We start from the raw sequence: 113776 nt of genomic DNA, 5'->3' as shown, positions 1-113776 counted from the left end.
GGCCTTCATGGACCGGGTGGAGCAACGCCTGCTCGCCCCGGTCGCGGTCAAGCGCCGCCACGCCGGCCGCCGACGGCACCTGCGTCTGATACCGGGCGGCGCCACGCAGACCGGGGCGGCCGTGGCGACGGGCACGATGACGGGCGCGGCGGACGAGGTCCGGGCGGCCTGAGGGCCGGCCGGGATGTACTCGCCGCTCCCGGTGTGCGAGGCTCGCCCGGGGACGCCAGTTCGGCCACGGCAGGGAGAGTCAGCGGTATGCGCATCGGTCTGCTCGGCACCGGCCCCTGGGCCGGCCTGGTCCACGCCCCCGTCCTCGAAGCCCACGAGGGGCTCGACTTCGTCGGCGTCTGGGGTCGTCGGCCGCAGGCCGCCGAGGAGCTGGCCGACCGCCACCGCACCCGGGCCTACGACGACGTCGACGCCCTGCTCGCGGACGTGGACGCGGTGGCCGTCGCCCTGCCGCCCGACGTCCAGGCGCGCCTCGCGGTGCGGGCCGCCGGAGCCGGCCGACATCTTCTGCTGGACAAACCCGTCGCCGCGTCCGTGACGGGGGCGCGGGCCGTGGAACGGGCCGTACGGGAGGCCAGGGTGGCCTCCGTCGTCTTCTTCACCACCCGGTTCATGACCGCGCCCCGTGCCTGGATCGCCGAACAGGCGGACGCCGGAGGGTGGTTCACGGCGCACGCCCAGTGGCTGGGGGACGTCTTCCACGAGGAGAGCGACAGCCCGTTCGCCACGCCCTGGCGCGGGGAGAAGGGCGCCCTGTGGGACGTGGGCCCGCATGCGTTGTCCGTGCTGCTGCCGGTGCTCGGCGACGTCCGTCGGGTGGCGGCCGCGGCCCATGGCCCCGGCGACACCGTCCATGCGGTGCTGGACCACGCGAACGGTGTCTCCAGCACGCTGACGCTCAGCCTGACGGCCCCGCCCGCGGCGGCCGGAGCGAGCCTCGAGCTCCGCGGCACGGCGGGGGTGACCCGGCTCCCGGAGGGCGGCGCGGACGCCGCCGACGCCCTCACCCGGGCCGCGGACGAGCTGCTCGCCGCGGCCCGCGACGGCCGCCCCCACCCCTGCGACGCCGCGTTCGGCCTGCGCGTCACGGAGGTGCTGGCCGACGTCGAGGCCCTGCTGGACGAGGGAGCACGCCGGCTCGGCGCTCCCGGCGCCCGCCGGGACTGACGGGCATCTCGGCATGCGCCCACCCGCGCCGGGGTGGAGCGTGGGGGTGTGGGACGACTGGACGGGGACCGGCGGGGCTGGCTGCGGGGCGCGCCGCCGCCGCGCTGGGTGCGGGCGCTGCCGCTCGCGCTGGCGGCGGGCGTCTGCGTCGCCACGCTGATCAGTCCCGACCCGCTGGACATCGGCTTCCTGCTGGGCGCGATCCCGCCGCTGGCGGTGCTGTCGTACGGGCCCGCGGTCACCGCGGTGCTGGGCGTGGCCGTCGTCGTGATGCTCAACGTGCCCGCGTTCCAGCTCGACCGGCCGGGGCAGACCGATGTGCTCACGGTGTCGTTCGTGGCGCTTCTGAGCGTGTTCGTGGCGTTCGTGCGCCACCGGCGCGACCAGCAACTGGACACCGAGCGCACCATCGCCGAGGCGGCCCAGCGCGCCGTGGCGCCGCCGGTGCCCGAGCGGGTCGGGCGGGTGCGGTGCGCGGGCCTGTACCGGGCGGCGCAGCGCGGGACGCTGGTGGGCGGCGACTTCTTCGACGTGCGCGAGAGCGCCCGCGGGGTGCGGGCGGTGCTGGGGGACGTGCAGGGGCACGGGCTGGCGGCGGTGGCGACGGTGTCCTCGCTGCTCGGGGCGTTCCGGGAGGCGGTGCTCGACCAGCCGGACCTGGAGTCGGTGGCGGCCCGCCTGGACCGCAGGCTCGTGGTGGACTCGGCGCGGGTGGCGCACGCCGAGCTGTTCGCGACGGCCGTCCTGGTGGAGTTCACGCCGGGCGCGGACGCCGTGCGCGTCGTCGCGTGCGGGCATCCGCCGCCCGTGCTGCTGCGCGACGGCGCCGCCGCCGAGGTGGTCGTGGCGCCGTGGACGCCGCTCGGGCTCGGTCTGCCGGGCGCCCGGCTCACCGCCGCGGTCCTCCCGCTGCGCCCCGGCGACCGCCTCTTCCTCGCCTCCGACGGCGTCTCGGAGGCCAGGGACGCCGCGGGCGTGTTCTATCCCCTGCTGGACCGGCTGCCCGCGCTCGCCGCCGGCGCCGACGCGGCGACGACGGCCGACCGGGTGTGGGCGGACGTCCTGCGCCACGCCTCCGCGGTCCGCGACGACGTCACGATGCTCGTCCTGGCCCCGGAGACCGCGGCGGACCGCCCCGGGGACCGCTGAGGGTCTCGGCGTCGCCCTCGGCGTCGATGTGCGGCAGGATCCGGTCCAGCCACCGCGGCGTCCACCAGGCGTGCGAGCCCAGCAGCGTCATGACGGCGGGCACCATGAGCAGCCGGACCACGGTGGCGTCGATCAGCACGCTGACGGCGAGGCCCAGGCCCAGCATCTTGACGACGATGTTGTCGCTGATGATGAACGCCGAGAACACGCTCACCATGATCAGGGCCGCGCAGGTGATGACCCGGGCGGTGATCTCCAGGGCGTGGGCGACGGAGTCCTTGGCGTCGCCGGTGCGCAGCCACGCCTCGTGGACGCGGGAGAGCAGGAAGATCTCGTAGTCCATGCTGAGGCCGAAGATGATCGCGAACATCATCATCGGCACATAGCTCTCGATGGGCACGTCGCCGTTGACGCCCAGCGCGGGCCCGCCCCAGCCCCACTGGAAGACGGCGACGACGACGCCGTAGGAGGCGGTGATGGACAGGACGTTGAGGACGGCGGCCTTGACGGCGACGAGGAGGCCGCGGAAGACGGCGAGGATGATCAGGAAGGCGAGGCCGACGACCACGCAGATGATCAGCGGGAGCCGGCTGGCGACGATGTCGCGGAAGTCGACCTGGGCGGCCGTGGTGCCGGTGACATAGCCCTTGGCGTCGTAGCCGGAGACCGCGTCGGGGAGGGTCGTGTCCTTGAGCCGGTTCACCAGGCCGGTGGTGGTGGCGTCCTGCGGGGCCTGGACCGAGTAGACGGTGCCGATCAGCACGTCGCCGTCCTGAGTGGGCGTGAGCGGGGTGACGGTGGCCGCGTGGGGCACGGCGTTCAGCGTCTTCTGCGCCTGGGACTGCAGGTCGGAGCGTTTGTCGGTGGGGACGGACGTCTGGTCGATGACGACGGTGAGCGGGCCGTTGGAGCCGGGGCCGAAGGCGTCGGTCATCAGGTCGTAGGCCCGCCGGTCGGTGAAGGAGGTCGGGTCGGCTCCGTCGCCGATGTGGCCGAGCTGGATGGAGAAGACGGGGATGGCGAGGATCGCGATGACGGCGACGCCGCCGGCGAGGTACTGCCAGGGCCTGCGTTCGACCCGCTTGGCGTAACGGTGCCAGGTGCCGTGCGGGGTGGCGCCCGGTTCGGCGTCGGTCTCGGCGACGGGCCTGCGCACGTGCCAGCGGTCGATGTGGTGTCCGATGAGCCCGAGCAGGGCCGGAACGAGGGTGAGCGCCGCGGCGACGGCGGAGACGACGGTGACGGCGGCGGCGATGCCGAGTTTGCCGATGAAGGACACCCCGGAGGCGTACAGGCCGAGCAGCGCGATGATCACGGTGGTGCCGGAGACGAGGACGGCGCGGCCGCTGGTGGCGGTGGCGTGTCCGGCCGCCTCGGCGGGATCGGCGCCGTCGACCAGGTTCTGCCGGTGCCTGGTGATGAGGAACAGGGCGTAGTCGATCCCGACACCGAGGCCGATCATGGTGGCGAGGGTCGGCGAGACGGTCGCGAAGGTGAATGCGGCGGCCAGCAGCCCGAGGACGGCGAGGCCCGCGACGACCCCGATCAGTGCGGTGATCAGGGGCAGGCCGGCGGCGATGACACTGCCGAAGCCGATGAGCAGGACGACGATCGCGACCGCGAAGCCGATGGCCTCGCTGATCCGGTCGTTGGCCTTCGGGCGGGCCAGTTCGCCGAGCGAGCCGCCGTACTCGACGTCGGCGCCGGCCGCGCGCAGCGGCTGGACGGCCTGGTCGACGCCGTTCAGGTACGCGTCGCCGAGGGTGTTGGGCTGCTGGTCGAAGCGGATGGTGATGTAGCCCGTCTTGCCGTCGCCCGACACCGGGCCGACCTTGGTCGGGCTCTGCGTGAGCGGGTTCTGCACCGACAGGACGTGAGGCAGCTTCTGCAGGTCGCCGACCGTGGTGGACATCTGCGCGCTCAGCGCGCTCAGGGCCTTCTGGTCGTCGCGCATGACGATCTGCGCGCTGTATCCGCCGGCCTGCGGGTCGTGCTCCTTGAGGACGTCCAGGCCCTTTTGGGACTGGGTGTCCGAGAGCGCGAAGTTGTCCTCGAAGGTGCCGCCGACGGCGCGGTCGATGACCTGGAGCGCGACCAGGGCGACCAGCCAGGCGATGATGACGAACAGGAAGTGACGGGCGCACCAGGCGCCGAGTCTGCGCAGTCCCCCCCGTCGGGGTTTCCCGGCAGCGGTGGGTTCCATGAGCTGGGCCTTCCTGCCGTACGGCGATGCCGCCGCACAGTGGTTGGGACGCCCCGACACAGCCCATTACACCCCAGCGCGATCATCGCGGCATCTCGGCCGCGGTGATCGCGATTGCAGGGTGCGGCTCCAGGATGAATGGTGTTAGTACATTCCTTCGGACGCGAGGAGCCGACATCATGCCGACGTCACAGCCGGGCGCCGCCCGACCCTCCCCGGACGACCGCGTCACCCCGGACGATCTGCTCCACACCCGCACCGGCACCGACGTCTCCGCGGAGGACATGGTCCTCGCCACGGGACGCGACCTGAATCCGCGCACGCTCGCGTGGGCGCGGCGCAAGCTCGCCGAGGAGGGACCCGGCGCGATCGAGAAGCTGCTGCCTTAGTCGCCTCCGCCCTTTCCCCGACACCCCCCGCCCTGCCAGACTGCGGAGGGTGCCCGACTTCGACATGCTCGTCATCGGATCAGGTCCCGGCGGCCAGAAGGCCGCCATAGCCGCGGCCAAACTAGGCCGCCGGGTGGCCGTCGTCGACCGCCCCGACATGGTCGGCGGGGTCTCCCTCCACACCGGAACCATCCCCTCCAAGACGTTGCGCGAGGCGGTGCTCTATCTCACCGGCCTCACCCAGCGAGACCTGTACGGACAGAGCTACCGCCTCAAGGAGAACATCACCGTCGCCGACCTGACCGCCCGCACCCAGCACGTGGTCGGGCGCGAGACCGACGTCATCCGCAGCCAGTTGACCCGCAACCACGTCGCCCTGTTCGCCGGCACCGGCCGGTTCGTCGACGACCACACGATCGCCCTGCGCGAGGTGACCGGCCAGGAGCAGCTGATCAGCGCCGAGCACATCGTGATCGCCACCGGGACCCGGCCGGCGCGGCCGGACAGCGTGGAGTTCGACGGGCGGACCATCCTCGACTCCGACAACGTCCTGACCATCGAGCGGGTTCCGCAGTCGATGGTGATCGTGGGCGCCGGCGTGATCGGGATGGAGTACGCCAGCATGTTCGCCGCGCTGGGCAGCAAGGTGACGGTGGTGGAGAAGCGGGCCGGGATGCTCGACATGTGCGACGTCGAGGTCGTCGAGTCGCTCAAGTACCACCTGCGCGACCTGGCGGTGGCCTTCCGCTTCGGGGAGACCGTGGCCGCCGTGGAACGGCATCCGCGAGGCACGCTGACCGTCCTGGAGAGCGGCAAGAAGATCCCGGCGGACGCGGTGATGTACTCGGCGGGCCGCCAGGGCCTGACCGACGAACTCGACCTCGGCAAGGCCGGGCTGACGGCCGACCGGCGCGGGCGCATCGAGGTCGACGAGCACTACCGCACGCCGGTCGGGCACATCTACGCCGTCGGTGACGTCATCGGCTTCCCCGCGCTCGCGGCGACGGCCATGGAGCAGGGCCGCGCCGCCGCCTACCACGCCTGCGGAGAGCCCGTCGGGCAGATGCACCACCTCCAGCCGATCGGGATCTACACCATCCCGGAGATCAGCTTCGTGGGGCGCACGGAGGATCAGCTCACCGAGGAACGGGTGCCGTTCGAGGTGGGCGTGGCCCGCTACCGCGAACTGGCCCGCGGGCAGATCATCGGCGACGCGCACGGCATGCTCAAGCTGCTGGTATCCCCCGAGGACCGCACCCTGCTGGGCGTGCACTGCTTCGGCAGCGGGGCGACCGAGCTGATCCACATCGGGCAGTCCGTGATGGGCTGCGGCGGCACCGTGGACTATCTGGTGGACGCGGTGTTCAACTACCCGACGCTCGCGGAGTCGTACAAGGTCGCCGCCCTCGACGCCACCAACCGGCTACGGCAGTTGGACCGGATCGGGGACTGACGGTCGCGGGCGGCGCGCCGCGGGACGCTCACTCCTCGACGATGTGGACGGCGGCCTCCTCGGCGCCCGCGGCTCCGCCGTCCACGCCCACGTCCCGGGCGATCTCCTCCTTGACGGCGTCCGGATGGGCGCCCTCGTCGGGGGCGACGAGCCGGCCCGCACGCCGGTCGCCGGCCTCGGGGTCGAGAGGCTCGCCCTCGCCGCCGGGAAGGTCCCCGACGCCGTCGCCGGCCGGCTCGGAGGTGTCCGGGACCTCCTGGGCGAGCCGCTGGTCCAGGCTCTCGCCCTCGTGCTGCTCGGCCGCGGTGGTGCCGTACTTGGTCACGCCGAGCGGCCTCTCCGGCGGGGAGTAGCCCTCGTCCAGGGTGTCGTCGTAGGTGCGTTCGTCGAGGGCGTCCTGGAGGTCGAGCGGTGCGCCGTCCTCCTGCTCCTCGTTGGATCCGGTGGGCTGGTAGACGTCGTCGCCCATCGCCTCGGACTCCGTGCCCATGGTGCCTCCTCGCCTGGTCGCGCTGCTGTCTTCCCCGTCCGCGTTTCCCGTGCGGCCCGCTCCAATCGCGACACATGTCACCTGCGCAGAAGGGGTCGCACATTACCCAGCCGTTCAATCTTGAAAGCTCAATCTTTAGGGCTATAGTCACTCGCACACTCGGTGTGACCGTCCGTCGACGCAGTGCTCGGACGGCGCCCTCGCGCTTTTCTCCGCCGACGTCTTTCGAGGCCATCCCTCCCGGACCGCGGCGGCGCTCCACCCCCCACCCCCCTACGCCGCGGGGCTTTCCCCGACCCGGGCGGCGTGCACGAAGGAAAGCAGCGCAACGATGAGCGACAGCATCGGAAGAGGGCTCCAGGCGAACGTGCTGGGCACCTTCGACACGGTGGTGATGGCGGTCGCGGGCAGCGCCCCGGCGTACTCCATCGCGGCCACGACGGCGGTTCTGGCGGGCGCCGTGGGCCTGGCGGGGCCGGCGGCGCTGCTGTACTGCGCGATACCGATGCTGGGCATCGCCCTGGCGTTCAGCAGGCTCAGCAGGATCGACGTGAACGCGGGGGCCAGTTACTCCTGGGTGGGGCGCACGCTCCACCCCTTCCTGGGCTTCATCAGCGGCTGGGCGCTGGTCGTCTCGGCGACCGTCTTCATGGTGGCGGGGTCGCTGCCGGCCGGGTCGATGACGCTCGCCCTGTTCGACGACGGCCTCGCCGACGACACCGCGCTGTCCACCGTCGTCGGCGCCGCCTGGTTCCTGGTCATGCTGGCCGTGGTGCTGGGCGGGGCCCGGCTCACGGTGCGCGCCCAGCTGATCATGTCGGGCGTGGAACTGGCGATCCTGGCGCTGTTCGCGGTGCTCGCGCTCCTCCACACGGACAACTCGCTGCCCTTCGACTGGTCCTGGCTCGGCTTCGGCCACTTCCACGGGGTGTCCGGCTTCGCGTCCGGGGCGCTGGTCGCGGCGTTCTACTACTGGGGCTGGGACGTGACCAGCAACCTCAGCGAGGAGACGCGCGACAGCCGCCGCACGACCGGTCTCGCCGGACTGGTCGGCGTCGGCGTCGTCTTCCTGCTCTTCGAGGTCTTCACCATCGCGGTCGACGTCGTCCTCAGTTCGCAGCAGATCGAGGACAGCGGCGCGAACGTGCTGGCGGCGCTGGGCCAGGAGGTGTGGCCGGGCTGGGGCGGCAAGCTGCTGATCGTGGCGGTGATGCTGTCGACCGTGGCCACCCTGGAGACGACGCTCATCCAGGTCACCCGCTCGCTCTTCGCGATGGGCCGCGACCGTACGATGCCCTCCGCGCTGGGCCGGGTGCACCGCACCTGGAACACGCCCTGGGTGGCGATCACGGTGGTGGGCGGGGTGGCGCTGGCGCTGTTCGTCGCCTCCAACCTGCTGGGCTCGGTGGGCGACATCCTCGCCGACGCGATCTCGGCGATCGGGCTGCAGATCGCTGTCTACTACGGTCTGGCGGGCCTGGCGGCCGTCGTCGCCTACCGCAGAACGCTGCTGACGTCCCTGTCCGACTTCGTCCTCGGCGGGCTGTGGCCGCTGTTCGGCGCGCTGTTCATGTTCTGGGTCTTCGCCGAGTCGCTGGGTGAACTGGCCCCGGCGGCCGTCGCCATCGGCATCGGCGGGCTCGCGGTGGGACTGGCGCCGATGCTCTGGTACTGGCGGCGCGGCAGCGACTACTACCGGCCCGCCCGGCTCGACGCCTCACTGACCGTCCGGACCGACTACGTGCCCGACGGCCGCCCCGTCGCCCACCCCCACGACGGTCTCCCCACCGACTTCTGAGAGGGGACGTGATGGCGCGGGACCGTTTCGCCCCCGACTTCGACCCCGACTGCGGGGACGCCGCTCTCTCCTCGGTCCGGCACGACATCGTCATCGGCCGCTGGCAGGGGCTGCGGGACCTGCTGCGCTCGACCGGCCCCGACCGTCTGGCCCGAGGTCACCGGGTGCGGATGCTGGCGCAGGCCTGCGCGAGCAGTTCGACCGTGGAGACGTGGCTCGCCGCCGAGCCGCACAGCGCCGACGCGCTGGTGCTGCGGGCGGCCACCGAGACGGCCCGGGCGTTCAACCTGGCGATCGCCGCGGGCCGGGGCGTGCCGATCGAGCAGCATCGCGTCGACGGCGCGGTGCTGGCCTGTCTGGCCGCGGCCGACGCCTGCCCCGACGACCCGACGCCGTGGACCTCGCTGATCTCGGTGGCCCGCCTCTACCCTTCCGGTGTGCGTAGGCAGGAACTGGCGCGCTGGTGGGACGAGTTGCACCGGCGGGACCCCTACAGCATGGAGGGTCACCTCCAGGTGCTGCACTACTACTCCGCCCGCTGGCACGGCTCGCACGGCCTGATGTATGACTTCGCCCGGGACGCGGCGGGCGTGGCCCCGCCGGGCTGCGCGCTGCCGGTGCTGGTGCAGTACGCGCGGGTCGAGGAGTTCCGCCACGCCCTGGACAGCACGTCGGGCCGCTCCGCCTCGGTGGGCCTCGGCCAGCACTGGAACAACGACGGCGCGGTCAGCGACGTCCGCCGCACCTGGGACCGCTGGATCATGGGCCGCCGGGACGACGCCGTCGCCCCGGGCGAGCTGCGCGACGTCAACCACCTCGCGCACGCCGCGTGTTCGGCGGGCGCAGCGGACGTGGCGGCGCAGCTCCTGGGGATCCTCGGCCGTCGGGCGACGCGCACTCCCTGGTCGTGCACCGGCGATCCCGCGCAGCAGATCGCCAGATGGCGCAAGGAGTGGAGCGTGCGCGACTGAACCCGCCCGGCCGGGCAGGGCCGGGGACCGGGCCGGGCGGGGCGTCGCGCGCCGGCCACCGGCGGCGGGCTGCTCGCGGCCCGCGGACTACAGGCGGGTGTGCGGCCCCCGGTGCAGGGGCTGTCGCGGCGCCGGGCGGTCCGGCAGCGGCGGCACGGCGCGCACGACGGGTCCCTCGCCGTTCACCCGTACCGGCTCGCCGTGGTGATGGAGCGTCAGCGGCGGGCCGGACAGGAGGGCGTACGCGGCCTTGTCCGGGCCTATCTCCACGCGCAGCCGCCGGCCGAGGAACTGGACGCTGAAGGCCAGCCGGCTCAGTCGCTGCGGCAGCCGGGGCGCGAAGCGCAGGCCGTCGGCGTCACGGCGCAGCCCGCCGAACCCCGCGACCAGGGCCGTCCAGGTGCCGGCCAGGGAGGCGATGTGCAGTCCGTCGCGGGTGTTGTGCTCCAGGTCGGCCAGGTCCATCAGCGCGGCCTCGGTCGTGTAGTCGAAGGCCAGGTCGAGATGGCCGGCCTGCGCGGCGATCACGGCCTGGCAGCACGCCGAGAGGGAGGAGTCGCGCACCGTCAGCGGCTCGTAGTAGGCGAAGTTGCGGGCGACCTGCTCGTCGTCGAAGTGACTCGCGCAGGTGTACATCGCCAGGACCAGGTCGGCCTGCTTGACGACCTGCTTGCGGTACAGGTCGAAGTAGGGGAAGTGCAGGAGCAGCGGGTACTGGTCGGCGCGGGTGCCGGAGAAGTCCCACTGCTGGTAGCGGGTGAACCCGGCGTGCTGTTCGTGGACGCCCAGATCGTGGTTGTAGGGCACGTACACCGCCTGTGCGGCATCCCGCCAGGCCGCGCTCTCCTCGTCGTCGACGCCGAGCCCGGCCGCCTCCTGCGGATAGCGTTCGACGGCGTCGGCGGCGGCGAGGAGGTTCGCCCGCGCCATGAGATTGGTGTACGTGTTGTCGTCGGCGACCGCGCTGTACTCGTCGGGTCCGGTGACGCCGTCGATGTGGAACGCGCCGTGCGCGTCGTGGTGGCCGAGCGAGCGCCACAACCGGGCGGTCTCCACCAGCAGTTCGACGCCCGTCGAGCGTTCGAAGCCGGTGTCCCCCGTCGCCGCGACGTAGCCCACCACGGCGTGGGCTATGTCGGCGTTGACATGGAAGGCGGCGGTCCCGGCCGGCCAGTACGCCGAGCCCTCCGACCCCTCGATCGTGCGCCAGGGGAACGCGGCGCCCCGCAGCCCGAGCTGGACGGCCCGCTCCCGGGCGGCGGGCAGGGTGTTCTGCCGCCAGCGCAGGGCCTCCGCTACGGCCTCGGGAGCGGTGTAGGTGAGCAGGGGCAGTACGAAGGTCTCGGTGTCCCAGAAGGCATGGCCGTCGTACCCGGAACCGGTCAGCCCCTTGGCGGGGATGGCCCGTTGTTCGGCGCGGGCGCCGGCCTGCAGGACGTGGAAGAGGGCGAAGCGGACGGCCTGCTGGATCTCCTCGTCGCCGCCCACCTCGACGTCCGCGCGCGACCAGAAGTCGTCGAGGTAGGCGCGCTGTTCGTCGAGCAGGCCGTCCCAGCCGCTGTGTCCGGCCGCCGCGAGGGCCGCCTCCACCTGGTCGCTCATCGCGGGCCGCGAGCGGGCGCCGGACCAGCCGTGCGCGACCAGCTTCTCCACGCGCAGCCGTTCGCCGGGCTCCAGCACGGAGGTGACGGTGAGACGGGCGACGTCGACGTTGCTCTCGCTGCTGACAGTGGTCCGGTCTGGGCCGGTGACGGTGTGGTCGGCGGCCACGGCCACGCGCAGCCCGCTGCGCTTCGTACGGTGCACGAGCCGCAGGCGGCGGCCGACGGCCACGTCCTCCTCCGGCTCCAGCGGCGACTTCAGGGCGCGCGCCGCGCGCGGGTCGCCGTTCGGGTCGGGCAGGCTCTCGTTCGTGACCAGTTCGGACTGGATCACCACCCGGGAGCGGCTGCCGACGGCCTCCACCTCGTAGGCGACGGCGGCGACGGCCCGTTGGGTGAGCGAGACCAGCCGGGTCGAGCGCACCCGCACGGTGGATCCGGCGGGCGAGGTCCACTCGCAGGTCCGCTCCAGGACGCCCCGGCGCAGGTCGAGCACGCGCTCGTGGGTGACGAGCCGCCCGTAGCGCAGGTCGAACGGCTCGTCGTCGACCAGCAGCCGCAGGATCTTGCCGTTGGTGACGTTGATGACCGTCTGCCCGGACTCCGGATAGCCGTAGCCCGCCTCGGCGTAGGGCAGCGGGTGCAGTTCGTGGACGCCGTTGAGGTACGCCCCGGGCAGACCGTGCGGTTCGCCCTCGTCGAGATTGCCCCGCCAGCCCACATGCCCGTTGGACAGCGCGAAGACGGACTCGCTCTGGGCGAGGACGTCGAGGTTGAGCTCCGTTTCGCGTACACACCACGGCTCGACGGCGTACGACCGTTGGGTGATCACGCGTGCCCTCCCTGCCCGAGGAGGTCCTCGAGGTCCTCCACCACGACGTCCGCGCCGTGCGCGTACAGCGCGTCGGACTGTCCGACCCGGTCAACGCCGACCACATACCCGAAGTTCCCGGAGCGGCCCGCGTCCATCCCGGCGAGCGCGTCCTCGAAGACGGCCGCCCCCGCCGGCTCGACGCCCAGGTCGCGCGCGGCGGCGAGGAAGGTGTCGGGGTGCGGCTTGCCGGGCAGGTCCCGCTCCGCCGCGACGACGCCGTCGACGCGTACGTCGAAGAGGCCCTCGGCGCCGATGGACCGCAGCACGTCCCGCGCGTTGGCGCTGGAGGAGACGATCGCCGTGCGCAGTCCGCGGGCGCGGGCCGCTTCGAGATAGCGCAGGGTGCCGTCGTAGGCCTCGACGCCCTGGGTGCGGATCTTCTCCAGGAGGAGTTCGTTCTTGCGGTTGCCGAGGCCGTGCACGGTCTGCGCGTCGGGCGGATCGTCGGGGCCGCCCTCGGGCAGCCGGACGTCCCGTGAGGCGAGGAAGGCGCGCACGCCGTCCGCGCGCGGGCGGCCGTCGACGTACTCGTCGTAGTCATGGCCCGCGTCGAAGGGCCGGAATCCGTCACCGTCGCGTTCGCGCAGGAAGGCGTCGAACGTCTCCTTCCAGGCCGCCGCGTGGACGACGGCCGTGCGGGTGACGACCCCGTCGAGGTCGAAGAGACAGGCCTGGATGGCTTCGGGGAGGCCGAGCGTCGTCGTCATACAGGCCCGGTTCCCCGCGATCGTCCCCCTCAACAGTGTGGCGCGCGCCACACCTTGGCGTGCTCACTCGTGCGGGAACGAGTGGTGCTCGTGCGCGATCAGCCAGCGGCCGCCCTCCTTGCGCAGGCCGAAGGTGAGGCGCAGCCGCAGCGTGGGGTTCTCGGCGAGCTCCTGGGGCGTGCCGCAGCGCAGCAGCGCGTGGGCGTAGGCGACGTCCTGCCCGGCGGTGACGTCGAGGGTGTCGATGTCGAAGCACGCGCCCTGGCTCTGCCAGGCGAAGAACGGCGGCCACAGGGCGCGGTAGGCCTCCAGGCCCCGCAGGCCCGCGTGCGGTGGCGGGACGTAGTACAGGACCAGGTCTTCGGCGTGGCCGGCGAGGACGGTGTCGAGGTCCCCGCGGCGGACGGCGTCGGCCCAGCGGGTGATCAGGGTACGGATCTGCGTCTCGTCGTCGGGCAAAAGGTCGTCCTCCTCTCCCTGCGGGTCTCCTTCCAGGAGACTGCGACACTCTGCTGTGTGCTCACTTTCGATGATCTGCTGCGCCGGGCCCGTTCTCTCGCCGGGGGAGGCGGGCGCGCGCTGCTCGGCATCGCCGGCGGTCCCGGCGCGGGCAAGACGACCCTGGCGCGGCGTCTGGTGCGGGAGCTGAACGGCGCGGGCGAGCCCTGGGCCGTCCAGGTCCCGATGGACGGGTTCCACCTGGCCGACGCCGAGCTCGACCGGCTCGGCCGCCGGGACCGCAAGGGCGCGCCGGACACGTTCGACGCGGCCGGCTACGCGGCGCTGCTGCGGCGGCTGCGGGACGAGGCGGACGGCGAGGACACCGTGTACGCGCCCGGCTTCGAGCGGGTGCTGGAGCAGCCGCTGGCGGGGGCCGTGCCCGTACCGCCCGCGGTACGGCTGGTGGTCACGGAGGGCAACTACCTGCTGCTGGGCACCGGTGCGTGGCGGCGGGTACGGGCCGCGCTGGACGAGGTGTGGTTCTGCGAGAGCGACGAGGACGAGCGGGTGCGCCGGCTGGTCGCCCGGCACGAGGAGTTCGGCAAGGCGCACGAGGAGGCGGTGGCCTGGGTGCTGAGGAGCGATCAGCGCAACGCCGAGCTGGTGGCGGCGACGCGCGAGCGGGCCGACCTGCTGGTGCCGCTGCCCCTGTGACGTCCGGGCCGCGTTGTCGGTGGCGCACGCTAGTTTCGGGACCATGGACGAGGGACTGAGTGACGGACTGCGCGGGGGACCGGACCGGGGACCGCGCGACGGCATCGTGTGGCTGGTGGATCTGGACGGCTGGATGTCCAGCGTGGTGTTCGCGCGCGGGATCTCCCCCGAGGAGCTGGCCCGGCGCATGGGAGCCGAGCCGGGCGGGGCGACGGAACCGGTCACCGACGCCGAGGTGTGGCGGCTGGGGATCACGCAGTGGCGGCCGGCCGCCGACGGGGACGGCGTGATCCGCGTGGGCGTGTCCGGGGAGTGGGCGTTCGCCCTGGAGTACGGGGACTCGACCGGCGGGGACCTGCTCGCGGAGATCTCGCGCGACGGCGTCGAGGTCGTGCGGTACGTGCCGGCCCAGGAGCACCCGCCCGCCGACGTCCACTACGCGCGCGACGGCGTGTGCGTGTCCGGCTACGGGCTGACGGAGGAGGTGTGGCGCTGGGGCGAGGACCCGGACCTGCTGCTGCCCGACCTGGCCGCGGCGGGCGTGCTCAGCGCCGACGGCCGCACGTACCTGCCGCCGGAGGACGAGCACTACCGGACCGGCTACCGTCGCAGCCTGGGCGTCGTGGAGCGGCGGTTCGGTCTGTCCCTCTCCCCCGCCTTCCTGCGGGACGCCCGGCTGCCCGCGTACGCGGTGCGGGGCGCCCCGCGGATGACGCTCAGCGGCTGACGGCGCGCAGCGTCAGCTGCGGCTCGGCGTGCGCGTCGTCCGGCCCGAGGACCGCGGTGAAGGCGTCCGTGCGCACGGTCAGCCCCTCCTCGCCCCACTCCGCCGACGCGGCGAACGGCTCCTCGGCGCCGTAGCGCACCGCGAACACGTGCAGGTCGTCCGGCGCGTCCGCGATCGGGCCGGCCTCCAGCGCCGTCGAGCCGACCAGGTGGCGCCAGCCCTCGTCGGGGTTGCCGTAGCCGCGCGGGTCGGCGGCGAGGGCGAAGGCGGCCTGCTCCTGCGTGAGTTCGGCGCGGGCGTCGAAATGGTCCGGGCCCGGCGCCTCGGGGTGCGTCAGGCGCAGGGAGCCCGGCGAGGAGACGGCGGCCCGCGCCGTGCGGCGGACCCGGTCGCCGTCGTCCTCGGCGTAGGGCATGCCGGCCAGCAGGTACGGCGTGCCGTCGAGGTGTTCCACGGCGACCGCCGTCCACAGGGTCGTGCCGTCGGTGACGTACAGGGAGCGCACGTACCGCAGGACGTGGTCGCGGCCGACGACCGGCTTGGTGACGAGCTTGGCGGTCAGGCCGTCGGCGCGGACGTCGCGGACGCGGACCTCGCCCATCGGGCGGCACAGCAGGAAGCCGTCGCAGACCGGGCCGAAGCCGTGCTGCCGGTCGACGGCGGCGGCCAGGAGGTACGTCCCGCCCGCCTCGATCACCGCCGGGGTCATCCGGTCGTCGAAGGCCACCGAGACGGCGCCGGCGCGCAGTTGGTGGCGTGCCGCGTGCGAGGACGGCTCGCGGCGCCAGCGCGCGGTGTCCTGTGTCTGCCAGACGAGCATCCACGCGAAGTGCCCGTCGACCCCGCCGTCCGCCCCGACCGCGTGCCGGGCCCAGCGGCTGTCGCCCCGGTAGCGGCCGAGGTCCGCGCCGATCCGGGCGCCGAAGTAGCGCAGGCCCAGCACCGACTCGAAGGCCGAGTGCTGCTCGCTGTAGCGGGGGCCGCCGTTGTCGAAGCCGCCGCCGGTGAGACGGGCGTCGATGTAGCGGGCGAGGGCGTCGCCGTCCTCGGCGAACATCTCCTCGCCGCTGATCCGGTGGGCCTGCGCGAGGAAGGACAGGGAGATCGGGCCGTAGTTGTTGTCGTAGGCGCCGCCGTGTTCGGGCGGCAGCAGGGCGCCCCGGTCGCGCACCCGGTGGGCGCGGATCTCGTCGGTGTAGAGCGTGAGGGCCCGCGTGCGGACCGGTTCCGCGGCCTCCGGCGGGAGATGACGGGCCAGCATCAGTCCGCCCACCACACAGCCGATGGCCTGGTTGCCGGCCTCCTGCGGGTTGAAGAAGGTCGCCTCGGTGAGCCAGCTCCAGTAGCCGCGGGCGACCTCCAGCAGGTCGGCCCGCTGCTCGTCGTCGACCAGGCCGTCCGCCATGTCGAGGACGTTCACGGCCTGCAGCAGCGCCCACACGGTGCTCGGCCAGTCGCCGACGGGGTGGGCGCCCGCTTCGAGGACGTACCGGGCGTACGGGAGCCCCGAGCCGCGCACCGTCAGGTTGGGGTAGCCGGGGTTGTCCTCCCGGTAGACCCGCTCGCGCAGATGGAAGGCGAGGCTGCGGCGCACCGCCTCCGGCAGGCGCGGGTCCCCGGTGCGGCGCCAGGCCAGGGCCAGCAGGGAGGTGATGCCGAGAGAGGTGTCGCCGATGTCGTCGTCGGCGTCGGGGTGTTCGAGGTTCCCGTCCGGCGTCAGCCGACGCAGGGCCTGTTCGGTGACGTCGGCGAGGACGGCGTCGTATGCCTCGGGGGTGTCGGGCAGGTCGTGCAGCGGGCCGCGCTGGTGGAGGAGGTGCACGGGAGGGGACGTGAGGTGCACGGGGATCAGCCCTTCATGCCGGAGATGGCCATGGCGTGGGTCGTCGGGGTCACACGCCGGGTGCGGGCCGGCGGGCGCGTAGGGCGACGGTGAGAGTGTGCGGGCCCTGTCCACCGATGTAGACGCGGGTCCCGGTCGTCGCGTCGGTGCCGCCCACCACGGTGTAGTCCTGGCCCGGGTCGTAGCGCAGCACGTCGCTCCGGTCCGGCCCGGCCAGCGGTTCGCCCGCCTCGACGTCGGCCTCGACGCGGATCTCGTCGTCCCCGACCCGGTAGGTCACCGGCCCGGTCGTCAGGCACCAGCGTCCGTCGCCGAGCTGTTCGGCCCCCTCCGGCAGGCCACCGGGCCGGAAGGTCAGCTCGAGGGCCCAGGGCACCCGTGGTCCGCTGATGTCGATCCGCAGGTCGGCGCCGTCGTCCCGCAGGTCGACCTCGATCCGGGTGGTGTGGGAGACCTCGTCCTGGGGGCGGTCGGGGAAGGCCATCGCGGCGGAGAAGCGGCCCTCGTCGACCAGGCGGTAGGCGCCGTCGTCGCGCCTGCGGTCCTTCGGGAGCGGCTGGTAGTAGGCGCTGGTGAGGGTCTGGGTGAGCCGGTACCGGTGGTCGGCGAGCCGTTCCATCTCGGCGGCGCGGAAGGGGCCCAGGTCGAAGAAGCCGCGGGAGAGCCGGACGGCGTCGAGGACGGCGGCACCGGCGAACAGGCGCAGGAAGGTGGGGTTGCAGGCCAGGCCCGAGCGGATGCGCCGATGCTCGGGCACGTCGGAGCCGCCGTACACCACGGTGTGCGCGGTGGCCGAGGCGTGTGCGGCGAGCCGTGCGGTGGGGAGGTACCGGTCGCGCGGGAGCTGTTCCGGGTCCGGGGCCGGCAGGGCGCGGGCCAGATCCGGAGTGAGGAGGGTCTGGGCGAGCAGGTCGGGGTCGTGGATGCCGTCCGCGGCCGCCATACGGGCCGCGCGGGCGAAGTCGCCCCGGCCGGTGCGGATCGCGAGCAGTCGGTAGTACGGGAGGTAGGGCCACAGCGCGAACGACATCCGCTGGTCCTGCCGTCGCGAGTGGACGGTCTCCACCGTGCCGTCCGGCCTGATCAGGTCCAGGGTCGCGGTGAGGTTGCGTTCGACGGCGTCCACCAGGTCGGGACGCCCGAGCACCTCGGCCAGCAGCAGCAGCGCCGGGTTGGTCACGATGGACGCGTAGACGGCGCTGCGTTCCGAGTACAGGCCCTCGGCGTCGATGTCGACGCCCTCGGCGACCCACTCCTCGGCGCGGGCGAGCAGTCGGTCGTCCGGGAACGACCGGTGCAGCCGGGCCAGCGCCGCGGACAGCTCCCAGCGGTGGTTGGGGGTGTGCACCCCACCGGTCAGGAGGCTCTCGGTGGCGGCGCCGGCGATCTCGGCGAGCGCCGCCGTGACGTCGGCCATTTCGGGTCCGGCGGCCGCGGCGAGGACGTGCGCGTCGCACACGTCGTTGACGGTGAACGCGGAGTCCGGCGGCGACTGCACGTTGTCGCCGCCCGCGAAGAGGCCGGAGGCCGTCTGCACGGACCGCAGGGCACGCAGGTGGGTCAGCGCGGCGGCGACGGCCCGCTCGCTGCCGTGCAGGGCCGACTCCGGCGAGCGGTACGCCGCGACCAGGGTCTTCACCCGCCGGGCCAGGGCGCGGTGCGGCTCGATGAACTCCGCCGACGGGTCGGCCGACCCGTCGGCGGCGAGCGCTGCCGCGCGGACGAACTCGTGGTCGAGCGGGAAGGGCAAGGTCAATCCTTCAGTCCGGCGTTGATGTCGGCGCCCATGACGTAGCGCTGGAAGACCAGGAAGATGGCGATCAGCGGGATCATGGAGATGACCGAGGCGCCGAGCAGCACCGACCAGTTGATGTTCTGCGCGCCGACGATGCTCTGGATGCCGATCTGCACGGTGAACTTGTCGGGGTCGTTGAGCATCAGGAGGGGCCAGATGTAGTCGTTCCAGCGCCACTGGAAGGACAGGATGGCGAGGGTCAGCATGATGGGCCGGGAGATCGGCACCATGATCCGCAGGAAGATCGACAGTTCGCGGGCGCCGTCGATGCGCGCGGCTTCCACGAGTTCGTCGGGAACGGTCAGGAAGAACTGGCGGAACATGAAGCATCCGGTCGCGGTGAGCACGGCCGGGAGGATGATGCCGGCGAAAGAGTTGTAGAGGCCGAGGTTGCGGACCACCAGGAACTCCGGGGCGAGCATGACCTCGCCCGGCAGCATCGTGGTGGCCAGGATGCACAGGAAGAAGGCCTTGAGCCATCGGTTGTCGTACTTGGCCAGGGCGTAGCCGGTGCAGCAGCTGACTCCCACCGTGAGGATCGTCGTGATCACGCACACGAGGGCCGTGTTGAGGAAGTACTGGGAGAAGTTGGCGCTGCGCCACGCCGTCAGATAGCCCGACAGGGTGGGGTTGTGCGGGACCAGCGTCAGCGGGTACGAGAACAGCTCGCTGGCCGGCTTGAGGGAGCTGAGGATGAACCACAGCACCGGCAGCCCGTACAGGCACGCAAGGATCCACAGCAGTGTGGTCGCGGGCACCGCCCGCCTGAGTCCGCCGCTGCCCGTACCGCCGGGCCGCTTCTTGGAGACGGCCCGTCCGGGGCCGGCGTCGACGGGGCGGGGCGTGTCTGTGGTTGTCATCGGTTCTCCACCCGCCGGTTGACGAAGAGCTGGACGAGCGCGACGGCCATCAGGATGAGCATGAGCACGAACGACGCGGCGCTCGCGTAGCCGATCTGGCCCCGTTTGAAGCCGGTCTCGTAGATGTACTGGACGAGCAGGTTGTTCGAGGTGCCGGGTCCGCCGTTGTTGAGGGCGACGAACACGGGGTATTCCTTCATCGCGTTGATCGTGTTGAGCAGGATGACGATGAACGAGGTGGGCGCGATGCTCGGCAGCGTGATGCTGATGAACTGCCGCCAGGGGCCGGCGCCGTCGAGCGAGGCCGCCTCGTAGTACGACACCGGCACGTTCTTGATCGCCGCGATGAACAGCAGCATCGAGAAGCCCGTCCAGGCCCAGGACGCCGCCATCACCACCACGATCAACGACAGGTCGGCGTTCGACTGCCACGGAACGGCGCTTCCGCCGAACTTCTCGATGACGTAGTTGACCAGTCCGAAGTTCTCGCCGAACAGCCAGCGCCACAGGACGCCCACGACGATGGGCGAGAGCAGCCACGGGATGAAGAAGAGGACGCGGGCGACCGACGCGCCCTTGGCGTGCTTGCTCACCAGCAGGTTGGCGGTGAGCAGCGAGAGCGCGAAGTTCAGCGGGACGAAGAGCACGGCGTACAGCAGCGTCCGAGTCAGCGCGCTGTAGAAGGCGGAGTCCCCGAGCAGGTGGTGGTAGTTGTCCACTCCGACGAACTGGAACGCCCCGACGCCCGTGTAGTTCGTGAAGGAGTAGACGAGCCCGATCACCGCCGGCCAGACGAAGAACAGCGAGAAGAGCACGACGTTGGCCGCGATGAGGACGAGCGGCGCGAAGACGTAGGTGCTGCGTCGTGTCCTGGGCGGGCTCGCGGAGACGTCCGGGGCGCGTTTGGTCATCTTCCTGACTCCGTGCTGGTGGAAGGGATCTCGGTGGGCTCACGCCATGAGCCCGGCATCACGTGGGCGCCCAGGGCGGGCGGCGGCGTCGAGACGCCGCCGCCCGCCCTGCGGCCTACGACCCGCCGCCGACCTGCTGGTTGTAGCCGGCCACGATGTTCTCCAGGGCCTTGTCGGCCGACTGCTGGCCGTTGATCGCCTTGCCGAGCTCCGTCTTGGTCGGGTCCTCGGTGAGGCTCTTGCCCTTCAGCACCCAGTCCGTCTGCGCGCCGTTGAAGTAGCCGGAGATCGGGGCGTAGAGCGGGATCTCCTCGTTGTACAGCTTGAACGCCGCCTGCGCCGCCTCCGAGGTGAAGGGGTACTTCGGGTCCAGTCCGCTCTCGACGGGCAGGAAGCCGGACGTCTCGCACAGCACGCGGTAGTGGTCCGGCTCGTACAGCCAGGACATGAACTTGGTCGTGGCGGTGGCCGCGTCGCCGTTGTTGTTGAAGCCGACCATCATGCCGCCGCTGTTGACGTCGGAGGCCTGCACCGGCTGGGCGGGAGTCGGGACGCTCGCCCAGTCGAACTTCTTGATGCTGTCGGCGAAGGAGGCGACCTGCCACACGCCGGACCAGTAGGCGACCACGTCACCGCTCTGGAACATGGCCGACGGGTCCGCGCCGCTGGTCCACACCGACTTCGGCATGGTCTTGTCGTCGTTCAGTCCGACGAAGTAGTTCACGGCCTTCTTGGTCGCGTCGTCCACCGAGAACTTTCCGGAGGAGTCCGCGTGGACGTACTTCCCGCCCATCTCGTACACCATGGCGCGGAGCCGGGACGGCGACTGGTCGAAGGTCAGGGAGTACTTGACGCCGGTCTTCTCGCGGACGGTGTTCGCCGCCTTGATGAAGTCGGTCCAGGTCCAGGTCTTGTCGGGCGAGGCCGGGAAGGCGACGCCGGCCTTCTTGAACAGCGTCTTGTTGATGTACAGGCCGGACGCGGTGACGTCCGAGGGGATGGCCAGCACCTTCCCGGAGGAGTCCTTGGCGATGAAGTTCGCGTTGATCTTGTTGGTCTTGTTCTCGGCGATGGACTTGAGGTCGATCAGCTTGGACGACCAGATCGGGTCCAGCGCCGGGACGGCGGCCACGTCGGGCAGCGAGTTCGCCTGCGCGGCGTTCTTCAGCTTGGTCGTGTAGCCGTCGTAGGGGATGTTGACGAGCTTGACGTCGACGCCGGCTTCCTTCTTGTACTGCGCCACGAGCTTCTTCCAGCCCGCGTCCTGCCCCGGAACCGTGGAGATCCAGAACGTCAGCGACTTGGAGGTCCCGCCCGAGCCGCCGTCCGACCCGCAGGCGGAGAGCAGCAGGGCGCCTGCCGAAGCCACGGCAGCGAGGGGAACCAGGCGGCGTATGCCGCCGCGGCCGAGACGGCGGGAGCGCCGCACACCCACAGTGGTCATCTTCGATCCCTTTTTTTCGTCGTAGGGGACGGAGCACGGCGCCGACCGGAGCGGCACGGGTGCATTTTGCAGGAGGTTTCGCTTTCCGGGGGCGCGGCCTCGCCCGGCCGCGTCGCCTGTGCGGGTGCGTTCCCCGGCCTGCGGGCCGTCACCGTACGAGTACGCCCTCGTGCGGCTGCCGCACCTCATCGGGCACGGGCGGGACGCTCACCCCAAGCCGGTGTCCCGACCGACTTAGAAAGCGCTTGTCCGGACATTGGCAGACCGAGTCGGAGGCCGTCAATGCTCAGCCCGCGCGGCCTGGGTCACGGTTTGGACTCCCCGGGCGACCGCGAGCCGTGCCGCGCCCGCGACGGTGCCGGAATCCCCGACCGTGCTGCTGACCACCTCGGTGGGCCAGCTCAGCCGCGCCAGCTCGGCCCGCACCCCGGGCAGGAGCTGCGGATCCGCGCCGGTGCTGCCCCCCAGCACGATCAGACCGGGGTCGAGCACGGCGGTCACGGCGGCGGCGAGGCGGCCGACGTCCACGGCATGCCGTCCGACCACGGCGCGGGCCGTCTCCCCGCCCTGCCCGGCGAGGGCGAAGAGCCGGTCGGTGGTGCGCGGGCACGGGCCGTCGGCAGGCTGCCAGGCCGCCCCGGCCCGGCGCAGCAGGGAGCGCGCGCCGATGTACTCCTCCAGGGCCTCCTGACGCGGCTCCCGGCCGTCGTCCCAGGGGTAGGGCAGCCGCGCCAGCTCTCCGGCGGCGCCGTTGGAGCCGCGCAGCACCTGTCCCCCGACGACGATGCCCAGACCGACGCCGACGCCGATCCGCAGGTAGCCGAAGGTGTGGCGGCCCCGGGCGGCGCCCTCGTGGAGTTCCGCGAGCGCGGCGCAGTTGACGTTGTTCTCCAGGTGGACGGGGACGCCGGGGGGCAGGGCGACGGCCATCGCGTCGAAGACCGGCCCCGCCTTGGCGGTGGCGGGGCGCATGCCGCTGCCCTGCCGGTCGGGTGCGAGGACGTCGCCGACGGCGACGACGATGGAGCGCAGCGGAACGCCCGCGGGCAGCGTGGCGAGCGCCTCGCGCACGGCGTCGGCGGCGTCCTCGCGGGAGGCCGTGGCCTCGGCGAGCAGGGCGCCGTCCAGGGCGCAGCCCCTGACCCGGGTGAGGGCCGGGCCGAGGTCGACGGCGAGCACGGCGCCGGCGGCCGGGCCCAGGCAGTAGACGGCGGCGGAGCGGCCGGTGCCGCTGGAGGCGGTGCCGGAGTGCGTGGCCAGCCGGGCGCCCTCCAGCTCCGCCACGGCGGAGGACACCGTCGGCTTGGACAGCCCCGCCAGAGTCGCGAGCTGCGGCCGGGTCGCGCTGCCCGCCCGGGCCAGCACCGCGAACACGGCGCTCGCGCTCTCGGTCAGGCGGGGGGCTTCAACCACGTCGCGTTCCACAGATTCCCCCACACGGGTACAGGGCCGCGCGCCCGGCCGACGGTCTCGGCGGGCTGCCGGCGATGGGATGCACCGACGTCGCGCGTTCCCGCTCCGCGGCGGCTGCAGAACGCTGCCCGGTGGTCGAGTGCGCGATTCCTCTTGACGCACTGTACTTCGTTAGTTAACTTCCTAACGAACTTCACGGTATACGCATGCCGTGCTTCGTCAGAGGCCCGTCCCGGGGCTTCCCTAGTTCGCCAAGTCACTCTCGCGTGGTCACGGTTCGCCCGCCGTCGCAGCTTTCCAGCGCATCGACGAAAGAGGATCCGTGCAGGACTCTCCCCCTTCGAGCCCCCTCGTGGTCGGCGTCGACGTGGGCGGCACCAAGACGCATCTGCGCGCGGTCGCGGGCGACGTCGTCGTGGCCGACCACGTGCGCGCCACCAGCGGCTGGCGGCCGCACGAACCGGCGGACGCGGCACGCCGGCTGGCCGGTCTCGTCCGTGAGGCCCTTCCCGCGGGCGCGCTCCCGTCGGCGCTCGCCGTGGGGGCGCACGCCTGTGAGACGCCCCCGCAGTGCGCGCGGATCCAGGTCGCGCTGCGGGAACTGCTCGGGGCCCCCGTACATGTCGTGGGCGACGCCGAGCTGCTCGTTCCCGCCGCCGGCCTGGACAAGGGCGTCGGCCTGGTCGCGGGCACCGGCTCGGTGGCGGTGGGCAGGCTGCCCGACGGCGTCGTCGTCCAGGTGGGCGGCTGGGGCGCGGTCCTCGGCGACGAGGGCGGCGGCGCCGGTCTGGTCCGCGAGGCGGCCCGGGCGGTGTGGGCCGCGCACGACCGGGGCGAGGAACCCGACGCCCTCGCGCTCGGTCTGCTCGCCTCGTTCGGGGTGCCCGAGGTCCCGGCGCTCGGCGCGGCGCTGGAGAGCGCCACGGACGTCTCCGCCGAGTGGGGCCGGCACGCCCCCGTCGTCTTCACGGCCGCCGCCGAGGGCTCCGCGCTCGCCGGCGTCGTGATCGCCGAGGCGGCTCGGGCCCTCGCCGCGCTCGTCGTCCGGCTCGCCGCGCGCGGGGTCCCGGTCGACGACGTGGTCGTCGCGGGAGGCACCGTCCTCGGCCGGCCGGTGCTGTACGAGGCGTTCACCGCCGCGCTCGCCGCCGTCCTGCCGGGAGCGCGGCCCCGGCCGCTGACCGCGGCGCCGGTCGAGGGCGCGGTGGCGCTGGCCCGTTCGCTGCTGTGAGCCGCCGGCCGCACGTTCACCTCGGCGACACGCACCGGTCGCCGGGTCATCGCGGAAGCGACACGACCCCGCCGTAGATCTTCGCTCAGACGCGTCATCCGGCTCACCGGTCGACACCGGTCCGACGAGCCGAACATGCTCGCACCTCTTCCCTCTGGCCACACGGCCGAAGAACTCAAGAGAGGCACACCCATGCCGTCCTCCGCCGGGCTCTCCACCCCCTCGGCCGTGAACCGCAGGCGCTTTCTGAAGACCTCCCTCGGAGGCTCGGCGGCCCTGGTCGCCGCCCCGACGCTGGTGTCGTGGCTGGGCGCGGCCGACGCCAAGGCCGCCACGGCCGCGCTCGCGTTCGTCGACGACTACAAGACGAACCTCCCGGCCAACCTGACGCCCGAGACGAACGCCGTGGTGCGCGCCCTCGACGGGTTCGCCCGGGTCTGGAAGACGGGTTCCGCCTGGAACACGGGCACGCCCCTGCGGCCCGACATCCTGCGCGCCAACATGCGCTACTGCATCGCCGTCACGCGGGCCCGCACGGAGGCGCAGGGCAAGGAGGCGTTCGTCTACGACCGCCAGCACCAGAGCTACTCGACGATCGCCGGCCTGGGCCCGCTGGCGGATCTGTACAAGGCCGGCGCCAAGGCGGTCACGTCGATCACCGGCGCGCCGGACACCACCCCCGCCACCAAGATCGACGACGCCGTGCCCGCCGACGCGCCCGCCGGCTCCGCGCTCGGCGCCGGCTCGTACGCCTCCGATCTCGGCCTGGTCGCCAAGCTCGTGGACACCGTGCGCGGCAACTACGCCTCGGGCAACCCGAGCAAGTACGCCTACCTGTACCCGCGGCCGTGGCGCATGAACGAGAACAGCCAGGTCGTCGACACCGGGAAGACCGACGCGCTCGGCTTCCCGGTCTACGACTCCAAGGTGGTCGTGGTTCCGCAGCTGCTGCGCCAGCGCAGCACCTCCCCCGCCAACGACGGCGGTTTCCCGAGCGGGCACACCAACGCCTTCCACCTGGCGTCGCTGGCGTACGCGTACGCCGTCCCCGAGCGGTTCCAGGAGCTGGTGACGCGCGCCCTGCAGCTCGCCGACACCCGGATCGTCTCCGGCATGCACTCCACCGTCGACGTCATCGGCGGCCGCATCATGGCCACCGCGCTGGCGGCCGCCACGCTCGCCGACCCGGCCAACGCCGAGCTCAAGGCGGCCGCCCGCGCCCAGGCGCTGGCCTACTTCACCCAGAAGACCGGCACGACCCCGGACACCCTGTTCGCCTACGCGCACTCCGACGCTTCGGACGAGTACGCCGACCGCGAGGCCAACGCCCGCGCCGTCGAGCACCGGCTGACCTACGTCCTGCCCCGGGAGGGATGCAAGGAGCCGCTGACCGTGCCCAAGGGCGCCGAGGTGCTGCTGGAGACGCGGCAGCCGTACCTCACCGCGGCCCAGCGCCGCGACGTGCTGCGCACGACCGCGCTGCCCTCCGGCTACGTCCTGCTGGACGGCTTCGAGCAGTGGGGCCGGCTCAACCTGTTCGCGGCGGCGGACGGCTACGGCGCCTTCGACGGCGACGTCACGGTCACCCTGGACGCGGCCAAGGGCGGCTTCCACGCGGCCGACGCCTGGCGCAACGACATCGAGGGCGAGGGCGGCCTGACCAAGCGCGGGTCCGGCGCCCTCACCCTGACCGGCCACAACCGCTACCACGGCGGCACCGTGCTGGAGGCGGGCGTGCTCGTCGCCGGGCACCCGAACGCCCTCGGCCAGGGCGACGTGCGGCTGACCGGCGGCCGGCTGCGCGCGAGCGCGCCGGTGCGGGTGCGCGGCGCGTGGGCGCAGGAGGCCGGCGCGGTGCTCGACCTGACGCTGCGCGCCCACCACGGGCCCGCCCTCTCGGTGTCCGGGCGGGTCCGGCTCGACCGGGGCGCGGTGCTGTCGCTGCGCCTGGACGACGAGCGGCCGCCGGCGGCGGGGGCGCTCGTCCCGGTCATCGGCGCATCGGCGTTGCGCGGGCAGTTCGACCGTGTTGAGCTGAACTCCGACCGTCTGCGAGCCGTACCCGTGTACACGGCAGACGGTCTGTCGATACGACTTCTGAAGCGGTAACGCCCTGCGTGGCGGGAGCCGAGACGCGGCGGGCCCCGGTGGCCCCCGCCCCTCGCTCCCGCCGCCGTCCGACGGTGCGACCGCAGGGCGGACGATGGCGCGCGCACTGGATGCGGACCTGGAGAAAACCCCCGGCGCGGGGCCGGAGCCGCCCGCGCCGGCGGGCAGCCGACGGCTGCTCGTCCCGCTCCTGGCGGTCGTCCTGCTCGGCCAGATGGCCTTCGCGATGATCACCGCCGCGGTGGAGCAGACGCCGACCATCGACGAACCGGTGTACGTCGCCACCGCGGCCGAGTACCTGCACGAGCACCGGGTGCGCCACAACCCGGAGCATCCGCCGCTCGGCAAGCTCGTCGTGGCCGTCGGCGTCGCCTTCGCCCACCCGCACGTCGGCGCCCCCTTCACCGGCGCCCAGGAGGACGCGGGCCGGCATCTGCTGTACGAGTCCGGCAACGATCCCTGGCGGCTGATGCTGTGGGCCAGACTGCCGGTGATCGCGGCGACGCTGCTGTTCGGCCTGGTGGTGTTCGCCTTCGCCCGCGACCTGGCCGGTCCCGCCGCGGCGCTGACGGCGCTGGCGCTGTACACCCTCTCCCCCGACGTCGTCGCCCACGGTTCGCTGGCCACGCTGGACGTGCTCGCCGCGGGGTTTCTGCTGACGTCGGTGTGGCTGCTGTGGCGTGCCCGGCACGGCCGGCCGCGGCTGTACCTGCCGTTGGCCGGCGTCGCGCTGGGCGCGGCGCTCGCCACGAAGATGAGCACACTGCCCGCGGTGCCCGTGCTGACGGCCCTGGCGGCGCTGTCGGTGTGGGCCCGCCGCCCGCGCGGGCTCCGCCGGGCCCTGCTGGGGGCGGGGGTCGTGGCGGCGGTCGCGGTGGCCGTCGTCTGGGCGGCCTATCTCGTCGTGGATCCACGGCTGCGCTGGGACCCGCACGCGACCCATGTGCCCGTGGTGCACGGCCTGCGCGGGCTCCTCGTGCGGGCGCTGCCGTTCCCGGAGGCGTACCGGGACGGCATGCGGGTCCAGTTCGGCCTGGAGAACCAGGCCTGGCAGGGCTTCCTCTTCGGGCACGAGTACTCCGGGGCCCGGTGGTACTACCTGCCGGTCGCGCTGATCGTGAAGACCCCGCTGGGCATGCTCGCCCTGTGGGCGGCCGGGGCGGTCGCGATGGTCGCGGTGCGCCGGCTGCGGCCCGCGGCGCCGTACGTGCTGGTCCCGTCCGCCGTGCTGCTGGCGGCGGCCATGACCGGCGCCCGGGATCTGGGCACCCGGTACGCCGTCTTCCTGCCGATGTTCCTCGGGGTGGCCGCGGGCTGTCTCCTGACGGTGCGACGGCGGTGGACGCCGTGGGCGGCGGCGGCGCTGGTCGCCTTCGTCGCCGTCAGTTCGCTGCGGACGTTCCCCTACTACCTGCCGTACTCCAACGAGGCGTTCGGCGGGCCGGCGAAGACCCATCTGCGGCTGCGCGACTCCAACGTGGACTGGGGCCAGGACCTGGGGCGGCTGGCGGACCGGCTGCACGACCGGTACCCGGGCGAGCGGGTGTGGCTGGTGTACAAGGGCAGCGGGCTGCCCGCCCACTACGGCATCGAGGCCTCCGATCCGCGGCGGGCGCCCGAGCGCGAGGTGCACGGGCTGCTGGTCGTGTCGGACTCCGCGGCCGCCACGGCGCAGGGCCGCCTGGCGGCGCTGCTGCGCTCCAGCAGACCGGTCGACGAGGTCGGGCACTCGATCACCCTGTACCGGCGGTAAAGCACGATCAGCGGGGGTGCGGAGGGCCGAGTCGGTCCTCCCTGCCGGGCCCTGCCGCTGAGCTATGTTGAGCCTCGTGGAAGACAAAGGAGGCGCACCGGTGCCATCGCCGCAGCAGGCACGCGCACAGGCATCAGCGATCACCTCGGGCAGAACCGGTCCGGAGGCGGAGGTGTCCCCGACCTCCCGGCTCAGGACCCTCTTCGACGGCCCGCGGCTGTCTCCGGGACAACGGCGGATCGCCCAGTATCTGATCGAGAACATCACCGAGGCGGCGTTCCTGTCGATCACCGACCTCGCGGAGCGGGTCGGCGTCAGCCAGCCCTCGGTGACCCGGTTCGCCGCCGCGGTGGGCTTCAGCGGGTACCCCGCGCTGCGGGAGAGGCTCCAGTCGATCGCTCTGGGCGCCCTGGCCGGCGGCCCGGCGGCGGCCGAGGAAAACCGGAGCAACGAGCTCCAGGCGGCGGTGGACGCCGAGATCGAGAACCTGGAGAACCTGCGGCGCGACTTCGCCGACCCGGACCGGGTCATCGACGTGGGCCGCCAGTTGTCCCGGTCGACGCCGCTGACCATCCTGGGGCTGCGCATCTCGGCCTCGCTCGCCGAGTACTTCGCCTACGCGGCCCGCCGGGTCCACCCGGACGTACGGCTGGTGACCCGGGGCGGGAGCGTCGCCTACGACGCGCTGCTGCAGTCCCGGGAGGCGGGCGGGACCTGGGTGCTGGCGTTCTCGATGCCCCGGCACGCGCAGGAGACGCTGACGGCCGTGCGGGTCGCGCGCAGCGCCGGTCTCAAGGTCGCGCTGATCACCGACCTGGCGCTGGGGCCGGTGGCCGACGAGGCCGACGCCACGTTCGCCTCCGGGACCGGGTCCCGGCTGGTCTTCGACTCCTACGCCGCACCCGGCGTGATGGCCGCGGCCCTGCTCCAGGCCATGACGGACGCGGGGCCCGAGCGCACCCAGGCCCGGCTGGAGGAGTACGAGCAGATCGCCGAGCAGCACCAGTTCTTCCTCAGGGAATGACCGGTCGTCCCGGACCGCCCCGCTCCACCCCCCTTCGACGAAAAGCACCAAAGGGATCAGTGCGGGCATTTCGCGCATGAATGTTTTCATACGTCTTGCAAAGAAGACGGCATATATAAATACTGCTCACGGCCGCACCCGCCCGCCAAGGGCTCCTGTACGGGCACCCGAAAGCCGCCGTCCCCTACCCGCGTCGGCGCCCAGGGTGTTCGGGGCATCGCTTGCGCGAGCGCCCGCGGCGGCCCCGGTCTTCCCCTGGACCGGGGCCGCCTCGAACCGTCGGACCACCGTCACGACGCCACACACCCGGAAGCGATGATCATGACCCTGACGACGACGCGCATCGGCTCGGACTGGCCGTGCCAGGTGAAGACCCCCGGCAGCTACGACTGGGAGCGCTCGGCCGCGAAGTGGCTGCGCGAGCTGGTGCCCGCGCGCTACGCGAGCTACCCCGCGCTGCTGCGCCACCCGGTGCTGCTCGCCCGCCACGCGCAGATCCAGGTCCAGAACGAGGTCCGGGTGGCCCGCACGGCGCTGCAGACCGCGCGCGCCGACCTGCCCCGGCTGGGAATGCCCGAGTCGGTGATCGAACACACCATCAAGATGTACGCCGCCGAGGTGATGCAGTTGCAGCACATCGCCCGCAGCGTCCGCGCCGTCACCCAGGCCCTGGTGGACCAGAACGGCCGCTGAGCAGGGCCGACCGCTCCCCCGCCGGGAGCGCGTCGCGCCTGGCGGGGGCGTTGCCGCAAGACCACGATCGAATCCACGTCCGTGTGCCATGCTCAAGGCGTGACGAGCGAACCCGCCCCGCCCCCGGATTCCGGTGGGGTGCCCGACGTGGCCGCGCTGACCCGGGTGGTGGCACGCCAGCGCGCGGAGATGGACCGCCTGCAGGAACTGGCGGCCACCTCGGCCGTGCTGGAGCGGGCCAAGGGCGCGCTGATGGCGCAGCGCGGCTGCTCGCCGGACGCCGCCCAGGAGGAACTGCAGCAGCGGGCGAAGGCAGGCCGGCGAACGCTGCTGGAGGAGTGCTGGATCACCCTCGGAGCCCTCGCCCGCGCGTCCGACGCCGAACCGGCGCCCGCTCCGGCCCACGCCCCCGCGCCGGGCCCGGCGCCGACGCCGTTCGCCGGGGAGGTCGACGCCACGGCCCTGGGCCGCCTGAGCCGCGCCCTGGTCCGGGTCGGCACCCCGCAGGACCTCGCCCACCGTCTGCTGGACCACCTCGCCCCGGACGTGGGCGCCGACGCCGTGATGATCTACGTCCGCACGCCCGGCGGCGGGCTGGAGCTCCTCTCGCACGCCGGCGTCGACGCCGCCCTGGCCGACCAGTGGAGCCGGGTGCCCCCCGTGAGCGGGATCGCGGCGCTGGACGCCCTGCGCGCCGACGAGCCGCGCTGGCTGGAGGACCCGGGCAAGGACGCCGAGCAGTACCTGCTGATCGGGGACCAGCCGCTGCGCTGGCAGTCGCGGGCCTGGCTGCCGGTGACGACGGGCAGCGCCGCCGACGTCGCGCTGGGCGTCCTGCGCCGGTCCGCGGGCCCCTTCACCTCCCGGGTCCGCGAACACCTGCTGGCCGTCGCCCAGCTGTGCGCGGGCCCGCTGCGCACCTTCGTGGCCCGCAAGGCGCCGGCCCTCGGCGCCGTCGCCGACGCCGTGCAGACGGTGTTCGACCGGCTCCCCGTCGCCGCGGTGCTGCTCGCCCCGCTGGCCCCCGGCACAGGCCGCGTGGAGGACTTCCGCGTCGACGCCGCGACCGGCGGGGCCGTCGACGCCCTGGGCCGCAGCGGGCGCGACCTGGTCGGCCTGCGCTTCCTGGAGTGCTGGCCGGAGGTCGCCGACGAACCCCTGTGGGAGGGGTGCCTGCAGGCGCTCAGCGGCGAGGAGCCCTACGAGAGCGAGCCGTTCGCCCGGCAGCAGCTGGTGGCCGGCTCCAGTGAGCTGGCCACCTACACGGCCCGGGCGGCACGGCTCGGCGACGGCCTGGTCGTCAGCTGGGTGCGCCACGACCCCTCGGACCGGCAGGAACAGCGACTGGCCGACGTACAGCGGCTGGGCAACCTGGGCTGGGCGACCTGGAACCTGGTCACGGGCGAGGCCCACTGGTCCTCCCAGGTCTTCGCCATCTTCGAGCGCGACCCCGCCCTGGGCGTCGTCCCGCTGCACGCGCTCCCCGGCCTCGGCCTGGCCGAGGACGTTCCCGTGCTGGCCAAAGCCGTCGGCGAACTGGTGCGCCAGGGCCTGCCCTGTGACGTCCCGTTCCGCATCGCCACCCGGGACGGCGTCCGCCATCTGCGGATGGTCGCCGAGGCGATGCCGGACGCCGATGGCGCGCCCGCCGAGGTGCACGGCTTTGTGCAGGACCTCACCGTGCAGCGCAACGCCGAACTCGCGCTGATCGCCAGCGAGCGGGCGATGCTCACCCAGCACGGGGTGCTCCAGGCCGAACGGACCGTGGCCGCCCGGCTGCAGGACGCGCTGCTGCCCCTGCCCCAGCAGCCCGTCGAGCTGGCCGGACTGCGCGTGGACATCGCCTATCTTCCCGCGCAGTCGGGCCTCAACGTCGGCGGCGACTGGTTCAGCGCCATCGAACTGCCCGACGGCGACGCCCTGTTCGTGGTGGGCGACGTGGCCGGGCACGGGATGGGCGCCGTCGCCGCGATGGCCCTGCTGCGCTTCACCGCCAAGGGCATGATCATCACCGGGTCCTCGCTGACCGGGGCGCTCTTCCGGCTGAACGCCCTGCTGCTGCACTCCCGCGACCCGCACGGCTCGGCGACCATGGTCATGGCGCGCTACAGCCCGCGCGAGCGCCGCCTGGTGTGGGCCCAGGCCGGACACCCGCCGCCGTTGCTGGTACGCGACGGCGAGGCGCGCTACCTGGAACGGCCCTTCGGCATGCTGCTCGGCGCGACCGACACGCCCCGCTACGAAGAGGCCGCGGTCGACCTGGAGCCCGGCGACCGGCTGCTGCTCTACACCGACGGCCTGGTCGAACGGCCCGCGGAGAGCATCGACCGGGGCCTGGAACGGCTCGCCGACGCCGCCGGGCCCGACGGCGCGGCGGCCCCGGCCCCGCTGGAGCGGCTGCTCGGCGCGCTGCTCGACCCCGAGGGCCGCGACGACGTCTGCGTGTGCGACATCCAGGTGCCCCTCGACGGCGAGCGGTAGGAGATCCCCGGCCGGGCCCGGCGCCCGAAGTGCACGGGGTCCGAAGTGCACGGGGCCCCGCCCCTGCGCGCCCCCGGCTTCGTGCGGCCGACCGCGGGCGGCCGTCGGTCATCCGGCGTGCGAGGCGGTGCGCGACTCCAGATCGCGGCGGGTGTCGTTCCCGTAGACGCCGCTCTCGTCGCCGCGGATGCCGTACCAGAGCTGGAACCGCGCCACGGCCTCCGTGAGACCGGTGTCGTAACGGCCGTCGGTGGACCCGCCGTCGTACACGTTCGGGATGCGCAGCAGCCGTCGCTGGAGGTCGACCACCTGCGGACCGCTGTCTCCCTCGCGCAGCGTGCCGGCGCCGTCGGGGTCGGCGGACCCGGTCGCGGACGGGGACGGGGACGCGGTCGCGGCAGCGGACGGGGCCGCGGACGAGGAGGCCGCGGCCGTCGGCGGGACCGTCTCGGCGGCGGCCTGGCTGCCCCGGCCCGGGAGCAGGAGCGCGCAGGCGAAACCGACCAGGGCCGCCGCGCACACGCCCACCGTGATCGCGCCGCGCCGCAGGCCCGCGTCGGAGTCGGCACGGGCGCGCGCCCGTCCGCCGGGCGCCGCCGGATCGGCTCCCGACGCGCCCCGCTCCCGCGCCGTCACGCCCGTGCCCCGGTCGCCGGACCCTGGCGGGCGGCCGGGCCGGGCACCGGGCTCCGTCCGGCCGCGGGCGGGCGCGGGGCGGCGGCCGCCGCGTTCACTCGCCCAGTCCGAGCCGCCGCGAGGCCCTGTCGCGGTCGCCGTGCGCGCGCGCACCGGCGGGAGCTCCTCCGTCTGCGCCTCGCCCCCGGCCGGCTCCCGCGGCAGCGGGATCGCCTCGTAGGCATCGGCGTCCCGGGCCGGCTCGGTCATCTCGCGGATCAGCTCCGCGAGGGCGTCGGTGTTGCGCGGCCGCAGGACCCGGATGGGTTCCAGGACCGTTCGTTCGTGCGGCTGCCCGGGTTCCTCCGGTGTCGGCACGCTCGTCTCCCTCCGTGGGTCCCCCGGGAGAGATACGGGCGGACGGGCCGCGGGGTTCACCCGGCGCGGCGGCGTCGCAGGGCGAAGCCGATCCGGGCGGGACGGCTGCGGCGGGCGGGACTCCTGGTCGGCCGCGGGCGCACGGGTCGTACGATGAAAGGACCGTCGTCTTCTCCTGAAGGGCTCGCCGACTCCCGTGACCACCGCAACACTTCTCGACGGCAAGGCCGCCGCGGCCGACATCAAGAGCGAACTCGCCCTGCGCGTCCAGGCGTTGAAGGAGCGCGGCGTCACCCCGGGGCTCGGCACGATCCTCGTCGGCGACGACGCGGGCAGCCGTTCCTACGTCGGCGGCAAGCACCGTGACTGCGCGCAGGTCGGAATCGCCTCGATCCGGGTGGAGCTGCCCGCGGACGCGTCCCAGGCCGACGTGGAGGCCGCCGTGCTGCGGCTGAACGCGGACCCGGCGTGCACCGGCTTCATCGTGCAGCTCCCGCTGCCCGCCCACATCGACACCCACGCCGTGCTGGAGCTGATCGACCCGGTCAAGGACGCCGACGGTCTCCACCCGACGAACCTGGGCCGCCTGGTGCTGGGCATCCCCGGCCCGCTGCCCTGCACCCCGCGCGGGATCATCGACCTTCTGCGCCGCAACCATGTGGCGATCACGGGCCAGCAGTTCTGCGTCATCGGCTGCGGGGTCACCGTGGGCCGGCCGCTGGGACTGATGCTGACCCGCAGCACCGAGCACGCCACGGTCACCCTGTGCCACGAGGCCACCCAGGACACGGCCGCGCACGCCCGCGAGGCGGACGTGGTGGTGGCCGCGGCCGGGGTCGCGCACATGGTCAGGCCCGACTGGATCAAGCCGGGTGCGACGGTGCTGTCCGTGGGTCTGACCCGCACGGTCGAGGGCATCCTCGGCGACGTGCATCCGGACGTGAGCGATGTCGCCGGGTCCTTCGCGCCGCCGATCGGCGGGGTCGGACCGATGACCCGGGCGATGCTGCTGACCAACGTCGTCGAGGCCGCGGAGCGGATCTGACGCCGGCGGACGCCGCACGGCACTCGGTTCCCGCGCGGAGGGAACCGAGTGCCATGACGTCGTCGCAGGTGTTACGTTCCGTGCATGAGCGCCACTGACAAGGCGGAGGCCAAGCCGCCGATGCGGGACGCCCTGGTCGCGGCGGCCTTCCGGCTGTTCACGGAGCGGGGCTACGAGCAGACCACCGTCGACGACATCGTGACGCTCGCGGGGGTCGGCCGGCGCTCGTTCTTCCGCTACTTCCCCTCCAAGGACGACGTGGTCTTCCCCGACCACGAGCGGTGCCTGGCCGACATGACGGCCTTCCTCGGCGCGAGCGGGCCGGAGCACGAGCCGGTACGACGCGTCTGCGACGCCGCCCGGCTGGTCCTGCTGATGTACGCGGAGAACCCCTCCTTCTCCGTGCAGCGCTACCGGCTCACCAAGCAGGTGCCCGGGCTGCGCGCGTACGAGCTGTCGGTGGTGTGGCGCTACGAGCGCGCCCTCGCCGAGTACCTGCGGGGCCGCTTCGCCGGCGGGCGCGACGGGAACCTGCGGGCCGACGTGATCGCGGCCGCGGTGGTCGCCGCCCACAACAACGCGCTGCGCTCCTGGCTGCGTTCGGACGGACAGGGCGAGGCGACCGCGACCGTGGACCACGCGCTGGGGTACGTGCAGGCGGCGTTCGGCTCGCCCCCGGCGCCGTCCGCCGACGAGCGGCGGGTCGAGCCCGGGAACCCGCCGCGGGGAGCCGCCGAACGCCCCGAGGACGTCGTCGTCATCGTCTCCCGGCGCGGGGCCCCGCTGTGGCGGGTCGTGCAGGAGATCGAGACGACCCTCGGGCGCGACTGACCACCCGGGACCCTCTCCATTTTTGGGGGTACGCAGTGCCTTTACGAGTGGCACTGAGTGCCATATCGTGTGGGGCGTGCACGGTGGCACCGGTCGACCGGGCACGTCCGTGCACGGGTGAGCCGCGCACGTGGATTCCGGCCGAGTGCAGGGAGTTGACCCGCGTGTACCACCACTCAGGGAACGTCGTCCAGCAGGCCGCCGGCTCCGCGGCGGGCCTCCTCGACCGCGCGAGCGCCGACGGCGACACGATCCTCTTCCAGCGGTGCACCTGGTGCGGCACCGCCATGTACCACCGTCTCCTGTGTCCGGTCTGCCAGGGCAGCGACCTGCGCACCGAGCGCAGCGAGGGCGCCGGGACGGTGCGCCACGCCACCGTGGTGCACCGCAACACCCCCGCCGCGCGCAACGTCTCGCTCGTGGAGATGGCCGAGGGGTTCGTCGTCCGCGGCCGGGTCATGGGTCCGCTCATCGGCATCCACAGCGGCGACCGCGTCCGCCTGTCCACGGTCAAGGACCCGGTGCGGGGCGAGCCGGTCTTCCAACTCCTCGACGAGCCGTACCGGGCCTGGCACTAGGGTGCGTATCGAGTCGTGATCAATCGGCGGTCCGGGTGCGGTCCTTGATCCAGATCATCGAGGCGCGCAGGTGGAGGCCGGCGAGGTAGCTGTCCGGGGTCTTGTCGTATCGGGTGGCGATGCCTCGCCAGGCTCTGAGCTTGCTGATCAGGCGCTCGACGGTGTTCCTTTCCGGCACTTGCGGTCGGCGGCGAGGTGGACCTTGCTGGTCCGCCCGCCCCTGGAGCGTCCCAGGAGGGCGGCCTTCAGGCGGAGTCCGTGTCGGCGCCGGGTGCCAGTTGCATGCGCGTCACGCAAGAAAGTCAAGCGGTGGCCGGGTCGACCTCCCGGGCTTCTTCGCCGACCTCGTTCGCTGTGAGACGCGCCTCTACAACGCGCTGAACGACCGTCTTCGCGAGCGGCACGGGATCGTCACCTCGCAGTTCGAATTCCTGCGCTTCCTGCGCGACCACCCTGGGTCCCGGGTGGCGGACCTTGCCGCTGAGTTCGCCATCGGGATCGGTGCGACCAGCAAGGGCATCGACCGTCTGGAGAAGCAGGCACGGGTCGTGCGGCGAACCAATCCATCGGATCGTCGCTCATCACTGCTGGACCTGACCGATGACGGCCTGCAACTCGTCGAGGCGGCGGAGGCCACCTTCACCGAAACGCTGGCCGAGCTGACCGCAGGCGCCCTCGGTGGCCCCTCAGGGCCGGCCGCCGTGCAGGTCCTTTCGGAGCTCCGCTCCGTGCTCGAACGCCATCAGATCGGCCTGCCCACAGGCTGACCGGCTGTGCATCCAGTGCGATCGCCCGCTGGTCTGCGATCAGCCTTTGTCGCGAGGCAAATCCCGCAGATTGATCACCACTCGATACGCGCCCTGGGTCCGATCCGGCCGGACGGCCGGGCGGTCGCTCCCCGGTCGGCGGGGCGGGCCGGCCATGGGGCGCCGGTGTCCGGATTCATGTCCTGGTGCGGACCGGGTCCGTCGTCACAGGCAACCCACAGATCCACTTTCGCTTCCTTCGGAATGCGAGGGGCTCCCGGTACGGACGGGGCCCCCGCGCTCCGAGTGTTGAGGAGTGGACCTTGATCCGTGCCCGGCGAATAGGTGTCACCGCCGTGGCCGCGCTCGCGGCCCTGGCGGGAACACCGGGACTGGCACAAGCCCGACAACCGTCCGAGACAAGGCCGTTGACCGCGCCCGCCGACAGCGCACTGCCGTCGGGGTGGCTGGTCGCCGGCGAGGGCGCCGCCCGTGAGCTGGTGTGGCGCTCGCCCCGGCCGGTGCCCCCCGGCGACGCCCGCGTGGAGTTCCACGCGGGCGACCGGCTGCTCGGCGTTCCGCGACCCGGCAAGGACGGCCGCACGTTCCGGCTCTCCCTCGACGCCGTCGGCGGCGCCCCCCTGAAGGACCTGCAGGTGCTCGCGAGCGGACGCCGGCTGGACGCACCCGCCGCCGGATCCGCCCGGCGGAACCAGCGTGCGCGCACCGCGCCGCAGCTCCCCGCCCCCCTTCCGGCGAACTCCGTGGACCCCGGCAGGCCCGGTGCGTACCGCACGCTCTCCGGCGAGTACACCCTGCCCGCGGTGAAGCTGCCGGGCTACGCCCAGCCCGTCGAGATGCGGGCCGTCGTGGTCGCGCCGAAGGGCGCCACCGGCAGGCGGCCGCTCGCGCTGTTCCTGCACGGCCGTCACGTCACCTGCTACAAGCCGGGCGCCGAGGACGACGTGAACATCGACTGGCCCTGCCCCGTGGGCACGAAGGAGATCCCCAGCTACAAGGGCTATCTCAAGGACCAGCGGCTGCTCGCCTCCCAGGGATACGTCACCGTCTCGATCTCGGCCAACGGCATCAACGGCCAGGACGGGGACGTCGAGGACGCCGGCGCTCAGGGCCGCTCCTCCCTGGTCCGCCTGCACCTCGCCCGATGGGCCGACTGGGCCGCCCACCCGGGCAAGGCCCCGGCCGCGGTGCGCGAGGCCCCCCGGGCCGACCTCTCCCGGGTCCTGCTCGTCGGCCACTCCCGCGGCGGCGAGGGCGTCAACCGGGCGGCCATGGACAGCCTCTACCCGCCGCCGGCCGCCCAGGACGGCTACCGGGGCCCGGTCCGCTGGAAGATCCGCGGAACGGTGCTCATCGGACCGACGATCTTCGGCCAGAATCCGGTCGCCGACGTGCCGTCCGCGACCATCCTGCCCGGCTGCGACGGTGACGTCTCCGACCTCGAGGGCGAGACCTACCTCGACGGGACGCGCGGCGTCAGTCGCGGAACCGCCCTGCACAGCGCCGTCTACGTGGTCGGCGCCAACCACAACTTCTTCAACAGCGAGTGGACCCCAGGCCAGTCCGAGGCCCCGGCCTCGGACGACTTCTACGACTCCCCGCAGGAACCGGACGGGGTCTGCTCGGGGAACGCCCCGACCCGGCTGAGCGCCGACCAGCAGCACCGGGCCGGCTCGACCTACATCGCGGCCGCCGCCCGGCTGTTCGTCGGAGGCGACGACCGGGTGCGCCCGCTGCTCGACGGCACCGGGCGGCGCGCGCCCTCCGCCGATCCGGCCCGTGTCCTGACGCACGCGGTCGGCGCCCGGCGCTCGGGCGGGTTCCTGCCGGACGGCGGGGTGAAGGTGACCGGCGGCCGCGTGTGCCGGGCCGACACCGACCCGGCCAGGGCCTGTCTGGGCCAGGACGCCCTGGGGATGTCCCCGCACTTCGGCTGGTGGGACGTGGAGACGGACAGCGCCAAGAGCGCGGTCGCCATGCGCTGGTCCGCACCGGGCGGGCCGACGAAGATCACGTCCACCGCCCCGGTCTCCCTCGCCGGCGCCAGGAGCCTGGCGCTGCGCGTGTTCGTGCCGCCGAACACCGCAGGCACCGCGCTGGACGTGGCCGTCGCCGACTCCGCGGGCCGCCGCGCCGACCTCGGCCGGATCACGGTCGACGGGCTGCCCGGCTCCTCCCGTACGGCCTCCTACTGGGCCCGCGAGCTGCGGGTGCCGCTGACCGCCGCCACCCGCGCCGGACTCGACCTCGCACACGTCAAGTCCCTTTCCCTGACTCCGCGTTCGGCGTCCGGGCAGGCGTGGTTCATGGACGCCTGGGGCTGGGCGCCCGGCACGCCGGCGGTGAGGGCGGCGGCGCTGCCGCGCGTCGACGTCGGGCGGATCACGGTGAAGGAGGGCGACTCCGGCGCCCGCACCTACCACGTGCCGGTCCGGGTGTCCGGGCACGGCGCCGGCACGGCCCGCTTCTACGTGGTCGACCCCGGGACCGGCGAGGCGACGGAGAAGGTGGTCCCGGTCCGGCCCGGCGCCACTCCGATCGACGTGCCGGTCGAGGTGAAGGGCGACGCGCTCTTCGGCCACGACGAGGAACAGAACCTCCTCGTGAAGGCCGTGCACGGCGCGGTCGTCGGCTCCTACCGGGGCGGGGTCACGGCGCAGAACGACGACCCGGCGCCGGCGGTGACCCTGACGCCCGCCGTCCGGGCGACCGAGGGCGAGCCGCTGACCTGGCGGATCTCGCTCTCGTCACGCGCCGAGGTGCCCCTGTGGTTCCCGCTGCGGCTGCTGCCCGTCACCGACGGGGCCGAGCTGTCCACCAAGGACGTGGACCCGCGGTGGCTGGAGGACGTCTCGGGTCGGCAGCCCGACCCGGAACTCCCGCTGTCGCAGGTGGAGATGTACGTCGGGCCCGACGTCCCGGCCGGCTCCACGAGCGCCGAGTTCGGCATTCCCACGGTGAAGGACCAGGTGGCCGAGCCCGAGGAGTCGGTGCGCCTGACGCTGACCGACGAGTCGGGCGAGCCGCTGCCGGACGCCCCTATCGCGACCGGAACGGTCGTGGACACGCCGTAGCCCACTCCTCCCGCGCCCGCCGCGCAGAGACGGACGGCGGTGGCGGGCGGCGAGGAGTGCAAGGGGGGGCGGAGGGGCACGGACCGCGCGGTCCGTGCCCCTCCGCGCGGCTCACAGCGTGATGCGGATCCCCACGGTCCCTTCGGAGCCGCGGCGCAGTCTGCTGCCGAGCAGGGTGAGCCGCCCCACCACGCCGTACTTGCGGGCCAGCAGCGTGCGGTAGCGCGCGGTGGTCTGCGCGTCGCAGATCTCCGCGGTCGCCGGGACCTGTGCGCCGGTGGGCTTCCCGCGAACGTCGCACGGGCCGACCAGGACGTCGCCGCGGGCCCGGATCCGCTTGACCTTCCAGGCGTCGGCGGCCGACCAGGCTCCGAGCGCGTCGCCGTCGCGCACCACCCACACGGGGGTGGCGACCCCGGTCCCGTTCTTCCGATAGCTGGTGATCAGCAGATACTTGCCCGCGGCCAGCCGGTCGATCGCCTTCTCGTCCATGTCCGCAGTGTAGGCAGCGGCGCCCGTCACCACCGCGGCAGCCTCGGTCCGCAGTCCGGCCGGCTCCGGCGCATGCGGCCGGTGTCGTCGCCCTCGTCGCCCGCCTCCGCCGGGACCGGCGCGGGGCGGCCGCCGCGGCGCCGCCGCCCGCGAGGTGATCGCTTCCGGGGTGAACGCTGCCGGGACCTGGCACGTATCCAGGGTGAGGGCGCTCAACGACCGGAGTGCCCCGCGGTGTTGAGACCGCGCGTTCAGGGTTTCGGGAGCCATGCATGAGGCACGTACGACGACGGACCGTCCGGCGAGTGACCCGGCTGGCGGCGGTCGGCGGACTCCTCCTGGGAGGGGCCATGGTCACGCAGGCGGCCATGGCGAGCGAGCCGCCCGTCACGCAGGCGACGGTGCGCAGCGCCGCCGGCCCCGTCGTGACCAATCCGGGGGCCGCCCTCGTCAAGAAGCTCGGCACCGCGCGCACCGCGGGCACCTGGATCGCCGACGACGGCCGGCCGGTGGTCGCGGTCACGGACAAGGAGACGGCCGACGCCGTCCGGGCGGCGGGCGTCGAGCCGAAGGTCGTCCCGCACAGCATGAACGAGCTCAAGTCGGCCACCGCGACCCTGCGGTCGGCGCCCAAGGTGCCCGGCACCGCCTGGGTGATGGACTACCGGACCAACCAGGTCGTCGTGCAGGCCGACAAGACGGTGTCGGCCGCCGACTGGTCGCGGCTGACGGACACGGCCGCCGGGATCGGCAGCTTCGTGCGCATGGAGCGCACGGCCGGCGAGTTCACCACGCGGATCAACGGCGCGCAGCCCATCCTGTCGACCGGCGGACGCTGCTCGGCCGGCTTCAACGTGACGAACGGAACGAGCGACTTCATCCTCACGGCCGGGCACTGCGGGCCGACCGGTTCGACCTGGTTCGCCGACAACCAGGCCGAGCGCCAGGTGGGCCAGACGGTCAACTCCAACTTCCCCGGCAGCGACTTCTCCCTGGTGCAGTACGCCAACGGCAAGGCTGGCGACGGCGCCGACGTGGTGGCCATCGGCAACGGCAACGGAGTGCGCATCACGGGCACCGGTGACGCGGCCGTGGGACAGCGGGTGTTCCGCAGCGGCAGCACCAGCGGGCTGCACGACGGCCAGGTCACCGGCCTGGACGCGACGGTGAACTATCCGGAGGGCACGGTCAGCGGGCTCATCGAGACGAACGTGTGCGCCGAACCGGGCGACAGCGGCGGCCCGATGTTCTCCGACGGCATCGCCCTCGGCGTCACCTCGGGCGGCAGCGGCGACTGCAAGACGGGGGGCACGACGTTCTTCCAGCCCGTCACGAACGCCCTGGCCCAGCTCGGCGGCGTCCAGCTGATCGTGGCCGCCCCCTCCGCCGGCGGCCAGGCCGGCAAGCAGACGTCGTCGGCCGGGCCCGCGCCCGCGTCCTCCCCCACCCAGGCGGCGATCGCCCCGGGCTCCGCCTCCCCCGGCACCACGACGCCGGTGACGGGCGTCGGCGGCGACGTGTCCCTGGCCGCCCGGCTCACCGACCCGAGGAACATCGGCCCCGGGCTGCTGGTCATCGCGGGGAGCATGGTCGCCCTGGTCGCGACCCGGTACTTCCGCGCCGAGCAGGACCGCAAGGCCTACCAGCGCTACTACTCGGCGACCTGGGGGTGACCCCCCGGCCGGGGCTCGGCCTGCCCGAGCCCCGGCCGAGGCGGTGCGGGGAGAGTACGGGCTGTGGGGGACGGCGTAGACCGGTGCGAGGAGGACGCTCGTGCGCCCCGCCCGGGGATTCTTCAGGACGGGGTCGCGGGGAGGGGATCCGCGGTCGGGCGGCTGCCGGACCGGCCGCCGGGCCGAACGTCAGGCCGCTTCGACGGGCTGCGGAGCGGCGGCCCACTCCAGGACGAGCCGCTGGTACTCCTCGCGCTGCTCGCCGCTCAGTGTCCCGCCCGACCGGAACCACAGGGCCCGGATCTCCTCGTTGACCTCGTCAGCCGATCGCTCGGAGCAGGTTTCAACAGTGGTGGACATGGTGTGAATCTTAGGGCGTCCGACGTGAAGGCCGCGTGAGTCATCCCGAATCAATCGGACATATCGGACGTGTTACTGATCACGTCCATCTGTCAACCCCTTGCGCACGGTCCGTCCGGACGACCGGGTCCCGCGGCGCGGAGGCTCAGCCCTGCGCGGCCCCCAGCACCAGCACCTGGATCGCCGGCACCGCGGCCCCGCGGGCCCAGTCGTGGAAGTCGGAGACCTTCGTCTCCAGTGTCACGGGAGCGGCCAGCGGATGCCGGTGGGCGCGGATGGCCGCCTCCACCGTCGCGCCCCCGACGTCCATCAGCCCGACCCCTTCGCCGGCCAGCAGGATCTTCTGCGGCATGACGAAGTTGGCGATCTGGGCGACCAGCACGCCGAGGGCGCGGGCCGCCTCGTCCACGACCCGGGCGGGCATCGGCTCGCCGTCGGCGGCGAGGGCGAGGATCTCCTCGTACGTCCGCTCCCGGCCGGTGGCCGCCTGGACCTGGTAGCGGATGCTGGGGATGGTCAGCAGGGACACCGCGCTGCCGCGCTCCCCGTCGGGGGTGAGGGGGCCGGCGGGATCCAGGATCCAGTGCCGGCCGAACCCGCGGTCCTCCTGCGCGCACGGCACCCGCCGGCCGCCCAGGACCAGCCCGTAGCCGATGCCCGCGCCGATGGTGAGGACCACGAAGCGGTCGAGGCCGCGGCCGGCGCCGAACCAGGTCTCGGCCTCCACCAGCGCGGCGACGTCGTTCTCGACGACGACCGGCAGCCCGGTGCGCTCCTCGACCAGGGCGGCCAGCGGGACGTCGCGCCATCCCAGGAAGGGCGAGTCCGCGACGACGGCGCGGTCCCGGACGAGCCCGCCCACGCCGATGCCGATGCCCGCGAGGCCCGGGTGGGCACGGGCCAGTTCGTCGGCCGTCTCCCCCAGCACGCCGACGACCTCGGCGGGATCGCGCGAGGCGAGCGGGCGGTCGCGGCGGGCGATCACCTCGCTCCTGAGCGTGGTGACGACGCCGTACACCGTGTCCTCGGTGATCTTGAAGCCGAGGAACGAACGGGCCCCGGCGACCACGTCGAGCGGCTGCGAGGGACGACCCTGCCGGGTTCCGCCCGCGCCGCCGGCCTCGGGCGCCTCGACCAGCAGACCCGACTCGATCAGCGGTTTGGTCAGCCGGGTGAGACTGCCCGCGGACAGCCCCAGCCGCCGCGACAGATCCGTGCGCGAGAGCGGTCCGTGGACGAGCACCTCGATCGCGACCGAGCGCTCCCCCGCGCTCAGCGGCAGCCAACTGGCGGCGCCTGCGGCCATGAGGATCACGCTCCCGCCCGTATTTCTTTCGCACTGGAACTATCCAGATCACTATAGGTGCCAGACACTGATCGAAGGTGACGTCGGCTGGCCTCTTGAGGTCTGGATCCTTTCACCTCAAAAGTAAGTGGCGAGCCGGATCACCCCGTTCCCCGACCAGTGAAGGACCCGCACCATGACGTTCTCCCTCGGCATCGTCGGCGCCGGACAGTTCTCCGGCCAGTTCGCCAGGTTGTTCCTGGCCCATCCCGGCGTCGGCGACGTGTACGTCACCGATCTGCTCCCCGAGCGGGCCGAGCGGCTCGCCGCCGCCGAAGGCCTCACCGGCGTCTTCCCGTCGTACGAGGCGATGCTCGAGTCGGACGCGGTGGACGCGGTCGCCGTCTTCACCCAGCGCTGGACGCACGGTCCGCTGGTCCTGGAGGGCCTGAACGCCGGCAAGCACGTCTACTCCGCCGTCCCCATGGCGATCAGCGTGGAGGAGATCGCGGCGATCATCGACGCGGTCAGAACGACCGGGCTCACGTACATGATGGGCGAGACGAGCCAGTACAACCCGGCGACCGTGCACGCGCGCAACCAGATCGCCGAGGGCGCCTTCGGGCGGATCTTCTACGCGGAGGGCGACTACGTCCACGACATGGACCTCGGGTTCTACGACGCGTACCGGTACAGCGGCGGCGAGGACTGGAAGGCGACCGCGAGCTATCCCCCGCTGCTCTACCCGACGCACTCGGTGGGCGGGGTGCTGGGCGCCTGGCGCACGCACGCGGTGAGCGTGTCGGCGATCGGCGTCGTCGACGAGCGCCGGGACGGCGTCTTCGACAAGGAGGTGAGCCGGTTCGGCAACGACTTCTCGAACGCCACCGCGCTCTTCGAGGTGGCGGGCGGCGGCTCGTTCCGCACGAACGAGTTCCGGCGGGTGGGCTACCCCTCCCACATCCGCGAGTCCCGATTCCGCTTCTTCGGCACGGAGGCGAGCATGGAGCAGCTCGCGACGGTGGCGCTGTGGCAGGACAAGAACGGTGTGAAGGACATCAGCGAGCTGCTGGAGCCCAAGCCGACGCTGTCCCCCGACGACCCGTCGCTGGGGCACATCGCGCCCGAGCTGCGGGCCGCCTTCACCTCGGGCTCGGCGCCGGTGCACGACCGCTCACGGCTGCCCCGGGAGTTCGACGCGCTGCACAACGGGCACGAGGGCAGCCATCACTTCCTGGTGGACGACTTCGTGACCGCGGTCGCCGCGCGCACGCTGCCGTCCGTGAACGCCTGGGTCGCGGCCCGCTACACCCTGCCGGGCATCGTCGCGCACGAGTCCGCACGACAGGGCGGAACACGGCTGGACATACCCGACTTCGGGGACGCCCCCGAGGCGTGACGCGCGGGACGCCGGGCGCCCGGCCGCCTCAGGGGCGTGCGCGGTCTCAGGTGCCCGGCTTGCGGCCGTAGACGAAGACGTCGTCGCCGGTCTTCAGCAGGGACCAGTACTTCTTGGCGGTCGTCGACGTCATGTTGACGCAGCCGTGGGAACCGGGCGGGTTCCACATGCTCAGGCCGACCGAGTGGAAGGCCTGTCCGCCGTCGAAGAACTGGCTGTACGGCATGGGCACGTTGTAGATGTTCGAGACGTGGTTGAGGTGGCGCCAGTAGATCTTCTTCAGACCGGTGCGGGTCTCGAACCCGTCGCGGCCGGTGCGGACGGGGACGGGCCCGTAGACGAGCCTGCTGCCGTCCTGGATCCAGCTGATCTGCAGGGTGAGGTTCACGCAGGCGATACGGCCCTTGTTGGTCGGGCACGTGCCCGCCTTGTTGGGCTTGTTGCCGACCGCCTTCTGCTTGTTCATGAGGTCCATCACGCCCCAGGTGACGGGCCCGGCGTAGCCGATGGCGGGCGAGATGCCGTGCTTGTTCTGGAAGGCCCGGATGGCGCCGCAGTCGGCGCCGGACTGCTTTCCGTCGACGGGCCGGCCGAGGAACTTCTCCACCTGCTTCTGGTAGGGCCCGGCCTGCGTCGTACAGCTCGCGGCCTGCGCCGGCGCCGCGCCCAGCGCGAGCGTCAGCGGCGCTACGAGTCCGGTGACCCCCAGCGCGACGACCCCTCGTCTGCGTATGTCCCCCATGGCTGCCCTCTCCCTGGCATGGTGTGTCGATCTCACAGTGGTAGACCGCTCTGCGCGGGCGGCGGTTGTACGCCGGCCCGGGCTGTGACGAAACGGTGAACTTCACCGCCGCTCGCCGGCCCGGCCGCGCCCGCCGGGCAGCCTACGGCCGACCGCCGTCACCGCCGGGGGCGGCCCCGGCGGTGACGGCGGTGACGGCGGTCGGCCGCTGCGGCGGTGACGGATGCTCACCCGGCGGACGGCGCGCGGGCGACAGCTCAGCGGTAGCCGGTGGTGTCCGCCGGTTTTCCCGCGTCCTGGACCTCGACCAGATAGCGCCAGGCGTCCGGGCGGCTCCCGTCGAGGTCCGTGAAGCCGTACTCCCGGGCGAGGCCGCCGCTGGACAGGGACTGGCCGTTGAACCGGGCGACGCCGGGGTCGGCGGCGAGGGCGGCGACGGCCCGGCCGACGAAGCGGGGCGTCTCGGAGATGGCGAAGTGGGGGACGCGGCCGAGGGCGTCGCGCCAGTTGTCCTCACCGACTCCGAACTGGTCGAGCATCAGCTCCGAGCGCATCCAGCCCGGGGTGAGCGCGACGGCCGTGGCCTCGCGGGGTCCGATCTCGTGGGCGAGGGCGAAGGCCATGCGCAGGACGGACGTCTTGGCGAGGTCGTAGAAGAGGTTCACGCGGTAGGTGTCGCGGTTGTACTCGGCGGTGCCGTCGGTCATCTCGACGACCAGGCCGCCCGGCCGGCGCAGCAGCAGCGGGAGCGCGTGGTGGCTGGTGACGGCGTGGGTCTCCACGGCGAGGCGGAGCAGCCGCAGCCCGTTGTCGAGGTCGTGCTCCCAGACCGGGGTGTCCCACTCGAAGAGGCGCTCGGCCCCCCAGATGTCGTTGACGAGGACGTCGAGGCGGTCCTGTTCGCGTGCGACACGGTCCACGAGGTCGCGGACCCGGACGGGGTCGAGGTGGTCGGTGGGGACGGCGATACCGCGGCCGCCCGCCTCCGTGACCAGGTCGGCGGTGTCCTCGATGGTCTCGGGGCGGTCGTACTCCGAGCGCCTGGCGCGGGTGGTGCGTCCGGTGACGTACACGGTGGCGCCGGCCGCCCCCAGCTCCACGGCGATCCCTCGTCCCGCGCCCCGGGTGGCCCCCGCCACCAGTGCGACCTTGCCTTCCAGCGGCCCAGACATGTCCGGCCTCCCTGTTCCCGTGTCCTCGCGGCAGTGGTGTCGCCTCGATGGTCCAGGGAAAGCCGGACGTCCTCTGTCGCCTTTCGGCGGTTCTCACCCGGCCGGGTGGAGCCGCGCCGGCGTCTGCGCGTCAGTGCCCCCGGGCGATCCACTCCTCCAGGTGGGGCGCCTCGGCTCCGATGGTGGTCTCGTCCCCGTGCCCGGTCAGCACCCGCGTCGCGGGCGGGAGGGCGAGCAGCCGGTCCCTGATGGACGTGATGATCGTCGGGAAGTGGGAGTAGGAGCGGCCGGTCGCGCCGGGGCCGCCCCGGAAGAGGGTGTCGCCGGTGAACAGGACCCCGAGCCCCGGGTCGTGCAGGCACACCGCGCCGGGCGCGTGGCCGGGGGTGTGCAGGACGGTGAGGTCGGCGCCGGCGGCCTCGATGACCTGGCCGTCGACGAGGTGGGCGTCCGGCTCGCGGTCGGGGTGGGTGAGCTTCCACAGCGGGAGGTCGTCGGGGTGCAGCCAGATGGTCGCGCCCGTGAGGTCCGCGAGGGCGGGGGCGGCGCCGACGTGGTCGTTGTGGGCGTGGGTGCAGACGACGGCGGTCAGCCGCCGGTCGCCGACGGCCTCGGCGATGGCGGCGGCGTCGTGGGCGGCGTCGATGACGACGGCCTCGTGGTCGTCGCCGACGATCCACACGTTGTTGTCCACGTCCCAGGTGCCGCCGTCGAGGCTGAACTGGCCCGAGGTGACGAGACGTTCGATGCGCGCGGCCATCACAGCACCACCACCGAACGCAGGACGTCCCCGTGGTGCATCCGCTCGAACGCCTTCTCGATCTCGTCCAGTTGAATGGTCTCGGTGACGAACGCGCCGAGATCCAGGCGGCCCTGGAGGTGGAGGTCGATGAGCATGGGGAAGTCGCGGGAGGGCAGGCAGTCGCCGTACCAGGACGACTTCAGCGCCCCGCCGCGCCCGAACACGTCCAGCAGGGGCAGTTCGAGCTTCATCTCCGGCGTGGGGACGCCGACCAGGACGACCGTGCCGGCGAGGTCGCGGGCGTAGAACGCCTGCCGGTACGTCTCCGGGCGGCCGACCGCCTCGATCACCACGTCCGCGCCGAACCCGCCGGTGAGTTCGCGGATCGCCTCCACCGGGTCCGTCGCCCTGGAGTTCACGGTGTGCGTGGCGCCCATGCCGCGCGCCGTCTCCAGCTTGCGGTCGTCGATGTCGACGGCGATGATCTTCGCCGCCCCGGCCAGCCTGGACCCCGCGATCGCCGCGTCCCCGACGCCGCCGCAGCCGATGACCGCGACCGAGTCGCCGCGGCCGACGGCGCCGGTGTTGATCGCGGCGCCGATGCCCGCCATGACCCCGCAGCCCAGCAGACCCGCGACCGCCGGCGACACCGACGCGTCGACCTTGGTGCACTGTCCGGCCGCGACCAGCGTCTTCTCCGCGAACGCGCCGATGCCCAGAGCCGGGGAGAGTTCCGTGCCGTCGGTGAGGGTCATCCGCTGCTCGGCGTTGTGGGTGTCGAAGCAGTACCAGGGGCGCCCGCGCAGACAGGCCCGGCACCGCCCGCACACGGCCCGCCAGTTCAGGATGACGAAGTCACCGGGCGCGACGTCCGTGACGCCCTCGCCCACCGACTCCACGACGCCGGCCGCCTCGTGGCCGAGCAGGAAGGGGAACTCGTCGTTGATCCCGCCCTGCTTGTAGTGCAGGTCCGTATGACAGACCCCGCAGGCCTGGATCTTCACCACGGCCTCGCCCGGACCGGGGTCCGGGATCACGATCATCTCCACGCGCACCGGCTCGTCCCGGCCCGGCGCGATCACCCCGCGCACTTCCTGCGGCATGTTCCAGCCTCTTTCCTAGTCGGTCGTCCGTCCCGATGCCGACCCTACGCGTGACTGATCGGTAAGGGCGCGGGCGACGGGGCCCGCCGACGCTTCGAACCCGTGGCCCCGGGGCCGCGCACGGCAGCCGCCGACGTAGCCTGGGGGCTTCCGCCGAGCCTCCCGAGGAGCCCCGTGACCATCGCCCCGACCGCCGGCGACCGGCCCCCGTGGCGGCTGCTGCTCGACTATGTGCGGCCGCACCGCTGGGCCCTGCTCACGGGGGCGGTCCTCTCGCTGGTGACCGGCGCCACCGGGCTGCTGCTGCCGCTCGTGGCAAGGAAGTTGATCGACGACCTGGGCCACGACCGGTCGACCACCGGCGCGTTGCTCGCCCTGACGGCGCTGGTCGTCGCCAACTCGGCGGTGGGCGCGCTGGGTTCGTACGTGCTGCGGCGGACGGCCGAGTCGGTGGTGCTCGGCGCTCGGCGGGCGTTGTCGTCGTATCTGCTGCGGCTGCGGATCACGGCGGTGGACCGCAGCGAGCCCGGTGATCTGATGGCCCGCATCACCTCCGACACCACTCTGCTGCGCGAGGTCACGACGGACTCCCTGGTGGGCCTCGGCACCGGCGGGCTGACACTGGTCGCCACGGTCGTGATGATGGGCCTGGTCGATCCGGTGCTGCTCGGGGTCACGCTGGCCGTGATCCTGTGCGCGGGGACGGTCCTCGGGGTGATCGTGCCGCGCATCAACCGGGCGAGCCGGCGCGCGCAGGACGCCGTGGGGGTGATGGGGGCCTCGCTGGAGCGGGTGCTGGGCGCGTTGCGCACGGTGAAGGCCTCGGGCGCCGAGGACCGTGAGGAGGCGACGCTGCACTCGGCCGCCGAGGAGTCCTGGCGGCAGAGCGTGCGGGCCGCCAAGTGGTCGGCGGCGGCCGGGAACACGGCCGGACTGGCGATGCAGACGGCGTTCATCACCGTCCTCGCGGTCGGCGGCGCGCGGGTGGCGACCGGCGCCATCCGGATCGGCACGCTGGTGGCGTTCCTGCTGTACGTCTTCTACCTGATGTCGCCCATCCAGCAGCTCGTGGGGGCCGTCACCCAGTACCAGACGGGCTCCGCGGCCCTGAGCCGCATCGCGGAGGCGCTGCGGCTGCCCGCCGAACCGGTGTCCCGGCCCGCGACGCTTCCCGCACCCGCCGACGGACCGGCCTCGCTCGCCTTCTCCGACGTCCGTTTCCGGTACGCCGACGACCTGCCCCCCGTCCACCACGGCGTGACGTTCGCCGTGCCGGCCCGGGGCATGACCGCGTTCGTCGGACCGTCGGGCGCGGGGAAGACCACGGTGTTCTCGCTCATCGAACGGTTCTACGACCCCGAGTCCGGCACGATCTCCCTCGACGGCCGCGACCTCGCCGACTGGGACCTGTCGCACCTGCGCTCCTCCATCGGCTACGTGGAGCAGGACGCGCCCGTCCTGTCGGGCTCGCTCCGCGACAACCTGTTGCTGGGAAACGCCGAGGCGGACGACGACGCCGTGCGGGGCGTGCTGAAGACGACCCGGCTCGACGACCTGGTCGCACGGCTTCCCCAGGGGCTGGAGACGCTGGTCGGTCACCGGGGCACCAAGCTCTCCGGCGGTGAGCGGCAGCGGGTGGCCATCGCCCGCGCGCTGCTGCGCCGCCCCCGGCTGCTGCTGCTGGACGAGGCGACCTCCCAGCTGGACGCGGTGAACGAGGCGGCGCTGCGCGACACCGTCGCCGACGTCGCCCGCACGACGACCGTCCTGGTGGTCGCCCACCGGTTGTCGACGGTCACGATGGCCGACCGCATCGTCGTCATGGACGCGGGCCGGGTCCGGGCGGTGGGCACGCACCGCGAACTCGTGGCGGGCGACCCGCTCTACGCGGAGCTCGCGGCGACCCAGTTCCTCGCGACGGTCGACTGAGCCCGCCGGGCGGATGCGGACGAGGGCGCGACCGGGACGGACGGCCCGGGGCCTCGCCGGGGAGGCGGACAGGCACGCCGGGAACGGGTGCGGGGGCCGCCCGGTCGTCCGGACGGCCCCCGCCGGGGGAGGTGCGACGCTCAGGTCAGCAGCCCGGTGACCGGGGCGACGAGGTCGGTCACCTGGTGCAGTTCGTTCAGCTGCTGGAGCTGGGTCACCTTGTTGAGCTCGCCCAGCTGCCGGGAGACCGGCGGGAGTTCGGCCCGGTGCTCGGCCGGGATCTGGCTCCCGACCAGGGTGTCCAGCGTGGTCATCGGGTTGAGCTGTCCGGCGGCCGGGGCGTCGGCCGCGCTCGCCATGGGCGCCGCGAGGCCCGCGACTCCGGCGGCGAGAGCGGCGATTGCGGCGATGCGTCGAGTGGAGATCATGCCCTCAGCAACGCCCCGGACGCCTTCGGGGACACGGGCGGGCGCCCGCGCTCACCCGACAGGCGGAGGAACCCGGCCCCGCTTGCCGAGCCCGGCGGGCGGGAGGAGCCTCGAAGGTGAGGGTCACGCGGCCCGCTCTTCCACCCTGGCCACGGCCCTCGGAGGAGGTCACCATGGGCACCGCGGCAGGCTCCGCCTTCGACACCGAGACCCTGCGCAGGGGCATCGAAGGACGGACCCCGACGACATTGCTGTCGCTCTACGCCGACGACGCGGAACTGCGCGTCGTCGACCACCAGGCGCAACCCAGCCACCCGAAGACGCTGCACGGCAGGGAGGAGATCGCCCGGATGCTGGACGACGTCTACAGCAGGGACATGACCCACAAGCTGGAGGAGTGCATCGTCCAGGGCGACCGCGCCGCCTACAGCGAGTCCTGCCGGTACGCGGACGGCGTGCGCGTTCTGTCCGAGTCGATGATCACGCTGCGGGACGGCAAGATCGTCGAGCAGACGATGATCCAGGCATGGGACGAGTAGGGAGGAAAGCCGCCAGGGTCCAGGTCACCTCCCGGTTGACCTGGACCTTCTCGGCGACGGCACGGCTGGGAAGGTCGCGAACGATCCGCTCGCGGCTGCCCGCGCCCGCGTCGGCGGCAGGACGGCGCGCCTTTCTCGCCCTGCTGTGGACCGCGCTGCGGGCAGCGCGCCGCCGCCCGCCCGTCCCGGCCCTGCCGTCTCCACGCGCCGTGCGATCGCGACGCGGCCGCCACCGCTGAGCCGCGCCCCGCCCCCCGGGACATGAGGTCAGCCGGGGCGGCGGGGGCCTGACGCGGTGAGCGGGCCTGCGCGTCAGGTCAGTTCAGGCTCCACTTCTGGTTGTCGGCGCCGGAGCACGACCACAGCACGATCGGTGTGCGGTTGGCCGTGCCCGCCCCGTTCGCGTCCAGGCACAGACCGGCGTTGACGTTGGTGATCGTGCCGTCGCCGTTGACGTTCCACTGCTGGTTGCTCTGCCCGGTGCAGTCCCAGACGACGACCTTGGTGCCGTTGGCGGTGCCGTGGTCGTAGGCGTCGAGGCACTTGTTGCCGTACACCACGAGTTCCTTGCGGGAGGTGTACGTCCAGGCCTGGTTGGAACCGCCGTTGCAGTCCCAGATCTCGGCCTGCGTGCCGTTGGCGATGGTGGAGTCGAACATGTCCAGGCAGCGGCCGGACTGCTTGCCCACGACGAGGCTGCCGTTCGTGCCGGGCAGGGGCCTGACGGTGATGTCCGCGAGGGTGGGGGCGCCGGTGAACGCGAGCGTGTTGGCGGCGCCCTTGGACAGGGCGACCTGCACGGAGACCGTGCCCTGGGCGGAGCCCGTCGGCGGGAAGGAGACCGTCGTCGCGGTCTGGCCGTTGACCTTCAGGGTCGCGGTGCGGGGGGTGGAGGCGGTGTTGGTGTAGGCGACGTCGACGACCTTGAGGCCGGTGCTGCCGGCGACCACGCCGGAGAAGCCCGACGTGCCGGCGTAGGTGCTGCCCGACGCCTCCGTGCCGCCGGTGACGGTGAGCAGGACCGAACCTCCCGCCGGGACGTTCGCCGTGTAGCCGGTGGCGTACGAGCCGACGTCGGCGCGGGTCCACAGGTCGCGGACGGTGGCGGAGGCGTCGGTCAGCCCCAGGTCGGCCCAGCGGGCCGTGATGTTCGCGGCGGCGGAGGTGCGGTTGAGCAGCACCACGGCCCGCCTGCCGGAGCCGGCGAGGACCTTTCCGTACACCTGGAGCCCGCTGCCGTCCTCGGCGACCTTGACTCCCTGCAGACCGCGGGCGTCCTGGTCGACGGCGACGACCTCGGGGTTCTTCAGGATGTCCGCCGTCTGCGTCGTCATCGTGGTGAGGTCGTTGCCGGCGAGGAGCGGGGCGCCGGAGACGGCCCACAGGTTCATGTGGGTGCGGTTCTGGGCGGCGGTGAAGCCGTCCATGCCGACCATCAGCATGTCCGGGTCGTTGTAGTAACCGGTGTGCTGGGCCGTGGGATGCACGTTGCGGTCGTAGTTGGTCAGCAGATTGGTCATGGACGGCTTGTTGCCGAACAGGATGATGTCGTCGTTGGTCCGCCACATCGCCCCCTGCCCCGGCGCCCAGTTCCACGGGTTCTGCCGGCCCCAGTTGCACAACGACAGGGTCATCGGGCGGCCGGTGGCGGCCGTGGCCTTCGCGATCGCGCCGCTGATGGCCCGGTACGTCGTCGCCGCGTCGAGTTTCTCGGCGTCGCCGCCGCACCAGTCGACCTTCACGAAGTCGAAGCCCCACTGCGAGAACTGCAGCATGTCCTGGTCGTAGTGGCCCTCGCTGCCGCTGCCCGGAGCGGCGGGACGGCCGGTCGGGTAGTAGTAGCCGCAGCCGTCCTTGCCGGCGTCGGTGTAGATGCCGGCTTTCAGGCCCTTGCCGTGGATGTAGTCGGCGATGGCCTTCATGCCGCCGGGCCACTCGGACTGGTCGACGGTGATGTTCCCCGCGCCGTCGCGGGTGCCCTGCCACCAGCCCTCGTCGATGTTGACGTACTGGTATCCGGCCGCCGGCAGACCGGAGGCGACGAACGCGTCGACCTGCCGCTTGATGACGTTGTAGTCGATCTTCGCGGCGAAGCTGTTCCAGGAGGCCCAGCCCATCGGGGCGGCCGGAACGGCGATCTGGCGCGGGGTCGAGGCCTCGGCCGTGCCCGGCTGGACGAAGAGCAGGGCGGCGGTCGCCGTCAGCAGCAGGGCGAGCACCCGCGCGGCGGCGGATCTGCCACGGTGCGGGAAGCGGGAGCGGGGTGGGGGAAACATGCGGCGGCTCCGGAATCCGAACTTTCGACATATCGAACGGGGATCGACTAACCGAACGTGGTGCGCGCCGAAAATAGGGCCGCCGGAGAGCAAAGTCAACGGCTGCGACAGAAGTGGCACGGCCGACGGCCGAAGGCCAAGTGGCTTCTTTCGCAGGGTCGTTCGCTCCGCAGCGGACTTCGCGGGCCTTCCGGGCCGCCGACCGCCGGGTCGCGCTCGGCCTAGCTAGGGGTTCTTCGCTTCGGGACTCTCGGGAGGAAGACTCCGGGCGGGAGCGGGGGCCCACCCCGGCGGTCGCAGCGTCCCCAGCAGCTGGCGCACCAGTTCGTCGACCACCTCGTCCAGCGTCGCGTCCACCCAGCCCGCGCTCCAGTCGTGCAGGAGCCCGTTGACGCTGCCGATGAAGGCGGCGGCCGCGAGACGGTAGTCGCGGGGGGCCGCCTCGCCGCGCTCGGCCGCGGCCGTCGCCTCGGCGCGGATCAGGTCGACCCAGCGGGCGCGCCGGGCCAGGCGCTGTTCCTCCAGGCGGGGGCTCACGCCGACGATCTCGACGAAGGTGATCCGGATCCGGTGGGGGTCGGTGGTGACGTCGGCCGCGTAGGCGCGGAAGATCGCGGTGACGCGCTCGGCGAGCGGCAGGCCCTGCGCGTCGGCGAAGGCGGCCAGGACCGCTTCCTCGGCCCAGTCGTTGACCTGCAGATGCAGCGCTGCCAGGACGTCCTCGAGGGTGCGGAACTCCTCGTAGAACTGGCGCGTCGACAGGCCCGCCGCCTCGCTGAGCGACGCGACCGTGGTGCCGCGGTAGCCGGGCCCGCCGCCGAACAGCCGCAGCGCCGCCTCCAGGAATCTTTCCCGGCGTTCGGCCTGCCGCTGCTCGGCGGACTTGCCGCCGTAACGGCCGGTCGGCGCTCTGAGCCTGCCCGTCACTGGCCCTCCCTCGTCGCTGCGTACTCCCCCGCCGCCAATTTTGTCGTGCACGGAGTCTTGTGGCGAAGGGCACCCCTTCCTTACTTTCCAGTAAGTCAACTCTGAACGCATCGGTGTTCAGATTCGGGCGGCCCTCCGCCCTGCCCCCACGCCTTCAGCCACCCAGAGGAGAGAGCAGCATGCCTGCCTTCAGATCCAGGCACCTTTGCTCCGTAGCCGCCGCCCTCGTCCTGACCGTCGCCGCCCCGGCGACCGCCGCCACCACCGCTTCCGCCGCTTCCGCCGCCTCGACCGCCGCCGCCCTGCGCGAGGTGCTCTTCGTCGGCAACAACTGGGAGGGCACCGCGGACGTCGTCAAGTCCAGCGGTGACTTCGCCAAGGTCGGCCGGATCAACGTGATCCCCGACAAGGCCGCCCGGATGGCGGAGATCAACGCCGACCCGATCAAGTGGATCTACTTCCAGGCCATCCGCAACGGCGTCGGCGAGGGCCACGACCAGTTCGTCGACGACATGTACACCACCCCGGACGGAGCGTCGGTGGTCGTCTCCCGGCCGAGCTTCGCCGACGTCGTCTCCATCGACCTGGCCACCGGGAACATCAACTGGCGCTTCCCCGTGTCCGGTTACCGCTCCGATCACATGGCCGTCTCGCCGGACGGCAAGCGGGTCGCGGTCTCCGCGTCGATCTCCAACACCGTGCACGTCCTGGACATCGTCACCGGCAAGCAGCTCGGCTCGTTCAAGACCGGCGACAAGCCGCACGAGAACATCTTCACCAAGGACGGCAAGTACATCTACAACATGGCGATCGGCGACGTGAACACCTCGCTCGACGCGCCGTGGCAGGACTTCACCAAGGGCGACCGCCGCATCACCGTCGTCGACGCGACCACGTACCAGCAGGTCAAGGTCATCGACATGCGGCAGCGGCTGGACGCGATCGGGCTCAAGGACTACTCCGACGCCGTGCGCCCCGCGGTGTTCTCGCCGGACGAGTCCAAGCTGTACTTCCAGGTCTCGTTCTTCAACGGCTTCTTCGAGTACGACCTCGCCTCGGACCGGATCACCCGGACGAAGACCCTGCCGAAGAACCCGGCGACCAGCGACGACCGCACGACCTTCGTCAACGACTCGCGTCATCACGGCCTCTCGATGAGCCCCGACGGCAGCAAGCTGTGCGTGGCCGGCACGATGGACGACTACGCGACGATCGTCGACCGCGGCACGCTCCAGGAGGGCCCGCTGGTCAGCGCCTCCAAGCCCTATTGGGCCACGGTCAGCGGCGACGGCAGGGACTGCGTCATCTCCGAGAGCGGCGCCGACCAGATCACCGCGATCGACTTCGCCACCGGCCAGAAGGTCCTCTCGGTGCCGGTGGGCGACCATCCGCAGCGGGTCCGGCTCGGCCATGTGGCGGCGAACTGGACCGGAACCGGCAGCTGACGGCTCCCCGGCACGGCGGGGGTGGGCGGCGGGTGACCGCGGCCCACCCCTTCGTCGTGTCCGGCGTGCTCACCCCGCCTTCTGGGCCGCCCACGCCGACAGTTCCGTACGGGCGGCGGCCAGCAGGGCCGCGGACGGCGCGACGGCCCCGTTGGTCACCAGGGCGTAGTGCAGGACGCCCGAGTCCTGGGCGCCGAGCAGCAGGCGACGGCTGCCCGTGCCGCCCGGTTCGACGGCCGCGCCGATCTTCGTGGCCGCCGAGTACGCGGGCGGGGCGTAGACCGTTCCGAGGTCGGAGACGACCGTGGTCGCGGCGGTCGGGAAGGAGGCCGGCAGATGCAGTTCGGTGGGCGCCGTGCCGCCGTTGGAACGCCACACCAGCAACCCGTACTGGCCGGAGCCCACGAGCTGCTTCGTGTCGGGCAGGGAGCCGGGGACCGGATTCCAGGTGAGCGTGGTGGAGCCGTCGCGGGAGCGGTCCTCGTAGGTGAAGGCGACGGTCGTGCCGGAGGTGGCGCTCGGGTAGACGCGGTCCAGCAGCCGCGCGTCCTGACGCAGTGTCACCGTCCCGCCGTCGTCCATGCGTACGGCGGAGAGGTCCTCGTCGTTCCAGGCGTCGCCGGTCGTGCGCACCTTGTCGGGGTTGTCGTTCATCAGCTCGTGGTGACGGCCGTTGTAGATGTCCCACTGCCACTGCGAGCCGGACAGGACCGGACCCGAAGCCGCCGGAGCGGTCCACCAGTTGGCGCCCTTCACACGGGAGTCGAGGCCCTGGTACATCGCCTTCAGGACGGTCGGCGCCTTGCCGGCGGTGCTGCCGTTCAGCGGGTGGCCGAACTCGCTGACGATCGCGGTCGTCCCGGCGGTGGCGGCGCGGTCGCGGACCGTGCCGAGGTCGGTCACGTACTGGCCGTCCGCCGCGTTGCCCCACATCAGGATGCCGGAGATGGCCTTCTGGTCGTAGAAGTGGGTGTTGAAGACATAGCGGGAGCCGAGCGTGCCCGCGTCGAGGAGGCCGCCCTCCTCCTTGCTGACGTTGCCGTTCCAGAAGAGGTTCGGCTCGACGAGGGCGGGCTTGTCGGTCCAGCCGGCCGCGTCCATCCGGGCCCGGAACCTCACGTAGAAGGGCCACAGCAGGTCGCGTTCCCAGCTACGGCTGGTCTGGCCGGAGTCGTAGGGGCCGGCGTAGGGCTCGTTGTAGGGGTCGAAGCCCAGGACGCCGGCGAACTCCTCGGCGGTGAGGTTCGCCTTGACGTACGTCATGGTCTGCTGGGCGGTGGCCAGGAAGGAGTCCTGGAGGCCGTGGTCGTTGTGCCAGAAGTCGTGCTGGGCGGCCTTGACCGCGCTGTTCTGGGTGATGTTCTGTCCCCAGAGCAGGCAGATCCCGCACGATTCGCTCGGGTAACCGCCCAGCTCCGCCGCCCACTTGGGCGCTCCGTCGCCGGTGTACCAGCTGCCCGGGTTGAACAGCCAGCGGGAGTAGAGGTCCTGGTGGAAGTCGGGGTAGACCCGGATGCCGGCGTCGAGGAAGGTGCGCATCTGGTCGGTGGCGGCGGCCAGGTAGGCGGTGTCGACCTGGCCGCGCACCGGTTCCGCGTAGGCCCAGGAGAGCAGGAAGCGAACGGAGTTGCCGCCGCCGAGGGCGCGCAGGGCCGTCGCCGACTTCCTGGCGTCGGCGACGGAGGCGAAGGGCAGGCCCCTGTTCTCGGCGAGCTTGGTCTCCCCGGAGACGTTGTAGCCGCGCAGCACGACCTCGCGGCCGTTGCCGTCGACGAAGCGGCCGCCCGACACGGTGAGCGCCGTGCCGTCGAAGGGAAGGGAGTCGGGGATCGTGGCGGCGGCGGTGGCGGTGGCGGCCGTGGAGCCCGCCACCGTCAGGAAGCCGCAGAGTCCGCAGAGGACTACCAGAACAGCGAGCAGACGAGCCCGGATATTCGGCATGTTCACTACAGTCCGGTGATTTCCGGACACCGTCAATACCTTCTGACCCACGAGTAAGTTGGCTTTCTGTCAGCTCAGTTGGCCACCCGACCCGTCACGCGCACCAAGCACTCCGCACGGCGGAACGGATCGTGGCCGGTGCGCGGCCGCCGCCGAAGCGCGCCGGGGCGACGGGCCCGCAGGGGGCGAAGCCGCTCCCCCGGTCGCCCTCCCCCCGGGTCAGCGCTTAACGTGCGGACATGCGCGACATTCTTCCGGTGCTGAACGGGTGGTACGCCGCAGGTGCGCCGTTCGGTCTCGCCACGGTGGTCGCCGTCGCCGGCAGCGCGCCGCGCGAGCCGGGCGCGGCGATGGCGGTGGGCCCCGGCGACGAGGTCGTGGGCAGCGTCTCCGGGGGGTGCGTGGAGGGCGCGGTGTTCGAGCTGGCCCGGGAGGTGGTCGCCGACGGGTCGGCCCGGACGGAGGTCTTCGGCTACGACGACGAGGACGCCTTCGCCGTCGGACTCACCTGCGGCGGCGAGATCTCGGTGCTGGTGCGCGCCGTCTCGCCCCGCCTCGATCCGACGTTCGGCGCGGTCGCGGAGTCGGTGGCCGCGGGCGAGCCGGTGGCGGTGGCCTCGGTCGTCGACGGCCCCGCGCCCCGCGGGGCGGTCCTCGCCGTCTGGCCCGACCGCGCCCACGGCTCCCTGGGCACGGACGGGCTGGACGCGGCCGTCACGGCCGACGCGCGCGGCGAACTCGCCCTGGGCGCCACCGCCGTGCGCCACTACGGACCGCAGGGCCGGCGGCGCGAGGACGACGTCTCGGTCTTCCTGCACTCCTTCGCGCCGCCACCGCGCATGCTGGTGTTCGGCGCCGTCGACTACGCCGCCGCCGTGGCCCGCGTCGGGCACTTCCTCGGCTACCGCGTCACGGTGTGCGACGCCCGCCCCGCCTTCGCGACCCCCCGGCGCTTCCCGCCGGACGTCGACGTGGTCGTGGACTGGCCGCACCGGTATCTGCACGGCACGGACACCGACGCGCGCACGGTGATCTGCGTCCTGACCCACGACCCGAAGTTCGACGTGCCGCTGCTGGAGGACGCGCTGCGCCGGCCCGCCGCGTACATCGGGGCGATGGGCAGTCGCCGTACGCACGACGAACGCCGCGCCCGGCTCGTGGCGGCCGGGCTCACCGAGCGCGAGCTGTCCCGGCTGCGCTCACCGATCGGGCTGGACCTGGGGGCCCGCACGCCCGAGGAGGTGGCCGTGTCGGTGGCCGCCGAGATCGTGGCGCTGCACTGGGGCGGCAGCGGCGCTCCGCTGACGCTCGCACGGGGGCCGGTCCATCGCCGGCGGCCGTGACCTCAGGCGCGGTCCGCCCGGTGGTCCGCGACGATCTGTTCGAGGTGGTGCAGGGCCGCCGTGATCCGGGCCGGGTGGTCGCGGAAGAACGGGTCGTCGGGGACCGGCAGCGACCCGGCCAGCGCCCAGCCCCGGGCCCGCGCCCAGGTGGCGTCGTCCGCGCCGACCGCCTCCCGGAACACCGCACGCGCCCCGGCGGGCAGGAACCTCCACGCGGGCTGCAGGTCCACCGCGGGGTCCGCCACCGCCAGCGTCCCGAAGTCGATGACCGCGCCGAGCCGGCCCTCGCGCAGGAGCAGGTTGCCCGCGTCGAGGTCGCCGTGGATCCACACCGGCGGTTTCCGCCAGGCGGGCGCGGCCAGGGCCGCCTCCCACACCCGGGTGAGCGCGTCGGCGTCGACGAGGCCGGTCCCCTTCAGCGCCGCGATCTTGGGCCGCACCCGGCTCTCGTGGGCGATCGAGTCGCGGTCGTCGCCCAGCGGCACGCCCCGGAAGGCGTTGCCGGGCTGCGGCCCCGGTCCGCCGGTGGGGTCGGCGGCCTGCAGGGCGATGAGGAAGCCGGCGAGGTCGCGGGCGGTGCGCACCGGGTCGACGAGGCCCTCGGTCGTGGCCGTCTCCCCCTCCAGCCAGCGGTACACCGACCACGGGTACGGGTAGCCCTCGCCGGGCGCGCCCTGGGCGACCGGCTCCGGGACGGGCAGCGGCAGCAGGGGCGCGAGCCGGGGCAGCCAGCGCTGCTCCCGGGCGACCTGGCCGGCCCAGTGCGCGTGGCGCGGGAGACGGACCGACAGCGTCCCGCCGAGGCGGAAGGTGGCGTTGTCCATGCCGGATCTCGGCACGGGGACGACGGGAAGCCGGGCCCAGTGGGGGAACTGCGCGGCGAGCAGACGGCGCACGAGCGCGGTGTCGATGAGCACGCCCACCATGTCATCCGGCGCGTCTCGGGACGTCCACCGATTTATTCGATGCGAAAAACGAGTTTTGGTCCGTTATGGAACGCCGCGGGATGGGTAGGCGACGAAGCACGGACAGGGATGCACGTCCTCTGCCCTTCGTCCAGCGAAGGAAGGAGGTCCGTTGAAGCAACGCACACCCGCAAGTACCGGGCCGCCCCCGGGCCTTCTCGGCCGGGAGCGGCCCGGCCCGTGTCGGGCTCCCTGCCCGCCCCCGTGGAAGCCCGGTTCAGCGCGCCGGCAGCCGGTGCAGCACGACGTCCGTGAGACGGCCGTCCGCCGCGGTGGCGGTGAGATAGGTGCAGTGCGGCTGACGGCGGCGGTCGGTCGGGGAGCCCGGGTTGAGCAGACGCAGCCCGCCGGGGGCGGTGGTGTCCCAGGGGATGTGGCTGTGGCCGAAGACGAGGACGTCCAGGTCCGGGAAGCGGGCGGCGCAGCGGGCCTCGCGGCCCTGGGCCGGGCCGGTCTCGTGGACGATCCCGAAGCGCACTCCGCCCAGGTCGGCCCGGGCCACCTCGGGCAGCCTCGCGCGCAGGTCCGGCCCGTCGTTGTTGCCGTACACGCCGACGACCGCGCGGCTGCGGCTCTCCAGCAGGTCGAGGGTGGCCGTGTCGACCCAGTCCCCGGCGTGGATCACCACGTCCGCCCGCGCGAGCTCCTCCAGCAGCGCGGCGGGGAGGACTTTGGCGCGCTTGGGGAGGTGGGTGTCGGACATCAGCAGAAGACGCACGGCGTCAGGATACGAAACCGGCGGCGAGGGGACGGACCAGGACAGGTGGGACGCCGGCGACGGGGTTAGCATCGGGCCACGCGCACCTGCCGTCCCGCGCGCGGCAGAGCGATCCAGCAAGGGGGCCAGGAGCCCGATGCCGGTCAAGGTCAGCGTCATCGTCCCCGTCCACGACCCCGGTCCTCGCATCGCGACGTGCGTGGCCTCGCTGCTCGGGCAGTCGCTCCCGCCGGACGAGTACGAGGTGATCTTCGTCGACGACGGCTCCACCGACGCCACCCCCGCCCTGCTCGACGCGCTCGCCGCCGAGGACCCGCGGGTCCGTGTCGTCCACCAGGAGAACTCGGGCCGGCCGGGCGGGCCCCGCAACGTCGGCATCGACGCCGCCCGGGGCGAGTACGTCATGTTCGTCGACGACCACGACCGCCTCGGCGACGCGGCCCTGGAGCGGCTGTACGCCTACGGGGTCGCGAACGACGCGGACGTCGTCGTCGGCAAGACGGCCGGCGAGGGGCGCGCGGCGCCGGTGGAGCTGTTCCGCGCGAACCGTCCGCGCGCGGACGTCGCGACCGCGCCGCTCATCGACAGTCTCACCCCGCACAAGATGGTCCGCCGGGCGTTTCTGGAGCGGGCCGGGCTGCGCTTCCCCGAGGGGCGCCGCCGCCTGGAGGACCACGTCTTCGTCACGGAGGCCTATCTGCGCGCGGGCAACGTCAGCGTCCTCGGCGACTACGTCTGCTACTACCACGTGCGACGGGACGACGCCTCGGACCCGGGCCTGCGGCGGCCCGAGCCGGTGGGGTACTTCAAGAACCTGCGGGAGGCCCTCGACGTCGTCGAGCGGTACACCGCACCGGGTCCGCTGCGCGACAGCCTGTTCCGGCGCTGGCTGCGCGTGGAGATGGTCGAGCGGCTGCGCGGCCGGGCCTTCCTGGACCTGCCGGAGGACTACCGCAGGGAGCTGTTCGCGGAGATCCACGCGGTGATCGTCGAGCGGTTCGGGCCGGGGGTCGCGGCGCCGCTGCAGCCCGCCCGGCGGGTCGTCGCCGCGCTGGCCGCCGAGGGACGCTACGACGACGTCGTCGCGTTCGCGCGGTGGGAGACGGGCGTCGCTCTCGCCGTCGACCCCGTGGACGTCGCCTGGAGGGAGGGCGTGCTGCGGATCGTGTTCACCGCCGAGATGTCGCACGACGGCGCGCCGATGGTCTTCCCGTCTGCCGCCGGCTCCCCGCGGTGGCCGCCGCGGGATCTCGCCGAGGCGGTGCGCCTGCTGGGCGCGGAGACCGTCGCCCGGTTCGACCGGACCGTGCCCGACCTGCTGCTGCGCGAGCGGACCAGCTCGGCGCAGTACCTGCAGCCGGTGGAGGTGGTCCGGGAGACCGTGCCGGCCGGCGACGGCAGCCGGGTGCGGCTCGTCCTGCGGGCCACGGCCGTCCTCGACCCGGCGACCGCGGTCAGCGGCGACGCGCCCCGCGAGGGCCTGTGGGACATGTGGGTGCGCGTGCGCCTGGGCGGCTGGACGCAGGAGGTGCGGCTGGGCCCGGCGGCCCGCCACGGCCGGCCCACCCCGCCGGCCGCGGTGGTGGCGGGCCGTGTGGTGCTGCCGTACTGGACGGAGCGGTACGCGAGTCTCGCCCTGGACGTCGGCCACGCGACGAAGCGGCTCGGCCTGGGCCGGGTGTCGGCCGGGGACGTGAGCGTGGAGGAGGACCGGTTCCGGGTGGTCCTGCCCCTGCATGTGCCGCAGAGCGCCGACGCCGTGCTGCGGCTGGCGCCGGTGAAGCCGGGCGATGCCTGGGAGGTGGGTGCCACGCTGTCCCCGGGCGGGCGGCTGGAGGCCGTCCTGCCGGTCGACGGCCTCAGGGGCCGGACCTGGCTGACGGCGGTGTGCCTCTCCCCCGGAGCGGAGGGGGCGCGTTTCCACCCGCTGCCCTTCGCCCTGCACGTCGATCAGGACGGCGCCCTCGTGGTTCCGGCGCCCCAGCCGGGCGGCGCACGGCGGCTGGCCCGCAAGGTGCGCCGCGTGCTCTACCGGGCGCTCGGCAGGGGGACGCCGCCCCGCCGGTGAGACGGCAGCGCGGCCCGCGCGGTCGACGCCGGGTTCCGGGGCCGGGGCGGGATTCCGGGGCCGGGGCGCCTGTCCTTCGCTGTGCGCCCGTCCTCGCGCCGCGCGGTCATGAACTGTCGTGCACTGCGGTCATGACCGGTCGCGGACTGTCGTGCGCGCAGGGGTCGTGCGCGGAGGCCGGGGCCGGCGGCTCCGTCGCCGGCCGGTCAGTCCTCGCCCCGGATGATGTTGCTCTCCGGGCCGGACCGGGTGCCGGGCGCGGCCACCGCCGCCAGGCAGGTGCGCGGCGCCGCGGGGACACGGCGCACCCGACGCGCCGTGGCCCACCCCGTCTCGGGTCGGCCGGTCTCGGGTTTCTCCTCGGTGTGCGCGGTCACGACGGTTCAACACCCTTCTGTTCCTTCGGCGGCCCCGTCGGCGACGGGGCCGCTGTCGCGGCTCAGCCCGCTCCCGGGCCGCCGCTGCCGAACGAGCCGCCGGAACCTTCCTCCCAGCGGGGGCGGCGCTGGTCGGCGCTCTCCCTGCTGCCGGTGGTCCGCAACTCGTGGGGCGTGAGACGTTCGCCCGTGTCGGTCGCCCGCGGCATCTCGTTCGGCTCGCGGGTACGGCTCTCGTGGGTCCGTCCGGACGCGGGCATCCGAGGCTGTTCGTGCGGCTTCGGCGGTGCGGGCTCGCGCTGGCGGATCTTGTGGCCGAGCCGGAAGGCCCAGATCAGACCGCCCACGAGCACCAGCCCGACGACGATGAAGGCGACGGTGGCCAGGGCGGACCTTCCGGATGCCGCGAGGTAGGCGGAGGCGAAGTTGTCCATGGCCGCCGGGTACCCTGCCGCGGCCCGCGGACACCTGACGGCCCGGCTCGCGGTGCCGGCGGTGCCCGGCACACGGTCCGGGGGCGCCGCGCGGCACGGTCCGGCGGTGCCGTGCGGCGGGTCAGCCGGGCAGCACCAGCTCGCTCCAGACCTGCTTGCCGCCGCTGACCGGCACGGTTCCCCAGGCGTCGGACACCGCCTCGACGAGGAGGATGCCGCGGCCGCCGGTGGCCTCCCAGCCCGGGTCGGTCGGCTTGACGGGCGTCCGGGGCGAGGCGTCGGTGACGGCGACGCGCAGGCGGCTGCCGATCAGGGTCAGGTCCAGGCGGACCGGGCCGCCGGTGTGCACCAGGGCGTTGGTGACGAGCTCGGAGACGACGAGCAGGGCGGAGTCCATCGCGGTCTCGGTGACGCCCCAGACGCGCAGGGTGCGCCGGGTGAAGCGGCGGGCGTGCCGCGACGCCTCGGGCACCCGCCACACCGTCCAGCCCTCGCGCAGGGGTTTGACGGCCATGCCGTCGTAGCGCATGAGGAGCAGGGCCACGTCGTCGCCGCGATGGGCGTCGTCGAGCAGGGCGTCGGCGACGAGTCCGAGGTGGGCGGGGTCGGACGCGGACAGTCCGCGGGCGAGCCGGGCCAGGCCGGTGTCGATGTCCAGGTCGGCGGACTCCACGAGCCCGTCCGTGGTCAGGGCGATGACGGCGCCCGGCGACAGCCGCAACGGGGTCATCGGGAAATCCGCCTGGGCGACGACGCCCAGCGGCGGGCCGCCCTCGGTCTCGGCGATGTCGGTGGAGCCGTCCGGGTGACGCACGACGGGCGGCGGATGCCCGGCCCGCACGCACCAGGCGGTGCCGTCCTCCATGCCGACGTCGACGTAGCAGCAGGTGACGAAGAGGTCGGTCTCCAGTTCCAGCAGGAGCCGGTTGGCGTGGGCGACGACGACGTCCGGCGGATGGCCCTCGGCGGCGTAGGCGCGCAGGGCCGTGCGCATCTGCCCCATGAGGGTGGCGGCGGCCGCACTGTGGCCCTGGACGTCGCCGATGACGAGGGCCACATGGTGATCGGGCAGCGGGATGACGTCGTACCAGTCGCCGCCGACCTCGAGGCCCGCGGTGGCGGGCAGATAGCGGGCGACGGCGACCGCACCGGGCAGGACGGGCAGCCGGCGCGGCAGCAGCTGGCGCTGCAGCATGGCGACGAGTTCGTGCTCGGCGTCGAAGGCGCGGGCGCGCATCAGGGCCTGGCCGGCGAGGCCGGCGGAGGCGGTGAGCAGGGCGCGTTCGTCGGGCCCGAAGTGGTGCGGCCGGTCCCAGCCGATGAGACAGACGCCCGCCGTGCGACCGCCCGCGGACAGCGGCAGGACGGCGAGTCCGCCGGGGCCGACTCCGGCCAGGGCCGGTTCCAGGGCGGTGCCCGCGGGCCAGATCCGGGCGCGCCCGTCGCGCAGGGCGGCGGCGAGGGTCGGCATGGCGCGCACGGACGCGTCCGGCCACTCGGTGCGCCACTCCAGCCGCCACAGCGCGGGCCAGGACTGCGGCTCGGGCGGGTCGAGGACGGTGACCACGAGCCGCTCGCCCTCCACCTCGGCGAGGGCGATCCGGTCGGCCTGCAGCGGCTTGCGCAGGGCGGCGACGACGGCCTGGCTCACGTCGCGGACGGTGCCGGCGGTGGCCAGCGCGGCGGCCAGCCGCTGCACCCGGGCCACGTCGGTGACCTCGTCGCGCAGGGCCGAGGCGTCGGCGACGGTGCCGACCAGCCGCGCGGGGCGGCCGTCGCCGCCGGACAGCAGCCGGCCGCGCAGCCGCAGCCACCTCGGCGGTCCGGAGGGCTGGAGCACGCGGAACTCCAGCTCGCGGTCGCCGATCGACATGTGGTCCGCCTCGACGACGGACATGAGCGACGGCAGGTCCTCCGGGACCGCGCGCCCGAGGAGGGTCTCCACCCGGCCGTCGAAGTCGGCGCGGGGCATCCGGAACAGCTCCAGGATCTCGTCGCCGACCTCGACCCGGCCGGTGTCCATGGCGAGGCTGAAGTCGCCCGCGCGCAGCTCCTCGCCCTCGGCGGGCGCGACCGCGGCGGGGAAGGCGACGACTTCGGCGACCAGCTCCAGACAGGCCCGGTCGTCGGCGTCGAAGCCGCCGGGACGCTCGCTGAGGGCGAGCAGACAGCCCGCGCCGTCGCGCAGGGGCAGGGCGGCCAGGTGGACGTCCCGGGCGGGCATCCGCCGTGACTCCGGGCAGCCGGCGAGCTCCGCCGGGCCGAGCCACACCGGCCGTCCCCGGCGGTGGGCGTCGGCGGCCGGCGAGCGGCCGTCCAGCGGGTAGCTCTCGCGCAGCCCGTACAGGGTCCGCGGGACACCGGCCGCCTCGGCCAGGCAGAGCAGGTCGCCGGCGGCCCCGGACGTGTAGAGGGCGGCGACGGCCGCGCCCGCGAAGACGAGCGCCTGTTCGAGGGTGCGGCGCACCCGGTCCGGCGCGGCGAGATCGGCCGTGATCGTCTTGAGGGCGATTTCGGCACGCGAAGACCCCGCCCTGCGCTCCGCGGCACCCTCACTGACCACGACCGCAATTACAGCGCCATCGGGGTCGGCGCGCAGCCCCTGTGCCCGTTTCGGGCGCGACGCAGGCGTCGCGGGAGTGGTGGCGGAGGGCGTGCGGGGGCGGCGGCCGGGCCGTGCTCGAACGACGCCGAACAGGTGCGGACGCCGACGCCGCTCGACGCGGACGGCTCCCCCGGCGCCGGGACCGGCCCAGGGACGGAAGATCCACGCCTCGGCCCCCGACCGTTCCTGAGCGCGACGATCCGGCCGTCAGGGTGCGCGGGGGCGCACGCGGGGCGGTCGTGCACCGCCGCGCGCTTCGGCCATGAGGGCATGACAACGGGCCGACGGGGTACGAGACGGCATTCGGCGGGGGCGCCGCTCGCCGTGCGCGTCGCGTCGCCAGGGGGGAGATTTGAGGCCTGAGCCGCGCGGCGCCGGGCGAGGAGGTGGTCGCCGTGCCCGAGCAGACGTCCGGCCAGGCGCCGGCCTCCCCGGGGGCCCCGGTCGGCCTGCCGCTGCTCTCCCTGGCGCTGACGTCGATGATGGACGACGTCGGGGCGCACTCCGGCGCCGTCTACCTGCGTCCGGGCGACGAGCCGGTGCTGGAGATGGCCGTGATGGCGGGTCTGCCGCGGTCCTTCGCCGCGCCCTGGGAGCGGGTCGGGCTGAGCGCGCCCATCCCGGTGGCAGAGGCGGTGCGCGAGCGGCGACCCGTGTGGGTGGGCGGGCAGGAGGACATGGCCCGGCGCTATCCGCGGATCGCCGTCGTGCTGCCGTATCCGTTCGCGCTGGTGGCGCTGCCGGTCGCGACCGCGTCCCGGGTGTACGGCGCCGTCTTCCTCACCTGGCCCGGCTCCCATCCCTCGGAGCTGTCCGACCGCGAGCGCCAGGATCTGACGTCGGCCTGTGAGCGGCTGGCGCTGCGGCTGGAGCGCGCGGCGGCACGCAACCGTGCGGTGCGCGCCGAGTCGGACCTGCTGGAATCGGGGCCGCTCGGCGGCGTCTCGGACACGCTGGGCTCGCTGGAGGCGGCCCGGATGGTGGCCCGGCTGCCGTACGGGATGTGCTCGCTGGATCTGAGCGGGCGGGTGGGCTTCGCCAACGGCGCCGCGTCCGAGATGCTCGGAGTCCCGGTGCGGGGGCTGCTCGGCTCCCAGCTGTGGGCGAGCGTGCCGTGGCTCAACGATCCCATGTACGAGGAGCGTTACCGGGCCGCGCTGATCAGCCAGGACGCCACCTCGTTCGTGGCGCTGCGACCGCCCTCCGAGTGGCTGTCGTTCCGGCTGTACCCGAGCACCACCGGGATCAGCGTCCGGATCAGCCGGGCCCGGGCCGTGTCCGAGATACGGCCCCCCGGTCAGAAGCCCGGGGACGCGCCCACCCGGCTCGTGTCGATGTCGCAGGCGCTGAGCATGGCCGGGGCGCTCACCGAGACGGTGAGCGTGCAGGACGTGGTGGGGCTGGTCGCCGACGAGATCGCGCCGGCGGTGGGCAGCCAGGCCCTGGCGCTGCTCGGCGCGCAGGCCGGCCGGCTGCATGTGCTCGGCCACCACGGGTATCCCGACCCGCACGCCGTGGAACGGTTCGACGGGATGCCGCTCACCGCCCCGACCCCGGGCGCGCACGCCGTCGCCCACGGGGTTCCGGCGTTCTTCGACTCCCGGGAGCAGTTGGAACGCCTGTATCCGGCGCGGCAGACCTCCCCCGACGGCTTCGCCGCCTGGGCCTATCTGCCGTTGATCGCCTCCGGCCGCCCGGTGGGCGCCTGTGTGCTGGCCTACGCCGAACCACGCCGGTTCTCCACGCACGAGCGTGCGGTGCTGGCCAGCCTGGCGGGGCTGATCGCCCAGGCCCTGGACCGGGCCCTGCTGTACGACGTCAAACACCAGCTCGCCCACGGTCTCCAGGCGGCGCTGCTGCCGCCCTCGCTGCCGTCGCTGGCCGGCCTGGAGGCGACCGCCCGCTATCTGCCCGCCACCCGGGGCATGGAGATCGGCGGCGACTTCTACGACCTGGTGCCCTCGCCCCCGCTCGCCGCGGCGGTGATCGGGGACGTGCAGGGGCACAACGTGACCGCGGCCGGGCTGATGGGGCAGATCCGCACCGCGGTGCGCGCGTACACGACGGTCGGGCAGGAACCCGGAGAGGTCATGCGCAGCACCAACCGGCTGCTGATCGATCTCGGCTCCGAGCTGCTCGCCAGCTGTCTGTACCTGCGGCTGGACCCGGCCCGCGGACGGGCCGTCATGGCCCGGGCCGGGCATCCCCCGCCGCTGCTGCGCCGGCCGGACGGCCGGGTGCGCGTCCTGGACCTCGCCGGCGGCCCGCTGCTGGGCATCGACGACTCGGCGACGTATCCGACGACGGAGGTCGAGCTGAGCACGGGCTGTGTCCTCGCCCTCTACACGGACGGGCTCATCGAGAGGCCGGGCATAGACATCGAGGACGCGGTCGCGGACCTGGGACGCCGGCTCGGCGCGGCCGGGGACCGCCCGCTGGAGGAAGTGGCCGACGAACTGGTGGGGCACTACGCGGCGGCGGAGGAACGGATCGACGACGTGGCGCTGCTGTTGCTGCGGCCGTGGGAGGACCGGTGAAGGCCGGGCGGTCGGGCGCGCACGCGAACGGTCCGGCCCCCCGCCGGAGGGGCCGGACCGTTCGGATGACGCCGTGTCAGTGCGACTGCGTCACACCCGAGCCGTCTTCCTGACCGTTGCCGGCCTGGTGGCCGCCGTTGCCGGTCTGGTTCTGGCCGTTGCCGGTCTGGTTCTGGCCCTTGCCCGTCTCGTTCACGCCGCCGTCGGCGTTGCCGTTGCCCGCGGCGCCGCCGCCCTGGATGGGCTGACCGGTCTGGTCGTCGATGCCGTCGCCGTTCTGGTCCACGGCACCGCCGTTGCCCGCAGCGCCGCCGCCCTGGATGGGCTGACCGGTCTGGTCGTCGATGCCGTCGCCGTTCTGGTCCACAGCGCCGCCGTTGCCCGCCGCGCCGGCGCCCTGGATCGGCTCACCGGTCTGGTCGTCGATGCCGTCGCCGTTCTGGTCCACGGCACCGCCGTTGCCCGCAGCGCCACCCGCGTTGCCAGCAGCGCCGCCCGCGTTGCCCGCGCCTCCGGCGTTACCGGCGCCACCGTCGCCGAGGGTCGCGCCGACCGCCGCCAGCGCGGTGGTCACCGGCTGGAAGAAGGTCTCGCCGCCCGCGGTGCAGTCGCCGCTGCCGCCCGAGGTCAGGCCGACGGCCTGGCCGTCCTGGGTGAAGAGCGAGCCGCCGCTGTCACCGGGCTCGGCGCAGACGTTCGTCTGGATGAGGCCCGTGACGGTGCCCTCGGGGTAGTTGACCGTGGCGTCGAGGCCGAGGACCTGCCCGTCGTGCAGACCGGTGGTGCTGCCCATCCGGAGGACCTGCGTGCCGACCGTCGCCTCGGCGGCCTGGCTGATCGCGACGGTCTGCTGACCGGTGTTGACCTCGCTGGGCGCCTGGGTGTTCGGGTCGTCGTACTTCACAAGCGCGAAGTCGCCGTTGCCGGGGAAGGTCGCCTGGTCGACCGTGGCGATCGGCTGGCCGTTCTGGGAGTCGGACCACTGCTTGGCCGCGACCCCGCAGTGACCGGCCGTCAGGAAGGCCGCGGAGCCGTCGCCCGCCTTCACGTTGAAGCCGAGGGAGCAGCGCGCTCCGCCGCCGAATATCGCGTCGCCGCCGGAGACCAGGGGCTTGAGGGCGCCGGACGACTTCCGGATCGTCGCCATGCCGGAGCCGAGGCTCTTCACGGTCGACTCGATCCGGTTCCACTTGCCGCCGGTGACGGTCGAGTCGGCGGTGACGAGGAGCTTGTTGGTCTTCGGGTCGACGGCCCAGGAGGTGCCCGGGATGGTCGCCTTGGCCTTCAGCGTCTGGGCGGCCGCCTTGAGCTCGGCCGTGCTGTTGTCCACCTCACGGACCTTGGCGCCCGCCCGCTTCGCCTGCTCGACGACGCCGTTCTGGTCGCCGGAGACGTTCGCCACGTTGACGACCAGCTGCTTGGCGGCTGCGTCGTAGTAGGAGCCGGCGAAGGTGTCGCCGAGCATCTTCTGCAGCTGTGAGGCGAGGTCCGAGGCGTTGCCCGCCTTCAGGGTCTTCACCGAGGCGGTGTTGCCCGAACCGCTGTCCTGAGAGGCGTTGGCCTGGGGAAGCAGGATGGCCGCCGCTCCGAGCGCCGCCACACCGCCAGCCGCGACGATGGCCTTGCGCTTCGTAACTCGCTTGTGACTCAAAAAACTCGACCTCCTGGGGGACGGGGTCCGGCTGCCGGGGGTTCGGCAGCTCCGTACAGCGGCGCCTGGTTGGCCATGAGTACGCAGCCGATGCGCGGCGCGTTCAATCGCGTTTGCCAACTTCCTTTGCACAAGGCTGAATCGGCCATGACCCGCGGCCGGCCGGATCGGGCGGGTGGGCAGTCGCCCGTAGGCCGACGGCGGCCGGCGAGGGCGCCGGGATCCCGCCCGAAAGACATGACGACGGAGCGGCAACCGACTGCGCCGCGACGCGCGGCGCCCGGTTCCGGTGTCCTGATCCGAGAGGTGGCCGCCCCTGCGCGGGCCGGGCGGCCGCGTACCGGAGCCCCGGTGCCGCACCCGGCACCCTCCGTCGCCGCCCGGACACGCTGTGTCGACGATCAGAAGCGGAATCCCCGCTTCAGGGAATCTGCACAGGGAATGCTCAACCAGGTCACCGTGAGCGGGGGTTCTGCACAACTCGGCGACGGCCGTCATGCCATAGGGGCAGGAGTGTCCGATTAGCCGCGAGAGCGCCCGACGCTCATCCGAGCGAATTCGGCCGGAGGTGTGAAGAAGTCGCCGACAAGGCGTGGGCACACCTGCACGGTTTCCCGCTCCTGTGACGCAAGTGCCCAGGTGAGAGGGGGGATTGATTGGAAGCGTCGGCCGTGGACCTGCTTTGATCCATCGCATCGCAGGGCCGCAGCGGCCTCCCGGAAACGGGAAGCCCGGCCCCGCGGTCGCGGCCGTCATCTGTCCCCAGAGGGGGCCGCTCCCCCTTATGAGATATCCATGTGAAGGGAAGTTCCCCCATGAACTCCACCCCCCAGGTTGAGACCGTAGAGATCTCCGACGCCGAGCTGGACAACGTCTCCGGCGGTCTGTCCCTGAACGCCGTCGGCACCGTCACCGGCCTGGTGGACGGCGTTGCCCCGGTCTCCGGCCTGGTCAACACGGTCGTCGGCACGGTCGAGGGTGTCACCGGCCTGAACACGGCCCCGGTCACCAACCTGGTCGCCGGTCTCTGATCGCGCCCTGCGTGACCCCTTCGAGTCCCGGAGCCCTCACCCGGCTCCGGGACTCGTCGGCGTCCTGACCCTCCCGGGGGAAGTCCCGTGCAGTTCCGTCAACAGGCTCTCGCCAAGCTCCAGTCACCGGAGGAACTCGACCTGCCGGTGCGTTTCGCGCGCCCTCAGGGCTGGCTGGTGCTGACCGTGACCGTGGTCGTCGTGGTGGCCGCGTCCGTGTGGGCGGTGACCGGCTCGGTCGCCTCCACCGTGAGCGCGCCCGCCGTCCTCACCCATGGCGAGGGCAGCTACATCCTGCAGAGCCCGGTGGCCGGCCAGGTCACCGCGGTGCTCGCGCAGGAGGGCCGCCGACTGCCCGCCGACGCCCCCGTGCTGAAGGTGCGCACGGCCGACGGCGACACCGTGGTGCGGACGGTCGCCGCCGGCCGTGTCACCGCGCTCGCCGCCACCATCGGGCAGATCATCTCCACCGGCGCGAACGTCGCCGCCGTGGAGAAGGTCGCCGACCCCGACGACCCGCTGTACGCGACGGTGTACGTCCCCGCGCAGAACGCGGCCTCCGTGCCGGTCGGCGCGCCCGTGGACCTCACCGTGCAGACCGTGCCCTCCCAGGAGTTCGGCGTGCTGCGCGGTCATGTGAAGTCGGTGGACCGCAACGTCCAGTCGGCGCGGCAGATCTCCGCCTTCCTCGGCGACAGCCAGCTGGGTGAGCAGTTCACCGAGGACGGCCGCCCGGTGGCGGTGCTGGTGCGCCTCGACAGGTCCGCCGCGACGAAGAGCGGCTACAAGTGGTCGTCGGCGGAGGGCCCGCCGTACGCCCTCGCCTCCATGACCCTGGCCACCGGCTCGATCCGGCTGGCCGATCAGCGTCCCGTCGACTGGCTGCTGCCATGAGCACCGACGAGCAGACCCGCGGCCGGCGCCGGGCCGCGCCGCCCAGGCGCACGGTCCCCAAGTCCTCGGCGAAGACGGTCCGTACGCCCACCGTGCTCCAGATGGAGGCCGTGGAGTGCGGGGCGGCCTCGCTCGCCATGGTCCTCGGCCACTACGGCCGGCACGTTCCGCTGGAGGAGCTGCGCATCGCGTGCGGCGTCTCGCGCGACGGCTCGCGCGCCAGCAACCTGCTCAAGGCGGCCCGCGGTTACGGCCTGACGGCCAAGGGCATGCAGATGGACCTGGCGGCCCTCGCCCAGGTGAAGGCGCCGGCGATCCTCTTCTGGGATTTCAACCACTACGTCGTCTACGAGGGGCTCGGCCGGCGGTTCGGCCGCCGGGGCGTGTTCGTCAACGACCCCGGCAAGGGCCGGCGGTTCGTGCCGATGGAGGACTTCGACGGCAGCTTCACCGGGGTCGTGCTGGTCCTGGAGCCGGGCGAGGGGTTCGAGCGGGGCGGACGCAAGCCGGGCGTGCTGGGCGCGATGCCGGCCCGGCTGCGCGGGACCGCGGGCACGATGCCGGCGGCCGTGCTGGCGAGCCTGCTGCTGGTGCTGGTGGGCGCGGCGGTGCCGGCGCTCAGCCGGACCTACATCGACATGTTCCTGATCGGCGGTCAGACCTCCCTGCTGACGGTGCTGTTCGCGTCGATGGGCGCCTGCGTGGCGCTCACGGTCGCCCTCACCTGGCTCCAGCAGGCCAATCTGCACCACGGCCGGATCATCTCCTCGACCCTGTCCAGCGCCCGTTTCCTGCGCCATCTGCTGCGGCTGCCGGTGACCTTCTTCTCCCAGCGCAGTCCGGCCGACCTCGTCCAGCGCCTGCAGTCGAACGACGCGGTCGCCGAGACGCTGGCCCGCGACCTCGCCTCGGCGGGCGTGGACGCGGTGGTCGTCGTCCTGTACGCCGTCCTCCTCTACACCTACGACCCGCAGCTGACGTACGTCGGCATCGGGGTGGCGCTGCTCAACGTCGTCGCGATGCGGATCGTCATCCGCATGCGGGCGACGCGGACGGCGAAGCTGCGCGCGGACAACGCACGGCTCACCAACACGGCCTACACCGGGCTGCAGTTGATCGAGACGATGAAGGCGACCGGCGGCGAGGACGGCTACTTCCGCAAGTGGGCCGGGCAGCACGCCACGACGCTGGAGGAGCAGCAGCGCCTCGGGGCGCCGAGCGCATGGCTGGGCGTGGTCGCGCCGACCCTCGCCACGCTCAACAGCGCGCTGATCCTGTGGATCGGCGGCATGCGGGCGATCGAGGGCCACATCTCGGTGGGCCTGCTGGTCGCCTTCCAGGCCCTGGTCACCCGCTTCACCGCCCCGCTGACCCGGCTGAACGGCGTCGCGGGCCGGATCCAGGACTTCGCGGCGGACGTGGCCCGGCTGAAGGACGTGGAGAACTTCCGCTCCGACCCGCTCTACGACCGCCGCCCGGGCGCCGACTCCACCCGGCGGCTGCGGGGCCACGTCGAGCTGGAGAACATCGCCTTCGGCTACAGCCCGCTGGACAAGCCGCTGCTGACCGGCTTCGACCTGACCGTGGGGCCGGGGCAGCAGGTGGCGCTGGTCGGCGGCTCAGGCAGCGGCAAGTCGACGGTGTCCCGGCTGATCTCGGGTCTGTACACGCCCTGGGAGGGCGTGATCCGCATCGACGGGCAGCGCCTGGAGGACATCGCGCGCGGGGCGTTGGCCTCCTCCGTCTCCTTCGTCGACCAGGAGGTGTTCCTCTTCGAGGGCACGGTCCGCGACAACGTGGCGCTGTGGGACCCGTCGATCCCCGACGACGCCGTCCTCGACGCGCTGCGCGACGCGGCGCTTCTCGACGTCGTCATGCGCCGGCCCGGCGGTGTCCACAGCAGGGTCGAGCAGGACGGCCGCAACTTCTCCGGCGGGCAGCGCCAGCGTCTGGAGATCGCCCGGGCGCTGGTGCGCCGGCCCAGCGTGCTGGTGCTGGACGAGGTGACCAGCGCGCTGGACGCGGAGACCGAGCAGACGGTGATGGACAACCTGCGCCGGCGCGGCTGTGCGTGCGTGGTGATCGCCCACCGGCTCAGCACGGTGCGCGACAGCGACGAGATCGTCGTGCTCCAGCACGGCACGGTCGTGGAGCGCGGTCGGCACGAGGAACTGGTGGCGCGCGGCGGTGCGTACGCGGCCCTGGTCAGGGAGCGATGAGATGACAGCCGTACCCGGGGACGACGTCGTTCTCACCGCGCTGGGACAGCTGGGGTCGCGGAGGGACTGCGCCGGCCTCAGCCGCCTGGACCTGGAGGGTCCGCAGGCGCTGTGGCTGGTCGCGTCGGGCGCGCTCGACCTGTTCGCGGTGGACGCCGGGCAGCAGGGCCACTGGCATCATCTGGGCCGCCTGGAGGCCGGGTCCCTGCTGCTGGGCCCGGTGGCCGGACCCCAGCACACACTCGTCGCCCGCCCGTCGCGCGACTGCGTGGTGCACCGTGTCGGGCTGCGCGAGCTGTACCAGCCCGCGAGCACCCAGACCTGGTCCTACGACGAGTACGGCAACCCTCAGTACGTGCCGCCCACGTCGAGCCCTCTGGAGTACGCGCTCGCCCTCGGCGCAGGCCGCGGCCTGTCGATCCTGTTCCAGGCGCCGATGGCCGTCGAGGGGGCCGCCGAGGACGGGGGCGCGCCCGCGCGCGTGCCGGCGGGCACGGGGGACGACGACGACGTGTTCTGGATGCAGGTCCCGCCGGGCAGCGTGCAGTACGGCTCGCTGTACGGCGCCGAGGCGGCCGCCGACCTGCTGATGGACCCTGCCGTGTGGCAGTCCATGGTCGACCAGCAGTACCGGCTGCTGACCACGCTGGACCGCTGGATCGAACAGCTGGAGCGCAGCCACGAGACGCGTACGGCGGCCGGGATCAAGGCGGGTGAGGCGGTCCGCGACCAGGCCGACCGGACGCTCCTGGCGTCGATCGGCGGGAAGTCGGACCGCCGCACGACGTCCGCCGACGCCGACGCCACCTTCGCCGCCTGCCGGCTGGTCGCCCGGGCCGCCGGGATCACCCTGGCCGAGCCGTCCCGGACGGGCGCCGACAGCGACCGCCTCGACCCGGTGGAGCGGGTCGCCCTGGCCTCCCGGGTGCGCGCCCGTGCCGTCCGCCTCGACGGACGCTGGTGGCGGGACGACGTGGGCCCGCTGGTCGGGCACCGGGCGCTGTCTGGGGCCCCGGTCGCGCTGCTGTGGCGACGCGGGGGCTATGTCGCCGTCCATCCCGCCACCGGGCGGGAGACGCCGGTCGAGAAGGCCAACGCGGCGGAGTTCGAGCCGCGGGCCGTCATGTTCTACCGGCCGCTGCCGGAGCAGGGCCTCGGCCCGCTCGGCCTGCTGCGGTTCAGCATGCGCGGCACCGGCTCGGACCTGACGAACCTGCTGCTCAGCGGGTTGGTGACGGTGGCGATCGGGGCGCTGGTGCCCATCGCCACCGGCAAGGTGCTCGGCCAGTACGTGCCGAGGGCCCAGCAGGAGCTGATCGTGCAGGTGTGCCTGGCCGTGATGGTCAGCAGTGTGGTGGCGGCGGCGTTCATGCTGCTGCAGAATCTGACCATCCTGCGCATGGAGGGCCGGATCGAGGCGACGCTCCAGCCCGCCGTGTGGGACCGGCTGCTCAGGCTGCCGACGAAGTTCTTCACCGAGCGTTCCACGGGCGAGCTGGCGAGCGCCGCCATGGGCATCAGCGCCATCCGGCGGCTGCTGGCGGGACTCGGTCCGTCGGTGGCGCAGTCCGTCACCGTCGGCGCCATGAACCTGGGGCTGCTGCTCTGGTACAGCGTGCCGATGGCGCTGGCGGCGATCGGGATGCTCACCGTCATCGCCGCGGTGTTCCTGGGTCTGGGGCTGTGGCAGGTGCGCTGGCAGCGGCGGCTGGTGGTGCTCTCCAACAAGCTCAACAACCAGGCGTTCCAGACGCTGCGCGGCCTGCCGAAGCTGCGGGTGGCGGCGGCCGAGAACTACGCGTACGCGGCCTGGGCGGGGCAGTTCGCGCGCAGCCGTGAGCTGCAGCAGCGACTCGGCCGGATCAAGAACCTCAACACGGTGCTGGGCGCGGTGTATCTGCCGTTCTGTTCGCTGCTGATGTTCATGCTGCTGGCCGGTCCGGCCCGCGGCGCGCTGTCCGCGGCGGACTTCCTCACATTCAACACGTCGATGACGATGCTGCTCACCTCGGTGACGTCGCTGACCGGAGCGTTCGTGTCGGCGGTGGCCGCGCTGCCGCTGTTCGAGGAGATCCGGCCGGTGCTGGAGGCCACCCCCGAGGTCCGCACGTCGAACACCCGCCCGGGCCGGCTGACCGGCGCGCTCGAAGCCCGCCGCCTGTCGTTCCGCTACTCCGACGACGGTCCCCTGGTCCTCGACGACGTCTCCTTCGAGGTGCGGCCGGGCGAGTTCGTGGCGGTCGTCGGCCCGAGCGGCTGCGGCAAGTCGACGCTGCTGCGGCTTCTCATCGGCTTCGACAAGCCGGTCTCCGGCAGCGTCCTGTACGACGGCCAGGACCTGGCCGCGCTCGACCAGTCGGCGGTGCGCCGCCAGTGCGGGGTGGTGCTCCAGCACGCCCAGCCCTTCACCGGCTCCCTGCTGGACGTCATCTGCGGCACGGAGGCCTACACGCCCGAGGAGGCGATGGCGGCCGCCGAGATGGCGGGTCTCGCGGAGGACATCAAGCGCATGCCGATGGGGCTGCACACGATCGTCTCGGGCAGCGGGTCGGTCTCGGGCGGCCAGCGTCAGCGTCTGATGATCGCCCAGGCGCTGATCCGCCGGCCGCGGATCCTGTTCTTCGACGAGGCGACCAGCGCCCTGGACAACGAGACGCAGCGCACGGTCATCGAGAGCACCCGCAAGCTCAACGCCACGCGGGTGGTCATCGCGCACCGTCTGTCGACGGTGCTGGACGCCGACCGGGTGATCGTGATGGAGAACGGCAAGGTCGCCCAGCAGGGCCCGCCCGCCGAGCTCCTCGCGGACACCGGCGGCCGGCTGCACGAGCTGGTGCGACGGCAGCTGGCCTGACGGCGTCCGGTCCGCTCCCGGCCGCCGTCGGCCTCGCGATCCCTGCACCCGCCCCGCGCTCACCCTCCCTCTCCCCCTCTCCCTCTCCGCTCTTCCCTTCCCTCCCCTCCCCTCCCCCGCCGCCCCGGCTCGGACCCGCCGGAGGAGAAGTCGGCCGGGGCGCGCTAACGAAACTTTGCCGTTTCGCTGAAACTGGTCTAGCCTCGATGTGTACGAAACAGTTTCGTTTACGTGTTCTTTGCCCTTCGTTCCTGGAGTGGTTCCCCATGCCTTCGAAGACCTTGACGGACGGCACCCGCACGGGCGCCGAACAGGAGCCGTCCGCGGCATCCGCCAGGAAATGGTGGATCCTCGCGGTCGTCGCCCTCGCCCAGCTGATGGTGGTGCTGGACGCCACCATCGTGAACATCGCCCTGCCCTCCGCCCAGGCCGACCTCGGCTTCTCCGACGGCAACCGGCAGTGGATCGTCACCGCCTACGCGCTGGCCTTCGCCTCCCTGCTGCTGCTCGGCGGCCGGATAGCCGACCTCTTCGGCCGCAAGACGGCCTTCCTGATCGGCGTCGTCGGCTTCGCCGCCGTCTCCGCGCTCGGCGGCGCGGCCACCGACTTCGAGATGCTGGTCACCGCCCGCGCGCTCCAGGGCGCCTTCGGCGCGCTCCTCGCACCGGCCGCCCTCTCGCTGCTCAACACCACGTTCACCGACGCCAAGGAGCGGGCCAAGGCGTTCAGCGTCTACGGCGCCATCGCCGGCGCCGGAGGCGCGGTGGGCCTGCTCCTCGGCGGCGTCCTGACCGACGCCCTCGACTGGCGCTGGACCCTCTACGTGAACGTGGCCATCGCCGTCGTCGCCTTCGCGGGCGGCTGGATCCTGCTCTCCAACCACCGCGACGCCGAGAACTCCAAGCTGGACGTGCCCGGCACCCTCCTGGTCGCCTCCGGACTGTTCGCCCTGGTCTACGGCTTCTCCAACGCCGAGACGCACGACTGGGGTTCGCCGCTGACCTGGGGCTTCCTGATCGCCGGCGGCCTGCTGCTCGCGGCCTTCGCCTGGTGGCAGACGCGGGCCGCGCACCCGCTGCTGCCGCTGCGCATCCTCTTCGACCGCAACCGCGCCGCCTCCTTCCTGGCCGTGCTGATCTCCGGCGCCGGCATGTTCGGCGTGTTCCTCTTCCTCACCTACTACCTGCAGCTCAACCTCGGCTTCAGCCCGACGAAGACGGGCGTCGCCTTCCTGCCGATGGTCGGCGCGCTCATGGTGGCGGCGCAGCTCGGCACGACGGTCCTGGTGCCGCGCCTGGGCCCGAAAGCGGTCATCCCGCTGGGCTTCGCGATCGCCGGGGTCGGCATGGCCTGGCTGACCGGGATCGGCATCGGCTCGCACTACCTGAGCGCGGTGCTGCCGCAGCTGATCGTCACCGGCCTCGGCCTCGGTCTGGTCATGCCGCCCGCCATGCAGCTGGCCACCGGCGGAGTGGCCGCCGAGGACGCGGGCGTGGCCTCCGCCACCGTCAACGCCATGCAGCAGGTGGGCGGTTCGATCGGCACGGCGCTGCTGAACACCCTCGCCGCGAGCGCCGCGACCGACTACCTGGCCGGCAAGGACCCGACGAACAAGCTGGTCCAGGCGCACGCCACCATCGAGGCCTACACCACCGCCTTCTGGTGGTCGGCCGGCTTCTTCGCGGCCGGCGCGGTCATCGCGTTCCTGCTCTTCCGCCGCGGTGTCCCCGAGCAGGACGCGGACGCGGCCCCGGTGATCCACATGTGACGGGCCTTCGCATCGAGAGCCGCACCGGGAAGAGGGGCCGCCGTCCAGCAGGGACGGCGGCCCCGCCGCGTCGCCCCCCGTCGGAAGCGCGGTGGGCGTACGGGCGCGGTGGGCCCAACGGGAACGGGCCGGCCGGGAACGGGCGTATCGGGAGAAGGCGCACCGGGAGCACGCGTACCGGGAAGAGGTGCGCGGACTGCAGAGGTTTAGGGCTGGGTACTCGCGGGCCATGAGAATCAGCGTTCTGGATGTCGGGTCGAACACCGTCCGCCTGGTGGTGGCGGACGCGGCGGGCGGAGTTCCGCTGCCGGTGCACACGGCGAAGTGGCGGCTGCGGCTGTCCGAGCAGGTCGCACCTGGTGACCCCATTCCGGAGGAGGCCGTGGAACGGCTCGTCGGCGCGGTCGCCGCGGCCGCCCGCACGGCGGACCGCTGGGGCGCGACCGGTCCGCTGGCCTTCGCGACCGCCGTGGTGCGCGCGGCCCCCAACCAGCGCGAGGTGCTGCGCACGGTCCGGGCCCGGTCCGGTGTCGCCCTGTGCACACTGCCCGGCGAGGTGGAGGCCGAACTGACCTTTCTCGGCGCCCGGCGCTGGATGGGCTGGCGCTCCGGGCCGCTCGCCCTGCTGGACATCGGGGGCGGCTCGTTCGAGGTGGCCTTCGGCCGCGGCAGGCTGCCCGACTTCGTGGCCTCGCTGCCCCTCGGGGCAGGCCGGCTCACCCACGACTTCTTCGCCGGCGTCGACCCGCCGACGCCGGAGCTGCTGCGTGCGGCCCGACGCCGGATCCGCCACCAGCTCAGGGACGTGGCCGCCCGGATCCGCTGGGAGGGGCCGCGCACGGCGGTGGCCACCTCCCGCACCTTCCAGCAGCTCGGCCGGCTGTGCGGTGCCGCGCCCGGCCGGCACGGTCCCTTCATGGACCGCACCCTGCACCGCCGTGACCTGCGCGAGGCCATCGGCACCCTGGCCGCCCTGCCCGCGGCCGAGCGCGCCCGGCTGCCCGGCATCTCCGCTCCGCGAGCGGCGCAGAGCCTGGCCGGTGCGGTGATCGGGCACACGGCGATGAAGCTCACCGGGCTGAGATCGGTCACCGTCTGCCCGTGGGCGATCCGCGAGGGCATCATGCTGCGCCATCTGGAGGACGGACCGGCCTGGTGGGCGGAGGTGGCCCGGATCGCCGACGAGGAGCCGGACGCGCCCGCGGAGCCGGTCCCCCTGCGCCTCGCCCAGCACGGCCGTTAGCCGGGCGGACGTCCCGGCCGCCGCCCGCGCGCACACCGCCCCCGGCCGCCCACCGCTCCGTCCGCCGGACGACGCGACCGTGCGCCCCCGACGAAAAGGAACCCCCCTCGTGTCCGACCACGAAGAACAGCCCGACACCGGCCAGAACCGCCCCCGGACCCCGCTGGAGGAGGTGCTGCGCGAGATAGAGGACGCCGAGACGCGCGTCGACGACCAGGAGAGCGAGCGCCGCCGGCGCAGGAGCGAGGCGGCCGACGCCCTCGCCGCCGACCGGCGGGCCCGGGAGGAGTCCGAGGACGACTGAGCCCCCGGGGAGGGGCACGTGCGGCCGGCGCGGCGGGTGCGCCGCACGTCGCAGGGGTGGCCGGGCGGGCGCGGGGTACCCGGCCCGCATGGCACACGACCCCCATGGACCACGGCTGCCGGCCGCCCGCGGCCCGGTCTCCGCAGCGGTCCGCGCGCATCTGTCGGGCACGGGTCCGCTCCCGGCGGACGAGACGGTCGCCGCCGCGTCCCCGTACGGCGACGACCTTCAGCTGGCGCTGTACCTCTGCTACGAGCTCCACTACCGCGGTTTCGCGGGCGTGGCCCCGGACCGCGAATGGGACCCTGATCTGCTGCGGGTGCGGGCCGCGCTGGAGCACCTCTTCCTGACCGCCCTGCGCGAGGACACCCCGGTGCACGCCTCCGTCGACGAGGCGCTCGCGGATCTCCTCGTCGAGCCCGCCGAGGGCGCGGGCGTCAGTCACTTCCTGTCCGGCGAGGGCGAGCGGTGGCAGGTGGGCGAGTACGCGATGCAGCGCTCCCTGTACCACCTCAAGGAGGCCGACCCGCACGCCTGGGTGCTGCCGAGGCTGTCGGGCCGGGCCAAGGCCGCGATGGCGGCGGTGGAGTTCGACGAGTGGGGCGGCGGCCGACCCGAGCGCGTCCACGCGCAGCTGTTCGCCGACCTGATGACGGACCTGGGTCTGGACACCGCGTACGGCCGCTATCTCGACGTGGCCTGCGCCGAGACGCTGGCCACGGTCAACCTGATGTCCCTCCTCGGGCTGCACCGGTCCCTCAGGGGCGCCCTCGTGGGCCACTTCGCGGCGGTGGAAATCACCTCCTCGCCCGGCTCCCGACGGCTGGCCGAGGCGATGCGCCGTACCGACGCGGGACCCGCCGCCGTGCACTTCTACGACGAGCACGTCGAGGCCGACGCGGTGCACGAGCAGGTCGTGCGCCACGAGGTGATCGGGGGCCTGCTCGCCGACGAACCCCATCTGGCAGCGGACGTCGTCTTCGGTCTCGACGTCACGGGGTTCCTGGAGGACCGTCTGGCCGACCGCCTGCTGGCCGCCTGGCGCAGGGGCGAGTCCTCGCTGCGGCCCGCGCCGCGGGACTCCACGGGCGACGGAACCGCCGCACGTCCGGAATCCGAAAGGCTCCGCGTTCCCTGATGCCGGGGTACCGGACACAGCCGACGAGAGCGACGAGAACGACAAGAACGAGGGACAGGTGGTCGTCCGTGCCGAACTCCCCTGCCGACAGGCCCTGCCGGATCCGCGTCCAGCACCGGGGCCCCCTGCTCGTCGAGGGCCCGGTCGAGGTGGAACTGGAGGACGGCACCACGGTCGCCTCCGACCGCTTCCGGGTGGCCCTGTGCACCTGCCGGCGCAGCCGGCGCTATCCCTGGTGCGACACGAGCCACCGCGACCGGGAGCGCAAGCCGGCCCCGGCACAGCGCTCCGGGGCCGGACAGTCCGGCCCCGGAGCGGAAGAGCGTTGATCCCGGAGGCCGGCCGGGGGCCCCACACCTCCCGCCCGGCCTCCGGGGGCGGGATCACGACAGTCCCTCGCGTAAGGGGCTCGCACTCCCCACTTCACGAGCCTCTCTCGGTGTCCACGGGAACCACGTGATCCCGGTCTCAGAACGCGAAGAGGCTGCTCGCGGCAGCGTTCTTCACGCACTCGTTGGCGAAGGTGCGCTCGAAGTCGACGCGCTTGCCCTGCCACACGCCGTCGACGGTGACGACCACCGGGTCGTACTGCTTGGTGCACACGGCGCCGCTCGGACCCGCCAGGACGTCGAGGTTCCCGCCGGCGGCGCGCAGTTCGGCGCAGGCCAGGGCGGCGGCGGGATGGGTGCCCGAGGGGGTCGGGGCGCAGTTCAGAGTCACGGCCCGGGCCGCGTTGACGGTGGCGGCGCTGTCTCCGTGGCCCACGGTCAGCACGAATGCCGACGGGGCGTAGAGGGAGGTGGGCGCTGCGGCCGGGGCGGCGAGCGCGGGTCCGGTGAGGGATCCGCAGACGGTGACGGCCGTGAGGCCGAGGGTCGCTGCCCAGCGCGCGGTGTTCCGCATTGTGTGCATCCTTCCGCTCGATTCGGGGGTGTGCCGGTCCGGCCCGATCGGTGCCGGACGCGGCGAGCGCGAGTCTGCCGAGTCCGCCGCCGAATCTCACATCGACCCCACAGGTTTCAGTAACCTTGCGTGTTGAATCAGTGGCGTGAAGTCACGGGATTCGAACGTTCCAACGCCGAAAGCAAGCGCTTCGTGATCTCTTCGGTCCTCTCGGTGACCGGTTTTCATAGCTTCGTTAATAGGCCTGAAACATTCCGCTCTCCGCCCTCCGGCCCGCGCCGCACCCCCTCGTTCCGCTCTCGGCGGACCCCTTCCCGTCCCCTTGTGTTCACCGACCAGCGGAGTAATGCTCATTACATGATTACGACAGAGCAGAACGAGAAGCTGAGAGGCTGGTTCGCGGGCCGACTGCCCGACGATCTCTTCGAGGAACTGACCGAAGTCACGGCCGATCGCGAGGAGATCACCGTGATCGGCCGCATCGCCGCACCCCGGCTGGCCGAGGACGCCCCCGCAGCCGAGCGGAGGGCGGCCGTCGACGCCCGGATCCAGGAGTTCCGCGACCGCACCCGCGACACCCGGATGGCCGTGGCCCGCGACGCCGAGCACCGGTTCCGGCACAAGGTGTCCTGGGGTGTGGTGTGCGACGGGGAGCGGGCCCTGTTCACCCATGTCGCCGCGCCGGTCATGACCCGGCTGCGGCAGCCCGAGCGCCAGGTGCTCGACACCCTGATCGCCGCGGGCGTGGCCCGCAGCCGCAGTGAGGCGCTCGCCTGGTGCGTCCGGCTGGTCCAGCGCCACTCCGACGACTGGCTCACCGAGCTGCGGGAGTCCCTCGAACACGTCCAGCGCGTCCGGTCCCAGGGCCCGGACGCGGCCTCCGATCCGACGGAGCCGGCGGAATCCTCCGGCGACGCCCCTGACCGGGGATGACCGCCGGGAACCCGGCCTGCCGCCCGCCTACCCGCCGGTATCGTCGCCCTGCGACTGCGACGCAGGGCGACCACGGGACGGCGAGAGGCGGCACGGACGGATGGCCAAGCACTGGGCGGACTTCCAGTACGAGATCTATCTGAACGGGATGACGGGCGCGGTCCCCCGGCTGCCCACCGACCTGACCAGGCTGGAAGAGCTCACCGAGCAGAGCCTCGGACCGGGCCCGGTCGGTTATGTGGCGGGCAGCGCCGGGGACGGCAGCACGGCCCGGGCGAACCGCGCCGCCCTGGAGCGCCGCCGGATCGTGCCGCGGATGCTGCGGGACGTCCAGGAGCGGGACCTGTCGGTCGAGGTGCTGGGCCGGGCCCTGCCCGCGCCGCTGGCGCTCGCCCCGGTCGGCGTGCTGTCGATCATGCATCCCGAGGCGGAGTCCGCGGCGGCCCGTGCGGCCGCCGCGCAGGGGGTGCCGTACATCCTGTCGTCGGCGTCCAGCACGCCGATCGAGCAGGTGGCCGAGGTCATGGGCGACGCCGAGCGCTGGTTCCAGCTGTACTGGTCCAAGGACCGCGAGGTGACCCGGAGTTTCCTCGGCCGGGCGAAGGCGAGCGGGTTCAGCGTGCTCGTCGTCACCCTGGACACACCGCTGCTGGCCTGGCGGCCGCGCGACCTGGACCAGGCGTATCTGCCGTTCCTGCACGGCGTGGGCACGGCCAACTACTTCACCGACCCGGCCTTCGAGGCGGGCTTGGCCAAGCCGGCGCACGAGGACCCGAACGCGGCCGTCCTGCGCTTCATCGGGCTGTTCGCGGACCCCGGCAAGACCTGGCCGGACCTGGCGTTCCTGCGGGAGAACTGGGACGGCCCCATCGTCCTCAAGGGCGTGCTGCATCCGGACGACGCCCGGCTGGCCGCCGACGCCGGGATGGACGGCGTCGTCGTCTCCAACCACGGCGGCCGCCAGGTGGCCGGTTCGATCGCGGCGGCCGACGCGCTGCCGGAGGTGGCGCGGGCGGTCGGCGACCGGCTGACCGTACTGTTCGACAGCGGGGTGCGCACCGGCGCGGACGTCTTCAAGGCGCTCGCACTCGGCGCGCGGGCGGTGCTGCTGGGCCGGCCCTACGCGTACGGGCTCGGCCTGGACGGACAGGCCGGCGTCGAGCACGTGATCCGCTGTCTGCTCGCCGAGTTCGACCTGACCCTGGCCCTGTCCGGCCACGCCGGCCCGGCGACGGTCGGCCCCGCGGACCTCGTCGAGGCCCCCGTCTGACGCCCGGCGGACGCCGACCGGCGCCGCACCGGCGCCGGCAGGGTTGTGGGGACGCCGCCGTGCGGCCGTGCCCCGGGCGTCAGGCCGTGCCGTCCGGGAGGCCGACCGGCTGGGCCGACGGCGGTGCGTGCGTGCCGGTGACCGCGAGGGAACCCGGGGTCGCCGAGGCGACGTCCGTCAGCCAGCGCTGGCCGGTGGAGTGGTCGCGGACCTTGACGACGACGTCGGCGCCCGCGTCCTCGCCGGCCGTCGCGAGCGCCAGCGCGTCGTCCCAGCGGGGCAGCAACTCGCCCTGCACGGTGAGGTCGTAGCGGACGTCCTCGCCGCGCGCGTCTGTGGCGTCGGCGCACGCGCCGAGGATCACCACGCCGGCGTCCGCGTGCGAGTCGACGCACAGGTCGGAGTGGGCCGCGCTGCGCAGCTGGCCGTCGTCGCCGTACGACCACGCCTGCGTCTCCTCGGACGAACAGGCCGCCAGCTGGACGGCGGCGCCGGCCTTCGCCTCGCCCCGGATGTCCAGGCACAGGTCGGCGGCCGCGTTGCGCAGCCTGGTCTGCCGTGGCGGGGTGGGCAGTTGGGCGGTGCCGGGGGCCGTGGGCGAGACGGTGGCCGCCTGCGAGTCGGTGCCGGGGACGCTGCCGCTGGTGGAGGCGGCCGGGTCCGCGCCGCCGTCGTCCGACCACATGCCGGCGGCGAGCAGGGTCGTCAGCAGTCCCGCCGAGGCCAGACCGACGCCGGTGAACAGCGCTCGCGGCGACCGGGCCGCCCCGGACGCCCGCCGGCGGGGCGAGGGAATGCGCGCGAGCAGGTTGCCGCCCCGGCCCCGCGTGCCGCCGCCGCGATGGCGCGCGGAGCCCTTGAGACGGACCGTCTGCTGCTTGGCGCGGCCGGGCCGGGTGTCGTGGTAGCGACGCGCCCCCCAGCCGAGCACCGCCTCGGCGAGCAGCACGCCGAGGCCGCTCTCGAAGTGGCCGAGCTGCTCGGCGGCGGAGCGGCAGTAGCGGCACTCGTCCAGGTGCTTGCGCACGTCCGGCAGCAGGTCGCCGCCGCGCCGGATGGGGACGTCGAGGAGCCGGTTGTAGAAGCGGCAGTCCTTGCTCGGGGCGAGTTCCCGATGGGCGCGGACCACGCCCTCGCGGAGCTTGTCCCGCGCCTGTTCGAGGACGGCGGACACGGTGTCGGTGTCCATGCCGAGCAGACCGGCGGCGACGGTGACCGGCTCGGCCTCGGCCTCCACGTGCCACAGGACGCAGCGGGCGACCGCGGGAAGCCCCTGGAACGAGCGTTCCGTCAGCACCCGGTTCTCCGGGGTCATGGACTTCGCGCTGCGCATTCCCCGTGCGCCGGCCGGTTTGCGCAGCACGGGCAGGACGCCGGACAGCCCCTCGTCGGCGGACCACAGTGCGGCCGTGTCCCGCACCGTCACCAGCAGCCGCGGTCGCAGCGCGGTGCCCGGCTCGCCCAGCTTGAGCCGGTCGAAGACCTGATGGAAGACGGCCGTGGTGAGCATGGACGCGGCGCTCCCGGAGGAGGCGAGGCAGATGACCGCGTACTCCTGCACAGGCCGCCAGTGCCGGGCGATCAGCATGGCGGTGGACTGGGCGACCTCGCTGTCCGCGCCGCCGCGTATTCCGGCGGCGAGGGACTCGTCGGATTCTCCGGGGCCCCCGCCGGGCGGCGGGTAGGGCGGAAGAGGAGGCTGAGCGGTGGGCACTGAGCGAATTCCTTTGGTACGTACCTGTTCGGTGCGGCAGGGAGCGAGAATTCGCCTCCGCCGACGAACGCAGGGGACCCGGCCATGACCCCCCGCACGGGTGGTTCACCTTTGCACAACTAAGTCGGGCACAACAAGGCGACGACTGAAGCCACGCTTATTGATGGAATGTCGATAACGGAAACCTACTCCCGCCGTACGGCGCGCCATTGTGCGCGCCTTGGCGGCCCGGCCGAATTCCGTCGTCGCGCCCCGTGTGAAACGCGCACACCCAGCAAAGTGCCGCGCACGCTCCCGACGCGCCGGTCCGCGTAGTTGGCTGGAACCGGCCACTTCCTCGGAGGCCCCGCGCAGGACGGCGGCTCTCCTGCGCGAAACGGCCGCCGGCCTTGCTCCTCCCGCCCTCGGCCGGCGGCCCCGAGGCAGTTCGCGCGTCTCCGACGGCAGGAGCTCCCGCATGGCCGTGCCGGCCGCGTCCGCCTGTACCTGTCTGCGTCCGCCTGTACCTGTCTGCGTCTGCCTGTACTCGTCGGCGTCCGCGTCTGCCTGCGGCTGCGTCTGTCTGCCTATATCTGCCAGGACCGCAACCGGTCGGCCGCTCCGTAGACGTCGGTCTTGCCGTCGAGCAGGTCACGGGCCAGGTCGACGAGCGCGCCGTACGGCGGGTCGATGCCGACGCCGCTGGTGAACATGTACGCCACCGCCGTCGCACAGGCGAAGCGGGCGTTGGCCGAGGGCAGCGGCTTGAGCAGGGTGAGCGTGTGCAGCAGGGCGGCGGCCCGCCAGGCCGGGTCGGAGTCCACGCCGAGCCTGGGCGGGTCGACCCGGTGCCGGGCCACGGCCGCGACCAGCGCGGAGAAGTCGTTGACGGTGGGCTGCTCGGGCAGCACCTCTTCGTGGCGCTGGAGAAGCCAGGGCACGTCGATGTGGATGACGGACGTCATCGGTCAGGCGACCCGCCCCTCGCTCCGGGCGGAGCGTTCGTCGTCCGGGAAGGCGGCGGCGAACTCGTCGGCGTGGGAGGCGAAGAAGCTGCGGAAGGCCTCCGCGCCCTCCTGGAGCGCCCGGTGCCGCGCGATGTCGGCCGCGGCCGCCTCCCGCACGAGCGCCTTCATCGAGGTGCCGCGTTCCTTGGCGATCTGCCGCAGGTCCTCCAGCTCGCGATCGCTGAATTCCACATTGAGGGCTGGCATGTCCTTCACGGTACCGCGCGGGTACTTACTCGTAAATATCACCAGGTCAAACCGTTGACCGCGCGGTACCGCAAGGTGTCCGTACCGGTCCGCTCCCGATCGGGTCGGGACTATCCCTGATCCGCCACGAAGGACGCCATCCGGGTCAGAGCCGCGTTCCAGTTGATCGCGGTCTCGTTGGTCGACCAGGACTGGATGTCGTCGATGTAGCAGAACTGGCCGACGCACCCCTGGAGCTTGGACTGTGCATAGGGATCCTGGATGCTCGAGTTCGGGCCGCCCGCGAGGGTGCCCGCCGGCGGGGAGGGCAGCTTCGGGTCGAGCTGGTGGGCGTACCAACGACTGTGCTGGTGCTGGGCGTTGGCCTCGCCGTAGCCGGTGACGTACGAGATGTTCAGCGCGTTGCGGCCGAGGATGTAGTCCATACTCTGGACGGCGGCGTCACGGTACTTCGAGGCGCCGGTGACGTCGTAGGCGGTCGCGAGGACCACGGCGTTGTTGAGGACCTGGTGGCTGGAGCCCCAGTCGTAGCGGTTGCCGTCCGGCGCGTACGGCATGCCGTACGGCTGCGAGGCCAGGGCGGCGAGGTACTTGTCGGCGCCCCGCACCACCGAGCGGCGGACCTCGTCCCGGCCGGGCAGCTTGTTCGGGACGAGCGCGAGGTCGAGACGGCCGGCGGCCGCCGTGCGGGACCAGTCGAACCCGTTGGGGCCGAAGACGTCGACGGTGTGCGCCGGAGAGCTCAGCACATGGTCGGCGAACCGCTTCTCACCGGTGGTCAGATACAGCTCGGCCGCCGCCCAGTAGAACTCGTCGGTCACGTCGTCGTCGTCGTAGGCGCCGCCGCCGGTGCCGTCGGCCGCGTCCGCGTACAGGGCCGGGTGCGCGAGGGCCGCCGCCCAGGCCTTGCGCGCCGCCGACAGCGCCTTCGCGGCGAAGGCCTTGTCGTAGGGCCGGTAGAGGCGGGCCGCCTGCGCGGCCGTCGCGGCCAGGTTGAGGGTCGCCGCGGTGCTCGGCGGGTGCAGTTCACGCTGCTGCGGGTCGTCGGAGGGCAGCAGCGGCAAGCCGGTCCACTGCGCGTCGTGGATCTTGTGATGGGCCATGCCGGCGAGCGGCTGCCCGTCCGGCACCTGCATCTTCAGCAGGAATTCCAGCTCCCAGCGGGCCTCGTCGAGGACGTCGGGCACGTGGTTGCCGCTCTCGGGCAGGGCGAGCGTGCCGTCGCCCAGCTTCGCCGGGTGACCGGTGCGGGCGACGAGGGAGCGTTCGTAGGTGCTGAGCAGTTCCCAGGCGGCGATGCCGCCGTTGACGACGTACTTGCCGTGGTCTCCGGCGTCGTACCAGCCGCCGCCGACGTCGAGGCGGTAGCCGCACTCGCCCGGCCGGCAGGGGACGCTCGTGTCGCCCTGGTTGGGCGCGACGCCCACGTGGCCGGCCGCCCTGCCGTAGCCGGGCCTCAGGTCGTCGCGGATCGCGATGCCGCTGCGCTGCGTGTAGTAGTACTTCACCGCGTCCAGGCGCAGCTGCTCGTAGGCGGCGGCGCCGATGTCGAACGGCCGGCTGGTCTCCCCGTCGGCGACCAGCGTGAACCCGGTGCCGCGCTTGCGGTAGGCGCCGAAGTCGATGGTGTGGACGTTCTGTCCGGAGGAGGCGTCCAGTCCGCGCGGCACGCTCCAGCCGTGCGCGACCGTCGCACCCGCGCTGTTCTTCAGCTGCCAGGGCAGCTTCGCGACGGCGTCGGTGACGAGGGTGGCGTTCTTCGGCCCGGCGGGCAGATAGGCGACCTGGTTGACGCGCACCCGGGGTCCGGTGTCGGGCTCGTACACCTGCGGCGGCACCCCGCCCAGCAGCGAGACGTCGTCCAGGCAGAACCGCCACGGATCGGCGCTCCCGCCCACCTGGAAGGCGACCTGCCCCTGGGTGCTGTCGACCGGCGAGGTGAACGTGTACGAGTACGAGTCGCCCGCCGGGTCCAGCACCGGGGACGCCTCCTGCCAGGTGTCGTACGGGGAGACCGAGAGCCCCACGATCGCCCGCACCGCGTGTCCCCCGGGCGCCCCGGAGGCACGGAACGAGAAGCGGTAGGTCGTGCCCTTCACCAGGGTGATGTCGTTCTGGCCGACGGCGGAGTCCCAGCGGTTGGCGGTGCCCCCGGGCACGTCCGCGCACAACTGGCCCCCGGTGAGACCGGCCGTGACGTTGCTGGTCCACCAGGGGTCGGCGGTCGTGTCGAAGCCGCCGTTCCTGACCTGCTCGACCTCGTCGGCGCCGGCGTTCTGCACGGGCAGCGCGGTGAGCGCCGCGCCCAGCAGGGTCGCGAGGGACAGCAGGGCGGTTCTGCGTCGTTTCACGTCCAGGCTCCTCGGTTGAGGTGCGGAACGCTCCGTGCGGGGTCCGGACGCCACGCGTGGGAGCGCTCCCAAATCGGGATCGCAGGATATAACCGCGGCGCGTGTGTGGGTAGTTGACGGAGCGAAGCATTGTGCGGGATGTGCGACGCGGGAGCCGGACGCGGGTCCGCCGGAGCGGGGTGCGGGGCGTCGCGGACGCGGGGTCGGGGCGCGCAGGAGGCTGCGGGATCTCCCGCTCGCCGGGCGTGCGGGGCCCCGGCCCGGGCGGCGTTGTCAGGGTTGCGTCCTAGTGTGGGCGGTACGAGAACGCGCGCCCGCGGGAGTGCACGGCCCGCCCGCCGAACAGGAGGTCACCATGACCACGCTGCCCGACCGGCCCCGCACCGCCCTGCTCGTCGTCGACGTCCAGAACGGCGCGGTGGCGGGCGCGCCCCGCCGGGACGAGGTGATCGCCAACATCGGCGCCCTGGTGGGCGCGGCCCGCGCGCAGGACGTGCCGGTCGTCTGGGTGCAGCACTCGGACGCCCAGCTCGTCTCCGGCAGCGAGGACTGGCGCTATGTCGACGAGCTGGTCCGCCTGGACGGCGAACCGCTGGTCCACAAGACCTACTCCGACGCCTTCGAGGACACGGAGCTGGAGTCGCTGCTCGCGGAGCGCGGGGTGGGCCGACTGGTCGTCGCGGGGGCGCAGACGGACGCGTGCATCCGCTCGACCCTGCACGGCGCCTTCGTACGGGGGTACGACGTGACGCTGGTCGGCGACGCGCACACCACGGAGGACCTCACCGCGTACGGCGCCCCCGCTCCGGAGCAGGTGATAGCCCACACCAACCTGTACTGGTCGTGGCAGAGCGCGCCCGGCCGCAGCGCGGGCACCGTGGACACGGCGAAGGTGACGTTCGAGCCGGCCGGGTAGGCCCGGACGCCGGGTCACGCCTCCGGTCCGGTGCTGCGGATCGCCCCTGGGCCGTGCCGGGGGGCGCTGCTGGTCAGGGTCAGGGTCAGGGTCAGGGTCAGGGTCAGGGTCAGCCGCAGGGTCGTGCCGCGCAGGCGTGGGACCAGCCGGTGGCCGGGTCGCCGTCCGGCACGGCGGCGGGCAGGGCGTCCGCACGGCCCGCGTAGCCGGCGTGCGCGTGGGGGTGGGTCACCGGCGTCGGGGGCTCGGGGGCGAAGACGGTTGCCGAGGAGGGCGCGGACACGTCGCCCAGCCGCGGGGACGGCCGTGTCGCCCGTCCCGTCAGATCGTCCGGTTTTGACTCTTGACGCTGCGGGGAACCCGCTGTCCGGCAGGCCCGTGGGGGTTCTCGTCCACGCGTGGGCGGGACACACTAGGCTGGAACGGAAGTGACGTGCCCGTTCACTGTGAGTGTCCGCGATGGAGTGGCGAGATGAGCCCGGAGTATCCGTTCGACGAGGCTGCGACGGCCCGGGCTGTCGTCGACGACGCCGGGACGCTCGTCGGGTGGAACGAGGGGGCCAGCGCCCTGCTCGGCTGGGAGACGGCCGAGGTCGTGGGCCGGCCCGCGGTGGAGCTGGTGGCCGGGCCGGCCCCCGTGCTCACCGGCCCGCGCTGGGACGGAACGGTCACTTTGCGCCACCGTGACGGTCGGCCCCTGCCGGTGTGGCTGCTCGCCCATCGCTCCGAGGCCCGGGGAAGCGGTCCCGGAGAGTGGCTCATCGTCACCCCGGTGGCCGGAGTCGACGGCGCCGCCCTCTCGGACGACCCCCTCACCTCGGCGGCGCTCGTCCAGTCCCCCTGCGCCGTGGCGGTCTACGACGAGCGCCTGCGGCTGCGCCGGATCAACGAGGCGATGGGCGAGGTGATCGGCCTGCCCGAGGGGCGGATCAAGGGACTGCGGCTGTCCGAGATCGGCGGCCGGCCGCAGAGCACGGAGCTGGAGCAGCACATGCTGCGGGTGCTCACCAGCGGTCGGGCGCAGGACGTGCAGATGTACACCCGCACCGGCGGCGAGGAGCGGGCGCACGCCTGGCTGGCCCGGATGGCTCCGCTCACCGACGCGGCGGGCCGGGTGCGGGGCGTGTGTCTGGCGGCCCACGACTTCACCGAGAACTACCTCGCCCGTGAGCGGCTCCAGCTGGTCAACGAGGCGAGCGTGCGCGTCGGCACCACCCTCGACGTCACGCGGACGGCGCAGGAGCTGGCCGAGGTGTGCGTGCCCGCACTCGCCGACTTCGTCAGCGTCGACCTGCTCGACCCGCAGGACGGCGGAGAGCTCCCGGCCCGCTTCACACCGCCGCTGAGCCTGCGCCGCACCGCGCACCACTCCGTCAACACCGGCACCCCGGAGGCCGTGGCCAAGCCCGGGGAGTCCCAGAGCTACCCGGCGGGGTCTCCGCAGGTCGACTCGCTGATCGCGGGGCGCACCATCATCGGCACCGTGCCCAGCGGCGAGCTGGACGCCTGGCTGACCTGGGACCCGGCGCGCGGGGCGCGGGTCCGGGAACTCGGCATCCACTCCACGATGTCCGTGCCGATCCGGGCGCGGGGCGTGACCCTCGGCGTCGCCGTGCTCACCCGGTTCCGCCGGCCCGACCCGTTCACCCCCGACGACGTGCTGCTCGCCGAGGAGATCACGGCACGGGCCGCCGTCTGCATCGACAACGCCCGCCGTTTCTCGCGCGAACGGGAGACCGCCCTCGCCCTGCAGCGCAGCCTGCTCCCGCGCAGCCTGCCGCGGACCGCCGCCGTGGACGCCGCCTCCCGCTACCTGCCGGCCGCCCGCGCCGGGGTCGGCGGGGACTGGTTCGACGTGATCCCGCTGTCGGGGATGCGCGTGGCCATGGTCGTCGGCGACGTCGTCGGACACGGGATCCAGGCCTCGGCCACCATGGGCCGGCTGCGCACCGCCGTCCGCACCCTCGCCGACATCGACCTGGCCCCCGACGAACTGCTGACCCACCTCGACGACCTGGTCGTCCGCCTGTCCGAGGAGGCCGGGAACGAGGGCAGCCCCGGCGAGGTCGGCGCGACCTGTCTGTACGCGGTCTACGACCCCGTCTCCCGGCGCTGCACGCTCGCGCGGGCCGGGCATCCCGCGCCCGTGGTGCTCCGGCCGAACGGCGTGTCCCGGCGGGTCGAGCTGCCCGCCGGTCCCCCGCTCGGCGTGGGCGGCCTGCCGTTCGAGTCGGCCGTCCTGGAGGTCGCCGAGGGCAGCGTGCTCGCGTTCTACACCGACGGTCTGATCGAGTCCCGCGAGCGGGATGCCCAGGCCGGTCACCGGCTGCTGAGCGAGGCGCTGGCCGCGCACGCGGACTCCCTGGACGAGACCTGCGACCGGATCCTGCACGCCCTGCTCCCGTCCGGCGGCGCCGCCGACGACGTGGCCCTGCTGCTCGCGCGCACCCGGGGGCTGCCCGCCGCGCAGGTCGCGACGTGGGACATCCCGGCCGATCCCTCGCTGGTCGCGCCGATCCGCAGACAGGTCGTCGAGCAGCTGTCGCGCTGGGAGCTGAGCGAGGCCTCGTTCACCACGGAGCTGGTGGTGAGCGAGCTGGTCACGAACGCCATCCGGTACGGCTCCCGGCCGATCCGGCTGCGGCTGATCCACGACGGCACGACGCTGATCTGCGAGGTGTCCGACAACAGTCACACCGCACCGCACCTGCGCCGGGCGAGGACCTTCGACGAGGGCGGCCGCGGTCTGCTCCTGGTCGCCCAGCTCACCCAGCGCTGGGGCAGCCGGCACACCCCCGAGGGCAAGACGATCTGGGCGGAGCTGAGCCTGCTCGACGAGGAGTGAGCGGGCTTGCCGCCCGCCGTTCGAGGGCGGTGTGACGTGCGTGACTGCTTGCCGGACTTTTACCCGGGCATGTTTTCATGGACCGGCACCCGGGCCAGTTCGATGGGCGGGCCCGACCAAGTTCCCGCCTCCGGAGTACTGCTCTGAACACCCCTCTCACCGAAGCCCTGTCCGTCTGTCTGCTCGCCGCCTCCCTGGTGTGGGCCGTGATGCGCCCCGCCGGACGGTCGGAGGCGCTGATCGCCGTCCCCGCCGCGGCCGTGGCGATCGCCCTGGGAGCGGTCTCGCCGCAGCACGCGCTGGCCGAGGCCGAACGGCTCGGGCCGGTCGTCGGCTTCCTCGCGGCGGTGCTGGTGCTCGCGCACCTGTGCGACGTCGAGGGACTGTTCACCGCGTGCGGGGCGTGGATGGCCCGCCGGGCCGCCGGCCGCCCCCGGCGGCTGCTGGTCGCGGTGTTCGTGCTGGCCTCGGCGGTGACGGCCGTGCTGAGCCTGGACGCGACCGTGGTGCTGCTCACGCCGGTGGTGTTCGCCACCGCCGCCCGGATGGGCGTGCGCTCCCGGCCGCACGTCTACGCGTGCGCGCACCTGTCGAACACGGCCTCGCTGCTCCTTCCGGTCTCCAACCTCACCAACCTGCTGGCGTTCGAGGCGAGCGGGCTGAGCTTCACCCGGTTCGCCGCGCTGATGGCGCTGCCCTGGGTCGTCGCGATCGGCGCCGAGTACCTGGTCTTCCGCCGGTTCTTCGCCGACGACCTGCCCGCCGTCGAGGGAGCCGACGACGACGGCCCCGCGCCCGAGCTGCCCCTGTTCGCGCTGGTCACCGTCGCCTGCACGCTCGCCGGGTTCGTGGTGGCCTCGGCGGTCGGGATCGAGCCGGCGTGGGCGGCGTTCGCGGGCGCCCTGGTCATGGCCGTACGGGCGCTGGCCCGGCGGCGGGTGACGCCGGTCGCCGTGGTGCGGGCCGCGGCGCCGGGGTTCCTGGCCTTCGTGCTGGCGCTCGGGATCGTCGTGCGCGCGGTGGTCGACAACGGGCTCGCCGACGCGTTGCGGCATGTCCTGCCCGGTGGCTCGGGCCTGCTCGCGCTGCTGGGCGTGGCCGCGCTGGCCGCCGTCCTGGCGAACCTGATCAACAACCTGCCGGCGGTGCTGGTGCTCGTGCCGCTCGCCGCCCCGGCCGGGACAGGGGCGGTGCTCGCGGTGCTGCTCGGGGTGAACATCGGCCCCAACCTGACCTACGCGGGATCCCTGGCGACGCTGCTGTGGCGGCGCGTGGTGCAGGAACGCGAGGAGCGGGTCGGCGTCGGCGAGTTCACCCGCCTGGGGCTGCTCACGGTGCCGGCCGCGCTGATCCCCGCGGTCGCCGCGCTGTGGGCCTCGCTCCAGGTGATCGGCGTCTGATCGGCGGCCGCCCCCTGCGGCGGACGTCAGCGCCCCCAGCCGCCGGAGCCGTAACCGCCGTATCCGTAGCCCCCGCCGTAACCGCCGTATCCGGGGCCGCCGTATCCGGGGCCGCCGTACCCGGAGCCCCCGTATCCTGAGCCGCCGTAGCCGCCGCCCGGCCCGCCGCCCCACTGGCAGGAGTACGGGTGGGAGGGCGAGCAGGACGCGTCGTCCGAGCCGGACGAGGAGCCGGGCGCCGGGACGGCGGTCCGGCCGGCGGACGGCGTCGGGGCGGGCGCGGGGGACTTCGCCGCCTTGGGCTCGGGGTTCCGGGCCGGGGCCTTCGAGGCGGTGCTGTCGGCGCCCCAGTTGACGAACTGCATCTGCGCATCGGGCTGCGAGGTGTCGATCACCCAGCGCTGTGCGGCGCTGTCCACCCGGTTCTTCAGCACGAGCGCGCCCGATCCGTCGGTGGCGGCCGGCGCCAGTGCGAGGTTCTGGCCCGAGCGCGGGACGAGCGTGCCCTGCAGGGTGAAGTCGTAGCGCACGTTCCTGGGCTCCGGCTGGCCGGCGCCGGCGCACGGGCCCAGCCGGACGGAGTAGCCGAGGCGCGAGTCCAGGCACAGTCCGGCGTCCGCGGCGCTGCGCAGCAGGCCGTCCGGGTCGTACGACCACTGCTGGCCGGGTGCGGAGGAGCAGGCGGCGAGTTCGGTCTCGGCGCCGTCGGCGGGCTTGCCCCCGACGATCCCGATACACAGCCCGGAGGCGACGTTGTGCAGCCTGCCGCGCATGGCGCCCTGGGCGTTGTCCCCTGTGCCGGTCCACGAGGGGCCGGCGGTGGCCGTGTCCGTCCCCGCGGCGGGGGCCTTCGCCGCCTCGCTGTCCCCGGCCGACGCGGCGTCGTCCCCGGAGCCGAGGGCGGCCCACACGACGAGCGGCAGGACGACGATCCCGCTCACCGTCAGCACGGCGGCGGCCAGGTTGCGGCGGCGGGCCCGGCGGGCCGCCTTCTGGGCCGAACGGCTCGTCCCCGGGCGGGTGCCGGCGTCCGCCGTGGCGCCGGGCCGGACGGCGAGGCCCGCGGCCCGCGCCCCGATCCGGGACAGCGCTCCCGACCGCGATCCGGCCCTGCGGGTCCCGCCCGGCGACCCCGCGGCGGCGGGCGCGGGAGAGGGCGCGGCGGAGTTCCCGTCGGTGAAGGCCTCGCCCGCGTACCCACGGGGCGGCTCGGCGGCCGGGTCGGCGAACCGGCCGTCGCCGGCCACCCTGACCTCGACGTAGGCAGCGGCCGCCCAGCCCAGGATTCCTTCGGCCAGGGCCGCGCCGAGCAGTCCCTCGAACTGTCTGAGCTGGTCGGCGGTGTGGGCGCAGTGCCGGCATCGTTCGAGATGGGCGCGCAGGTCGGGGTCGAGGCCGGCGCCGCCGCGGCGGCAGGTGACGTCGAGCAGCCGATGGTAGCGGTGGCACTCGTCGTCGGTGGCGAGCTCGCGGTGCACCTGGAGGCACTCCTCGCGCAGCCGCTCGCGGGCCCGGCGCAGTTCGACGCGGGAGCCGTCCTCCTCCAGGCCCAGCAGCCCGCCCGGCACCGCCAGCGGCTCGGCCTCGACCTCCACGTGCCACAGCAGACAGCGGGCCGCCTCGGGCAGGCGCTGGAACGCCCGGGACAGCATGCGCCGGTGCACGGGCGGCAGCATGAGGGCGGCCGCGCGGTCGCCTCCCAGGCCGTCCGCGGCGCCGTCGGCCTCGGCCTCGGAGCGCAGCGCGGGGTGCAGCAGGTCACGGCGGCCGTCGGCGTCCCACTCGGCGGCCACGCGGCGCACGGTGACCAGCAGATGCGGGCGCCACGCGGCCGTCGGCCCGTTCTGCCGCAGGGTCTCGCCGAACAGCCGGGTGAAGGCGGCCGTGGTGAGCATGCCGGCCGCGCGTTCTCCGTCGGTGCACAGCCGTGCGTAGGCGAAGGCCGCCTCCCAGTGCCGGTCAAGCAGCTCGCCGACGGGATGCAGCGCGGGGGACGCCCCCGTCCACTTCTTCAGCTCCGCGCTGAGTTGTTCGTCCGTCGCGTCGAAGCGGCGCGCCGAAGGGGAATTCGACAGGCCTGCGTGGTTCACGGTCTGCATTCCTTCCGGGGGCATGCGGCACAAAGTCCATACCATTGGGTATGCGACCCCGCCGGGGAAGCGGGATCGGCTCGCACAGGGTTCGACGCCTCTGAACGTCCGCGGGGGACGGCTCTTTTGGAGCGGGCGGGGTGTGGACGGGAGGCGTCTCGCGCGCACGGTGCGGAAAACGTTGTCCGTGCGCCGACAAGGCACACCTTCGCACAGCCGGACCTGGAGGAACAAGAGATCGCACGGTTTCCCGCATTCCCCACCGGCCCAGAAATCTTGACGAAACGTCAATCCGCGAGTGCGCCGTGGGGCGGTCACTGGAGCGACGCCCCTTTTGGTCCCCTCTCGACCGGCTTTCGGGTGGGACATCGTGTGGCGCATTCCGTCCCGAACACCTCCCCGGGGAGCTTTTTCCGCGTCGTGTCCCGGCGGTCGGCCGCCCTGCCGTGGCAGGGTCGGGTGCAGCGGACCGAGGAGGGCACTGATGAGGGTCGAGGCCATGAACGGCGCCGGCGGCGGGGCTCACGTCCTGGGCGAGGCGGCGCTGCGGCAGTACCGGGAGGACGGCTTCACCGTCGTCCGGGGACTGTTCGGACACGACGAAGTCGAGGCGCTGTGCGCGGAGTTCGGGGCACTGCAGGCGGCCGGGCGGCCGGTGCCGGGGCATTTCGAACCGTACCCGGGGGACGCCGACCCTTTGCGGGCGTACCCGAGGGTGCTGCACCCGCACGAGATCTCCCCGCTCGCGCGGCGGACACTGCTGGACGCGCGTCTGCGGGAGGCGCTGGAGGAGTTGCTCGGCGAGGAGGCGCTGGCCGCGCAGAGCATGTTCTACTTCAAGCCGCCCGGCGCCCGGGGGCAGGCGCTGCACCAGGACAACTTCTATCTGCGGGTCGAGCCGGGCACGTGCGTGGCCGCCTGGCTGGCCTGCGACGTGATCGACCGGGACAACGGCGGACTCGAGGTCGTGCCCGGCACGCACCGGATGCGGCTGTTCTGCCCGGAAGAGGCGGACGCGCAGGCGTCGTTCGCGCGGGAGTACGTGCCGCCGCCGCCCGGCCTCACGGCGACGCCGGTCGACATGGCGCCGGGGGACGTGCTGTTCTTCAACGGCAGCCTGGTGCACGGCTCGCGCCCCAACCACAGCGGCGACCGGTTCCGCCGCTCGTTCATCGGCCACTACGTCGGCCGGTCGGCGGAGCGGATCGGCGGGTACTACCGGACGCTGACCATGAGCGGGGCCAGGGTGGTCCTGGCGGAGAGCGAGGGGGCGGGGCCCTGCGGCACGGAGTTCACGCCGCACGCCTCCCAGGCCCCGGAACCCGGGCCGAACGGCTCCGGCTGAGTCCCCCGCCCGCCCCCGCCCCGTCGCACCGCACCGCACCGCACCGGTTCAGTCGAGCAGGTCCAGCGCCCGCTCCCACCCGAACCCCTCCCCAGCGGCACGGTCGTCGGCGGGGGCGAACCGGACGCCCATCGCGCTCAGCCGTATCAGGCTGTCCCGGTAGGCGGGATGACGGGCCAGGGTCTCGTTCACGCAGGGCAGGACGCCGACGGGGACGCCGAGTCCGGCGGCCTCGCACAGGGTGCCCAGCGCGAGCGTGTCGGCCACTCCCGCCGCCCACTTGTTGACGGTGTTGAAGGTGGCCGGGGCGACCACGACCGCGTCGGGGTCCGGGAACGGCCGCGGATCGCCGGGCCGTCGCCAGGCGGAGCGGATCGGACGCCCGGTCTGCGCCTCGACGGCGGCGACGTCGAAGAAGCCGTTCATGGCGGGCGGCGTGGCGATGACACCGACCCGCCACCGCCGCTTCTGTGCGGCGGTGATCAGTTCGCCGACGTCCGCGGCGACGCCCGCGGCGCAGACCACGAGGTAGAGGAACGGCTGCTGTTCGTCCTGTGGGGTCACCCGCGAACCCTACTGAAGCAGGAGGGGCGCCCCGTGCTCAGCCCCGCGGGGCGGCGCGGCTGCCGCCCGGCCGGGAGACGCCCTCCGGCGGGCGTCAGCCGGGCGGTCCGGACAGCTTGATCGCGCCGACCGGGCAGGCGCGCGCGGCCTCCCGGAGCATCGGTTCGCCCCCGCCGTCCTCACGGCCGGGCAGCAGGGCGCTGAAGCCGTCGTCGTCCTGGGTGAAGACGCCCGGGGCGGCCAGGGCGCACTGGCCCGCGCCGATGCAGACGTCCGTGTCGATGTGGATGTCCATGTGGCGGCCCCTCACCAGGTCACGGGGAGGTCCAGCATCCCCTGAATGGTGTCGCCGGGCTTGAAGCGGGCCTCCTCGGCGGGAACGGCCAGGCGCAGGCCGGGCAGCCGCGCCAAGAGCGTGCCCAGGGCGATCTCCAGTTCGGCGCGGGCCAGGTTCTGGCCCAGGCACTGGTGGATGCCGAAGCCGAAGGCCACGTGGTGGCGGGCGGAACGGCTCCAGTCGAGGGCGTCCGGCGCGGGGAAGGCGCTCTCGTCGCGGTTGATGACCGAGGTGGCGAAGACCACGCCGTCCCCGGCCCGGATCGTCGTCCCGCCGACGTCGATGTCCTCGGTGGCCTGCCGCAGCAGGCCGTCCGCGATGGACAGCATCCGCATCAGCTCCTCGACGGCCGCCGGCAGCAGCGACGGGTCGGCTCGCAGCTCGGCCAGCCGCTCGGGGTGCTGGAGCAGGGTGTACACGCCGAGGGAGATCATGTTGGCGGTCGTCTCGTGCCCGGCGACCAGCAGGATCGTGGCCAGCGCGACGGCCTCCTCGCGGTCCACCGTCCCCTCGCGCACCTGCTGGTCGACCAGGGCGTCGAGGACGCCGTCGCCGGACGGGTCCTCCAGCTTGCGGTCGATCAGCGCGCCGAGGTAGCCGTCGAGACGGTCGCGCGCCTCGCGCACTTCCTGCTGCACCCTGCTGCGCAGCAGACGCCGCGACTGCTCCTCGAAGAACTCGTGGTCGGCGTACGGAACACCCAGCAGCTCACAGATCACCGTGGACGGCACGGGCAACGCGAAGGCGCTCACCAGCTCCGCGGGCGGTCCCTGCGCCAGCATGGCCTCGATCCGCTCGTCGACGACGCGCTGGATGGCCGGGCGCATGGCCGTGGCGCGCTTGAGGGTGAAGTTCGCCAGCACCAGCCGGCGCTGGGCGTGGTGTTCGGGGTCGTCGACGTTGAGCAGGGCGACCCTGCGGTCCGGCAGGGCCCGCAGCCGGGGCGAGGTCGCCGGGTAGCCGGGGCGGGTGCGATCGGTCGACAGCCGGGGGTCCGCGAGCAGAGCGCGGGCCGTCTCGTGACCGGTGACCAGCCAGGCGGTGGCGCCGTCGTAGAGGGTGACGCGGGCGAGCGGACGGGAGTCGCGCAGGGGGTCGTAGGCGGCCGGCGGCCGATAGGGGCAGGTCCGGTCCTGCGGGAAGGCGACGGGGGCCTGCTCCCGCGCCGCCGCCTCCGCCGGGCTCGCCGCGCCTTCGCCGCGCATGGCGATCCGGGCGTCCGTGGTGACCGGGTTGTCCGCCGTGTCCTGGGTGTCCGTCGTGACCTGGGTGTCCGTCATCGTGACCTCGCAGACGAGGGGTGCGTCCTGCCGATCTTCATTAGATGCCCCGGGCACCTATAAGGCGACGCGGAGTTCGGCCAGATCGACGAATCGGGCGATACGGCCGGAACCCTTCGCTCCGGAGCGCTGCCTCTGCGGCGGATCAGGCGGCCTCGGCAGCGGACCAGGCAGCTTCGACAGCGGCGTGGGCAAAGGCCTGGGGAAAAACAGTTGCCGTCCGGCGGTCGCCACCCGCAGTATCCGGCCATGTCCACCTACGAAGCCCTGCCGCTGCCGATGTCCGCCGCCTCCTCCCCGGCCGCGGTCCAGCAGCAGCCCGGCGTCCCCCAAAGGCCCGGCGCCGCGGCCTCGTGACGGCCGCGCTCGTCGCGGGCCTGATCGCGGGATACGGCATCGCCGTACCCGTCGGCGCGGTCGCGACCTACCTCATCTCCCTCACCGCACGCACCTCCCTGCGCACCGGTGTGTGCGCCGCGCTCGGCATCGCCACCGCCGACGGGCTGTACGCCCTGGTCGCCACGGCCGGGGGCGCCGCCGTCGCCGCCGTGCTGCGGCCGGTGCTGACGCCCCTGCGCTGGGCCTCGGCCCTGGTGCTGCTCGTCCTGGCGGCCCGGGGCGCGGTCACGGCGCTGCGGCAGTACCGGGCCCACCGGCTCAGCACGCGCTCCGCCCCGCCTCCGCCGAGCCCTGCGCGGGCGTTCCTGAGCCTCCTCGGCATCACCCTCCTCAACCCGACGACCGTGGTCTACTTCGCCGCGCTGGTCCTCGGCAACGGCGCCGACGACGCGGTACGCCCCCTGGACCAGGGGGTGTTCGTGCTGGCGGCCTTCGTCGCGTCGGCGAGCTGGCAGGTGCTGCTCGCCGGGGGCGGCGCGCTGCTGGGCCGTGCCCTGACCGGTCACCGCGGCCGGCTGGCGACGGCGCTCCTGTCGAGCGCGGTGATGACGGGGCTCGCCGTTCGGATGGTGTCGTAGGCCCGCCGACGTACGGATGAAACAGGCGGGTACCGGTGTTGAAGCACGACGCGGGACGGACGTGTGCGGGACCGACGTGTGCGACACGCATCGCGCGACGACGGCATGCCGCCGGACACGACGGCCGCCATGACGACGGACGACACGACGAAGGGGACGGATGCCATGCCTCTCGAAGGCGAGTACGAGCCCAGCCCGGAGCAGTGGGTGCGCGACCAGGTGGAGCAGTACGAACGCTCCGGCGGCAAGGAGGCGACGACGCTGCGGGACACGGGAATGCCCGTCATCCTGCTGACGACCCGGGGCGCGAAGAGCGGGAAGCTGCGCAAGACGCCTCTGATGCGGGTCGAGCACGACGGCCGGTACGCGCTGGTGGCTTCCCAGGGCGGCGCGCCGAAGCACCCGGTCTGGTACCACAACGTCAAGGCCGAGCCGCACGTCGAGCTCCAGGACGGGCCGCAGAAGCGGGACATGACGGCCCGCGAGGTCACCGGCGCGGAGAAGGCCGAGTGGTGGGAGCGCGCCGTCGCCGCCTATCCGCCGTACGCGGACTACCAGAAGAAGACGGACCGGGAGATCCCGGTGTTCGTCGTGGAACCTGACGGCGGCAGCTGACCCGAGAGCGCAACCCGCCCCGGATACGGAAGGGCCCTCCGCCGATGCGGAGGGCCCCTCTGCGCGGGTCGTGCGACTCAGGCGTCGCGGATCATGCGGCTCATGCGGCTCAGGCGGCTCAGGCCTCCGAGGCGTCCGGGGCGTCGCAGGCATCTCCCGGAAGAAGATTCCGCCGGTTCGGGCATGAAGGCGTTCGCGCCGGGCAACCGACTCTCAGGCCCCGCCGCGCTCCCCCGTCGCGGCGGGGCTTTCTTCTGCCTCGCGCGTGGGACGGTCGGTCACGTCCAGGAAGATCTGGTCGGCCTCGGGAACCACGCCGGCGATCGAGCGCTTGATGCGGACGGCGACCTCCTCCACTCGCTCGCTGTCCATGCCCGGCATGAGGTCGATGCGGGCCGCCACCAGGGCCGAGTCCAGGCCCATCTTCATCGTGAACAGCGCTTCCACGCTGTCGATCTCGGGCTGGGCGTCGAGCAGTGCGCGGATGCGCGCGCCGGTCTCGGGGTCGGCGGCCTCGCCGATGAGCTGGTCACGGGCGTCACGCCCCAGCCGGTAGGCGACGAAGACGAGCAGCGCGCCGATCGCCAGCGAGGCGGACGCCTCCCACACGACCTGCCCGGTGACCATGTGCAGGGCCATCCCGACCGCGGCCAGGGTGACGCCGAGCACCGCCGTGCCGTCCTCGGCGACGACCGTGCGCAGGGCCGGGTCGCGCAGCCCCGCGACGGTGCCGCCCTGCGCGCGGACCTGGTGCAGCGCCCGCAGCAGTGAGGCGCCCTCGGCCAGGAAGGACACGCCGAGCACGATCAGGCCGGCCACATACCCGCTCGTCTTCTCCTCGGCGCCCGACCGAAGGGCCTCGACGCCCTGGAAGACGGAGAAGCAGCCGCCCATCACGAAGATCCCGACGGCGGCGAGCAGCGACCAGAAGAACCGTTCCTTGCCGTAGCCGAAGGGGTGCCGTCGGTCGGCGGGGCGGCGGCTGCGGCGCAGCGCGGCGAGGAGGAAGACCTCGTTCAGACTGTCGGCCACGGAGTGCGCGGCCTCCGACAGCAGCGCGGGCGAGCCCGCCAGCAGGCCGCCCACCGCCTTCGCCGCCGCGATGATCAGGTTGGCGGCAAGCGCCACCAGAACCGTGACACGTGTCTTCCGGTCGGCGTTCCGTTCGGCACCGCGCTCGCCTTTCTCCGGGGTCGTCTCTTCGCCTGTGCGTTCGGCGTTCCGTGTTGAAGATGTCCCGCTCACGTTCGCCGACTGCCCCGGCGGGTGCGGCTCACACCGTGCCGTCGGCGGAAATCGGGGAACGCGGTGGTCAGGGAACGCATCACGAACAGAACGGATCACGCGCGGCCCGCATCAGGCACGGCACGCATGACGCACGACACGCATCACGCACGGCACGCATCACCACCGGGAGGAAGCATGGGCGACGGGGGCGACGACAACGCCGACTACGGGCACACGTCGTTCGAACGGTCCGCGAGCCGGTTCACCGACCGTGTCACGGCGGACGGCCGCGACGGCTGGCCCGTCGAGGCGGGCCGTTACCGGCTGGTCGTCAGCCGTGCCTGCCCGTGGGCGAGCCGGGCGGTGATCTCGCGGCGGCTCCTCGGCCTGGAGGACGCGCTGTCGATGGCGATCGCCGACCCGATCCAGGACGACCGCAGCTGGCGCTTCACCCTCGACCCGGACGGCCGTGATCCCGTGCTCGGCATCCGCTACCTCAGCGAGGCCTACGAGCGACGGGAGAGCGATCCGCCGGGCGGGGTCAGCGTGCCGGCCGTCGTGGACGTGCCCAGCGGCGAACTGGTGACCAACGACTACCAGCGGCTCACCCTCGACCTCGCCACCGAGTGGTCGGCCCTGCACCGCCCCGGCGCCCCCGACCTGTACCCCGAACGGCTGCGCGACCAGATCGACACGGTGATGACCGGGGTGTACGAGGACGTCAACAACGGGGTGTACCGGGCGGGTTTCGCGAGTGGGCAGAAGGAGTACGAGGAGGCGTGCGCGGGCGTCTTCCGGCGTCTGGACCTGCTGGCGTCCCGGCTGGCAGGGCAGCGGTACCTGGTCGGCGACACGATCACGGAGGCGGACATCCGGCTGTTCACCACACTGGTGCGTTTCGACGCCGTCTATCACGGTCACTTCAAGTGCAACCGGTGGAAGCTGACCGAGAACCAGGTTCTGTGGGGTTACGCCCGCGATCTGTTCCAGACCCCCGGCTTCGGCGACACCGTCGACTTCGACCACATCAAGCGGCACTACTACCGAGTGCACACCGGCATCAACCCGACCCGGATCGTCCCCCTCGGACCGGACCTGGCCGGCTGGCGCTCCCCTCACCACAGGGAGGAGCTCGGCGGCCGTCCGTTCGGCGACGGGACTCCTCCCGGACCGGTGCGCGCCGAGGAACAGGTTCCGGTGCGGGGACGTCCCTGAGACCCGTACCCCTCACAAAGGAGAGACCGACGTGTCCAAGAAGAGGAAACTGCCCCTCGTGTACCAGCCCGTGGGCTTCGCGCTCGGCTGGGCGAGCGGCGCCCTGGCGGGCCTCGCGTTCCGCAAGGCCTGGAAGGCGATCCGTCACGAGGACGACGCCCCCGACGCCCTGGACCGGGACCGCGGCTGGGGCGAGATCCTGGTGGCGGCGGCGGTCCAGGGCGCGATCTTCGCCGCGGCACGCAGCGCCGCCGACCGGACCGGCGCCAAGGCGATCGAACGGTCCACCGGCGTCTGGCCCGCGAAGGAGAAGTCCGGCCGGGACTGAGCACCCGGCGGCGTAAGCCCGTCCCCCGGCAGCGACTCGGGGCCGCCCAACCGAGACGGTTGGGCGGCCCCGAGTCGCTGCCGGGGCGCCCGGACCGGACGTCGATCCCGGGCGCGGCCCTTGCCCGGGTCCCGCTTCAGCCCTGCTTCGGTGCGGTGGAAGGTTCGAGGCGCAGGGTGAAGGAGTGGCCGGCCGGGTCGGCGTAGCCTCGTTCCTCGTGCGGGCCGGGGGCGCCCTTGGTCTCCAGCGGGCGACCGCCCAGGCTCACGACCCTGCGCTCCACCTCGTCGAGGTCGTCGACGAGGAAGTCAAGATGGGCCTGGAGGGAGTTCTCGGGGCGGGGCCAGCTCGGCGGGGTCGCGTTGACGTCCCGCCGGAAGGCCAGTCGGATGTCCGCGCCCCTGATCTCCACACGGTTGGCGCTCATGCCGGTCTCCTCGGCGTCGAGCAGCCCCTTGTAGAACTCGGCGAGCTTCTCGGGCTCGGCACAGTCGAGCACCACGACGCCCGCTTTCACCACTGCCATGTCGTCTCTCCTCCGCGAGGTCCGGGCCGGGGCGGGCGGGTCCCCGTCCCCGAATCTTGCGGATACCCCCGTTTCCGTCGCCCACCGGCCACGCCCCGTCACGCGTGCGGTCGCACACACAGAGCGCCCACCTCCTGGACTTCCTGGACAGGTGTCCCGTTATAGTGGACACCCGTCTGAGAAGTAGCAGAAGCAGGGGTAGAGGGAGAGCATGAACATTCTGGCGAACGTGCTGGTCGGATCGGTGGCCGCGCTGCACCTCTACATCCTGGTGATGGAGATGTTCCTGTGGGAGAAGCCGCAGGGGATGTCGTTCCACGGCTTCGACGCCGAGCTGGCGAAGCGGACCGCCTCGATGGCCGCCAACCAGGGGCTGTACAACGGCTTCCTCGCGGCCGGGCTGGTGTGGGGGCTGGTCGCCGCCGATCCGACCGGGGTCAGGGCGCAGGTGTTCTTCCTGTCCTGTGTGATCGTCGCGGGGGTGTACGGCGCGGTCACCGCGAACCGGCGCATCCTGGTCGCCCAGGCGCTTCCCGGCGCGATCGCCCTGGCCGCGGTCCTGATCGCGCAGTGACCCGGGGCGAGGCCGAGGACCCGCGCGCGGCCCGCACCCGGGCCAGGCTGCGCACCGCGCTGCTCCAGGAGTGCGCCGAGCATCCGCTGGAGGAGGTCGGGGTGGCCGCGCTGGTGCGCCGGGCGGGCGTCGGACGGGCCACGTTCTATGTGCACTACCCCGACCTGGAGGCTCTCGCCGTCGACGCCTGCGCGGATGTCGTGCGAGAGGCCGTGGAGGCCTTGCACGCCTGGCGCGGACGGCCGGACCCTGTTCACGCCCCGGCCGCGCTGGCGGAGTTCTTCGCCTCGCTCGCCCCGCACGCCGTGCTGTATCGCACCCTGCTGGCACCGGGCGGCGGCGGACCGCTCGGCCGGGTGCTCCACCGGGACCTGCGGGCCTACAGCCTGCGGGAACGGGAGCGGGCGGGCGCGGCGGACGCGCCCCTGGTCGCCTCGGCCGTGGCCGCGACCTTCGCCGGCGTGCTCGCCGACTGGCTGCACGGCGACCTCGACGGCACGCCCGCCGAAATCGCCGACCAGGTCTGGCAGTTGCTGGTCGCCCTGCACGCGAGCCGCTGAGCGGCCACCGCCTGCGGCACACCGTGAAGGGTCAGCGGGCCGCCTGGAAGGTTCTGCGGTAGGCCTGCGGGGAGACGCCGATGGCGGTGTGCAGGTGCTGACGCAGGGAGGCGCCGGTGGCGAAGCCGACGCGGGCGGCGATCTGGTCGACCGGGAGGTCGCTGGCCTCCAGCAGGTGCCGGGCGTGCGCGACGCGCTGCTGGATCAGCCAGCGGCCGGGGCTCAGGCCGACCTCGTCATGGAAGCGGCGGGCGAAGGTGCGCAGGCTCATGCGGGCGTGCGCGGCGAGGTCGGCGAGGGCGAGGGGCTCATGGAGCCGCTCCAGGGCCCAGGAGCGGGTGGCGGCCGTGCCGGCCGCTCCGGCCTCCGGCACGGGCTGCTCGATGTACTGCGCCTGGCCGCCGTCCCGGAACGGCGGCACCACACAGCGGCGGGCCACCTGGTTGGCGAGTTCGCTGCCCTGGTCCTTGCGGACGATGTGCAGGCAGACATCGACGCCGGAGGCGGCTCCGGCCGAGGTCAGCACCCGGCCGTCGTCGACGAAGAGCACGTCGGGATCGAGCTCGACCTGCGGGTGCATCCGGCGGAACAGGTCTGTCATATGCCAGTGGGTAGTGGCCCGGCGGCCGTCGAGCAGTCCGGCCGCGGCCAGGACGAACGCGGCGGTGCAGATGGAGACGATGCGCGCCTCGGGGCGGATCAGGGCCAGGGCCTCGGCGACCGCGTCCGGCAGGTCCTGCGCCACCCGGTCGGGCGCGACCGGCGCGACCACGACCGTGTCGGCCGTCGCCAGCACCTCGCGGCCGTGCTCGACGCCGATGGTGAAGTCGGCGTTCGTCCGCACCGGGCCGCCGTCGACGGTGCAGGTCAGAACCTCGTAGTGGTCGTCGGCCGCGCCGAAGATGCGGGCCGGGATACCCAGTTCGAACGGGTAGACGCCGTCGAGGGCGAGGACGACGACGCGGTGCTGGTCTCCGGAGGGCATGGCACGATCCTATCGGATGTTGGCAATCATGCCATTTCCCGGCGGGGCCGGGCCGGGCAGGCTGGTCACCATGAGCACTGTGAACACTCCGCGTACCGGCAACGCCATGCGCGTCATCACTCAGGACGTCCTCGGCGGTCCCGAGGCACTGAAGCAGACAGAGGTGGAGCGACCCGCGCCCCGCCCGAACGAGGTCCTGGTCCGGGTCCGCGCCGCCGGCGTCAACCCGACCGACTGGAAGCACCGCGCCACGGGCGGGTTCCTGGGCGAGCCGCCCTTCGTCCTGGGCTGGGACGTCTCCGGCACCGTGGAGGCGGTCGGCATCGGCGTCGCGGCCTTCGTGCCCGGCGACGAGGTCTTCGGCATGCTGCCCTACCCCTTCGGCCACGGCTCGCACGCCGAGTACGTCATCGCGCCGGTGCGGGCCCTGTGGCACAAACCCGAGGGCGTCGACCACGTCCAGGCGGGCGCGCTGCCGCTGGTCTCGCTGACCGCCTGGCAGGCGCTGGTGGAGACCGCCGAACTCGCTCCCGGGCAGCGGGTGCTGATCCACGCCGCGGCCGGCGGCGTCGGTCATGTGGCCGTGCAGATCGCCAAGGCGCGCGGCGCGTACGTGATCGGGACGGCCAGCACCGGCAAGCACGACTTCCTGCGCGAGCTGGGCGTCGACGAGGTGATCGACTACCGGGAGACCGACTTCGCCGAGGCCGTGAAGGACGTCGACGTCGTCCTGGACACCCTGGGCGGCGACACCTCGGTGAAGTCGCTGGGCGTGCTGCGGCCGGGCGGGATCGTGGTGTCGATCCTGCCGGTGGGGTCGGACGAGTTCCACGAGGAGGCCGGGCGGCTCGGGGTGCGGGCGGTGCGGATGCTCGTGGACGCCGACCGGGCGGGGATGCGCGCGATCGCCGAGCTGGTCGAGGCGGGCCGGCTGCGCGCCACGATCGCGGGGACCTTCCCGCTGGCCGAGGCCGCCGAGGCGCACCGGCTCGGCGACACCGGCCGGACCACCGGGAAGCTGGTGCTGACGGTCGACTGACCGGCCGTCAGAAGACGAGCACGGGCTTGACGGTCTTGCCCGCCGTCATGTCCCGCACCGCCCGTTCGATGTCTGCGAACGGGTAGACGCCGATCAGACGGTCCAGCGGGAGACGCCCGTCCTTGACCATTTCGACCAGGGCCGGGATGAAGGTCTGCGTCTCGCTGTCGCCGAGGGTGAGGCCCACGACGCGCTTGCCGCCCAGCAGCCCGTTGACGTCCAGGGCGACCTCGCTGCCGAAGGGCGGCGCGCCCACGACGACGAGGGTGCCGCGGGCGGCGAGCGCGTCGACGCCCTGGCGCAGCACCGCCGTGTTGCCCGTGGTCTCCACGACGCCGTCGGCGCCCTGCCCGCCGGTGATCTCCGCGACGGCCTCGCCGAGCGTGGCACGGCCGGCGTCGACGGTATGGGTGGCGCCCAGCTCCCGCGCGAGTTCCAGGCGTTCGGCGACCCGGTCGACGGCGATGATCGTGGTCGCCGGCGACAGCGCGGCCGCCATGACCGCCGACAGGCCGACGGCTCCGGCGCCGAGGACGACGACCGCGGCGCCGGCCGTCGGCTTCAGCACGTTCCACACGGCGCCGACGCCGGTCTGGACTCCGCAGCCCAGCGGCGCGATCGACGCCAGCGGGACGCCGGGGTCGACCTTCACGAGGCTGCGCTCGTCGACCAGCGCCCGCTCGGCGAAGGAGGACTGGCCGAAGAAGTGGCCGCCGAGGACCTCGCCGTCCCGGCTGACGGTGCCGGTGCCGTCGGCGCGGCGGCCGCCGAGGAGGTTCAGCGGCAGCCAGGCGGCACAGTAGGCGGGGTGGCCGCCGTGACAGTTGCGGCAGTCGCCGCAGGAGGTGAAGGACAGCACGACGTGGTCGCCGGGGGCGACGCCCGTGACCGCGGAGCCGACCGCCTCCACGACCCCCGCGCCCTCGTGCCCGAGGACTCCGGGCAGCGGGAAGGGCAGTCCGCCGCCCGCCACGCCGAGGTCGGTGTGGCACAGCCCGGCCGCGACCAGCCGGACGACCGCCTCGTGCGGTGCGGGGTCTTCGAGCACGACCTCGGAGAGGGTGAAGGGCGCTCCGGCGGACTCGACGACGGCCGCGCGCGTGGTGATGGGCATGGGTGCAACTCCCTTGTCGGGCAGAGGTGTTCGGGTGGCCGCAGTCAGTCGAGCGAGACGACGACGGACTTGACCCTGGTGTAGGCGGCGAGCGCCTCGGGGCCGTACTCGCGGCCGAAGCCGGAGTCCTTGACGCCGCCGAACGGGACGGCGGGGTCGAGCATCGCCCAGTCGTTGACCCAGACGATGCCCGCCTGCAGGCGGTCGGCGACGCGGTGGGCGCGGGCCAGGTTGCCGGTCTGGACGCCCGAAGCCAGGCCGTACGGCGTGGAGTTGGCCAGCGCGATCGCCTCGTCCTCGTCGTCGAAGGGCTGGACGGTGAGGACGGGGCCGAAGATCTCCTCCTGGACGACACGGGAGTCGGGGGCGAGGTCGGCGATCACGGTCGGCCTGTAGTAGTAGCCGCCGTCGAGGTCGAGGCGCTCGCCGCCGCAGACGATGCGGGCGCCCTCCTTGCGGGCGAGGTCGACGTACTCCTCGACCTTGCGCAGGTGCCTCTCCCCCGCCATCGGGCCGACGACGGTCTCCGGCAGCCGGGGATCGCCGACCGGCACGCCGGGGACGGCCTCCGCGAGGATGCCCAGCAGGGTGCTGTAGACCGGGCGGGCGACCAGCAGCCGCGGGCCGCCCATGCAGAACTGGCCGGTGTTGAAGACGAAGCCCTTGATGACCGCGCCGACGGCCTTCTCCAGGTCGGCGTCCTCGAAGACGAGGTGCGCCGCGTTGCCGCCGAGTTCCATGGTGACCGGCTTGAGGTTCCCGCCCGCGACGCTCGCCGCGTGCCGGCCGATCGCGGTGGAGCCGGTGAAGGCGATCTTGTCGACGCCGGGGTGACGCAGCAGCGCCTCGCCGGCCACCGGGCCCGCGCCGGTGACGACGTTGACCACGCCGTCGGGGACGCCGGCCCGCTGGAACAGTCCCGCCATGTACAGGGCGCTGAGCGGGGTCTCGTCGGCGGGCTTGTGGACGACCGTGTTGCCGGCGGCGAGGGCCGGGGCGATCTTGGAGCCGGCCAGGATCAGCGGGAAGTTGAACGGAGTGATCGCGGCGACCACGCCGATCGGGTCCCGCCGGGTGTAGGCGAGGGCGTTCATGGGGGTGTCGCGGTGGGCGCCGTCCAGGGCGAAGGCGAGGGAGGCGAAGTACTCGTAGTCGTTGGCCGCGTTGGTGACGTCGACGGCGTGCGCGAGGGTGATGGGCTTGCCGACGTCGAGGCTCTCCAGCCGGGCGATGTCGTCGGCCTCCTCGCGGATGAGCTGGGCCACACGGAGCAGCACGCGGCCGCGCTCCCGGCCGCTGAGGCCGGACCACTGCCCGGTGTCGAAGGCCTCGCGCGCGGCCCGCACGGCGGCGTCCACGTCGGCGGCGCCCGCCTCCGCGACGGTGGTGACGACCGTGCCCCGGGACGGGTCGACCACCTCGGTCCGCGCCCCGTCCGCGGCCTCTCGCCACTGTCCCCCGACGAACAGTCGGCCGGGGTCGATCTCGAAGGCGGTCATCGCCACTCCTCAGCATCGTCGCTAAGATTTCAACAAACAGGATTCCTGTTGGTTCGCAGTCTCATTACGGACAGGTTTCCTGTCAATGGTCTACGCTCTGACCCATGGTCGGCCCCCGGACAACCCAGGCAGCGGCGCCCGCTTCCCCGCCGCACAGGACACCCCCGTCCCTGCTCTACATGGTGAAGCAGGTGGAGCTGGTCGTGCGATCCCACCTGGACGAGCTGGTCAAGCCGTCCGGGATCACGGCCCTGCAGTACACGGCGCTGACCGTGCTGGAGCGGCACGACGGACTGTCCGCCGCCCAGCTGGCCCGGGACTCCTTCGTCACCGCCCAGTCCATCGCCGACCTGGTGCGCTCCCTGGAGGGGCGCGGCCTGATCCGCCGCGAGCGCAATCCGCGCAACCGGCGCGAGCTGCTGATCCTGCTCACCGAGGAGGGGCGCGAACTCCTGGAGCGGCACGCCGGCCCGGTGCGGGAGCTGGAGGAGCGCATGGTCGGGGACCTCACGGGCCACCAGACGGAGCAGTTCCGCACAGCCCTCTCCAAGGCGTGGCACGCGCTGTCGTAACGCTTCGCCCCCCTTCGCTCACGACGCGAAAAAACTCGGCCGACGTCGGTTGCATTTCGAAGACATATGTCAATCGAACATGCTGGAATTCACTCCATCGGGGGTAACTTGCTGAGGCGGGGAACTGCTGTGTGCACCCCGGCCGTTGGAAGCTCCCGACCGGTGGAGCGGGTTGGAGGCGATGTCGTCGTGCAGTGGGAACCCGCGGCGGAGTCCCCGCATCTGCGCGTCCGCCAGGACCGGGGGTACACGGTGCTGGAGTTCCGCGGCGAGATCGACCTCGTCGCGGCCACGGAGATCGGCCCGCTGCTCGACGAGGCGACCGCCGGTCCCACGCCGCGGATCGTGATCGACCTGACCCGGATCGAGTTCTTCGACTGCTCCGGGCTGCGCCTGCTGTACCGGGCCCGCGGCCGGGTCCTCGACCACGACGGGCATCTGCACCTCGTCTGCGCGCACCCGCTCACCCTGCGGATCCTGCGGGCCACCGGGCTGTCCCGGCTGCTGCCGCCCGCCACGACGCTGGACGCGGCCCTTGAGCGGCCCGGCGCCACGTCGGGCACGTTATGACGGCGCCTCGCAGCGCAGCCCGGCCCTCCGGCCGCCCCCGCCGGTCCGCCCGGCCGGCTCCCGCCCCCGCCGCCCGTCCCCCTACTGGCCGCGTGCCGCTTCGAACAGGGCGCTGACGGACTCGCCGTTGTGGATGCGGCGCACCGCCTCCGCCAGCGCGGGGGCGATGGACAGGATCCGCAGCTTGTCGGTGTGCTCCTCCACGGGCACCGGCACCGTGTTGGTGCACACGATCTCCAGCACGTCCGGCTGCTCGCTGAGCCGTTTGAGCGCACCGGCGGCGAACAGTCCGTGCGTGCACGCCACCCGTATCGAGCGGGGCTCCGACTCCCGCAGCCGGTCCAGGAGCTCCAGGACCGTGCTGCCCTTGGCGATCTCGTCGTCCAGGACGATGACGTCCCGCCCGGCGATCTCGCCGATCACCGCGCTGATGCTGACCCGGTCGTCGGCGAAGCGCTGCTTGGCGCCGGCCGCCACCTGGGCGCCGATCATCCGGGCGAAGGCGGCGGCCTCCTTGGCGTTGCCGAGATCCGGCGAGACCACGGTGGTGCGGGTGAGGTCGTAGCGGCGAAAGTGCGCGGCAAGTTCCCGGTGGGCGTGCAGGTGGTCCACCGGCATCGAGAAGAAGCCGTGCACCTGGGGCGAGTGGAGCGTCATGGCGAGGACGCGATGGACGCCGGCCGCAGCCAT

97 protein-coding genes and 1 pseudogene (2 of these 98 only partly in view) are annotated in these 113776 nt (G+C 73.1%); 52 read left to right on the top strand and 46 right to left on the bottom strand.

All coding sequences use genetic code 11. The annotated features are described in order from the left end of the window. From Sri02f_RS26255 to Sri02f_RS26245, 3 genes are all read left to right on the top strand, one after another. On the top strand, positions 1 to 172 hold the 3' portion of the coding sequence (locus Sri02f_RS26255; protein ID WP_109003774.1) for a hypothetical protein. 47 nt of this gene lie to the left of the window's left edge; the window shows 172 of its 219 coding nt (coding positions 48–219); its start codon lies beyond the left edge, outside the window; the stop codon is at positions 170 to 172. A gap of 86 nt (positions 173 to 258) precedes the next feature. Continuing rightward, the gene (locus Sri02f_RS26250; protein ID WP_109003773.1) at positions 259 to 1179 is read left to right on the top strand and encodes a Gfo/Idh/MocA family protein; all 921 of its coding nucleotides are present in this window, start codon (positions 259 to 261) and stop codon (positions 1177 to 1179) included. 48 nt (positions 1180 to 1227) lie between these two features. Continuing rightward, entirely contained in the window at positions 1228 to 2328 is a 1101-nt protein-coding gene (locus tag Sri02f_RS26245; RefSeq protein WP_109003772.1) for a PP2C family protein-serine/threonine phosphatase, read from the top strand. Here Sri02f_RS26245 and Sri02f_RS26240 read toward each other — a convergent pair. Next, the gene (locus Sri02f_RS26240; RefSeq protein WP_109003771.1) at positions 2273 to 4531 is read right to left on the bottom strand and encodes an MMPL family transporter; all 2259 of its coding nucleotides are present in this window, start codon (positions 4529 to 4531) and stop codon (positions 2273 to 2275) included. The genes Sri02f_RS26245 and Sri02f_RS26240 overlap by 56 nt on opposite strands. Positions 4532 to 4710: 179 nt before the next feature. Here Sri02f_RS26240 and Sri02f_RS26235 point away from each other — a divergent pair, with 179 nt between their 5' ends. Together Sri02f_RS26235 and sthA are read left to right on the top strand one after the other, a co-directional pair. After that, positions 4711 to 4920: a hypothetical protein gene (locus Sri02f_RS26235; protein WP_109003770.1), complete on the top strand. Its 210-nt coding sequence runs from the start codon at positions 4711 to 4713 to the stop codon at positions 4918 to 4920. 49 nt (positions 4921 to 4969) lie between these two features. After that, positions 4970 to 6373, top strand: a complete 1404-nt coding sequence (gene sthA, locus Sri02f_RS26230) for a Si-specific NAD(P)(+) transhydrogenase (RefSeq protein WP_109003769.1) — start codon at positions 4970 to 4972, stop codon at positions 6371 to 6373. Between the two features lie 28 nt (positions 6374 to 6401). On the opposite strand, the gene Sri02f_RS26225 is transcribed toward sthA, so the two are convergent. Beyond that, entirely contained in the window at positions 6402 to 6863 is a 462-nt protein-coding gene (locus Sri02f_RS26225) for a DUF5709 domain-containing protein (protein ID WP_109003768.1), read from the bottom strand. Between the two features lie 331 nt (positions 6864 to 7194). On the opposite strand from Sri02f_RS26225, the gene Sri02f_RS26220 reads away from it, so the two are divergent. Next, the gene (locus Sri02f_RS26220; RefSeq protein WP_109003767.1) at positions 7195 to 8661 is read left to right on the top strand and encodes an APC family permease; all 1467 of its coding nucleotides are present in this window, start codon (positions 7195 to 7197) and stop codon (positions 8659 to 8661) included. Between the two features lie 11 nt (positions 8662 to 8672). After that, a complete protein-coding gene (locus Sri02f_RS26215; protein ID WP_109003766.1) occupies positions 8673 to 9632 on the top strand; it encodes a hypothetical protein in 960 nt (319 codons plus the stop codon). Between the two features lie 87 nt (positions 9633 to 9719). On the opposite strand, the gene Sri02f_RS26210 is transcribed toward Sri02f_RS26215, so the two are convergent. The 3 genes from Sri02f_RS26210 to Sri02f_RS26200 form a co-directional block, all read right to left on the bottom strand. Beyond that, the gene (locus Sri02f_RS26210; RefSeq protein WP_109003765.1) at positions 9720 to 12065 is read right to left on the bottom strand and encodes a glycoside hydrolase family 65 protein; all 2346 of its coding nucleotides are present in this window, start codon (positions 12063 to 12065) and stop codon (positions 9720 to 9722) included. Next, entirely contained in the window at positions 12062 to 12814 is a 753-nt protein-coding gene (locus Sri02f_RS26205) for a beta-phosphoglucomutase family hydrolase (protein WP_109003764.1), read from the bottom strand. Before Sri02f_RS26205 ends, Sri02f_RS26210 begins: the two co-directional genes overlap by 4 nt. Positions 12815 to 12877: 63 nt before the next feature. Further along, on the bottom strand, positions 12878 to 13273 hold the full coding sequence (locus Sri02f_RS26200; protein WP_109003763.1) for a YybH family protein: 396 nt from the start codon (positions 13271 to 13273) through the stop codon (positions 12878 to 12880). A gap of 57 nt (positions 13274 to 13330) precedes the next feature. Here Sri02f_RS26200 and Sri02f_RS26195 point away from each other — a divergent pair, with 57 nt between their 5' ends. Next, positions 13331 to 13969, top strand: a complete 639-nt coding sequence (locus tag Sri02f_RS26195; RefSeq protein WP_109003762.1) for a nucleoside/nucleotide kinase family protein — start codon at positions 13331 to 13333, stop codon at positions 13967 to 13969. 43 nt (positions 13970 to 14012) lie between these two features. Beyond that, positions 14013 to 14696 carry a DUF6461 domain-containing protein gene (locus Sri02f_RS26190; protein ID WP_245970800.1) on the top strand — a complete coding sequence of 228 codons (684 nt, stop codon included), beginning with the start codon at positions 14013 to 14015 and terminating at the stop codon, positions 14694 to 14696. On the opposite strand, the gene Sri02f_RS26185 is transcribed toward Sri02f_RS26190, so the two are convergent. The 6 genes from Sri02f_RS26185 to Sri02f_RS26160 all read right to left on the bottom strand — a co-directional run bounded on the left by Sri02f_RS26185 (position 14686) and on the right by Sri02f_RS26160 (position 22962). Then, positions 14686 to 16518, bottom strand: a complete 1833-nt coding sequence (locus Sri02f_RS26185; RefSeq protein ID WP_109003801.1) for a hypothetical protein — start codon at positions 16516 to 16518, stop codon at positions 14686 to 14688. The genes Sri02f_RS26190 and Sri02f_RS26185 overlap by 11 nt on opposite strands. Before the next feature lie 70 nt (positions 16519 to 16588). Beyond that, entirely contained in the window at positions 16589 to 18289 is a 1701-nt protein-coding gene (locus tag Sri02f_RS26180; protein WP_109003761.1) for a hypothetical protein, read from the bottom strand. A gap of 2 nt (positions 18290 to 18291) precedes the next feature. Further along, positions 18292 to 19194 (bottom strand): carbohydrate ABC transporter permease, encoded by a 903-nt coding sequence (locus Sri02f_RS26175; protein ID WP_109003760.1) that lies wholly within the window; start codon positions 19192 to 19194, stop codon positions 18292 to 18294. Then, positions 19191 to 20105 carry a carbohydrate ABC transporter permease gene (locus Sri02f_RS26170; RefSeq protein WP_109003759.1) on the bottom strand — a complete coding sequence of 305 codons (915 nt, stop codon included), beginning with the start codon at positions 20103 to 20105 and terminating at the stop codon, positions 19191 to 19193. The genes Sri02f_RS26175 and Sri02f_RS26170 overlap by 4 nt, the downstream gene beginning before the upstream one ends. A 115-nt stretch (positions 20106 to 20220) precedes the next feature. Beyond that, positions 20221 to 21549 (bottom strand): extracellular solute-binding protein, encoded by a 1329-nt coding sequence (locus tag Sri02f_RS26165; RefSeq protein ID WP_109003758.1) that lies wholly within the window; start codon positions 21547 to 21549, stop codon positions 20221 to 20223. A gap of 279 nt (positions 21550 to 21828) precedes the next feature. Beyond that, complete coding sequence (locus Sri02f_RS26160) at positions 21829 to 22962, bottom strand: ROK family transcriptional regulator (RefSeq protein ID WP_245970799.1); 1134 nt, start codon at positions 22960 to 22962, stop codon at positions 21829 to 21831. Between the two features lie 322 nt (positions 22963 to 23284). Here Sri02f_RS26160 and Sri02f_RS26155 point away from each other — a divergent pair, with 322 nt between their 5' ends. The 6 genes from Sri02f_RS26155 to Sri02f_RS26130 all read left to right on the top strand — a co-directional run bounded on the left by Sri02f_RS26155 (position 23285) and on the right by Sri02f_RS26130 (position 32253). Next, positions 23285 to 24193 (top strand): N-acetylglucosamine kinase, encoded by a 909-nt coding sequence (locus tag Sri02f_RS26155; protein ID WP_109003756.1) that lies wholly within the window; start codon positions 23285 to 23287, stop codon positions 24191 to 24193. Positions 24194 to 24385: 192 nt separating this feature from the next. Beyond that, a complete protein-coding gene (locus Sri02f_RS26150) occupies positions 24386 to 26302 on the top strand; it encodes a phosphatase PAP2 family protein (protein ID WP_109003755.1) in 1917 nt (638 codons plus the stop codon). 94 nt (positions 26303 to 26396) lie between these two features. Next, entirely contained in the window at positions 26397 to 28055 is a 1659-nt protein-coding gene (locus Sri02f_RS26145) for a phospholipid carrier-dependent glycosyltransferase (RefSeq protein ID WP_109003754.1), read from the top strand. A 100-nt stretch (positions 28056 to 28155) separates the two neighbouring features. Continuing rightward, entirely contained in the window at positions 28156 to 29079 is a 924-nt protein-coding gene (locus Sri02f_RS26140) for a MurR/RpiR family transcriptional regulator (RefSeq protein WP_167467622.1), read from the top strand. A 315-nt stretch (positions 29080 to 29394) separates the two neighbouring features. Further along, positions 29395 to 29772: a hypothetical protein gene (locus tag Sri02f_RS26135; protein ID WP_174855709.1), complete on the top strand. Its 378-nt coding sequence runs from the start codon at positions 29395 to 29397 to the stop codon at positions 29770 to 29772. A 99-nt stretch (positions 29773 to 29871) separates the two neighbouring features. Continuing rightward, complete coding sequence (locus Sri02f_RS26130; RefSeq protein ID WP_373865129.1) at positions 29872 to 32253, top strand: SpoIIE family protein phosphatase; 2382 nt, start codon at positions 29872 to 29874, stop codon at positions 32251 to 32253. Between the two features lie 108 nt (positions 32254 to 32361). Here the strand turns inward: Sri02f_RS26130 and Sri02f_RS26125 are convergent, their stop codons facing one another. Further along, the gene (locus Sri02f_RS26125) at positions 32362 to 33246 is read right to left on the bottom strand and encodes a peptidoglycan-binding domain-containing protein (protein WP_245970798.1); all 885 of its coding nucleotides are present in this window, start codon (positions 33244 to 33246) and stop codon (positions 32362 to 32364) included. A gap of 196 nt (positions 33247 to 33442) precedes the next feature. Between Sri02f_RS26125 and Sri02f_RS26120 the strand changes: the two genes are divergently transcribed. The 3 genes from Sri02f_RS26120 (at position 33443) to Sri02f_RS26110 (ending at position 35700) form a co-directional block, all read left to right on the top strand. Continuing rightward, on the top strand, positions 33443 to 34291 hold the full coding sequence (locus Sri02f_RS26120; protein ID WP_109003752.1) for a bifunctional methylenetetrahydrofolate dehydrogenase/methenyltetrahydrofolate cyclohydrolase: 849 nt from the start codon (positions 33443 to 33445) through the stop codon (positions 34289 to 34291). A gap of 120 nt (positions 34292 to 34411) precedes the next feature. Beyond that, on the top strand, positions 34412 to 35122 hold the full coding sequence (locus tag Sri02f_RS26115) for a TetR family transcriptional regulator (RefSeq protein WP_174855710.1): 711 nt from the start codon (positions 34412 to 34414) through the stop codon (positions 35120 to 35122). 164 nt (positions 35123 to 35286) lie between these two features. After that, positions 35287 to 35700: a Zn-ribbon domain-containing OB-fold protein gene (locus tag Sri02f_RS26110; protein WP_109003750.1), complete on the top strand. Its 414-nt coding sequence runs from the start codon at positions 35287 to 35289 to the stop codon at positions 35698 to 35700. A 19-nt stretch (positions 35701 to 35719) separates the two neighbouring features. On the opposite strand, the pseudogene Sri02f_RS26105 reads toward Sri02f_RS26110, so the two are convergent. After that, positions 35720 to 36102 (bottom strand): annotated as a pseudogene (locus tag Sri02f_RS26105) (hypothetical protein); the annotation flags it as partial. Between Sri02f_RS26105 and Sri02f_RS26100 the strand changes: the two are divergent. Continuing rightward, entirely contained in the window at positions 36078 to 36467 is a 390-nt protein-coding gene (locus Sri02f_RS26100; RefSeq protein WP_373865130.1) for a MarR family winged helix-turn-helix transcriptional regulator, read from the top strand. The pseudogene Sri02f_RS26105 and the gene Sri02f_RS26100 sit on opposite strands and share 25 nt — an antisense overlap. Before the next feature lie 302 nt (positions 36468 to 36769). Next, a complete protein-coding gene (locus Sri02f_RS26095) occupies positions 36770 to 39541 on the top strand; it encodes an alpha/beta hydrolase family protein (protein ID WP_109003747.1) in 2772 nt (923 codons plus the stop codon). 111 nt (positions 39542 to 39652) lie between these two features. Here Sri02f_RS26095 and Sri02f_RS26090 read toward each other — a convergent pair whose 3' ends face one another. Then, positions 39653 to 40033, bottom strand: a complete 381-nt coding sequence (locus Sri02f_RS26090; protein ID WP_109003798.1) for a PPOX class F420-dependent oxidoreductase — start codon at positions 40031 to 40033, stop codon at positions 39653 to 39655. Positions 40034 to 40305: 272 nt separating this feature from the next. On the opposite strand from Sri02f_RS26090, the gene Sri02f_RS26085 reads away from it, so the two are divergent. Continuing rightward, a complete protein-coding gene (locus Sri02f_RS26085) occupies positions 40306 to 41706 on the top strand; it encodes a S1 family peptidase (RefSeq protein ID WP_109003746.1) in 1401 nt (466 codons plus the stop codon). A gap of 189 nt (positions 41707 to 41895) precedes the next feature. On the opposite strand, the gene Sri02f_RS41815 is transcribed toward Sri02f_RS26085, so the two are convergent. Together Sri02f_RS41815 and Sri02f_RS26080 are read right to left on the bottom strand one after the other, a co-directional pair. Next, positions 41896 to 42066 (bottom strand): hypothetical protein, encoded by a 171-nt coding sequence (locus tag Sri02f_RS41815; RefSeq protein WP_167467621.1) that lies wholly within the window; start codon positions 42064 to 42066, stop codon positions 41896 to 41898. Between the two features lie 145 nt (positions 42067 to 42211). Beyond that, positions 42212 to 43372, bottom strand: a complete 1161-nt coding sequence (locus Sri02f_RS26080; protein ID WP_109003745.1) for an ROK family transcriptional regulator — start codon at positions 43370 to 43372, stop codon at positions 42212 to 42214. Between the two features lie 175 nt (positions 43373 to 43547). Here Sri02f_RS26080 and Sri02f_RS26075 point away from each other — a divergent pair, with 175 nt between their 5' ends. Continuing rightward, positions 43548 to 44750, top strand: a complete 1203-nt coding sequence (locus tag Sri02f_RS26075) for a Gfo/Idh/MocA family protein (RefSeq protein WP_109003744.1) — start codon at positions 43548 to 43550, stop codon at positions 44748 to 44750. A gap of 46 nt (positions 44751 to 44796) precedes the next feature. Here the strand turns inward: Sri02f_RS26075 and Sri02f_RS26070 are convergent, their stop codons facing one another. The 4 genes from Sri02f_RS26070 to Sri02f_RS26055 all read right to left on the bottom strand — a co-directional run bounded on the left by Sri02f_RS26070 (position 44797) and on the right by Sri02f_RS26055 (position 48509). Then, complete coding sequence (locus Sri02f_RS26070) at positions 44797 to 45492, bottom strand: L,D-transpeptidase family protein (RefSeq protein ID WP_109003743.1); 696 nt, start codon at positions 45490 to 45492, stop codon at positions 44797 to 44799. A gap of 257 nt (positions 45493 to 45749) precedes the next feature. Then, on the bottom strand, positions 45750 to 46664 hold the full coding sequence (locus Sri02f_RS26065) for an SDR family oxidoreductase (protein WP_109003742.1): 915 nt from the start codon (positions 46662 to 46664) through the stop codon (positions 45750 to 45752). A 130-nt stretch (positions 46665 to 46794) separates the two neighbouring features. Further along, a complete protein-coding gene (locus Sri02f_RS26060; protein ID WP_109003741.1) occupies positions 46795 to 47424 on the bottom strand; it encodes an MBL fold metallo-hydrolase in 630 nt (209 codons plus the stop codon). Further along, on the bottom strand, positions 47424 to 48509 hold the full coding sequence (locus tag Sri02f_RS26055) for an S-(hydroxymethyl)mycothiol dehydrogenase (protein ID WP_109003740.1): 1086 nt from the start codon (positions 48507 to 48509) through the stop codon (positions 47424 to 47426). The genes Sri02f_RS26060 and Sri02f_RS26055 overlap by 1 nt, the downstream gene beginning before the upstream one ends. 174 nt (positions 48510 to 48683) lie before the next feature. Here Sri02f_RS26055 and Sri02f_RS26050 point away from each other — a divergent pair, with 174 nt between their 5' ends. Further along, complete coding sequence (locus tag Sri02f_RS26050) at positions 48684 to 50438, top strand: ABC transporter ATP-binding protein (protein WP_109003739.1); 1755 nt, start codon at positions 48684 to 48686, stop codon at positions 50436 to 50438. A 140-nt stretch (positions 50439 to 50578) separates the two neighbouring features. Here the strand turns inward: Sri02f_RS26050 and Sri02f_RS26045 are convergent, their stop codons facing one another. Continuing rightward, positions 50579 to 50866 (bottom strand): hypothetical protein, encoded by a 288-nt coding sequence (locus Sri02f_RS26045; RefSeq protein ID WP_109003738.1) that lies wholly within the window; start codon positions 50864 to 50866, stop codon positions 50579 to 50581. A gap of 173 nt (positions 50867 to 51039) precedes the next feature. Here Sri02f_RS26045 and Sri02f_RS26040 point away from each other — a divergent pair, with 173 nt between their 5' ends. Beyond that, positions 51040 to 51405 carry a nuclear transport factor 2 family protein gene (locus tag Sri02f_RS26040; RefSeq protein WP_109003737.1) on the top strand — a complete coding sequence of 122 codons (366 nt, stop codon included), beginning with the start codon at positions 51040 to 51042 and terminating at the stop codon, positions 51403 to 51405. Positions 51406 to 51722: 317 nt separating this feature from the next. Here the strand turns inward: Sri02f_RS26040 and Sri02f_RS26035 are convergent, their stop codons facing one another. Continuing rightward, on the bottom strand, positions 51723 to 53681 hold the full coding sequence (locus Sri02f_RS26035) for a ricin-type beta-trefoil lectin domain protein (RefSeq protein WP_109003736.1): 1959 nt from the start codon (positions 53679 to 53681) through the stop codon (positions 51723 to 51725). A gap of 225 nt (positions 53682 to 53906) precedes the next feature. Then, a complete protein-coding gene (locus Sri02f_RS26030; protein WP_109003735.1) occupies positions 53907 to 54608 on the bottom strand; it encodes a TetR/AcrR family transcriptional regulator in 702 nt (233 codons plus the stop codon). Positions 54609 to 54787: 179 nt separating this feature from the next. On the opposite strand from Sri02f_RS26030, the gene Sri02f_RS26025 reads away from it, so the two are divergent. After that, entirely contained in the window at positions 54788 to 56053 is a 1266-nt protein-coding gene (locus Sri02f_RS26025; protein WP_109003734.1) for a YncE family protein, read from the top strand. Between the two features lie 69 nt (positions 56054 to 56122). Here Sri02f_RS26025 and Sri02f_RS26020 read toward each other — a convergent pair whose 3' ends face one another. Beyond that, a complete protein-coding gene (locus Sri02f_RS26020) occupies positions 56123 to 57994 on the bottom strand; it encodes an endoglycosylceramidase (RefSeq protein WP_109003797.1) in 1872 nt (623 codons plus the stop codon). Between the two features lie 239 nt (positions 57995 to 58233). Between Sri02f_RS26020 and Sri02f_RS26015 the strand changes: the two genes are divergently transcribed. Further along, a complete protein-coding gene (locus Sri02f_RS26015) occupies positions 58234 to 59337 on the top strand; it encodes an XdhC family protein (RefSeq protein ID WP_109003733.1) in 1104 nt (367 codons plus the stop codon). Positions 59338 to 59339: 2 nt separating this feature from the next. Here Sri02f_RS26015 and Sri02f_RS26010 read toward each other — a convergent pair whose 3' ends face one another. Both Sri02f_RS26010 and Sri02f_RS26005 read right to left on the bottom strand, forming a co-directional pair. Further along, positions 59340 to 60263, bottom strand: a complete 924-nt coding sequence (locus Sri02f_RS26010; protein ID WP_109003732.1) for an aminoglycoside phosphotransferase family protein — start codon at positions 60261 to 60263, stop codon at positions 59340 to 59342. Positions 60264 to 60519: 256 nt separating this feature from the next. Further along, the gene (locus Sri02f_RS26005; protein WP_109003731.1) at positions 60520 to 61020 is read right to left on the bottom strand and encodes a metallophosphoesterase family protein; all 501 of its coding nucleotides are present in this window, start codon (positions 61018 to 61020) and stop codon (positions 60520 to 60522) included. A 136-nt stretch (positions 61021 to 61156) separates the two neighbouring features. Here Sri02f_RS26005 and Sri02f_RS26000 point away from each other — a divergent pair, with 136 nt between their 5' ends. Then, positions 61157 to 63088, top strand: coding sequence for a glycosyltransferase family 2 protein (locus Sri02f_RS26000; protein WP_109003730.1), 1932 nt, complete (start codon positions 61157 to 61159; stop codon positions 63086 to 63088). Between the two features lie 206 nt (positions 63089 to 63294). On the opposite strand, the gene Sri02f_RS41810 is transcribed toward Sri02f_RS26000, so the two are convergent. The 3 genes from Sri02f_RS41810 to Sri02f_RS25990 all read right to left on the bottom strand — a co-directional run bounded on the left by Sri02f_RS41810 (position 63295) and on the right by Sri02f_RS25990 (position 66462). Next, the gene (locus Sri02f_RS41810) at positions 63295 to 63465 is read right to left on the bottom strand and encodes a hypothetical protein (protein WP_167467620.1); all 171 of its coding nucleotides are present in this window, start codon (positions 63463 to 63465) and stop codon (positions 63295 to 63297) included. Positions 63466 to 63527: 62 nt separating this feature from the next. Then, a complete protein-coding gene (locus Sri02f_RS25995; protein ID WP_174855708.1) occupies positions 63528 to 63899 on the bottom strand; it encodes a DUF6479 family protein in 372 nt (123 codons plus the stop codon). Between the two features lie 121 nt (positions 63900 to 64020). Then, positions 64021 to 66462 (bottom strand): SpoIIE family protein phosphatase, encoded by a 2442-nt coding sequence (locus Sri02f_RS25990; protein WP_109003729.1) that lies wholly within the window; start codon positions 66460 to 66462, stop codon positions 64021 to 64023. A 437-nt stretch (positions 66463 to 66899) separates the two neighbouring features. Here Sri02f_RS25990 and Sri02f_RS25985 point away from each other — a divergent pair, with 437 nt between their 5' ends. Beyond that, the gene (locus Sri02f_RS25985) at positions 66900 to 69041 is read left to right on the top strand and encodes a SpoIIE family protein phosphatase (RefSeq protein ID WP_373865128.1); all 2142 of its coding nucleotides are present in this window, start codon (positions 66900 to 66902) and stop codon (positions 69039 to 69041) included. 76 nt (positions 69042 to 69117) lie between these two features. Here the strand turns inward: Sri02f_RS25985 and Sri02f_RS25980 are convergent, their stop codons facing one another. Further along, complete coding sequence (locus Sri02f_RS25980) at positions 69118 to 70692, bottom strand: S1 family peptidase (protein WP_167467619.1); 1575 nt, start codon at positions 70690 to 70692, stop codon at positions 69118 to 69120. An 815-nt stretch (positions 70693 to 71507) separates the two neighbouring features. Between Sri02f_RS25980 and Sri02f_RS25975 the strand changes: the two genes are divergently transcribed. From Sri02f_RS25975 to Sri02f_RS25935, 9 genes are all read left to right on the top strand, one after another. Further along, complete coding sequence (locus tag Sri02f_RS25975) at positions 71508 to 71723, top strand: hypothetical protein (protein ID WP_062643340.1); 216 nt, start codon at positions 71508 to 71510, stop codon at positions 71721 to 71723. An 87-nt stretch (positions 71724 to 71810) separates the two neighbouring features. After that, positions 71811 to 72617, top strand: a complete 807-nt coding sequence (locus Sri02f_RS25970; protein WP_109003726.1) for an HlyD family efflux transporter periplasmic adaptor subunit — start codon at positions 71811 to 71813, stop codon at positions 72615 to 72617. After that, positions 72614 to 74836 carry an NHLP family bacteriocin export ABC transporter peptidase/permease/ATPase subunit gene (locus Sri02f_RS25965; RefSeq protein ID WP_109003725.1) on the top strand — a complete coding sequence of 741 codons (2223 nt, stop codon included), beginning with the start codon at positions 72614 to 72616 and terminating at the stop codon, positions 74834 to 74836. The genes Sri02f_RS25970 and Sri02f_RS25965 overlap by 4 nt, the downstream gene beginning before the upstream one ends. 1 nt (position 74837) lies before the next feature. Beyond that, entirely contained in the window at positions 74838 to 77690 is a 2853-nt protein-coding gene (locus Sri02f_RS25960; protein WP_109003724.1) for an NHLP bacteriocin export ABC transporter permease/ATPase subunit, read from the top strand. 266 nt (positions 77691 to 77956) lie between these two features. Then, complete coding sequence (locus Sri02f_RS25955) at positions 77957 to 79459, top strand: MFS transporter (protein WP_109003723.1); 1503 nt, start codon at positions 77957 to 77959, stop codon at positions 79457 to 79459. Positions 79460 to 79688: 229 nt separating this feature from the next. Beyond that, on the top strand, positions 79689 to 80702 hold the full coding sequence (locus tag Sri02f_RS25950) for a Ppx/GppA family phosphatase (protein WP_109003722.1): 1014 nt from the start codon (positions 79689 to 79691) through the stop codon (positions 80700 to 80702). Positions 80703 to 80811: 109 nt separating this feature from the next. Beyond that, complete coding sequence (locus Sri02f_RS25945) at positions 80812 to 81006, top strand: hypothetical protein (protein ID WP_109003721.1); 195 nt, start codon at positions 80812 to 80814, stop codon at positions 81004 to 81006. Between the two features lie 88 nt (positions 81007 to 81094). Continuing rightward, a complete protein-coding gene (locus Sri02f_RS25940) occupies positions 81095 to 82144 on the top strand; it encodes an iron-containing redox enzyme family protein (protein ID WP_109003720.1) in 1050 nt (349 codons plus the stop codon). 68 nt (positions 82145 to 82212) lie between these two features. Further along, complete coding sequence (locus Sri02f_RS25935) at positions 82213 to 82473, top strand: CDGSH iron-sulfur domain-containing protein (RefSeq protein WP_109003719.1); 261 nt, start codon at positions 82213 to 82215, stop codon at positions 82471 to 82473. Between the two features lie 139 nt (positions 82474 to 82612). Here the strand turns inward: Sri02f_RS25935 and Sri02f_RS25930 are convergent, their stop codons facing one another. After that, positions 82613 to 83047: a subtilase-type protease inhibitor gene (locus Sri02f_RS25930; protein ID WP_109003718.1), complete on the bottom strand. Its 435-nt coding sequence runs from the start codon at positions 83045 to 83047 to the stop codon at positions 82613 to 82615. 357 nt (positions 83048 to 83404) lie between these two features. On the opposite strand from Sri02f_RS25930, the gene abmR reads away from it, so the two are divergent. Then, the gene (abmR, locus tag Sri02f_RS25925) at positions 83405 to 83980 is read left to right on the top strand and encodes an ATP-binding transcription factor AbmR (RefSeq protein WP_109003717.1); all 576 of its coding nucleotides are present in this window, start codon (positions 83405 to 83407) and stop codon (positions 83978 to 83980) included. 100 nt (positions 83981 to 84080) lie between these two features. Further along, the gene (locus tag Sri02f_RS25920) at positions 84081 to 85250 is read left to right on the top strand and encodes a lactate 2-monooxygenase (protein WP_109003716.1); all 1170 of its coding nucleotides are present in this window, start codon (positions 84081 to 84083) and stop codon (positions 85248 to 85250) included. Positions 85251 to 85329: 79 nt separating this feature from the next. Here the strand turns inward: Sri02f_RS25920 and Sri02f_RS25915 are convergent, their stop codons facing one another. From Sri02f_RS25915 to Sri02f_RS25900, 4 genes are all read right to left on the bottom strand, one after another. Then, entirely contained in the window at positions 85330 to 86964 is a 1635-nt protein-coding gene (locus Sri02f_RS25915; protein WP_109003715.1) for a ricin-type beta-trefoil lectin domain protein, read from the bottom strand. 566 nt (positions 86965 to 87530) lie between these two features. Then, on the bottom strand, positions 87531 to 87908 hold the full coding sequence (locus Sri02f_RS25910) for a toxin Doc (protein WP_109003714.1): 378 nt from the start codon (positions 87906 to 87908) through the stop codon (positions 87531 to 87533). A gap of 3 nt (positions 87909 to 87911) precedes the next feature. Beyond that, complete coding sequence (locus tag Sri02f_RS25905; protein ID WP_109003713.1) at positions 87912 to 88157, bottom strand: hypothetical protein; 246 nt, start codon at positions 88155 to 88157, stop codon at positions 87912 to 87914. Between the two features lie 110 nt (positions 88158 to 88267). Continuing rightward, on the bottom strand, positions 88268 to 90508 hold the full coding sequence (locus Sri02f_RS25900; protein ID WP_109003712.1) for a glycoside hydrolase family 9 protein: 2241 nt from the start codon (positions 90506 to 90508) through the stop codon (positions 88268 to 88270). Between the two features lie 355 nt (positions 90509 to 90863). Here Sri02f_RS25900 and Sri02f_RS25895 point away from each other — a divergent pair, with 355 nt between their 5' ends. Beyond that, on the top strand, positions 90864 to 91424 hold the full coding sequence (locus Sri02f_RS25895; protein ID WP_109003711.1) for a cysteine hydrolase family protein: 561 nt from the start codon (positions 90864 to 90866) through the stop codon (positions 91422 to 91424). 109 nt (positions 91425 to 91533) lie between these two features. Here the strand turns inward: Sri02f_RS25895 and Sri02f_RS41360 are convergent, their stop codons facing one another. Further along, on the bottom strand, positions 91534 to 91707 hold the full coding sequence (locus tag Sri02f_RS41360) for a hypothetical protein (protein ID WP_159106783.1): 174 nt from the start codon (positions 91705 to 91707) through the stop codon (positions 91534 to 91536). Positions 91708 to 91896: 189 nt separating this feature from the next. On the opposite strand from Sri02f_RS41360, the gene Sri02f_RS25890 reads away from it, so the two are divergent. Together Sri02f_RS25890 and Sri02f_RS25885 are read left to right on the top strand one after the other, a co-directional pair. Further along, a complete protein-coding gene (locus tag Sri02f_RS25890; RefSeq protein WP_109003710.1) occupies positions 91897 to 94269 on the top strand; it encodes a SpoIIE family protein phosphatase in 2373 nt (790 codons plus the stop codon). Between the two features lie 77 nt (positions 94270 to 94346). Beyond that, positions 94347 to 95669: an SLC13 family permease gene (locus tag Sri02f_RS25885; protein ID WP_373865127.1), complete on the top strand. Its 1323-nt coding sequence runs from the start codon at positions 94347 to 94349 to the stop codon at positions 95667 to 95669. Between the two features lie 26 nt (positions 95670 to 95695). Here the strand turns inward: Sri02f_RS25885 and Sri02f_RS25880 are convergent, their stop codons facing one another. Then, a complete protein-coding gene (locus Sri02f_RS25880) occupies positions 95696 to 97768 on the bottom strand; it encodes an RICIN domain-containing protein (RefSeq protein ID WP_109003709.1) in 2073 nt (690 codons plus the stop codon). Positions 97769 to 98243: 475 nt separating this feature from the next. On the opposite strand from Sri02f_RS25880, the gene Sri02f_RS25875 reads away from it, so the two are divergent. Then, complete coding sequence (locus Sri02f_RS25875; protein WP_109003708.1) at positions 98244 to 99104, top strand: phytanoyl-CoA dioxygenase family protein; 861 nt, start codon at positions 98244 to 98246, stop codon at positions 99102 to 99104. Positions 99105 to 99152: 48 nt separating this feature from the next. Here Sri02f_RS25875 and Sri02f_RS25870 read toward each other — a convergent pair whose 3' ends face one another. The 3 genes from Sri02f_RS25870 to Sri02f_RS25860 all read right to left on the bottom strand — a co-directional run bounded on the left by Sri02f_RS25870 (position 99153) and on the right by Sri02f_RS25860 (position 101210). Further along, positions 99153 to 99668: a flavoprotein gene (locus Sri02f_RS25870; protein WP_109003707.1), complete on the bottom strand. Its 516-nt coding sequence runs from the start codon at positions 99666 to 99668 to the stop codon at positions 99153 to 99155. Between the two features lie 94 nt (positions 99669 to 99762). Continuing rightward, the gene (locus Sri02f_RS25865; RefSeq protein WP_109003706.1) at positions 99763 to 99963 is read right to left on the bottom strand and encodes a ferredoxin; all 201 of its coding nucleotides are present in this window, start codon (positions 99961 to 99963) and stop codon (positions 99763 to 99765) included. Between the two features lie 11 nt (positions 99964 to 99974). After that, positions 99975 to 101210, bottom strand: coding sequence for a cytochrome P450 (locus Sri02f_RS25860; RefSeq protein WP_109003794.1), 1236 nt, complete (start codon positions 101208 to 101210; stop codon positions 99975 to 99977). A gap of 428 nt (positions 101211 to 101638) precedes the next feature. Between Sri02f_RS25860 and Sri02f_RS25855 the strand changes: the two genes are divergently transcribed. Continuing rightward, positions 101639 to 102262 carry a LysE family transporter gene (locus Sri02f_RS25855; RefSeq protein WP_109003705.1) on the top strand — a complete coding sequence of 208 codons (624 nt, stop codon included), beginning with the start codon at positions 101639 to 101641 and terminating at the stop codon, positions 102260 to 102262. 165 nt (positions 102263 to 102427) lie between these two features. Beyond that, positions 102428 to 102877, top strand: a complete 450-nt coding sequence (locus Sri02f_RS25850) for a nitroreductase family deazaflavin-dependent oxidoreductase (protein WP_109003793.1) — start codon at positions 102428 to 102430, stop codon at positions 102875 to 102877. 213 nt (positions 102878 to 103090) lie between these two features. Here Sri02f_RS25850 and Sri02f_RS25845 read toward each other — a convergent pair whose 3' ends face one another. After that, a complete protein-coding gene (locus tag Sri02f_RS25845; protein WP_245970802.1) occupies positions 103091 to 104008 on the bottom strand; it encodes a cation diffusion facilitator family transporter in 918 nt (305 codons plus the stop codon). A gap of 291 nt (positions 104009 to 104299) precedes the next feature. Here Sri02f_RS25845 and Sri02f_RS25840 point away from each other — a divergent pair, with 291 nt between their 5' ends. Then, on the top strand, positions 104300 to 105319 hold the full coding sequence (locus Sri02f_RS25840; RefSeq protein ID WP_109003703.1) for a glutathione S-transferase family protein: 1020 nt from the start codon (positions 104300 to 104302) through the stop codon (positions 105317 to 105319). A gap of 31 nt (positions 105320 to 105350) precedes the next feature. Then, a complete protein-coding gene (locus Sri02f_RS25835) occupies positions 105351 to 105647 on the top strand; it encodes a DUF4235 domain-containing protein (protein ID WP_109003702.1) in 297 nt (98 codons plus the stop codon). Between the two features lie 136 nt (positions 105648 to 105783). Here Sri02f_RS25835 and Sri02f_RS25830 read toward each other — a convergent pair whose 3' ends face one another. Beyond that, the gene (locus Sri02f_RS25830; protein ID WP_109003701.1) at positions 105784 to 106173 is read right to left on the bottom strand and encodes a VOC family protein; all 390 of its coding nucleotides are present in this window, start codon (positions 106171 to 106173) and stop codon (positions 105784 to 105786) included. A gap of 211 nt (positions 106174 to 106384) precedes the next feature. On the opposite strand from Sri02f_RS25830, the gene Sri02f_RS25825 reads away from it, so the two are divergent. Both Sri02f_RS25825 and Sri02f_RS25820 read left to right on the top strand, forming a co-directional pair. Further along, a complete protein-coding gene (locus tag Sri02f_RS25825) occupies positions 106385 to 106747 on the top strand; it encodes a DUF1304 domain-containing protein (RefSeq protein WP_109003700.1) in 363 nt (120 codons plus the stop codon). Next, the gene (locus Sri02f_RS25820) at positions 106744 to 107307 is read left to right on the top strand and encodes a TetR/AcrR family transcriptional regulator (RefSeq protein ID WP_109003699.1); all 564 of its coding nucleotides are present in this window, start codon (positions 106744 to 106746) and stop codon (positions 107305 to 107307) included. Before Sri02f_RS25825 ends, Sri02f_RS25820 begins: the two co-directional genes overlap by 4 nt. Positions 107308 to 107338: 31 nt before the next feature. Here the strand turns inward: Sri02f_RS25820 and Sri02f_RS25815 are convergent, their stop codons facing one another. Continuing rightward, complete coding sequence (locus Sri02f_RS25815; RefSeq protein ID WP_109003698.1) at positions 107339 to 108292, bottom strand: GlxA family transcriptional regulator; 954 nt, start codon at positions 108290 to 108292, stop codon at positions 107339 to 107341. 70 nt (positions 108293 to 108362) lie between these two features. Here Sri02f_RS25815 and Sri02f_RS25810 point away from each other — a divergent pair, with 70 nt between their 5' ends. After that, on the top strand, positions 108363 to 109331 hold the full coding sequence (locus Sri02f_RS25810) for an NADP-dependent oxidoreductase (protein WP_109003697.1): 969 nt from the start codon (positions 108363 to 108365) through the stop codon (positions 109329 to 109331). Between the two features lie 7 nt (positions 109332 to 109338). Here the strand turns inward: Sri02f_RS25810 and Sri02f_RS25805 are convergent, their stop codons facing one another. Further along, positions 109339 to 110445, bottom strand: coding sequence for an NAD(P)-dependent alcohol dehydrogenase (locus Sri02f_RS25805; protein WP_109003696.1), 1107 nt, complete (start codon positions 110443 to 110445; stop codon positions 109339 to 109341). 44 nt (positions 110446 to 110489) lie between these two features. Beyond that, complete coding sequence (locus tag Sri02f_RS25800) at positions 110490 to 111944, bottom strand: aldehyde dehydrogenase family protein (RefSeq protein ID WP_109003695.1); 1455 nt, start codon at positions 111942 to 111944, stop codon at positions 110490 to 110492. Positions 111945 to 112123: 179 nt separating this feature from the next. Between Sri02f_RS25800 and Sri02f_RS25795 the strand changes: the two genes are divergently transcribed. Together Sri02f_RS25795 and Sri02f_RS25790 are read left to right on the top strand one after the other, a co-directional pair. Beyond that, complete coding sequence (locus tag Sri02f_RS25795) at positions 112124 to 112516, top strand: MarR family winged helix-turn-helix transcriptional regulator (protein WP_174855707.1); 393 nt, start codon at positions 112124 to 112126, stop codon at positions 112514 to 112516. 189 nt (positions 112517 to 112705) lie between these two features. Then, entirely contained in the window at positions 112706 to 113086 is a 381-nt protein-coding gene (locus Sri02f_RS25790) for an anti-sigma factor antagonist (RefSeq protein WP_245970797.1), read from the top strand. A gap of 81 nt (positions 113087 to 113167) precedes the next feature. Here Sri02f_RS25790 and Sri02f_RS25785 read toward each other — a convergent pair whose 3' ends face one another. After that, positions 113168 to 113776, bottom strand: partial view of a ribose-phosphate diphosphokinase gene (locus tag Sri02f_RS25785; RefSeq protein WP_109003692.1) — the 3' portion only. Its footprint extends 345 nt past the window's final position; the window shows 609 of its 954 coding nt (coding positions 346–954); its start codon lies beyond the right edge, outside the window; the stop codon is at positions 113168 to 113170.

Source organism: Streptomyces rishiriensis, assembly GCF_003112535.1.
Lineage (GTDB): Bacteria > Actinomycetota > Actinomycetes > Streptomycetales > Streptomycetaceae > Streptomyces > Streptomyces rishiriensis.
The sequence above is the reverse complement of the archived record's forward strand: the minus strand, read 5'-3'. Positions and strand labels throughout refer to the sequence as shown.

Excerpts from the sequence above, each read along its gene's own strand:
- Sri02f_RS26250 (WP_109003773.1), top strand. The coding sequence starts at position 259 with ATGCGCATCGGTCTGCTCGGCACCGGCCCCTGGGCCGGCCTGGTCCAC.
- Sri02f_RS26240 (WP_109003771.1), bottom strand. The coding sequence starts at position 4,531 with ATGGAACCCACCGCTGCCGGGAAACCCCGACGGGGGGGACTGCGCAGA.
- Sri02f_RS26235 (WP_109003770.1), top strand. The coding sequence starts at position 4,711 with ATGCCGACGTCACAGCCGGGCGCCGCCCGACCCTCCCCGGACGACCGC.
- Sri02f_RS26225 (WP_109003768.1), bottom strand. The coding sequence starts at position 6,863 with ATGGGCACGGAGTCCGAGGCGATGGGCGACGACGTCTACCAGCCCACC.
- Sri02f_RS26220 (WP_109003767.1), top strand. The coding sequence starts at position 7,195 with ATGAGCGACAGCATCGGAAGAGGGCTCCAGGCGAACGTGCTGGGCACC.
- Sri02f_RS26215 (WP_109003766.1), top strand. The coding sequence starts at position 8,673 with ATGGCGCGGGACCGTTTCGCCCCCGACTTCGACCCCGACTGCGGGGAC.
- Sri02f_RS26205 (WP_109003764.1), bottom strand. The coding sequence starts at position 12,814 with ATGACGACGACGCTCGGCCTCCCCGAAGCCATCCAGGCCTGTCTCTTC.
- Sri02f_RS26190 (WP_245970800.1), top strand. The coding sequence starts at position 14,013 with ATGGACGAGGGACTGAGTGACGGACTGCGCGGGGGACCGGACCGGGGA.
- Sri02f_RS26175 (WP_109003760.1), bottom strand. The coding sequence starts at position 19,194 with ATGACAACCACAGACACGCCCCGCCCCGTCGACGCCGGCCCCGGACGG.
- Sri02f_RS26170 (WP_109003759.1), bottom strand. The coding sequence starts at position 20,105 with ATGACCAAACGCGCCCCGGACGTCTCCGCGAGCCCGCCCAGGACACGA.
- Sri02f_RS26165 (WP_109003758.1), bottom strand. The coding sequence starts at position 21,549 with ATGACCACTGTGGGTGTGCGGCGCTCCCGCCGTCTCGGCCGCGGCGGC.
- Sri02f_RS26150 (WP_109003755.1), top strand. The coding sequence starts at position 24,386 with ATGCCGTCCTCCGCCGGGCTCTCCACCCCCTCGGCCGTGAACCGCAGG.
- Sri02f_RS26145 (WP_109003754.1), top strand. The coding sequence starts at position 26,397 with ATGGCGCGCGCACTGGATGCGGACCTGGAGAAAACCCCCGGCGCGGGG.
- Sri02f_RS26135 (WP_174855709.1), top strand. The coding sequence starts at position 29,395 with ATGATCATGACCCTGACGACGACGCGCATCGGCTCGGACTGGCCGTGC.
- Sri02f_RS26115 (WP_174855710.1), top strand. The coding sequence starts at position 34,412 with ATGCGGGACGCCCTGGTCGCGGCGGCCTTCCGGCTGTTCACGGAGCGG.
- Sri02f_RS26090 (WP_109003798.1), bottom strand. The coding sequence starts at position 40,033 with ATGGACGAGAAGGCGATCGACCGGCTGGCCGCGGGCAAGTATCTGCTG.
- Sri02f_RS26085 (WP_109003746.1), top strand. The coding sequence starts at position 40,306 with ATGAGGCACGTACGACGACGGACCGTCCGGCGAGTGACCCGGCTGGCG.
- Sri02f_RS41815 (WP_167467621.1), bottom strand. The coding sequence starts at position 42,066 with ATGTCCACCACTGTTGAAACCTGCTCCGAGCGATCGGCTGACGAGGTC.
- Sri02f_RS26080 (WP_109003745.1), bottom strand. The coding sequence starts at position 43,372 with ATGGCCGCAGGCGCCGCCAGTTGGCTGCCGCTGAGCGCGGGGGAGCGC.
- Sri02f_RS26075 (WP_109003744.1), top strand. The coding sequence starts at position 43,548 with ATGACGTTCTCCCTCGGCATCGTCGGCGCCGGACAGTTCTCCGGCCAG.
- Sri02f_RS26070 (WP_109003743.1), bottom strand. The coding sequence starts at position 45,492 with ATGGGGGACATACGCAGACGAGGGGTCGTCGCGCTGGGGGTCACCGGA.
- Sri02f_RS26065 (WP_109003742.1), bottom strand. The coding sequence starts at position 46,664 with ATGTCTGGGCCGCTGGAAGGCAAGGTCGCACTGGTGGCGGGGGCCACC.
- Sri02f_RS26060 (WP_109003741.1), bottom strand. The coding sequence starts at position 47,424 with ATGGCCGCGCGCATCGAACGTCTCGTCACCTCGGGCCAGTTCAGCCTC.
- Sri02f_RS26055 (WP_109003740.1), bottom strand. The coding sequence starts at position 48,509 with ATGCCGCAGGAAGTGCGCGGGGTGATCGCGCCGGGCCGGGACGAGCCG.
- Sri02f_RS26045 (WP_109003738.1), bottom strand. The coding sequence starts at position 50,866 with ATGATCTCCACTCGACGCATCGCCGCAATCGCCGCTCTCGCCGCCGGA.
- Sri02f_RS26040 (WP_109003737.1), top strand. The coding sequence starts at position 51,040 with ATGGGCACCGCGGCAGGCTCCGCCTTCGACACCGAGACCCTGCGCAGG.
- Sri02f_RS26035 (WP_109003736.1), bottom strand. The coding sequence starts at position 53,681 with ATGTTTCCCCCACCCCGCTCCCGCTTCCCGCACCGTGGCAGATCCGCC.
- Sri02f_RS26025 (WP_109003734.1), top strand. The coding sequence starts at position 54,788 with ATGCCTGCCTTCAGATCCAGGCACCTTTGCTCCGTAGCCGCCGCCCTC.
- Sri02f_RS26020 (WP_109003797.1), bottom strand. The coding sequence starts at position 57,994 with ATGCCGAATATCCGGGCTCGTCTGCTCGCTGTTCTGGTAGTCCTCTGC.
- Sri02f_RS26015 (WP_109003733.1), top strand. The coding sequence starts at position 58,234 with ATGCGCGACATTCTTCCGGTGCTGAACGGGTGGTACGCCGCAGGTGCG.
- Sri02f_RS26010 (WP_109003732.1), bottom strand. The coding sequence starts at position 60,263 with ATGGTGGGCGTGCTCATCGACACCGCGCTCGTGCGCCGTCTGCTCGCC.
- Sri02f_RS26000 (WP_109003730.1), top strand. The coding sequence starts at position 61,157 with ATGCCGGTCAAGGTCAGCGTCATCGTCCCCGTCCACGACCCCGGTCCT.
- Sri02f_RS25995 (WP_174855708.1), bottom strand. The coding sequence starts at position 63,899 with ATGGACAACTTCGCCTCCGCCTACCTCGCGGCATCCGGAAGGTCCGCC.
- Sri02f_RS25975 (WP_062643340.1), top strand. The coding sequence starts at position 71,508 with ATGAACTCCACCCCCCAGGTTGAGACCGTAGAGATCTCCGACGCCGAG.
- Sri02f_RS25965 (WP_109003725.1), top strand. The coding sequence starts at position 72,614 with ATGAGCACCGACGAGCAGACCCGCGGCCGGCGCCGGGCCGCGCCGCCC.
- Sri02f_RS25960 (WP_109003724.1), top strand. The coding sequence starts at position 74,838 with ATGACAGCCGTACCCGGGGACGACGTCGTTCTCACCGCGCTGGGACAG.
- Sri02f_RS25955 (WP_109003723.1), top strand. The coding sequence starts at position 77,957 with ATGCCTTCGAAGACCTTGACGGACGGCACCCGCACGGGCGCCGAACAG.
- Sri02f_RS25950 (WP_109003722.1), top strand. The coding sequence starts at position 79,689 with ATGAGAATCAGCGTTCTGGATGTCGGGTCGAACACCGTCCGCCTGGTG.
- Sri02f_RS25940 (WP_109003720.1), top strand. The coding sequence starts at position 81,095 with ATGGCACACGACCCCCATGGACCACGGCTGCCGGCCGCCCGCGGCCCG.
- Sri02f_RS25930 (WP_109003718.1), bottom strand. The coding sequence starts at position 83,047 with ATGCGGAACACCGCGCGCTGGGCAGCGACCCTCGGCCTCACGGCCGTC.
- abmR (WP_109003717.1), top strand. The coding sequence starts at position 83,405 with ATGATTACGACAGAGCAGAACGAGAAGCTGAGAGGCTGGTTCGCGGGC.
- Sri02f_RS25920 (WP_109003716.1), top strand. The coding sequence starts at position 84,081 with ATGGCCAAGCACTGGGCGGACTTCCAGTACGAGATCTATCTGAACGGG.
- Sri02f_RS25910 (WP_109003714.1), bottom strand. The coding sequence starts at position 87,908 with ATGACGTCCGTCATCCACATCGACGTGCCCTGGCTTCTCCAGCGCCAC.
- Sri02f_RS25905 (WP_109003713.1), bottom strand. The coding sequence starts at position 88,157 with ATGCCAGCCCTCAATGTGGAATTCAGCGATCGCGAGCTGGAGGACCTG.
- Sri02f_RS25895 (WP_109003711.1), top strand. The coding sequence starts at position 90,864 with ATGACCACGCTGCCCGACCGGCCCCGCACCGCCCTGCTCGTCGTCGAC.
- Sri02f_RS25890 (WP_109003710.1), top strand. The coding sequence starts at position 91,897 with ATGAGCCCGGAGTATCCGTTCGACGAGGCTGCGACGGCCCGGGCTGTC.
- Sri02f_RS25885 (WP_373865127.1), top strand. The coding sequence starts at position 94,347 with ATGGACCGGCACCCGGGCCAGTTCGATGGGCGGGCCCGACCAAGTTCC.
- Sri02f_RS25880 (WP_109003709.1), bottom strand. The coding sequence starts at position 97,768 with ATGCAGACCGTGAACCACGCAGGCCTGTCGAATTCCCCTTCGGCGCGC.
- Sri02f_RS25875 (WP_109003708.1), top strand. The coding sequence starts at position 98,244 with ATGAGGGTCGAGGCCATGAACGGCGCCGGCGGCGGGGCTCACGTCCTG.
- Sri02f_RS25865 (WP_109003706.1), bottom strand. The coding sequence starts at position 99,963 with ATGGACATCCACATCGACACGGACGTCTGCATCGGCGCGGGCCAGTGC.
- Sri02f_RS25860 (WP_109003794.1), bottom strand. The coding sequence starts at position 101,210 with ATGCGCGGCGAAGGCGCGGCGAGCCCGGCGGAGGCGGCGGCGCGGGAG.
- Sri02f_RS25850 (WP_109003793.1), top strand. The coding sequence starts at position 102,428 with ATGCCTCTCGAAGGCGAGTACGAGCCCAGCCCGGAGCAGTGGGTGCGC.
- Sri02f_RS25840 (WP_109003703.1), top strand. The coding sequence starts at position 104,300 with ATGGGCGACGGGGGCGACGACAACGCCGACTACGGGCACACGTCGTTC.
- Sri02f_RS25830 (WP_109003701.1), bottom strand. The coding sequence starts at position 106,173 with ATGGCAGTGGTGAAAGCGGGCGTCGTGGTGCTCGACTGTGCCGAGCCC.
- Sri02f_RS25825 (WP_109003700.1), top strand. The coding sequence starts at position 106,385 with ATGAACATTCTGGCGAACGTGCTGGTCGGATCGGTGGCCGCGCTGCAC.
- Sri02f_RS25815 (WP_109003698.1), bottom strand. The coding sequence starts at position 108,292 with ATGCCCTCCGGAGACCAGCACCGCGTCGTCGTCCTCGCCCTCGACGGC.
- Sri02f_RS25810 (WP_109003697.1), top strand. The coding sequence starts at position 108,363 with ATGAGCACTGTGAACACTCCGCGTACCGGCAACGCCATGCGCGTCATC.
- Sri02f_RS25805 (WP_109003696.1), bottom strand. The coding sequence starts at position 110,445 with ATGCCCATCACCACGCGCGCGGCCGTCGTCGAGTCCGCCGGAGCGCCC.
- Sri02f_RS25800 (WP_109003695.1), bottom strand. The coding sequence starts at position 111,944 with ATGACCGCCTTCGAGATCGACCCCGGCCGACTGTTCGTCGGGGGACAG.
- Sri02f_RS25795 (WP_174855707.1), top strand. The coding sequence starts at position 112,124 with ATGGTGAAGCAGGTGGAGCTGGTCGTGCGATCCCACCTGGACGAGCTG.